101 protein-coding genes, 1 tRNA gene and 1 riboswitch (2 of these 103 running past the window's edge) are annotated in these 115,343 nt (G+C 32.5%); of the genes, 45 read left to right on the forward strand and 57 right to left on the reverse strand.

The window, feature by feature from the left end:
* Nucleotides 1–108 carry the 3' end of an FAD-dependent oxidoreductase gene (locus VDP25_RS06760; protein ID WP_334468103.1) on the forward strand. 498 nt of this gene lie to the left of the window's left edge, so 108 of the gene's 606 nt are visible here — the last part of the coding sequence; its start codon lies beyond the left edge, outside the window; it ends in the stop codon at nucleotides 106–108.
* A 4-nt stretch (nucleotides 109–112) separates the two neighbouring features.
* On the opposite strand, the gene VDP25_RS06765 is transcribed toward VDP25_RS06760, so the two are convergent.
* The 3 genes from VDP25_RS06765 to VDP25_RS06775 all read right to left on the reverse strand — a co-directional run bounded on the left by VDP25_RS06765 (nucleotide 113) and on the right by VDP25_RS06775 (nucleotide 2,874).
* Nucleotides 113–1,723, reverse strand: a complete 1,611-nt coding sequence (locus VDP25_RS06765) for a S41 family peptidase (protein WP_334468393.1) — start codon at nucleotides 1,721–1,723, stop codon at nucleotides 113–115.
* A gap of 1 nt (nucleotide 1,724) precedes the next feature.
* The gene (locus VDP25_RS06770) at nucleotides 1,725–2,177 is read right to left on the reverse strand and encodes a deoxycytidylate deaminase (RefSeq protein ID WP_215928052.1); all 453 of its coding nucleotides are present in this window, start codon (nucleotides 2,175–2,177) and stop codon (nucleotides 1,725–1,727) included.
* A 106-nt stretch (nucleotides 2,178–2,283) separates the two neighbouring features.
* Complete coding sequence (locus VDP25_RS06775; protein WP_215928053.1) at nucleotides 2,284–2,874, reverse strand: HupE/UreJ family protein; 591 nt, start codon at nucleotides 2,872–2,874, stop codon at nucleotides 2,284–2,286.
* Between the two features lie 135 nt (nucleotides 2,875–3,009).
* A riboswitch (SAM riboswitch) is annotated at nucleotides 3,010–3,133 on the forward strand.
* Between the two features lie 100 nt (nucleotides 3,134–3,233).
* Here VDP25_RS06775 and VDP25_RS06780 point away from each other — a divergent pair.
* The 4 genes from VDP25_RS06780 to metF all read left to right on the forward strand — a co-directional run bounded on the left by VDP25_RS06780 (nucleotide 3,234) and on the right by metF (nucleotide 9,290).
* A complete protein-coding gene (locus tag VDP25_RS06780; RefSeq protein WP_334468106.1) occupies nucleotides 3,234–4,403 on the forward strand; it encodes a trans-sulfuration enzyme family protein in 1,170 nt (389 codons plus the stop codon).
* 82 nt (nucleotides 4,404–4,485) lie between these two features.
* Nucleotides 4,486–5,487: a homocysteine S-methyltransferase family protein gene (locus tag VDP25_RS06785; RefSeq protein WP_334468108.1), complete on the forward strand. Its 1,002-nt coding sequence runs from the start codon at nucleotides 4,486–4,488 to the stop codon at nucleotides 5,485–5,487.
* Nucleotides 5,487–8,219: a methionine synthase gene (gene metH, locus VDP25_RS06790; protein ID WP_334468111.1), complete on the forward strand. Its 2,733-nt coding sequence runs from the start codon at nucleotides 5,487–5,489 to the stop codon at nucleotides 8,217–8,219. The genes VDP25_RS06785 and metH overlap by 1 nt, the downstream gene beginning before the upstream one ends.
* A 114-nt stretch (nucleotides 8,220–8,333) precedes the next feature.
* Nucleotides 8,334–9,290, forward strand: a complete 957-nt coding sequence (gene metF, locus VDP25_RS06795; protein ID WP_215928062.1) for a methylenetetrahydrofolate reductase [NAD(P)H] — start codon at nucleotides 8,334–8,336, stop codon at nucleotides 9,288–9,290.
* A 26-nt stretch (nucleotides 9,291–9,316) separates the two neighbouring features.
* On the opposite strand, the gene VDP25_RS06800 is transcribed toward metF, so the two are convergent.
* From VDP25_RS06800 to VDP25_RS06820, 5 genes are all read right to left on the reverse strand, one after another.
* Nucleotides 9,317–10,690 carry a tetratricopeptide repeat protein gene (locus tag VDP25_RS06800; protein WP_334468114.1) on the reverse strand — a complete coding sequence of 458 codons (1,374 nt, stop codon included), beginning with the start codon at nucleotides 10,688–10,690 and terminating at the stop codon, nucleotides 9,317–9,319.
* A 149-nt stretch (nucleotides 10,691–10,839) separates the two neighbouring features.
* Nucleotides 10,840–11,649 carry a DMT family transporter gene (locus tag VDP25_RS06805; protein ID WP_334468395.1) on the reverse strand — a complete coding sequence of 270 codons (810 nt, stop codon included), beginning with the start codon at nucleotides 11,647–11,649 and terminating at the stop codon, nucleotides 10,840–10,842.
* Between the two features lie 112 nt (nucleotides 11,650–11,761).
* Nucleotides 11,762–12,280, reverse strand: coding sequence for a LacI family DNA-binding transcriptional regulator (locus tag VDP25_RS06810; protein WP_334468117.1), 519 nt, complete (start codon nucleotides 12,278–12,280; stop codon nucleotides 11,762–11,764).
* A 6-nt stretch (nucleotides 12,281–12,286) separates the two neighbouring features.
* Nucleotides 12,287–12,952, reverse strand: coding sequence for a bifunctional 4-hydroxy-2-oxoglutarate aldolase/2-dehydro-3-deoxy-phosphogluconate aldolase (locus VDP25_RS06815; RefSeq protein ID WP_215928067.1), 666 nt, complete (start codon nucleotides 12,950–12,952; stop codon nucleotides 12,287–12,289).
* 4 nt (nucleotides 12,953–12,956) lie between these two features.
* Nucleotides 12,957–14,003 (reverse strand): sugar kinase, encoded by a 1,047-nt coding sequence (locus VDP25_RS06820; RefSeq protein ID WP_215928069.1) that lies wholly within the window; start codon nucleotides 14,001–14,003, stop codon nucleotides 12,957–12,959.
* 135 nt (nucleotides 14,004–14,138) lie between these two features.
* On the opposite strand from VDP25_RS06820, the gene VDP25_RS06825 reads away from it, so the two are divergent.
* The gene (locus VDP25_RS06825) at nucleotides 14,139–15,182 is read left to right on the forward strand and encodes a LacI family DNA-binding transcriptional regulator (RefSeq protein ID WP_334468120.1); all 1,044 of its coding nucleotides are present in this window, start codon (nucleotides 14,139–14,141) and stop codon (nucleotides 15,180–15,182) included.
* Here the strand turns inward: VDP25_RS06825 and VDP25_RS06830 are convergent.
* The 13 genes from VDP25_RS06830 to VDP25_RS06890 form a co-directional block, all read right to left on the reverse strand.
* A complete protein-coding gene (locus VDP25_RS06830) occupies nucleotides 15,162–16,166 on the reverse strand; it encodes a sugar kinase (RefSeq protein WP_334468122.1) in 1,005 nt (334 codons plus the stop codon). The two genes, VDP25_RS06825 and VDP25_RS06830, sit on opposite strands and share 21 nt — an antisense overlap.
* 89 nt (nucleotides 16,167–16,255) lie before the next feature.
* A complete protein-coding gene (locus tag VDP25_RS06835; RefSeq protein WP_215928075.1) occupies nucleotides 16,256–17,017 on the reverse strand; it encodes an SDR family NAD(P)-dependent oxidoreductase in 762 nt (253 codons plus the stop codon).
* A 26-nt stretch (nucleotides 17,018–17,043) separates the two neighbouring features.
* Nucleotides 17,044–18,438 carry an MFS transporter gene (locus tag VDP25_RS06840; RefSeq protein ID WP_334468126.1) on the reverse strand — a complete coding sequence of 465 codons (1,395 nt, stop codon included), beginning with the start codon at nucleotides 18,436–18,438 and terminating at the stop codon, nucleotides 17,044–17,046.
* A 9-nt stretch (nucleotides 18,439–18,447) separates the two neighbouring features.
* Nucleotides 18,448–19,161, reverse strand: a complete 714-nt coding sequence (locus VDP25_RS06845) for a FadR/GntR family transcriptional regulator (protein WP_334468128.1) — start codon at nucleotides 19,159–19,161, stop codon at nucleotides 18,448–18,450.
* A 162-nt stretch (nucleotides 19,162–19,323) separates the two neighbouring features.
* Nucleotides 19,324–20,241, reverse strand: a complete 918-nt coding sequence (locus tag VDP25_RS06850) for a polysaccharide lyase family 7 protein (protein WP_334468130.1) — start codon at nucleotides 20,239–20,241, stop codon at nucleotides 19,324–19,326.
* A 13-nt stretch (nucleotides 20,242–20,254) separates the two neighbouring features.
* On the reverse strand, nucleotides 20,255–21,187 hold the full coding sequence (locus tag VDP25_RS06855; RefSeq protein ID WP_334468132.1) for a PKD domain-containing protein: 933 nt from the start codon (nucleotides 21,185–21,187) through the stop codon (nucleotides 20,255–20,257).
* A gap of 24 nt (nucleotides 21,188–21,211) precedes the next feature.
* Complete coding sequence (locus VDP25_RS06860) at nucleotides 21,212–22,660, reverse strand: RagB/SusD family nutrient uptake outer membrane protein (protein WP_215928083.1); 1,449 nt, start codon at nucleotides 22,658–22,660, stop codon at nucleotides 21,212–21,214.
* A gap of 23 nt (nucleotides 22,661–22,683) precedes the next feature.
* Nucleotides 22,684–25,782, reverse strand: coding sequence for a SusC/RagA family TonB-linked outer membrane protein (locus tag VDP25_RS06865; RefSeq protein WP_334468136.1), 3,099 nt, complete (start codon nucleotides 25,780–25,782; stop codon nucleotides 22,684–22,686).
* A 295-nt stretch (nucleotides 25,783–26,077) separates the two neighbouring features.
* On the reverse strand, nucleotides 26,078–26,449 hold the full coding sequence (locus VDP25_RS06870) for a cupin domain-containing protein (protein WP_215928087.1): 372 nt from the start codon (nucleotides 26,447–26,449) through the stop codon (nucleotides 26,078–26,080).
* Between the two features lie 22 nt (nucleotides 26,450–26,471).
* Nucleotides 26,472–28,757 carry a heparinase II/III domain-containing protein gene (locus tag VDP25_RS06875; protein WP_334468139.1) on the reverse strand — a complete coding sequence of 762 codons (2,286 nt, stop codon included), beginning with the start codon at nucleotides 28,755–28,757 and terminating at the stop codon, nucleotides 26,472–26,474.
* A 201-nt stretch (nucleotides 28,758–28,958) separates the two neighbouring features.
* Nucleotides 28,959–30,005 carry a polysaccharide lyase family 7 protein gene (locus tag VDP25_RS06880; protein WP_334468141.1) on the reverse strand — a complete coding sequence of 349 codons (1,047 nt, stop codon included), beginning with the start codon at nucleotides 30,003–30,005 and terminating at the stop codon, nucleotides 28,959–28,961.
* 24 nt (nucleotides 30,006–30,029) lie between these two features.
* The gene (locus tag VDP25_RS06885) at nucleotides 30,030–32,336 is read right to left on the reverse strand and encodes a chondroitinase-B domain-containing protein (protein ID WP_334468144.1); all 2,307 of its coding nucleotides are present in this window, start codon (nucleotides 32,334–32,336) and stop codon (nucleotides 30,030–30,032) included.
* Nucleotides 32,337–32,424: 88 nt separating this feature from the next.
* Nucleotides 32,425–33,375, reverse strand: a complete 951-nt coding sequence (locus tag VDP25_RS06890) for a T9SS type A sorting domain-containing protein (RefSeq protein ID WP_334468146.1) — start codon at nucleotides 33,373–33,375, stop codon at nucleotides 32,425–32,427.
* A 672-nt stretch (nucleotides 33,376–34,047) separates the two neighbouring features.
* On the opposite strand from VDP25_RS06890, the gene VDP25_RS06895 reads away from it, so the two are divergent.
* From VDP25_RS06895 to VDP25_RS06960, 14 genes are all read left to right on the forward strand, one after another.
* Complete coding sequence (locus tag VDP25_RS06895) at nucleotides 34,048–35,301, forward strand: tyrosine-type recombinase/integrase (RefSeq protein WP_334468148.1); 1,254 nt, start codon at nucleotides 34,048–34,050, stop codon at nucleotides 35,299–35,301.
* 5 nt (nucleotides 35,302–35,306) lie between these two features.
* A complete protein-coding gene (locus tag VDP25_RS06900) occupies nucleotides 35,307–36,128 on the forward strand; it encodes a hypothetical protein (protein ID WP_334468150.1) in 822 nt (273 codons plus the stop codon).
* A gap of 80 nt (nucleotides 36,129–36,208) precedes the next feature.
* Nucleotides 36,209–36,481 (forward strand): helix-turn-helix transcriptional regulator, encoded by a 273-nt coding sequence (locus VDP25_RS06905; RefSeq protein WP_334468152.1) that lies wholly within the window; start codon nucleotides 36,209–36,211, stop codon nucleotides 36,479–36,481.
* 4 nt (nucleotides 36,482–36,485) lie between these two features.
* Nucleotides 36,486–37,799, forward strand: coding sequence for a VapE domain-containing protein (locus tag VDP25_RS06910; RefSeq protein ID WP_334468154.1), 1,314 nt, complete (start codon nucleotides 36,486–36,488; stop codon nucleotides 37,797–37,799).
* Nucleotides 37,800–38,036: 237 nt separating this feature from the next.
* The gene (locus VDP25_RS06915) at nucleotides 38,037–39,017 is read left to right on the forward strand and encodes a DUF6371 domain-containing protein (RefSeq protein WP_334468156.1); all 981 of its coding nucleotides are present in this window, start codon (nucleotides 38,037–38,039) and stop codon (nucleotides 39,015–39,017) included.
* A 234-nt stretch (nucleotides 39,018–39,251) separates the two neighbouring features.
* Nucleotides 39,252–40,877 carry a type I restriction-modification system subunit M gene (locus tag VDP25_RS06920; RefSeq protein ID WP_334468158.1) on the forward strand — a complete coding sequence of 542 codons (1,626 nt, stop codon included), beginning with the start codon at nucleotides 39,252–39,254 and terminating at the stop codon, nucleotides 40,875–40,877.
* A 1-nt stretch (nucleotide 40,878) separates the two neighbouring features.
* Complete coding sequence (locus VDP25_RS06925) at nucleotides 40,879–42,153, forward strand: restriction endonuclease subunit S (RefSeq protein WP_334468160.1); 1,275 nt, start codon at nucleotides 40,879–40,881, stop codon at nucleotides 42,151–42,153.
* A gap of 28 nt (nucleotides 42,154–42,181) precedes the next feature.
* Nucleotides 42,182–43,942, forward strand: coding sequence for a GmrSD restriction endonuclease domain-containing protein (locus VDP25_RS06930; protein ID WP_334468162.1), 1,761 nt, complete (start codon nucleotides 42,182–42,184; stop codon nucleotides 43,940–43,942).
* A gap of 24 nt (nucleotides 43,943–43,966) precedes the next feature.
* A complete protein-coding gene (locus VDP25_RS06935) occupies nucleotides 43,967–44,098 on the forward strand; it encodes a hypothetical protein (protein ID WP_334468164.1) in 132 nt (43 codons plus the stop codon).
* Nucleotides 44,099–44,101: 3 nt separating this feature from the next.
* Nucleotides 44,102–44,725, forward strand: a complete 624-nt coding sequence (locus VDP25_RS06940; RefSeq protein ID WP_334468166.1) for a hypothetical protein — start codon at nucleotides 44,102–44,104, stop codon at nucleotides 44,723–44,725.
* Between the two features lie 49 nt (nucleotides 44,726–44,774).
* Nucleotides 44,775–47,627 (forward strand): type I restriction endonuclease subunit R, encoded by a 2,853-nt coding sequence (locus VDP25_RS06945; protein ID WP_334468168.1) that lies wholly within the window; start codon nucleotides 44,775–44,777, stop codon nucleotides 47,625–47,627.
* A gap of 105 nt (nucleotides 47,628–47,732) precedes the next feature.
* Complete coding sequence (locus VDP25_RS06950; protein WP_334468170.1) at nucleotides 47,733–48,257, forward strand: hypothetical protein; 525 nt, start codon at nucleotides 47,733–47,735, stop codon at nucleotides 48,255–48,257.
* A 13-nt stretch (nucleotides 48,258–48,270) separates the two neighbouring features.
* Nucleotides 48,271–48,645: a helix-turn-helix domain-containing protein gene (locus VDP25_RS06955; protein ID WP_334468171.1), complete on the forward strand. Its 375-nt coding sequence runs from the start codon at nucleotides 48,271–48,273 to the stop codon at nucleotides 48,643–48,645.
* A complete protein-coding gene (locus VDP25_RS06960; protein WP_334468173.1) occupies nucleotides 48,645–49,094 on the forward strand; it encodes a hypothetical protein in 450 nt (149 codons plus the stop codon). Before VDP25_RS06955 ends, VDP25_RS06960 begins: the two co-directional genes overlap by 1 nt.
* A 96-nt stretch (nucleotides 49,095–49,190) precedes the next feature.
* Here VDP25_RS06960 and VDP25_RS06965 read toward each other — a convergent pair whose 3' ends face one another.
* Together VDP25_RS06965 and VDP25_RS06970 are read right to left on the reverse strand one after the other, a co-directional pair.
* The gene (locus VDP25_RS06965; protein ID WP_334468175.1) at nucleotides 49,191–49,526 is read right to left on the reverse strand and encodes a helix-turn-helix domain-containing protein; all 336 of its coding nucleotides are present in this window, start codon (nucleotides 49,524–49,526) and stop codon (nucleotides 49,191–49,193) included.
* A gap of 165 nt (nucleotides 49,527–49,691) precedes the next feature.
* Nucleotides 49,692–49,773: transfer RNA gene (locus tag VDP25_RS06970), tRNA-Leu, on the reverse strand.
* Between the two features lie 179 nt (nucleotides 49,774–49,952).
* On the opposite strand from VDP25_RS06970, the gene VDP25_RS06975 reads away from it, so the two are divergent.
* From VDP25_RS06975 to pth, 3 genes are all read left to right on the forward strand, one after another.
* Nucleotides 49,953–50,894: a ribose-phosphate pyrophosphokinase gene (locus VDP25_RS06975; protein ID WP_215928094.1), complete on the forward strand. Its 942-nt coding sequence runs from the start codon at nucleotides 49,953–49,955 to the stop codon at nucleotides 50,892–50,894.
* 179 nt (nucleotides 50,895–51,073) lie between these two features.
* Nucleotides 51,074–51,709: a 50S ribosomal protein L25/general stress protein Ctc gene (locus tag VDP25_RS06980; protein WP_334468179.1), complete on the forward strand. Its 636-nt coding sequence runs from the start codon at nucleotides 51,074–51,076 to the stop codon at nucleotides 51,707–51,709.
* 81 nt (nucleotides 51,710–51,790) lie between these two features.
* Nucleotides 51,791–52,423, forward strand: coding sequence for an aminoacyl-tRNA hydrolase (gene pth / locus VDP25_RS06985; protein WP_215928097.1), 633 nt, complete (start codon nucleotides 51,791–51,793; stop codon nucleotides 52,421–52,423).
* 58 nt (nucleotides 52,424–52,481) lie between these two features.
* Here pth and VDP25_RS06990 read toward each other — a convergent pair whose 3' ends face one another.
* Entirely contained in the window at nucleotides 52,482–56,447 is a 3,966-nt protein-coding gene (locus tag VDP25_RS06990) for a reprolysin-like metallopeptidase (protein ID WP_334468183.1), read from the reverse strand.
* Nucleotides 56,448–56,512: 65 nt separating this feature from the next.
* Between VDP25_RS06990 and VDP25_RS06995 the strand changes: the two genes are divergently transcribed.
* The 11 genes from VDP25_RS06995 (at nucleotide 56,513) to VDP25_RS07045 (ending at nucleotide 67,690) form a co-directional block, all read left to right on the forward strand.
* A complete protein-coding gene (locus tag VDP25_RS06995) occupies nucleotides 56,513–57,445 on the forward strand; it encodes a bifunctional riboflavin kinase/FAD synthetase (RefSeq protein WP_334468185.1) in 933 nt (310 codons plus the stop codon).
* Complete coding sequence (locus VDP25_RS07000) at nucleotides 57,438–58,745, forward strand: HTTM domain-containing protein (RefSeq protein ID WP_334468187.1); 1,308 nt, start codon at nucleotides 57,438–57,440, stop codon at nucleotides 58,743–58,745. Before VDP25_RS06995 ends, VDP25_RS07000 begins: the two co-directional genes overlap by 8 nt.
* Nucleotides 58,746–58,917: 172 nt before the next feature.
* Nucleotides 58,918–60,189 (forward strand): serine--tRNA ligase, encoded by a 1,272-nt coding sequence (gene serS / locus VDP25_RS07005; RefSeq protein ID WP_334468189.1) that lies wholly within the window; start codon nucleotides 58,918–58,920, stop codon nucleotides 60,187–60,189.
* A gap of 408 nt (nucleotides 60,190–60,597) precedes the next feature.
* The gene (locus VDP25_RS07010) at nucleotides 60,598–62,382 is read left to right on the forward strand and encodes a tetratricopeptide repeat protein (RefSeq protein WP_334468191.1); all 1,785 of its coding nucleotides are present in this window, start codon (nucleotides 60,598–60,600) and stop codon (nucleotides 62,380–62,382) included.
* Nucleotides 62,383–62,569: 187 nt separating this feature from the next.
* Nucleotides 62,570–62,890 carry a DUF4286 family protein gene (locus tag VDP25_RS07015; RefSeq protein ID WP_215928107.1) on the forward strand — a complete coding sequence of 107 codons (321 nt, stop codon included), beginning with the start codon at nucleotides 62,570–62,572 and terminating at the stop codon, nucleotides 62,888–62,890.
* A gap of 81 nt (nucleotides 62,891–62,971) precedes the next feature.
* Nucleotides 62,972–63,760, forward strand: a complete 789-nt coding sequence (gene rsmA / locus VDP25_RS07020) for a 16S rRNA (adenine(1518)-N(6)/adenine(1519)-N(6))-dimethyltransferase RsmA (RefSeq protein ID WP_334468194.1) — start codon at nucleotides 62,972–62,974, stop codon at nucleotides 63,758–63,760.
* 89 nt (nucleotides 63,761–63,849) lie between these two features.
* A complete protein-coding gene (gene mgtE, locus VDP25_RS07025) occupies nucleotides 63,850–65,223 on the forward strand; it encodes a magnesium transporter (protein ID WP_334468198.1) in 1,374 nt (457 codons plus the stop codon).
* 49 nt (nucleotides 65,224–65,272) lie between these two features.
* Complete coding sequence (locus tag VDP25_RS07030; protein ID WP_334468200.1) at nucleotides 65,273–66,211, forward strand: 2-hydroxyacid dehydrogenase; 939 nt, start codon at nucleotides 65,273–65,275, stop codon at nucleotides 66,209–66,211.
* Nucleotides 66,212–66,240: 29 nt separating this feature from the next.
* Complete coding sequence (locus VDP25_RS07035; protein ID WP_334468202.1) at nucleotides 66,241–66,696, forward strand: DUF1801 domain-containing protein; 456 nt, start codon at nucleotides 66,241–66,243, stop codon at nucleotides 66,694–66,696.
* Nucleotides 66,697–66,750: 54 nt separating this feature from the next.
* Complete coding sequence (locus tag VDP25_RS07040; RefSeq protein WP_334468204.1) at nucleotides 66,751–67,137, forward strand: VOC family protein; 387 nt, start codon at nucleotides 66,751–66,753, stop codon at nucleotides 67,135–67,137.
* A 73-nt stretch (nucleotides 67,138–67,210) separates the two neighbouring features.
* Nucleotides 67,211–67,690, forward strand: coding sequence for a YtxH domain-containing protein (locus VDP25_RS07045; RefSeq protein ID WP_215928119.1), 480 nt, complete (start codon nucleotides 67,211–67,213; stop codon nucleotides 67,688–67,690).
* Between the two features lie 45 nt (nucleotides 67,691–67,735).
* Here the strand turns inward: VDP25_RS07045 and VDP25_RS07050 are convergent, their stop codons facing one another.
* From VDP25_RS07050 to VDP25_RS07065, 4 genes are read right to left on the reverse strand one after another with little or no spacing between them, the layout of a single operon-like run.
* Complete coding sequence (locus VDP25_RS07050; RefSeq protein WP_334468207.1) at nucleotides 67,736–68,755, reverse strand: carboxypeptidase-like regulatory domain-containing protein; 1,020 nt, start codon at nucleotides 68,753–68,755, stop codon at nucleotides 67,736–67,738.
* On the reverse strand, nucleotides 68,745–70,574 hold the full coding sequence (locus VDP25_RS07055) for a GNAT family N-acyltransferase (RefSeq protein ID WP_215928122.1): 1,830 nt from the start codon (nucleotides 70,572–70,574) through the stop codon (nucleotides 68,745–68,747). Before VDP25_RS07055 ends, VDP25_RS07050 begins: the two co-directional genes overlap by 11 nt.
* Nucleotides 70,575–70,593: 19 nt before the next feature.
* Nucleotides 70,594–71,844 carry an aspartate kinase gene (locus VDP25_RS07060; RefSeq protein ID WP_334468211.1) on the reverse strand — a complete coding sequence of 417 codons (1,251 nt, stop codon included), beginning with the start codon at nucleotides 71,842–71,844 and terminating at the stop codon, nucleotides 70,594–70,596.
* The gene (locus VDP25_RS07065; protein ID WP_252723707.1) at nucleotides 71,844–72,320 is read right to left on the reverse strand and encodes a GNAT family N-acetyltransferase; all 477 of its coding nucleotides are present in this window, start codon (nucleotides 72,318–72,320) and stop codon (nucleotides 71,844–71,846) included. The genes VDP25_RS07060 and VDP25_RS07065 overlap by 1 nt, the downstream gene beginning before the upstream one ends.
* A gap of 127 nt (nucleotides 72,321–72,447) precedes the next feature.
* On the opposite strand from VDP25_RS07065, the gene fbp reads away from it, so the two are divergent.
* Nucleotides 72,448–73,452, forward strand: coding sequence for a class 1 fructose-bisphosphatase (gene fbp, locus VDP25_RS07070; RefSeq protein ID WP_334468213.1), 1,005 nt, complete (start codon nucleotides 72,448–72,450; stop codon nucleotides 73,450–73,452).
* Between the two features lie 75 nt (nucleotides 73,453–73,527).
* Here the strand turns inward: fbp and VDP25_RS07075 are convergent, their stop codons facing one another.
* Complete coding sequence (locus VDP25_RS07075) at nucleotides 73,528–73,959, reverse strand: TerB family tellurite resistance protein (RefSeq protein WP_215928138.1); 432 nt, start codon at nucleotides 73,957–73,959, stop codon at nucleotides 73,528–73,530.
* A 116-nt stretch (nucleotides 73,960–74,075) separates the two neighbouring features.
* Here VDP25_RS07075 and mfd point away from each other — a divergent pair, with 116 nt between their 5' ends.
* From mfd to VDP25_RS07095, 4 genes are all read left to right on the forward strand, one after another.
* Complete coding sequence (gene mfd, locus VDP25_RS07080) at nucleotides 74,076–77,408, forward strand: transcription-repair coupling factor (RefSeq protein WP_334468216.1); 3,333 nt, start codon at nucleotides 74,076–74,078, stop codon at nucleotides 77,406–77,408.
* On the forward strand, nucleotides 77,405–78,271 hold the full coding sequence (locus tag VDP25_RS07085) for a DMT family transporter (protein WP_334468218.1): 867 nt from the start codon (nucleotides 77,405–77,407) through the stop codon (nucleotides 78,269–78,271). The genes mfd and VDP25_RS07085 overlap by 4 nt, the downstream gene beginning before the upstream one ends.
* A gap of 64 nt (nucleotides 78,272–78,335) precedes the next feature.
* Nucleotides 78,336–79,049 (forward strand): class I SAM-dependent methyltransferase, encoded by a 714-nt coding sequence (locus VDP25_RS07090; RefSeq protein WP_334468220.1) that lies wholly within the window; start codon nucleotides 78,336–78,338, stop codon nucleotides 79,047–79,049.
* A 35-nt stretch (nucleotides 79,050–79,084) separates the two neighbouring features.
* The gene (locus tag VDP25_RS07095; RefSeq protein WP_334468222.1) at nucleotides 79,085–80,386 is read left to right on the forward strand and encodes a TlpA family protein disulfide reductase; all 1,302 of its coding nucleotides are present in this window, start codon (nucleotides 79,085–79,087) and stop codon (nucleotides 80,384–80,386) included.
* A 255-nt stretch (nucleotides 80,387–80,641) separates the two neighbouring features.
* Here VDP25_RS07095 and VDP25_RS07100 read toward each other — a convergent pair whose 3' ends face one another.
* Nucleotides 80,642–81,589 carry a nicotinic acid mononucleotide adenyltransferase gene (locus tag VDP25_RS07100; RefSeq protein WP_334468224.1) on the reverse strand — a complete coding sequence of 316 codons (948 nt, stop codon included), beginning with the start codon at nucleotides 81,587–81,589 and terminating at the stop codon, nucleotides 80,642–80,644.
* Between the two features lie 212 nt (nucleotides 81,590–81,801).
* Here VDP25_RS07100 and VDP25_RS07105 point away from each other — a divergent pair, with 212 nt between their 5' ends.
* Nucleotides 81,802–82,803 carry an NAD(P)H-dependent glycerol-3-phosphate dehydrogenase gene (locus VDP25_RS07105; protein ID WP_334468227.1) on the forward strand — a complete coding sequence of 334 codons (1,002 nt, stop codon included), beginning with the start codon at nucleotides 81,802–81,804 and terminating at the stop codon, nucleotides 82,801–82,803.
* A 247-nt stretch (nucleotides 82,804–83,050) separates the two neighbouring features.
* Here the strand turns inward: VDP25_RS07105 and VDP25_RS07110 are convergent, their stop codons facing one another.
* The 9 genes from VDP25_RS07110 to VDP25_RS07150 all read right to left on the reverse strand — a co-directional run bounded on the left by VDP25_RS07110 (nucleotide 83,051) and on the right by VDP25_RS07150 (nucleotide 92,461).
* On the reverse strand, nucleotides 83,051–83,446 hold the full coding sequence (locus VDP25_RS07110) for a hypothetical protein (RefSeq protein ID WP_334468229.1): 396 nt from the start codon (nucleotides 83,444–83,446) through the stop codon (nucleotides 83,051–83,053).
* 17 nt (nucleotides 83,447–83,463) lie between these two features.
* Nucleotides 83,464–84,057 (reverse strand): TetR/AcrR family transcriptional regulator, encoded by a 594-nt coding sequence (locus VDP25_RS07115; protein ID WP_334468231.1) that lies wholly within the window; start codon nucleotides 84,055–84,057, stop codon nucleotides 83,464–83,466.
* A gap of 13 nt (nucleotides 84,058–84,070) precedes the next feature.
* Complete coding sequence (locus VDP25_RS07120; RefSeq protein ID WP_334468233.1) at nucleotides 84,071–85,489, reverse strand: efflux transporter outer membrane subunit; 1,419 nt, start codon at nucleotides 85,487–85,489, stop codon at nucleotides 84,071–84,073.
* A 4-nt stretch (nucleotides 85,490–85,493) separates the two neighbouring features.
* Nucleotides 85,494–88,631, reverse strand: coding sequence for an efflux RND transporter permease subunit (locus VDP25_RS07125; RefSeq protein WP_334468235.1), 3,138 nt, complete (start codon nucleotides 88,629–88,631; stop codon nucleotides 85,494–85,496).
* Between the two features lie 22 nt (nucleotides 88,632–88,653).
* Nucleotides 88,654–89,784, reverse strand: a complete 1,131-nt coding sequence (locus tag VDP25_RS07130; RefSeq protein ID WP_334468237.1) for an efflux RND transporter periplasmic adaptor subunit — start codon at nucleotides 89,782–89,784, stop codon at nucleotides 88,654–88,656.
* A gap of 13 nt (nucleotides 89,785–89,797) precedes the next feature.
* Entirely contained in the window at nucleotides 89,798–90,301 is a 504-nt protein-coding gene (locus tag VDP25_RS07135) for a GbsR/MarR family transcriptional regulator (RefSeq protein WP_334468239.1), read from the reverse strand.
* 169 nt (nucleotides 90,302–90,470) lie between these two features.
* Nucleotides 90,471–91,490: a phenylalanine--tRNA ligase subunit alpha gene (pheS, locus tag VDP25_RS07140; RefSeq protein WP_334468241.1), complete on the reverse strand. Its 1,020-nt coding sequence runs from the start codon at nucleotides 91,488–91,490 to the stop codon at nucleotides 90,471–90,473.
* 112 nt (nucleotides 91,491–91,602) lie between these two features.
* Entirely contained in the window at nucleotides 91,603–92,037 is a 435-nt protein-coding gene (locus tag VDP25_RS07145) for a lipocalin family protein (protein WP_334468243.1), read from the reverse strand.
* A gap of 67 nt (nucleotides 92,038–92,104) precedes the next feature.
* Nucleotides 92,105–92,461, reverse strand: a complete 357-nt coding sequence (locus VDP25_RS07150; protein ID WP_334468245.1) for a hypothetical protein — start codon at nucleotides 92,459–92,461, stop codon at nucleotides 92,105–92,107.
* A 186-nt stretch (nucleotides 92,462–92,647) separates the two neighbouring features.
* On the opposite strand from VDP25_RS07150, the gene VDP25_RS07155 reads away from it, so the two are divergent.
* Nucleotides 92,648–93,160, forward strand: coding sequence for a CvpA family protein (locus VDP25_RS07155; RefSeq protein WP_334468247.1), 513 nt, complete (start codon nucleotides 92,648–92,650; stop codon nucleotides 93,158–93,160).
* 30 nt (nucleotides 93,161–93,190) lie between these two features.
* Here VDP25_RS07155 and VDP25_RS07160 read toward each other — a convergent pair whose 3' ends face one another.
* The 16 genes from VDP25_RS07160 to VDP25_RS07235 all read right to left on the reverse strand — a co-directional run bounded on the left by VDP25_RS07160 (nucleotide 93,191) and on the right by VDP25_RS07235 (nucleotide 109,944).
* Nucleotides 93,191–93,817 carry a carbonic anhydrase gene (locus VDP25_RS07160; RefSeq protein WP_334468249.1) on the reverse strand — a complete coding sequence of 209 codons (627 nt, stop codon included), beginning with the start codon at nucleotides 93,815–93,817 and terminating at the stop codon, nucleotides 93,191–93,193.
* Between the two features lie 11 nt (nucleotides 93,818–93,828).
* Nucleotides 93,829–95,691 (reverse strand): SulP family inorganic anion transporter, encoded by a 1,863-nt coding sequence (locus tag VDP25_RS07165; RefSeq protein WP_334468251.1) that lies wholly within the window; start codon nucleotides 95,689–95,691, stop codon nucleotides 93,829–93,831.
* Between the two features lie 68 nt (nucleotides 95,692–95,759).
* The gene (locus tag VDP25_RS07170) at nucleotides 95,760–96,428 is read right to left on the reverse strand and encodes a DUF2490 domain-containing protein (protein ID WP_418636484.1); all 669 of its coding nucleotides are present in this window, start codon (nucleotides 96,426–96,428) and stop codon (nucleotides 95,760–95,762) included.
* Nucleotides 96,429–96,440: 12 nt separating this feature from the next.
* Nucleotides 96,441–97,094: a carbonic anhydrase family protein gene (locus VDP25_RS07175; protein WP_334468401.1), complete on the reverse strand. Its 654-nt coding sequence runs from the start codon at nucleotides 97,092–97,094 to the stop codon at nucleotides 96,441–96,443.
* 10 nt (nucleotides 97,095–97,104) lie between these two features.
* The gene (locus tag VDP25_RS07180) at nucleotides 97,105–97,905 is read right to left on the reverse strand and encodes a universal stress protein (RefSeq protein WP_334468253.1); all 801 of its coding nucleotides are present in this window, start codon (nucleotides 97,903–97,905) and stop codon (nucleotides 97,105–97,107) included.
* A 5-nt stretch (nucleotides 97,906–97,910) separates the two neighbouring features.
* The gene (locus VDP25_RS07185; protein WP_334468255.1) at nucleotides 97,911–99,503 is read right to left on the reverse strand and encodes a SulP family inorganic anion transporter; all 1,593 of its coding nucleotides are present in this window, start codon (nucleotides 99,501–99,503) and stop codon (nucleotides 97,911–97,913) included.
* An 87-nt stretch (nucleotides 99,504–99,590) separates the two neighbouring features.
* On the reverse strand, nucleotides 99,591–99,884 hold the full coding sequence (locus tag VDP25_RS07190; RefSeq protein WP_334468257.1) for a hypothetical protein: 294 nt from the start codon (nucleotides 99,882–99,884) through the stop codon (nucleotides 99,591–99,593).
* A gap of 48 nt (nucleotides 99,885–99,932) precedes the next feature.
* Nucleotides 99,933–100,691 (reverse strand): tetratricopeptide repeat protein, encoded by a 759-nt coding sequence (locus VDP25_RS07195; RefSeq protein WP_215928175.1) that lies wholly within the window; start codon nucleotides 100,689–100,691, stop codon nucleotides 99,933–99,935.
* A gap of 1 nt (nucleotide 100,692) precedes the next feature.
* On the reverse strand, nucleotides 100,693–102,462 hold the full coding sequence (locus VDP25_RS07200) for a BatD family protein (RefSeq protein ID WP_334468261.1): 1,770 nt from the start codon (nucleotides 102,460–102,462) through the stop codon (nucleotides 100,693–100,695).
* A 72-nt stretch (nucleotides 102,463–102,534) separates the two neighbouring features.
* A complete protein-coding gene (locus tag VDP25_RS07205) occupies nucleotides 102,535–103,359 on the reverse strand; it encodes an aerotolerance regulator BatC (protein ID WP_334468263.1) in 825 nt (274 codons plus the stop codon).
* An 83-nt stretch (nucleotides 103,360–103,442) separates the two neighbouring features.
* Complete coding sequence (locus VDP25_RS07210; RefSeq protein ID WP_215928185.1) at nucleotides 103,443–104,483, reverse strand: VWA domain-containing protein; 1,041 nt, start codon at nucleotides 104,481–104,483, stop codon at nucleotides 103,443–103,445.
* Nucleotides 104,476–105,480 carry a vWA domain-containing protein gene (locus VDP25_RS07215; protein ID WP_334468403.1) on the reverse strand — a complete coding sequence of 335 codons (1,005 nt, stop codon included), beginning with the start codon at nucleotides 105,478–105,480 and terminating at the stop codon, nucleotides 104,476–104,478. Before VDP25_RS07215 ends, VDP25_RS07210 begins: the two co-directional genes overlap by 8 nt.
* Before the next feature lie 2 nt (nucleotides 105,481–105,482).
* On the reverse strand, nucleotides 105,483–107,111 hold the full coding sequence (locus VDP25_RS07220; protein ID WP_443089853.1) for a hypothetical protein: 1,629 nt from the start codon (nucleotides 107,109–107,111) through the stop codon (nucleotides 105,483–105,485).
* A 113-nt stretch (nucleotides 107,112–107,224) separates the two neighbouring features.
* Nucleotides 107,225–108,091, reverse strand: coding sequence for a DUF58 domain-containing protein (locus VDP25_RS07225; protein WP_215928187.1), 867 nt, complete (start codon nucleotides 108,089–108,091; stop codon nucleotides 107,225–107,227).
* A 98-nt stretch (nucleotides 108,092–108,189) separates the two neighbouring features.
* Nucleotides 108,190–109,191, reverse strand: coding sequence for an AAA family ATPase (locus VDP25_RS07230; RefSeq protein ID WP_215928189.1), 1,002 nt, complete (start codon nucleotides 109,189–109,191; stop codon nucleotides 108,190–108,192).
* A 195-nt stretch (nucleotides 109,192–109,386) separates the two neighbouring features.
* A complete protein-coding gene (locus VDP25_RS07235; protein WP_334468270.1) occupies nucleotides 109,387–109,944 on the reverse strand; it encodes a DUF4382 domain-containing protein in 558 nt (185 codons plus the stop codon).
* A 104-nt stretch (nucleotides 109,945–110,048) separates the two neighbouring features.
* Between VDP25_RS07235 and VDP25_RS07240 the strand changes: the two genes are divergently transcribed.
* From VDP25_RS07240 to VDP25_RS07255, 4 genes are all read left to right on the forward strand, one after another.
* Nucleotides 110,049–110,912 (forward strand): aldo/keto reductase, encoded by an 864-nt coding sequence (locus tag VDP25_RS07240; protein ID WP_334468272.1) that lies wholly within the window; start codon nucleotides 110,049–110,051, stop codon nucleotides 110,910–110,912.
* Between the two features lie 89 nt (nucleotides 110,913–111,001).
* Entirely contained in the window at nucleotides 111,002–111,754 is a 753-nt protein-coding gene (locus tag VDP25_RS07245) for an SDR family NAD(P)-dependent oxidoreductase (protein ID WP_334468274.1), read from the forward strand.
* Nucleotides 111,751–112,377, forward strand: a complete 627-nt coding sequence (locus VDP25_RS07250) for an HD domain-containing protein (RefSeq protein WP_334468276.1) — start codon at nucleotides 111,751–111,753, stop codon at nucleotides 112,375–112,377. The genes VDP25_RS07245 and VDP25_RS07250 overlap by 4 nt, the downstream gene beginning before the upstream one ends.
* Nucleotides 112,378–112,411: 34 nt before the next feature.
* Entirely contained in the window at nucleotides 112,412–113,545 is a 1,134-nt protein-coding gene (locus VDP25_RS07255; protein ID WP_215928200.1) for an ATP-binding protein, read from the forward strand.
* 215 nt (nucleotides 113,546–113,760) lie between these two features.
* Here VDP25_RS07255 and VDP25_RS07260 read toward each other — a convergent pair whose 3' ends face one another.
* Together VDP25_RS07260 and VDP25_RS07265 are read right to left on the reverse strand one after the other, a co-directional pair.
* Nucleotides 113,761–114,948 (reverse strand): DUF1501 domain-containing protein, encoded by a 1,188-nt coding sequence (locus VDP25_RS07260; protein ID WP_334468277.1) that lies wholly within the window; start codon nucleotides 114,946–114,948, stop codon nucleotides 113,761–113,763.
* A gap of 2 nt (nucleotides 114,949–114,950) precedes the next feature.
* Nucleotides 114,951–115,343 carry the 3' end of a DUF1800 domain-containing protein gene (locus VDP25_RS07265; RefSeq protein WP_334468279.1) on the reverse strand. Its footprint extends 969 nt past the window's final position, so only the last 393 of its 1,362 coding nucleotides appear in the window; its start codon lies beyond the right edge, outside the window; its stop codon occupies nucleotides 114,951–114,953.

Raw genomic sequence — 115,343 nt, forward strand, 5'->3', positions numbered from 1 at the left:
TGGAGAAGTCAATTTGCCATGGCATGCGGAAGTGGCGCACACGTAGCGACAGATATTTTAACGCTTTGGAATAATGGGAAACACACCAAAATTCACGATAAAATATAAGCGTTTAATTTTGTTTAAAGTTTGGATATTCTTTGCTTAATAAAATCACTTCTTGCACCATAATATCCTCTTTATTTATAATTTCTTCAAACGCATTATCATCAAATAACTGACGTGCAAGTGTGGCTTTAATAAGGCGTCTTATTTCGTCATTATAGGCTACAAACGTAATATTAGTACGTTCTTTTTTATTAACATATTCTTGAAAACGCACAACGATATCATCACTAACTTCAAAATTATTAATGAAATCGTATTTTGAAATATCTTGATATATACTGCGATCTTTATCTAATTCTTCAAAGACAAAATAACCAAAATGACCGCGTCGTCTTAGATAATTTATAGTTTCATTATCAAACAAACGATCAACAGGAACAAATACATCTGGGATGATGCCTCCACCTCCATACACCACTTTTCCTTTTGGTGTGGTAAACTTTAATGAATCATCAACTTCTATGCTTTTTTCATCAATCAGTTCTCCTGTCCTTAAACGCTTGTAATAATCTTTGTAATAGTTTTCACTATCTCCATTAGTATAAGGTCTTTGAATAGAACGCCCTGTAGGAGTATAATATCTAGAAACGGTTAGTCTTACAGCACTTCCATCTCCTAAAGCCATTTCTCGCTGCACCAAACCTTTTCCATAAGAACGTCTTCCTACTATTATACCTTTATCATTATCTTGAAGTGCTCCAGCAATAACTTCGCTTGCCGATGCAGAGTTTTCATTTATTAGAATATATATTTCGCCCTCTTCAAAATCTCCATGTTGTGTTGCATATATGCGTTCTTCTTTTCCTTTTTTGTCTTTAGTAAACAGAATCAGCTTATCGTCTTCTAAAAATTCATCAGCAATCTGCTCTGCAACACCCAAAAACCCTCCTGGATTATCCCTTAGATCTAAGGCTAGTTTTGTAGCACCAAGTTCTTTTAATTCGCCTAATGCCAACTTAAATTCCTTAAAAGTAGATTCTGCAAAACGATTCATTTTTATATAACCTAAATCGTCCGTTAGCATATAAGCTGCATCTACACTTTTAATTGGAATACTTTTGCGTTTTACTTCAAACTCTAAAAGCTCCTCTTCACCTTTTCTAAAAACTGTCAATTTGACCTTGGTGTTTTTATCACCTCTAAGCTTATTTCCTATAAAATCATTATCAAAATCAACTCCATACAGTGTATCTCCATCTGCTAAAAGAATTCGATCTCCACTCATAATTCCAGCACTTTCACTTGGCCCACCCTCTGTTGGTTTTACTACAGCTATAGAATCTCTATAAGGGTAAAAATTAATACCAATACCTACAAAATCACCTTTCATATTTTCAGTGATGCGCTGTAAATCTTCTTTAGGAATATACATCGAATGTGGATCTAAATTGTTTAAAATCCCATTAACAGTAACATCTACAATGCTATCTGTATTAACCTCTTCTACGTATTCGTAATCTATATAATCTATTAAACGGTTGAGCTTATTCTTTTTACTATTAGTTGAAAAAAGATTATCTGAAGTATCTGCAAAATTTAATTCGCCACCTATAATAACTCCTGCTGCAATTGCAACGCCTATAATTAGTGGTATGTATTTATTTTTAGTTGCCATACTATTTCCCATCAGAATGGGAATCTGCATTTAAGTCTTCTATTAACTCTAGTTCTATACCTGCTTTTCTTAAAAAATCAATTCCCGAACAATCCTTATAACCTTCATGATACACCACTCTTACAATACCAGCTTGATGAATTAGTTTACTACATTCCTTACAAGGCGACAACGTAATATAAAGCGTCGCTCCTCTACAAGATTGTGTAGATGATGCTACTTTTAATATAGCATTGGCTTCTGCATGTAACACATACCATTTGGTATACCCTTCATCATCTTCGCAATAATTTTCAAAACCTGTTGGAGTACCATTATAACCGTCAGAAATTATCATTCTATCTTTTACAATAAGCGCACCAACTTGTTTGCGTTTACAATGTGATAATTTCCCCCATTCTTTAGCTATACGTAAATAGGCTTTGTCGTAACGTAATTGTTTTATATCTGACATTAATTCTTGTTCTTGTACAAAGTATACTAGTTAGTAACGAAGATATAAGCTTAGTATTTTATAACCAATTTACTATCAGTTAAAATTTTACCAAACTTTTAAAATTTTACTTTAAAAAATCACTTTGCGTAATCATTGGAATTACCAATCCAATAACTATAGCTGAAAGCACCATCATCCAGTCACGACGTGAAAATCTAAATACCGTTTGACATAAAAACCCTATGAATAAAACGACAAATACGATAATGACTTGCGCAAGTTCAATACCTAAAGCAAATTCTATTAGAAGTTCCAATTTATTTTCTGATTGCCCTGAAAACATTTTAAATTCTCTTGCAAAACCCAAGCCGTGTATCAGTCCAAAAAATAAAGTTGTAAAAAATAGTAGGCCAAATTTATTCGTTTTAGATTTTTTACCTGCAGTAAACACGTTGTAAATGGCCATGATTAAAATAGTAATTGGTATTAAAAACTCTACTAACTCACCATTAATACTCACCACTCCATAAGCTGCCAAAACCAATGATAACGTATGGCCTAAGGTAAATGTCGTAACTAAGACCAAGACACGTTTCCAATCATTAAAAACATAAGGCACAGCTAATACCATTAAAAAAAGGATATGGTCATACCCATTAATATCTAAAACGTGGTTCATGCCGTATTGTACATTAAACCAGAAATTTTCTAACATAATTATTGTGTTTGGGAAAACCAAAGTTACAATTAAAATGCAATATGTTTCCATTAAAATAAAGTGAATAAAATTTGTATAATCCTATTTTCTTTCGGAATATTGTAACACACAAAGTTCAAATAACTTACTGAAATGTTATCAAGAAAGGTGGAGGGATTAGACCCATTGAAGCCTTAGCAACCCTTAAATTTATTAAGAAGGTGCTAAATTCTACTTAATTGGCGATTCATTTATCGCGAAATTGGATAGATAACCAAACCTAATTACTCATCTGTAATTACTACTCTTTATAACATTTTCTAGAAAATTGCGTCTACGACGTATTTGGTTTTTTGATATTATCAAATGATTAGAAAATGAGTTCCAAACACATTGAAACACAAGCCATACGCACACAGATTGAACGTTCGCAATACTTAGAACATTCAAGCCCTTTATACCTCACATCGAGTTATGTTTTTGAAGATGCTGAAGATATGCGTGCCTCTTTTGCAGACGAAAAACAACGGAATATCTACAGTCGCTATTCCAATCCAAACACTTCTGAATTTGTAGAAAAGGTATGCCAAATGGAAGGTGCAGAACGTGGTTATGCCTTTGCTTCTGGTATGTCTGCTGTATTTTCAACATTTGCAGCCTTATTAAATTCTGAAGATCACATTGTATCTTGTCGTAGTATTTTTGGTTCTACACAAACCCTATTTAATAATATATTGCCAAAATGGAACATCGCAACAAGCTACTTTAAAATGGATGAATTAGATACCATTGAAAGTCTAATTCAACCCAATACCAAAGTGATTTATGCAGAAAGCCCAACAAATCCTGCTGTAGATATTTTAGACTTACAACGTTTAGGAGATATCGCTAAAAAGCATGGACTTATATTTATTATCGACAATTGCTTCGCAACGCCTTACTTGCAACAACCTATAAAATTTGGTGCCGATTTAGTCATTCATTCTGCCACCAAATTAATGGATGGCCAAGGCCGCGTTTTAGGAGGTGTTGTTGTGGGGAGTTCCAATTTAATTCAGAAAATTTATTTGTTTTCTAGAAATACAGGTCCTGCTTTATCTCCATTTAACGCATGGGTGTTATCTAAAAGTTTAGAAACCTTAGCGGTTAGAGTCGATAGACATTGCGATAGTGCTTTAAAAGTTGCTACCTTTTTAGAGTCTCACAAGAATGTGAATGTTGTAAAATATCCATTTCTAAAATCACACCCACAATACGAATTAGCCAAACAACAAATGAAATTAGGCGGAAACGTTGTGGCTTTTGAAATAAAAGGAGGCATTGAAGCCGGTAGAACCTTCCTAAACTCCATTAAATTATTATCACTATCTGCAAACTTAGGAGACACTAGAACTATTGTAACACATCCTGCATCAACAACACATGCTAAAATACCAGAAGATGTACGATTAGAAACCGGCATCACTTCAGGATTAATACGAATTTCTGTCGGTTTAGAACATCCAGAAGATATTATTAACGATTTAAAACAGGCATTAGAAGATTAGGCAATGAATCCTTACTCAAAAGTTGAATAGTCCGATGGTCCCCTTGAGGGTACTTTAGGGGTGTTTTAAAAATTTAAAAGCTATGAGCAATATAAAAGACGAATTACAAAAACGCATATTAGTTCTCGATGGAGCCATGGGAACCATGTTGCAACAATATAACTTCTCGGAAGAAGACTTTAGAGGCGAACGTTTTAAGGATTACCCATCTCCTTTAAAAGGCAATAACGATTTGTTATCCTTAACCCAACCAAAAGCTATAGCTGAAATTCACGCTAAATATTTTGAAGCTGGTGCTGATATTGTGGAAACCAATACCTTTTCCGGAACCACCATTGCCATGGCAGATTACAACATGGAAGATTTGGTATATGAGTTGAATTTTGAATCGGCTAAAATCGCCAAAGAAGTGGCAGACAAATTCACAAAAGCAAATCCTGACAAACCGCGTTTTGTTGCAGGTAGTATTGGACCAACCAATAAAACAGCAAGTTTATCACCAGATGTTAACCGCCCAGAATATAGAGCCATTACGTTTAATGAATTACGTATTGCCTATAAACAGCAAGTAGAAGCGTTAATTGATGGCGGTGCCGATTTACTTTTAGTAGAAACTATTTTTGATACTTTAAATGCAAAAGCCGCTTTATTTGCCATTGAAGAAGTCAAAGAAGAACGTCATATCGCTATTCCAATTATGGTTTCTGGAACCATAACGGATGCTTCAGGAAGAACCTTATCCGGACAAACAGTAGAAGCATTTTTAACCTCAATATCACATATTCCCTTATTAAGTGTTGGCTTTAACTGTGCCCTTGGCGCGCAACAGTTAAAACCGTATTTACAGCGTTTATCTAACGAAACGAATTTCTATACCTCAGCACACCCAAATGCAGGATTACCAAATGCTTTTGGAGAATATGATGAAACACCAAAACAAATGCAAGGCTATATTGAAGACTACCTTAAAAATAACCTTATCAATATTATTGGCGGCTGTTGTGGCACAAGTCCCGCGCATATTAAAGCCATTGCAGATGTCGCAAAAAACTACAAACCAAGATTAATACAAGAATTAGCATAATGGCAGAATCTGATTGTAAGAAATACTTAACCTTATCTGGGTTAGAACCTTTAGTGGTAACACCAGACAGTAACTTTATTAATATTGGAGAACGCACCAATGTAACTGGTTCTCGAAAATTTCTTCGTCTCATAAAAGAAGAAAAATACGATGAAGCTCTAGAAGTGGCGAGAGACCAAGTCGATGGAGGCGCACAAATTCTAGATGTTAATATGGATGAAGGGATGCTCGATGGGGTTTATGCTATGACGACCTTTTTAAACCTCATCGCTTCAGAGCCCGATATTTCTAGAATCCCCTTAATGATAGATAGTTCTAAATGGGAAATCATTGAAGCAGGCTTACAAGTTGCTCAAGGAAAATGTGTGGTTAATTCTATTAGTTTAAAAGAAGGTGAAACACAATTTAAACACCACGCCAAACTCATCAAACGTTACGGAGCCGCAGTTGTGGTAATGGCTTTTGATGAAGACGGCCAAGCGGACACTTACAACAGACGAATCGAAATCTGTAGACGTTCCTATCATATTTTGGTGAACGAACTTAAATTTCCTGCGCAAGACATCATCTTTGACCCTAATATTTTTCCAGTAGCCACAGGTATGGAGGAACATCGCAGAAATGCGCTCGACTTTTTTGAAGCGACCAAATGGATTCGTGAAAATTTACCATATGCTAACGTTTCTGGAGGTGTGAGCAATGTGTCGTTTTCGTTTAGAGGAAACAATATCGTTCGTGAAGCCATGCACTCTGCCTTTTTATATCATGCCATTAAAAACGGTATGAATATGGGCATTGTAAATCCAACCATGTTAGAAGTTTACGATGAAATAGACAAAGATTTATTAGAGCGTGTTGAAGATGTTTTATTTGACAGACGTGAGGATGCTACAGAACGCTTATTAGATTTTGCCGAATCGGTAAAAGGACAAAAAAAGGAACACGAGGATAAGGTTTTAGAATGGAGAAGTCATCCATTGCAAGATCGAATTACACACGCTTTAGTAAAAGGTATTGATGCCTTTATCTTGGAAGATGTTGAAGAAGCACGATTGGCATCCGCCAAACCCATTGAAGTTATAGAAGGTCATTTAATGATTGGGATGAATGTGGTTGGCGATTTATTTGGAAGCGGTAAAATGTTTCTGCCTCAGGTGGTAAAATCGGCTCGTGTAATGAAAAAAGCCGTCGCTTATTTACAACCGTTTATTGAAGCTGAAAAAGACGGCAAACAAGAGTTCGCTGGTAAAATTTTAATGGCGACAGTAAAAGGTGATGTTCATGATATTGGAAAGAATATTGTAAGCGTTGTGTTAGGTTGTAATAATTACGAAATCATTGACCTTGGTGTTATGGTACCACCAGAAAAAATTATTGAAACCGCCATTAAAGAAAAAGTAGATATTATTGGTTTAAGTGGCTTAATTACGCCTTCGCTAGATGAAATGGTCTATGTTTCTAAAGAACTCGAAAAACAGAATGTAAAAATCCCACTTATTATTGGTGGTGCAACAACCTCTAGAGCGCATTCTGCTGTAAAAATTGCACCGCACTATAACAATACAGTGGTGCATATTAATGATGCCTCGAGAGCGGTAACGGTAGTTGGAAATTTACTTCAAAACGATAGTCGAATTTATAAAAATCAGATTAGAGAAGAGTATGATGCATTCCGTGAACAATTCTTAAAGCGTACCAAGAAAAAAGACTATTTAACGCTTTCGGATGCTCGAAAAAACAAGTTAAGAATCGATTGGAATACCTCTAACATCGTAAAACCTCAGCAATTAGGCATTCAAATTATAGATGATTTTGACATCACTAAATTGGAAGAATTTATAGATTGGTCACCCTTTTTTAGAAGTTGGGATTTACATGGCAAATATCCAGATATACTAACAGATACCGTTGTTGGAGAGCAAGCCACAGAGTTGTTTGCGGATGCTAAAATATTATTGAAACGTATTTTTGAAGAAAAGCTCTTAACAGCTAAAGCCATCTTTGGATTATTTGAAGCTAATACGGTTAATGATGATGATATTGAAGTGACAATCTCTGATGATTATACTGAACTTGATTCAGTGTCTCAGAAAGAAGGTCTCGACGGCACTCGACCAAACAAATTAAAATTCTTAACCCTTCGTCAGCAATCCAAAAAAGCCCAAGGCAAACCCAATATTGCACTAGCCGATTTTATTGCACCTAAAGCTTCAGGAAAACAAGATTATATGGGATGTTTTTGTGTATCCACGGGATTTGGAACAGCAGCATTAGCTGCCCAATTTGAAGCGGAACACGACGATTATAATTCCATTATGATTAAAGCCTTAGCTGATCGTTTGGCAGAAGCTTTTGCGGAATACCTACACAAAGAAGTCAGAACCAAACATTGGAGCTATGCAAAAAACGAAAACTTAACTAATGCCGATTTAATAAAGGAACAGTATAAAGGTATTCGTCCCGCACCTGGTTATCCTGCTTGCCCAGACCATTTAGAAAAGACCAGCATTTGGAAACTTTTAAATGTAGAAGAAACCATTGGAGTAAAACTCACGGAAAGTTTAGCCATGTGGCCAGCGGCGAGTGTTAGTGGTTATTATTTTGGAAATCCCGAAGCCAAATATTTTGGATTAGGAAAGATAAAAGAAGACCAAGTGGAAGATTATAGTAAAAGACGACACATAAGCATAGATGAGGCTACAAAATGGTTGAGCCCGAATATTGCAGATTAATAGAATTATAATTATAGACCTAGCAGGTTTTAAAAACCTTGCAAGTCAAAAAATAATGTCTATAAAAAATTAAGATTAAACATTAAAGAGATACCTGCTTTCGCAGGCAATAGTATGAAAGTAACAGACCATATAAAAAACGCGAACGGAAAAACACAATTCTCTTTTGAGATATTACCTCCATTAAAAGGGCAGCATATTCAGTCTATTTTTGACAATATAGATCCATTAATGGAATTTAAACCACCATTTATTGATGTTACCTATCACAGGGAAGAATATGTTTTTAAAGAAGTTGAAAATGGATTGCTAAAAAAACAAGTTGTTAAAAAACGACCTGGAACAGTTGGGATTTGTGCTGCGATTCAGAATAAATACGGAGTAGATGCTATTCCTCATATTTTGTGTGGAGGCTTTACCAAAGAAGACACAGAAAACTTCTTAATTGATTTGGATTTTTTGGGCATTGAAAATGTTATGGCATTACGTGGTGATGCCGTTAAAAGTGAAACCTACTTTAAACCTGAAAAAGAGGGTCATAATTATGCCTGTGAACTCGTAGCTCAAATTGATGATATGAATAACGCTAAGTATTTAGATGATGCCTTACAAAACAGCTCTGCTACAAATTTTTGTATTGGTGCAGCTGCATATCCAGAAAAACACATGGAAGCTCCTAGCTTAGATAGTGATATTCATTTCTTAAAAAAGAAAATTAAAAATGGGGCGACCTATATTGTAACTCAAATGTTTTTTGATAATCAGAAATATTTTGACTTTGTTGCTAAATGCCGAAAAGAGGGCATAACGGTTCCTATTATCCCCGGACTAAAACCTATTGCGACTAAAAAACAACTGAATCTAATTCCACACCGTTTTCATGTAGATTTACCAGAAGAATTAATTATTGCTATCGTAAAATGCAAAGACAATAAAGCTGTACGACAAGTAGGAATTGAATGGTGTATTCAACAATCCAAAGCGCTTCAAGATGCAGGCATACCTGTGCTTCATTATTATTCTATGGGAAAAAGTGACAATATTCAGGCTATTGCTTCTGCGTTATTTTAGATAAAAAATATATGTGTTTCTCAAAATTAAGGAACTACAATTGATGAATTAATCCAACATCCTATTTCTATGGTTTTACCAGACATATCTCTGAGAAATATGTCTTCTTTTGTTGGCGCTTTTGCTTCATAATTTGCCACATATTGATTCACTAATTTTTGTAATGTAGGATCTACCCTAGAACCTTTCTTTGCTTCTTTAGCAGCTAACCAATATACTGCTCTTTGATAAAAATTATCCTTACCACAATGCTTTGCGCTTTCACCATACATTTCGGCAATCAATACATGCGGATTTCCGTTCGCAGGATTTAACTTTAAAGCTTTATTAAAGTAGCCTCTTGCTTTACTATATTGTTTCTGTTTCTTAAGAATAACACCAATTCTTAGTGCTAATTTTGATTTTTTAAATGTATCTGTTTCTAACTCATAAGCCTCTTCTAAAAATTTAAAAGCTTCTGCTGTTTTATTCTTTTTAATTAAAATGGTTGCAACGTAAACTTTTGTATCGGCTGATGGTGACACCTCATCATATTGTTTTACAAGTTTTTCATAGAGTGCCGCTTCTGTGCATTCCTTATGATACATTCTACTTACAGCGCGTTTTAACCAAACAGCATCATTTTTATTAATTTCAAACGCTTTAGTATAAAGTGGAATTAAATTATCGCAATTGGCTTTTTTACTCAGTATTGCATCAATATTTCTCTGAATAAGTGCATAATTTTTAAGGTAGCTTTCATAGACTTTTTTTCTATTTTTTTCTTTTGAGGACAGTGCTTCTCCGCTTTCCATTTTTAAGACTAATTCATTTAATTTTTCTGAATAATTCTGAATTTCAACTTGAATTTTCTCGCTAACATCGTCATAAGTATTGAACAGTTCTGCATCTGTTTTCTTAGCTGCATCATACAAATCTACCATAACCGAGAAATAAGTATAAAGACTCTTAGGGTGTGTGAAGGTTTTTGAATCTGCTATAAATGCATTGTTAAAGCAATCATATAATTCATCATTGCTTTTCTTGAAGTTGTCTTTATAATCATATTGCAGCTGACAAATTTTAGCATCATACTCTCCTTTAGATGTTCTATTGGCAAAATAGTGTTGGCGCTCTGTCCATAAATTGATTAAGTCTTGAAGAAACTCTAATTTTAAATCGTCTACAGAATTTTCAATTTTATATTTTAAAATCTTTTCACCATCTATATAAATAGCTATATTTAAATTCGGACATTCAGTCCTTACATATAGCCAAGGCTCATAGGCAGCATCGTACTTTTTTGCCTTTACATTTTCATGAAAAATTGAAAGTTTAGTATTACATACTTCCTTTTGGGCATTTATAGTCCCTAGACTACATATAAAAATAATACAAAAGAGGATGGATTTCTTTGTCATAATAAGGTTGTTTATAGTTAGTTACAAGCTATAAAGCCACAAAAAACATACCAAAGACCTGAAAAACAACATTATACGCTCACATACATATAACTTCCACAACACAATACATGCAAACAGATAACAAACAGGCTTTTAGACCAAAAACACTATTTCTTTTTGGTAAAAATATTCAAAGTTAGTCCCGAAATAATAAGTAAAATACCTACCAAACTCCAAATGGTATAAATTTCCTTAAACCAGACCAAGCCAATAATGATTGTAAAAATGACTTCAAGATATTTAAGAGGTGCTATTTGGTTGGTTTCTCCAGCTTGCATTGCTTTTGTCATATATAACTGAGCAAAATACCCAAAAACACCTAGACTTAACAATATAAGCCATTCTTCACCTACTGGATTTACCCAAGCATTAATTGATAAAAGCCCACCAATTACAGCCGAAATAATCATAAAATAATTGACCACCACCACTGGGTGATCTTCATTTCCTATTTTTCTAATGGTGATATAAACTAATCCTACAAAAACCGCAGAAACTAAGGCAAAGACCATCCCTTTAATTTCTAATTCGGTATCAAATCCTTTTAAAACTAACACTCCTAAAAAAGCCATTAAAAAAAAGAACCATTGTATAGGTTTTATTTTTTCCTTTAGAAATAATAATGCAAAAAGAGCGGCAAAAATTGGACCTATATATCGTATTGAAACAGCTGTACCCATTGCAATATACTTTATAGATAAAAAGAATAAAGTCATAGATATGAGCCCGAATATACTTCGCATTATCAATAGCCCTTTTTTATTTCCCAATAAAGAAATCTTATGTTTTAATAAAAATGGTATTGTAAAAAACAGAGAACCAATGGACCTAAAAAAGACAATTTGATAAACTCCAAAATTATTTAATGCCTTTACAAATACATTTAAAAATGTAAATGCTAGTGCACTAATTATCATGTATTTAATGGCTTGTTTCAAAATATTGATTATTGTAATTAATGCAAGGTTATAACTATTTTAATGTTTCTCTGTAAATAAAAAACATTATCTAAAATATCAAAGTAAAACCTTAGTTGCCTTTTAATAAATTTATTAGACTATTATACGAAAGTTGTTTTACCTCTTCAAGCGATTGATTACTGTCAATATTTAGTAATTCTATAGAAAGTGAATTTCCTTCAAATTGTGATTTTTGTTTATTTTCTGATGAAATAATAATGGCTCCTTCAATAGAACCATCGTTAAGATTTTTAATGTAGTTTAACTCCTTCTCATAAGAATTAAACGACTGATAAAACAGAATTCTATACCCAAATCTTTCTGCAGATTTCTGTAAATGGCATAGAGAATGGCTATAACATGCTTTGGTTACTTCAGGTAATATAACTGCAATAGACTCTGTTTTTTTTATTCTAAGAGAAACAGCATAATTATTAGGTACATAATTATGCTGTTTAGCTATTGTATTAATTGTTTTTCGTGTAGCTTCACTAATCTCAAGCTTATTATTTAAAGCTTTAGATACCGTAGATATAGAATATCCAGATAAAGACGAAAGTTCCTTTATAGTTACAGCAGACGATTTCAATACTTTTTATTTTAAATCTTTAATTATTGCTAATGCATTTCTCGTATCCGATTCTATTTTAGCCAAATCATAATTACCATCAGCATTTTTAGCAATAAGTTTAGAGCCCATACCAACACATGTGACACCTGCTTTAAACCAGCCTTCTAAATTTTCTTTAGTTGGAGATACTCCACCTGTTGGCATTATGCTTGTCCAAGGTTGCGGACCACGAATGGCCTTAACAAAATCGGGACCATAAATACCACCTGGAAACAATTTTACAACTTCACAGCCTAGTTCTTCTGCTCTACAGATTTCGGTTAAAGAACCACATCCTGGAGACCAAGCCACTTTACGTCTATTACAAACTATTGCAATGTCTTCTCTTAAAACAGGAGTTACTATAAAGTTTGCTCCTAAAGCCATAAAACGAGATGCTGATGCTGCATCAGTCACAGATCCCACACCCATAATCATTCCAGGTAATTCTTTAAGTACCCATTTATTAAGTTCACCAAAAACTTCGTGAGCAAAATCTCCTCTTGCTGTAAATTCTAATAATCGTGCACCACCATCGTAAGTAGCTTTGATTACTTTTTTACTAATTTCTATATCTGCGTTATAAAACAATGGAACCATTCCGGTTTGTTTCATAACATTTGCGACTTCTATTCTTGAAAAATTTGCCATAATTTTATCTTGCTACACGTCCTGAGGCATCACCACCCATTAATTTTTCTACTTCTGCTACAGTTACTAAATTGGCATCACCTTTAATAGTGTGTTTTAAACATGAAGCTGCAACTGCAAAATCCAATGCATTTTGGTCATCTTCAGGATATTTTAATAATCCGTAGATTAATCCACCCATAAATGAATCACCTCCTCCTACACGATCAACGATATCCGTAATTTGATACTGACGTGTTTCATACATTGTTTTACCATCGTATAACACACCTGCCCAAGTATTATGAGATGCTGAAATTGAACCTCTTAAAGTTGTAATTACTTTTTTAGCTCTTGGGAATTTTTCCATCATTTGTTTACAAACCGATAAGAACGCTTCCGCTTTTACATCGTGTCCATGTTTATGTACATCTAAACCTTCAGGATGAATATTAAAATGCTTTTCAGCATCTTCTTCGTTTCCTAACACAACATCACAATACGACGTTAATTCCGTCATTATTTTTTCTCTGTGTGCTGCATCACAATACGTCCAAAGTTTAGCTCTATAATTTAAATCTGTAGAAATAGTCACTCCCATTTCACTAGCAATTTTAACAGCTTCTAAACAAGCATCTGCTGCGCCTTGAGAAATTGCAGGAGTTATACCTGTCCAATGAAACCAAGCCACATCTTTAAACACTGCTTTCCAATCTACCATTCCTGGCTCTATTTCAGAAATAGCAGAATGTGCTCTATCGTAAACAACTTTAGACCCTCTACTTACTGCTCCAGTTTCTAAGAAATAAATCCCTAAACGGTCTCCTCCATAAATAATTTTATCTACACCAACACCTCTTTTACGCATTTCCATCATAGCACATTCACCAATATCATTTTTTGGTAAACGTGTTACAAAATCTACTGGTACACCATAATTAGCTAAAGACACTGCTACGTTAGATTCACCTCCACCATACACCACATCAAAACTTGATGCTTGTGAAAATCTTAAAAATTGTTGAGGAGCTAATCGTAACATGATTTCTCCAAAAGTAACTACTTTTTTCATCCTATATTTTAATTAAATATTGTTTTGGTTAATCGTTTAAGCAAACTTTTTAAAAATAAATCAAAACGATGTTGTTTTGATTTTTAAAGTTAAAACGATACTTTTGCTTAAACGTTTAAGCAAATATATATAAACTTGGGTGAAAAAAAAAGAATAACTATAAAAGACATTGCAAATGTGTTAAAAATCTCACCTGCAGCGGTTTCTAAAGCTCTACATGATGATTCTAGAATTAGTGCTAAAACTAAAGCTGCTGTAAAACGTGTTGCAAAAGAGCTTAACTACCAACCTAATCACTTGGCTAGTGCTTTAAGAAAAGGAAAAAGTAATCTAGTTGGTGTTATTGTACCAAAAACAAATAGCAATTTCTTTTCTTCGGTTGTAGAAAACATGGAAAGTGTTTTAAATAAAGCCGGTTATAATATTATTATTACGCAGTCTAACGAGTCATTTGAAAAAGAATGCCGAAATATAGACACGCTATTATTTACACAAGTGGATGGCATTATTGCATCTATGGCTAATGAAACTGTAGATTTATCTCATTACGAAAAAATTAAATCTAAGGGAATTCCATTAATTTTATTTGATAGAGGGGAAAACGATTTAAATGTAGATTATATTGGCATAGACGATTACCAAAGCAGCCATATGATAGTAGAGCATTTAATCTCTAAAGGTTGCAAACGTATTGCACATATTGGAGGTTTTAGACGCACTAGAATTTATAATAATAGAATTCGAGGTTATATTGATGCGATACATAAACACCATTTACCTCAAGACGATGTTTTATTAATAGAAAGCAATTTAGATCTTGAAGATGGCAGAATAAAAATGAAAGAATTACTTGCATTAGATCATCCGCCAGATGCCGTTTATGTTGCTAGTGATTACGCAGCCTTAGGAGCGCTTCAAGTTTTAAACGAACAACATATAAAAGTTCCTGAAGAAATATGTTTAGTTGGATTTGGTAATGAACCTTTTACGTCGTTAGTTAGCCCAACTATTACTACTGTTAGCCAACATAGTAAGCAAATAGGTAAAATTGCAGCAGAAACGTTTTTGAAACGAATTAACACCAAAAATTGGAAGCCTAAATTGGACAAAAATATTTTAAAATCTGAATTGATAGTAAGAGACTCTTCTAATAGAGACTTATCTATTAAATCGTCCTGATGTATTACCTTCTAGAACATTCATGACCTCATCTACATTTGAAAAATTAACATCACCTTCATAAGTATGCTTTAAGGCACTTGCTGCTGCAGCAAACTCCATCGCTTTATAATCATCAAAATGCTGCAAGCCATATATTAGTCCACCAGCAAAAGCATCACCTGTACCAATTCTATCTACAATATGTGTAATGTCTAAATCTTTAGTTTCTCTAAATTCATTACCATTCCACATTCTAGATCGTATTTTATGCCAAGAGGCATTAATTGGTGTTCTAATTTTATCAAATGTTTTTTTTATGCTCGGGAATTCTTTTAGTAATTGTTTACTTGCCGCAATAAAATCTTCGTTTGAATAATTGTAATTAGCACCTAAAACTTCATTCATTTCATTAATACCACCTATAAAAATCGTACAATAGTTTAATAAGTCTGATAGTGTTTCTTTTGGATTGGCACCATACGTCCACAAACCACTTCTATATGTAGGATCAACAGAAATTTCGACCCCTTTTTCTCTAGCTAATTTTAATCCTTCTTTTAAAGTAAGATAACCTCCTTCGCAAAGTGCTGGTGTAATTCCTGTCCAGTGAAACCATGTACAACCTTTAAGAGCTTTTTTCCAATTTACCATATTGGGAGTTATCTCAGAAAACGCAGAATGTGAGCGATTATAAGAAATTGAACTCGGCCGCATTACTGCTCCTACTTCGAGAAAATAGACGCCTAAAGGTCTATTAGAACGCACTATTGCTGATGTGCTAACACCATATTTTCTTAAATAAGATTTTGCTGTATCTCCTATAAAATCATTTGATATGGACGAAATATGTCTTACTCTGCCACCAAAATTTGCTATTGAAATAGCCACATTAACTTCTGTTCCACCAAAATAAAACTCTAAACGATTAGACTGCATAAATTTTTTATTCCCTAAAGGGGAAAGGCGCATTAAGACCTCTCCAAATGTTACCGTTTGATTCATAATTCGTTTTGTTTTCTATTAAATTTACAAAAAAAATAGCCTTTCTGTGATTGAAAGGCTACTCTAAGTATTTATAAAAAATTTGCTTGTTATATCCCTAAAGCTTGTCCACCACCAATTTGAATAGTTTCTGCGGTAATAAACGATGCATCTTTACTTGCTAAGAACGAAACAACGCCTGCCACATCTTCTGGCTGACCTAATCTCCCTAACATAATATTATTTGCCCATGAAGCGAAAACTTCAGGTTTAGTTGCCTTAATTTGTGCATGGAAAGGAGTATCAATGGTACCTGGTGATACTGCATTTGCTCTAATTCCATATTCAGCTAAATCTTTTGCTAATGCTCTTGTAATAGCATGAACTCCTGCTTTAGACGTACCGTAGATACCTGCTCCAGGTCCACCAGCAGTCCATCCTGCATTTGATGTATAGTTAATTATAGAAGGGTGTTCTCCTTTTTTCAAGAAAGGAATTGCTGCTCTTGACGCAAAAAACACAGAGTCTAAGTTTAATGCCATTACATTTCTGTAAAACTCAGTTGTCATTTCTTCAAAACGAGATCTACCACCTAAACCACCTGCATTGTTTACAAGTACATCTATTCTACCATATTTCTCACCAATCTTAGTGATATTTGAAGTGACTTGTTCTTCATTTGTAACATCAAAACCAAGATATTCAGCTGTAATTCCAGCATCTGTAAGCTGTTTTACTTTTTCTGCTCCTGCATCGTCATCAATACCATTTAAAACTACAGTATATCCATCTGTACCTAATCTTTTTGCTACTTCAAAACCTATTCCTCCTGTTGCTCCTGTTACTATAGCTACTTTTCCTTTATTACTCATTTTTATTAATTTAATATATAATTATGTTATACTTTTTTTGTCACTGGTTTCACTTTTGGGATAAAAATCCAAACACTTGCAACTGTTAATAATGCTAAAGTTGCTCCTATTATAAAAGCTGGCGTATAGTTTCCACCGCTTGTTAACCATGGCACTAAATAAGTTAATCCCGCAGCTGTAAGTTTAGCAGCCATACCAGAAAAACCTGCTAAAGAACCTACTGTTTTCCCACTAAAAAGATCACTAGGTAACGTCTGAACATTTCCTATTGCTGTTTGAAAACCGAATAAAATAACGGCCATTAATATTACAGCGGTTGTTGCACCCGGATTTTGCATATCTGATATATTCATATCTATAGCTCCTAGACCATTTAAAAAATGAATAACCTCTGTTTCAATACCTAATGGGTTTGACATCGCTAATAATGCTGGTAACATTACAAAACAACCAAGGGTTATTACCATTTTACGTGTTCTGTCAACGTTCCATCCTTTTTTTAGTTTATTTCGCGCTAAAATACCACCATAGTAAGCACCTACCATTGCACCGGCATAAGGCACCCAGCCATATAATGCCATTGACTTAACGTCCATAGCAAAAACTTCATTTAGATAAATTGGAATCCAGAAAACAAACAACCACCATATAGGATCGATTGCCGCTGACGCTAATATGACACCCCAACTTTGTTTATGTCCAAGTAACTCACCTGTATTAGGGTTATACTCCTGATCTTCTACTCCATCACCATCAAAGTCTTCATTTTTTTGTCCTGTTAAAATATATTCACGTTCCTCTTCTGTAATCCAAGGGTGATCTTTAGGTGCTGCTTTTACTAATATCCACCAAGGTATCAACCAAAGTAAGCCTGCTAAACCAATAAGAATAAATATAGCTTTCCAGCTAAAATATATTGATAAGGTTGCAATTAATGGAATGGATATAATTCCGCCAATAGCTGCTCCAGAATTAAAAATTCCTTGTGCAAGTGCACGCTCTTTAGTAGGGAACCATTCTGCGTTTCCTTTAGTTGCACCAGGCCAGTTTCCTGCTTCTGAAACTCCTAATATTGCACGGAATATCCCAAAACTTAAAATACCATTAGCAAAAGCATGTAATGCTGTAGCAATAGACCAAACACCTATTGAGAGTACAAATCCCATTCGTGTACCAACCCAATCGAAAATCTTACCAAATATGGCTTGTCCAAAAGCATAGGAAAAAACGAAAATAATAGAAATTAGTGCATATATGGCTTTTGTTTCATCTGCTGTGTGTCCTGGATACAAGTCACTAGCAATTTCTGGCCAAAGAACACTGAGTGAAGTACGATCAATATAATTAATAATCGTAGCGATAGCAATTAAAGTAACTACCCACCATCTTAAACCTTTTATTTTATTTCCTGCTTTTTTCATTTACTTGAATTACGATGATTTTTTAATGTTATAGCAATATTGGTATAACACATTAAAGTGATCTTTCATTTTTTGTTTTGCTAATTTAGGATCCTGACTCTTAATTGCCTCGTATATAGCGATGTGCTCTTCTATACCTTGATTAGCTAAATTTTTATCACACACATGATATTTTTCGAAATTTGTTATAATTTTTGGTGTTATTAACAACATAAAATTATTCATAGTACTATTTCTACTCGCTTTAGCTATAGCTAAGTGAAATAATAAATCCTCTTGTACGGCATCTTCACCTGCAATAACTTTTTGGTTATAAGCCTCTAAAGCTTCTTTCATTGTTTTAAGATCTTCATCAGTTCTTCTCAATGCTGCTAAGCGAACTGTTTTTAGTTCTAATAAAATCCTAGTCTCAACTAAAGATTTAAAACCTGGTTCTTCTAATCTTAAAATATCATCTATCATTCCATTCATCGCAATGACACCAATATTAGCAACAAAAGTTCCACTTTGAGGTTTAGACTCTAAAAGTCCGTAGAACTCTAGTTTTTGAATAGCATCTCTAACATTACTCCTTGTCACTCCAAATTTTTCTGACAACATCCTTTCTGAGGGCAATTTGTCGCCAGGTTCAAGATTTTTAAGATTTATATGATCTCTTATTTTGGAAATAATTGTTTTTTGTAAATTTTCACCATCTGTTTTTGCTAATATTTCTAATTTCATATCTTACTTTTTAAATTGGTTAGCCAGTTTTAACAGGCTAAATTTATGCAAATAATATGCAAATACAACATCTTAGAGGCTATTTAATAGTCCTTAAAGAATTCCACTTACATGACATTAAAAAGTAGAATTCAATAAGAAACTAACTCAACTATTTTTTTTCTAATGACTAACTTCTAATTCGTAAAATTTTACTTTAGCAAAGGCTCCTTCATCTCTAGATTGAAAGTAATTACCTGCTTTAAAATAATTTTCAAATACTCCCCATTTTTTTATGTGAATACTTTCATAAGATTTATACTCTGTATTGTTTAAAACAATAAGCATTTTACCTTCTGAAACCCGAACCTCTAAAGTAAATTTCTTAAACCCAACTTCTTGTTTAAAATTAAAACCATCATCATCATCCCATGCGTCTTCATGTAATATTTCGGTATCTGAAGCATTTAAGTTTTTTAAGATTTTAGTTTTTACTCGTATTTTTCCTTTATCCCAATATATTTTCAATATCGGAGGTGCATTATTATCATCTTCACCAATTAAATCGCGTTGTTCATTGGTTAACCTTCCATGAATTTGCATTATGATAACGCGATGGTATTTACCATCTGAATCTCTAGTGACTTCTTCCATGGCAAGTTTACCTTTCATAGTTCCGCCTTGCTTAAACGTCCAATTGGTATTATTATCACCAGGTACCATTTGCTCTCTTAATTCTGACCTCGTGTACTTTGTATTTCTGGTCTTAGAATCTGTTGGCATGGCATGAAATACAATTGCTCCTTTTGTAGAATCTATATACATATAAGGTTTTGCAATATCCATTTTGGCAAAATCCAAAATCTCTGGCGGCTCTATTTCGTATGGCTTACCTTTTTCATTTGCCACTGGTAATGTTACTTTCCAATGGCTAAGGTCTATTTTTGGAAGCTTTGCTTTTTTCTTTCTCCCTTTCTTCTTTTTCTTTTCAATTTTTTTATCCGATTCTGTAACGTTACTTTCCGTGTTTTGGGAAGTGACATTAGCAGATACAAATGCTATCAGTAAAAAAACTAATATTTTTTTTCGGAAATTTTTCATATTACTATAATGATTAGTCTACTGGATATACTTTCACATTGTCCACATAAGCATCAACATCTGTAACACCATAAATAAGTATTGCAACTTCACCTGTTGCATTTGAAGTAAAAGGAATTTGAACTGTTGTAAAAACCGTTTTCCCTAAATCTTCATCTCCAACAAACATAGCTAAAGGAGCAGCATCAAAACTAGCAATGGCATCAGCACCATCATTAAAATGACCATCTATAATTCCTCCAATGATTCTATTATCGCCTGGAGCCTGTGTACCATCATTTTTTATAGCATATTCATATTCTAGAATATAATCAACATTAGGTGAAACTACTATTGCTTGATATGCGTATCTGGTATTAGAACTTAGATAAGCACCTGCAGAAGTACTCATTGTCCATTTAGCTCCTTTGGTTTTAGATCCATTATCTGAACCATCATAATTTAACCACGATCCATCAGAACTAGCATTAAAAGGATTTGTTGTACCTCCCGAGAATGTATCAAATTTCCAATCGCTAGTACCATCTGTAAAATCTCCATTTATAATTTCAGGAGTAATAGGTACAAACACATCTAAAAGTTCAACGTCTATAGTTACCGTATCCGATGCTCCATTAGCATCACTAGCTGTTAATGTCACAGGATAAATACCTTCTACTGCTGGGAATGTATAAACTGGATCTTGTTCTGTTGAGGTATCTCCTCCACCAAAATCCCACAAGTATGTTGTAGATTGAAAAGAAAGATCTGTGAACTGAATAATATTAAAATTAACAGGGTCTGGAGTGTATGAAAAGTCTGCTGTTGGTAAAACAGTATCAACTTGAGAACCAGCTTCTGGCAATTCAAATTCGTAAGCGCTTTCACAGCTGTTATAAGTCACAGCTGTTATTAAACACAGGAACAGTACTGTTACTCTGTGGAAAATATTTGTTTTATTTTTCATGTCTTTAACAATTTAGTTTTTTAATTAATATCCAGGGTTTTGGCTTAAAAGACCACCACTTAAATTTATTTCTCTTGATGGAATTGGTAATAATAACTGTCTAACATTATAGTCTGGATAGTCCATTTCAGAAGCATGAGCACTTAAAACAGCATCAGCTACGCCAAACCTAACCAAATCAAAGAAACGTTGATTTTCGAAAGCCAACTCTACACGTCTTTCTGCAAGTAAAGCCGTTTTAGTAAGTACTGAAGGACGATCTGCTTCTGCATCAAAACCTGCTCTTACTCTAACTTCCATATAAGAGTCTATTGCAGCAGCATCTGTTGTTTCAGAACCACCAGCTAAAATAGCTTCTGCATGCATTAATAATACATCTGCATAACGTAAAATAATCCAATCGTTACCGGCTTGTTGAGGACTTCCTCCGTAAGTAGGTGGATTAGCTGTAATATCTGAGCCTTCAGGTAAAAACTTGATGACCTCACTGTATTGAACAAATGTTTTAAAAGAAGCTTCTGTTCTATTACCACCGTATAAAGCAAAATCTGCAATAAGATTATCGTTAACTACATTTAAGCCATCTTCTCTTCCTTGGCTATTTGTCGTTGTAAATTCTGCAGAAAAAGCTTGACTTTCATTGGCATCTCCAGTCATATATTGAATAGCAAAAATAATTTCATCATTTAATTCGTCATAAAACACATCACTAAAATTATTCTCTAAAGCAAAACCACTCCCCATGATATCTAAACATAATTGTGCAGCTTCTCCATAATTAATTCCTTGAGTTAAGTACACTTTAGCTAAAAGGCCTTGTGCTGCGGCTTTTGATGCTCTAGATTTGTAAGTATTATCTAAAACGTCTTTTGCTTCTACTAAATCTAAAACTATTTGCTCATAAACCTGAGCTTTAGCTACTCTAGTAAACAATATTTGATCTTCTTCTGGTCCTACTACAGAAGTTACTAAAGGCACATCACCAAACAGCCTTACTAAATTGAAATAAGCATAAGCTCTTAAAAATTTAGCTTCAGCAGCATATTTAGCTCTGTTAGCTTCGTCTGCAACATTAATATGAGTCAATACATCATTTGCTCTAAAAATAATTTGATACATTGATTGGTAATAATCTTCTGACTGTGCATTTGTAGCATCGATTAAATATCTATGAAAATCTGCTTTAGAACCTTCAAATGTTTTACCTCTAGTGTTATCTGTACGATGTTCCGTTAAAAGGTATTCTACTTGAACACCTCTGTTTGATCTCTCATAACTCGTATCTGTATTTTCATTAACACCTTGTATAGCGTCGTAAATCCCAATAATACCAGTTAATACATCTTGATCTGAACTGTAATATGCTTCTACAACAATTGCAGTATCTGGTAATGGATTTAAAAATTCTTCAGTATCACAGGAAATGAAAACAAATCCTGTTACAGCAAAAATTAAATATTTTATATGTTTCATAATTTGGTGTGTTTTACTTTTAATTAAAAATTAACGTTCAAACCAAGTGACATGGTTTTAAATATTGGCGTACCTCCTCTTTGAGCTCCATAAGCCCTAGGATTATCATCATCTACAAACTCTGGGTTAAAACCTTTATAGTCATCAGAAGTAATATAAAGTATATTCTGAGCAGTAGCATATACTCTTAATTTTTCTATACCTAATTTAGATGTTACAGTCTCTGGTAACGTATAGCCAATATTTATATTTCTCAAAGAAAAATAGCCTGCACTTGAAATGACATCGTCTGTATGAACTCTTTGCTGTAAGAAAGAAGTGTGAGGTATGATACCTGCGTCAACAACTGCTTGTGGACTTGTAGTAGCACCTTGCCAAAATGTCCCAAAGTATTGATCACCTATGTTTTTTACTTCAGCACCTTGACTTCCTTGAATCATAAAAGAAAAATCAAAATCAAATATTCTAAATTCATTAGATACACTCCATACAATCTCTGGATATGGATCTCCTAATATGGTCTTATCTTCATCTGTAATTAAACCATCACCATTTAAATCCTTAACAATAACATCTTCTGATGCACCATTAATAGGAATCCAAGGAGAATCATAATACTCATAAGCTAATTCTTCATCTACAACATAACCATAAAATGAAGATATTGGGTTTCCTACAGAGTTAATCCATTGTGAATTTCTACTAAAAGTATCTTCTAATAATGCCCCATCTGAATCCCCCAAACTTAGTAATTCGTTTTTGTTAGTAGATGCTATGATAGTAGTACCCCAAGAAAAATTCTCTTTAGAGATGTTTTTAGTTCTTAATTCAAACTCCCATCCACTATTTTGTACTTCACCTAAGTTTACAATTCCAGAATTAAATCCTGTTGCATAAGAAACAGGGTTTTCTAATAATAATTTATCACTTGTTCTTTTATAATAATCTACTGATCCAGATATTCTATTATTTAAAAAGGCAAAATCTATTCCTGGATTAAGTTCTTCTGAAGCTTCCCATTGTAATAATGCATTTGCTATATTTAGCGCAGATACACCTGCAGTAACACCACCTTCTGTAATAGCATTATTATTATCTAACAATGCCAAGTAAGGCCATACATCTGTAATATCATTACCTGTATCAAAATTCTCACTTCCGGTAAGACCGTAACTAAATCTAAGTTTTAAGTTACTTAAGAAATCACTATCTCTTAAGAAATTCTCTTTAGATATATTCCAACCAACAGATACTGCTGGGAAATTACCCCATTTTGAATCTACTCCAAAAACAGAACTTCCATCTCGTCTAAACGAAGCCGATAGTAAATATTTATCAGCGTAAGCATAGTTAACTCTTGCAAAATAACCGATCTTTCTTCTTACAAGGCTTATTTCTTCAATTTCAGAATATAAAGTTGCTCCTTCTAAGTTTTTAAGTAAATCATTAGAATATCCACTACCTTCTATTTGACTTTGATCTGTTGTTCTAGATTGTATAGAAAAACCTGCCAAAACATCGAATTCATGATTTCCTATTGCTTTGCTGTAATTTAATGTATTGTCTGAAATAACTCTAGTTCTATCTCTGTTTTGTAAACTATAACCAGCTCTACTTGCACCATCTCCGTGGTGTTTTGTACCATCCCATCTTGTTCTTTTACGAAAATCTAATGTAACACCTAATGATGTTTTTGCCTTAAGACCATCTAAAATTTCATATTGTAAATATGTAGAACCTAATAATTTGGTATTGTACTCATAATGCTCTCTTTCTACATATTGAGCGTATGCATTTGAATCTCCTGTAGTACGTGGTCTAGAACGACTACCATCTCCATTCACATCTAAGTTTCTCAAGTGATCTTCCTCAAAATAATCTCCTACTTTAACATCTGGGAAGTAATAGTTATCATTTGGATCGTCTTGATTCACAAACTGAAGCGACTCTTCTGTATGATATATTGGCAACCAAGGAGATTGTCTTAAAGGGTTGTGAATAGAAGTTGGTAAAGCTCTTCTTTTTGAATACGAAGGAGTGGCATTAATTCCAAATTTAAGATTTTTGGTCAATTTGGTATCCATTTTTAACCTTCCTGTAAATAACTTATAGTTATCTGTTATAACAACACCTTCATCTTCAAGAAAACTAAGAGACGCACTAAATTTAGTATCCTTAGTACCTCCTCTTGCAGAAAAAGAATGACTTGTAATAACACCTCCATCAAAAAATACTTCTTGCCAATCTCTATCAACACCAAGTGTTGACACTAATAATTGTGCATATTGTGTCGTATTAGAAAGTTCTCCAGTTGCAGCCAATTCTTGAGCTGCCCAACCTGAAACACTCTTCTTATAATCGTCACTTTCAAATGCTTCTTTCCATCCTGTGTACGTATCGTAACTAAATTTTGTTTTTCCTTCTTTACCACTCTTTGTAGTAATTAAAATTACACCGTTAGCTCCTTCACTACCATAAATAGCTGCAGATGCTGCATCTTTTAATACTTCAAAAGATTCTACATCATTCATATTTAAAGACCCAAGAAAATCAGAACTCACAACGATTCCATCTACTACTACAGCAGGTCCTGAATCAGCAGCAATAGATCCAAAACCTCTAATCGTGATTGTTGGTGCCGCACCAGCTTCTGCTGAAGTTGCTTGAATATTAACACCAGACACTTGGCCTATTAAAGCATCATCAACTCTAGCTACTGCTATTTGATCTAAATTTTCGTTCTTTACTTTTGATACAGAACCTGTTAAATGACTTTTCTTTTGTGTACCATATCCAACAACAACAACCTCATCTAACGTATTTGTGTCTTCTGCTAATTTTACATTAAGTGTTTTTTGGGCCTCAATAATTACGGTTTGAGTTACATATCCTATGTATGAAAATTGTATAACATCTCCACTTTTAACTTCTAATTGATAATTCCCATCAAAATCGGTCGATGCTCCTTTCGTAGTACCGACAACAATAATATTAGCTCCAGGAATAGGCATATTATCTGCCCCAGATATCACTGTACCCTTGAGGATATAGCTATCCTGAGCAAAAATCATTACACTAAAAAACAGTGCAACAATTGTAATGAGTTTAACTTTTAAATTCATAATTCATTGTTTAAAATTAGATTGTTTATTTATTGGCTTGTTTTATAACTTCAGTTACTTGCTTAACACATTAAAAATGGCAACAAATTCTATGTTATTTACTGGAAAACCAAATTGGTTAACCAGATTGGCAAACCAAATATATACAAAATTTTGTTAAATACAACGTTTTCGTAAAATTTATATGTTAATTAAGCAAATGTTTAGGTTAAAATAGCAAACATTCCATTTAAAAGCTAAAACCCATTACCACTCTATAAAGCCCATAGAACACGTCTGGCCGTTTTTTTTGTAGTTATTTGTCTCCAAAATAAGACACCTCACCACCACTTAAAAAATCTTCTCTTACTGGACTAAAAGTATCAATTAGTTCTCCTTCTTCTAGGCAAACTGCGCTATGTAGTAAGTTAGGCTCAATATATACACCATCTCCTGCTTCTACAATTTGTTTTTCTCCATCAATTTCAAATTCAAATTTACCAGAAACACAGTAGGTTGCTTGCGTATGAAAATGTTGGTGTGGCGCACCTAATGCTCCTTTGTCAAATTTTACTCTTACCATCATAATTTGGTTATCATATCCTAAGAACTTTCTAGATACTCCTCCTCCAAGTTTTTCCCATTCCATGTCTTTTGTAACAATGTACTTTTCGCTAAATCTTTTCATAATTTTTATTGTTTTGTATGTTTTATTTAAAATAATAAGAACCTGACCACTCATAGTTCTTACCGTTAATTTTTAATGTGTGTTTGGCGTCTTTAGCGGCATTATCATTTGATAGTATAAAAACTCTAGAAACGCCTGATTTAAATTCCAATTCTAAAGCCGTATACGCTTTATTAGCTACTACAACTTTTATAGCTTTAAATTGACTATATGCCATGTTGGCTTTTTCGGCTACAGGATCGTAATCGCCATGCGATTCTATAATGGAAGCAAACACCGTTGATTTCGTATTTTTCTTGCTAATGATTATTGCGGGATCTCTTCGTAAATTAAACTTAGGGTCGTTAGCACCAATTCTCGCTAAAATAATGTCATCATTATTTGAAGTTGCAGATGTTATACTGTAAAAGGTTCTATTATTTAGCCATGTAAACTGAATATGATCTGCTTCCGCTTTCCCTTGAGCTTCTTTCCATAAGTGCTGATAGCCATTTTTATCACTTAATTCCGCCAAGTTTTTTTCAGCCTTATAGTCAAAACTTGTTGAAATTATTTGTCCAAAATAATAATACGGAAAGTCATATTGGTTTTCTTTTTCTGAACTTACTTTAAAAAGATCTAGGACATATGGTTTTTTGTGTTCTGCATCTTTAATTAACAACATCGTACGATGAAAATTAGTACCTGGATGAGCATTGGTTTCTTTGGCACTCATAATTTGAACATTCGGATTTGAAGCATCGAATAAATATTTTTCAGAATGATTATTACTTCCTACTGCAAAATCATAATTAAAGTGTGAGGTTTCATTTTGAGTGACAGTATTATGAGCAATAGTATGCTTTGCAAAGGTTTTATTTTCCTTTAAATAGCCACCACCGTTTTTTTGCTCTACGTTCACAAAACGAGACAAACCGTAATCTTGTATAACTTCCTCTCCGTCCTCATATAGTGAAAACGATAATTTATCGTAATGTCCATGACTTAAGCCTTGCCCTGTATATTTCATTACTAATCCTACGGTATTATTATCATCGTTATACCTTAATATTCCTACAGCTCCTTCATCTCCTTTGGCTCCATCTGTTAATTCCATAGATTTTTTAATGAATGGTTTTTCCTTACCATCCCGTAAACCTATAGCAACATCTAAACCAGCCGCATTTAACTGCACTGCATTTTGAGCTTTTGCTACAGAGAGTAATTCTGGTTTTTGATTTCCGTAGTGATAGGCAATATCTACAACTGACACCAACGAAGAGGTGAAGTAAGACATTCCTTTTTGACCATCATTTAAAGGGAAAAATTCACCATTTGCATCCGTTAAATTTAGAAGGGCATCTACAGCTTTTAAAAGCACACCATCTTTATATTCAAAAATCTTTAATTCTGGCTTTTTATTTTGGAGTGCTTCGGCAAATATCATAAATGGATACATAGCATAACGTTGATAATAAGGGCCTTCTGTATAAAACCCATCAGGAGAAAAAGGGCTATCTAAGTTTGATAAAAAACCTGCTTTTCCGTCTTTATCATAAATATAACCACCATCATTATCTAAAGCATTATTGTCTATATCTATGTTTTTAAGTCCATATAATGCCCGATTTACTAATTCGTCATCATCCATAACTAAACCAATCATACCAACTGAAACATTTCCCCAAGTACTATGGTTATGAATACGGTTAAAATATTTTGGAGTTTCTATAGATAAGAAATCTGCATATGGTCTAAAAAAGCTTTTATTTAAATAGTCGCTCTGTTCTTTTGGCAACCAATCGTAAATACAATCGTAGGCTTGACTTGTGTATGTTAACCAATTTGAATCGTTGAGACATTGCCAGAAAAATTTGCCTCTCGCATAAGAACGTTCTTGAGGGTGCCGATTTAAGGTTGGATATAATTTTGCATATTCTAACAACATATCTCTTACATAAATAGCATATTTTTCATCTTCTAAAAGCTGAAATAAAACACCAGCTTTTTGCATATTTTTATAGTTTAAAGTATGCTGAGTATGCGTGTAACCTCCTGCCATATCTTTAGGAATTGGCACATCTATACCTGCTTTTATCGCCAAATCCACGTCTTGTTTTACAGCAGCTAAAGTAGCGTCAAAAACAGGAACATTTCCTAATTGCGATTTTATTTTAGAAACACTATTTTGGGTGAGTATTAAGTTTGGGTGACTTCCGTTTTGGTTAGCAATATTGCTTTCAGAAACAGAACTACGTTCTTCTTTACAAGAGAAATTAGAAAACAAAAAAACGATTGCAAGAAAAGAGAAAATAAGATGATTTTTCATACAAAATTGGTTTACCAAATTGGTTTACCAATATACGAGTTTTTTGAGGTTAACCAAAAAAATGTATTAACAATTAACACAAAACTATATTAAATTGCTCTCTTATTCTTAATTTGATTTTAGAACATGTAATTAGAAAGGCTCAAAAAAACTATAATTACACCAAATAAAAACGACAATCTTAGTGCTTAAAGCCAACGACTATTTATTAGGCGAAGTTCCTTCTCCTACTGTTGCTTCTTTAAACCAAACTTCAGCATAGCATCCATTTTCGTATTGCTTTGCTATATCTCCATTATAAATTTCGGCTCCTGTGCTCCAAACCATATTATCCTCAGGCTTTTTACCGTTGGTTTGATTATATGCTCCTTGTTTAAAATAATTTATTTCTCCAGCATAAGCATTTTCACGCTCTACTCCATCACGACCTATAGAGGCATATAAAGTCCAAATTTGTTGAGGAATAGCTTCTTTTGTTGTAAAATCTGATTTTAATAAATTTTTAGTAAACGTTTTGGTTTCGTGATTTTCACTTGTAAAGGTTAAATACATTATACCTTTATAAACATTTACTTCATAACTAAATTCTTCACCTAAGGCAATTCCATCTATTGGTTCTGCAGGATAGGTCTCTGGACTTGTACCAACAACCGACATATCATAACCCCAAACTGCTGTAGAGTAATCCCATCTTTTAGAATTATCACCTGCCGTATTGATTTCATAATTCCAAAAAACAGAACCTTTTGTGTGTCCTGGAAATTTTTTATAATAGATTTTTAAAGGTTCATTTTCATGACCTTCATCACTATGTATTTGACCAACAACTACAGAATATGATGCTGCAACTCTAGCGTCTCCTGAAACTGAAACATGTTGCACTTTTAATGTTCCTGTTAATTTACCTCCAGTTTCGGGCACCCAATGTTTTTTTTGCCCTAATTCTGTTCTGGTGTTACTTGAAGTACGAGAAGTAATACCTGAATTAGGTGTTTTATATACTACCCAATCCCTATTGTGTTCGTTTTCTACATAGAAAAAATCCTTTTTATCATAGCCAACTAAATCTTTAACACTAGTACCATCACCTAAAAGAATCTTCCATTGATCCATAAACGGAATAACATCACTTGGGTATTTTTTTACTATTTCAGTTGTTTCTTCAGCTTTTATTTCTGATGATGTTCTTTCGTTTTTACACGATACAATTGTTAAAAGTATAGCGAAGGTGAATAGTGTTTTTTTCATGTATAGAATAATTTAGCAGTTAGATTAATACATCAGCGTCATAACTAAGTTTTCTTCTGTCTTAATTTGCCCTGAATTGATAAGGGTATTGTTTGACTCAACATTGTTTTTTGCTCCCCAAAGAATGGAAACAAATTTCACCTTATTGTTTTTAAAGGTATTATTATTAATATTCACATTTACAATTCCGTTATGGTTTAACAATCTTTGGTTTTTCTCTTCTGATCCACTATTTGTAAAGGTACTGTTAGTAATTAAAAGATTTCCTCCAATAGTAGACTCGTCGTAACCACCTCGATAATAATCAACAACATTTTGTTTTACGTTATTAAAAGTACAGTTATCAATGGTTAAATACTCTGTGTTATAATCTCCTCTGTCCTTTGTTTCTTCAGATAATTCGATACCATTTTCACAATCAGAAATTGTAGTGTTTTTGAAAGTGATCTGTTCTGAAAACGCTTGTTTGTAAACTCTTAACGCGTAATTAAAATTGCTGATTTCAGAATCTATAACTTCTAAACCAAAATGATTAGACATATTTTCTTTTAAACTAGCAAATGCATAATTTGAAGTGTTACCTATTAGCTTAATGTTTTTAACTGTTATTTTCCCATAAGGGGTTAAAGAAAAAGCAGGTGTATTTGCAGCTCCCTCGTATACTATTTCGGTACTACCTTTAGATTGAATAGTGATGGTTTTATCAATAATTAAAGATTCTGAAATCTTAAAAACTTCAGCATTTAATTCTAAAATATCCCCATTTTCTGCGTCTTTAAGTTTAGCCACTAATTCTGAAGCATTTGATACGCTATGCGTTTTAGGGTCTCTAATTTCTACTTCATTTGAATACCAATCTGCACCGTAATTGGCTTTATTCAAAATATCTAACTTGATATTTTCTACATCTAAAATCGCCCCCACCTGATTTGACTTATCTCTTGAATTTCCTAATACATCTTCAGTGATTGTTTCAAAATCAAAACCGTTATAAACCTCAACATCACTAAAACCAGAAACTGGAGCAGAAATATCTGAACCTATAGGCGTTAGTGTTAATTTTTTTGAAGTTAATCCGTCTCTTTTAGAAAAATCTACTCCATTATTATCTATAATATTGCTTGCAAAAGTTACACCATCAGCTTTATCGTGCTCAATAATTGGATTGGCATCACCAACAGAATTATAGATAACATTATTTACAACTTCTGTTCTTAATGGCCTAGCGGAACGAATTTCTGATTTAGGTAATACATCAGCTTGCGAAATATTAGTACCCACCCCAAACTGCCAAGGCGAATCTGAATCTATAAACGTATTATAAGCAACAACCACATCTGTTACCTGATTATACCTATTTAATGGCGACTTTGGTATTCCGTTCATAATTGCTATTGGACTTCTAAAATTCTTTCCTTTTATTTTATAAAAAAGATTATTTGTAATCCAATGCCCTGTATTAATAATTCTTATTCCACCATATTGGTCGTTTACACCATCACCAATAAAATAATTACCATCAACAGTAACGTAGTTTCCATGACGTGTTACTACAGAGCCTTCACTTTTATAAAACACATTATTTTTAATGATGTTGAAGTTAGTTTTGCTTGATATAATTTCAACTTCACCATTACATTCTTCAAATAGATTATTGGCAATTGTTGTATTACTTGGACTCATAGATGTAAAACTGCTTCCTAATTGAATGGTTTCACCTCTTGCACCACCTTTTCTAGGTCTTGGCCCAAAATGATTGTTTATAATGTTATGATAGTTTCTTATACTTTGATTCCCTTTAAGATCTACCCTAACTGTTGGTCCGCCATTAGTTTTACCAGCAATATAACAGTTACTTAATTCATTTTGCTTTCCGTAAAACTGCACCCAAATATTATCTTGGTCTCGTTCTAAATTATTAAAATCTAGAATAACACAATTTGTAACTTTAGAATGATTTGCAACTTCTTTTGCACTAGTTCTGAATGCAATTACATTAGTTTTAGGAGAATGACCGTTTCTAAAAAACAATCCACTAACCTCTAAATAATTTCCGCTTAGTTCTAAACTGGAAACACCTTCAATAAAAACCTCTCCTGCTGTTTCTGCCTTTAAGATAATTGGGTTTTCTTCTGTACCATTTCCTGAAAATTTAATTTCAACATCTTTCCAAACTCCATTAGCTAAAACAATTTCATCTCCTGCTTTGCAATCTTTAATAGCAGCGTTTAATTCCTCTAGATTAGACACCTTAATTAGCTTAGTGATTTTAGGCTTACTACAAGCTGTAAGTAATACTAATAGACAAATAATGGATGTTATTTTTTTCATAAATGGCACTATTTTATTTCATATATTCTTAAAAAGACAAAAGCCTTTTGTTTTTAAAAGGCTTTTTTAATATTTATTAAAGCTTAGACTACTCAATAATTATCTTTTTAATTGTCGTATTTCCGTTAGCATTAATTTGTAAAAAATAAACACCGTTATTTAACATAGAAACATCTAAACGGTTATTGTTTAATCCTTTTTGAGAAAGTACGTTCTTTCCTAAAATATCATAAACCGCTACAGAAGCCACTTCTAATGTATTTGAATCTATATTAATATAATCTTTTGCTGGATTAGGATACACTTTAACCCCTTGAGCAGAGAATTCTCCTACTGAAAGTGACTCATTAGTTAAAGCTACATAATCTATTCTCGTTTCTTGATCACCTGCAGACCAAGTATAACATCTTGTAATATCTTCTGGAGCATCATCACAATCATTATCATCATTAGGGGTATTTGGTCTACCTATACCTCTCGCCAAAATTGCTATACTTGTTTCATCTCCTGTATTAAACGTAAATTCAGCAAGCGTATAATCATCATTACCTGGATAAGCTTCTACAATAGTAGCTATATTATTTGCTACATTTTCTACCACAGTAATATCAGAATACCCAAACCCATCAGATGGCACTTCTACAGGTGCAGCATAATAGGTAGGAACATAACCGTCTGTATAACCTGTTCCTTTTAAAACACGTATTTCTAATTCACTTGTTCCATCTTCACCACCACTAACTCTATAACGATACGTTAATTTATAATCTGTATTTGCTAAAACTGCAATTTCTTGATACATTAAATCGGCTTCAAAATTATCAAATTTAATGGCATCATTACCTGGTGTATCATCAATATTTTCAGAAGATTCCGCTTGATCTCCTAATGATTTATTCATCCATCCCGAACAAGAACAATCACTACCAGAAATTTTAGGTATTTTATCAAAATCGGAATTCAAAACCACAGGGTCTTGAGCAAACATTGTACTACTAGCCAAAGCTAGAATAAAACTAAAAAGTAAATTTGTTTTCATAATAATGTAATTTAATTGTGGTTAATATTTAATGTGTAACTTATTAAGTTTCCTTTGTTGTATTCACCTACAGGTTAAGTTTAATTTCCTATTAGAAAAGATTAAAAAAATTAATATCTAATTATTAACGTCCCATTATTCATCATCTACCACAACTACATTCTTATCTAAACACCAAAAAAAACACTTTAGAAACAACTTATATCGAAGCTAAGTTCCACTTCATTTAATACTTTTTTACTTTTGGTAAACCAATCTGGTAAACCAAAAGTAGAAATAATTTTTCACACTAAAAAAGGAAATGGGTTAATTTTGCATATAAAACGGATAATTCTCTTAAGAAAACTGATTAATCACGTTAAAAAAGCCTTTATTAAAACGTCATTAAATCTTATAATAGAAGCACAATTAGGCAGTATATTAAGAATTAAACTAACTAATTCTCAAAAAAACAAAGTTTACAAACAAAAAAAGCCTCCAACCTGTAAAAGGTTGGAGGCTTTAGCGTACTCAAGGCGGGAATCGAAAATTTAAATCTCTACACATCTAATAATACACTACACTACTATAGTTCAGCTATTTATGCAAATTAGAATCTATACAAATTTGAATAAATTGGATTAAATTGTCATTTTTTTGACTAAATAATGACTAAGTATTATATTTGCCTATATGGCTTCTACGAAATACTACATCCAAAGTAAAAAGCAATCTGCACCGATTTATTTACGGTTTTCAGATAGTACCAAATTTAACATAAAGCGAAAAACTGGACTATTTATCAACCCGTCATCCTGGAGTACAGCAACTAATTACCCTATTGCAAAAGATGAAACTACAAAAAGCATTAAATCAAAACTTCTAAAGCTCGAGAGTTTTGTTATTGACAACTACAACGAAGCTAATTCTACAGGAAAAAATATAGACGGTAAATGGCTCGAAAATATAATCGATAAATTCTTTAATAGAGCAAATTTATCAAACCCTTTTGAAACGATTTTCGGTACTATTGACTACATAATAGAAAACGCACACATTCGCAAAAACGGAAAAGGTTCAATAGGCTTGTCATATAACAGAATCAAAGGTTATAAAAACCTTAAAGTAGTACTAGCAAAGTATAACAACGAAAAAGATATTTTTATTAAATCGATAGACCGTGTTTTTATCAATGATTTTGCTAATTGGTTACTAAAGGATGAAGCCTACAAAGTTAGTACAGCAAACAAAAAAATAAGCGATTTAAAAGGAGTTTGTTTTGAAGCTGAAAGTCATGGTATTGCAATAAACACCCAATTACGACACATTAAAAACCTTACAGAAAACCGCAAAGAAACCGTAATAGTACTTAACCGTAAAGAATTAGATAAAATTGAGAGAACCAAAATTGAAAATAAAAGTTTAGCCAATGTAAAAAAATGGTTGCTCTTTGGTTGCGAAATAGGTCAGAGATTAGATGATTTACTCAATATAACCGAACAAAACATAACTACATCTAAAAACGGAAAATTTAGAGTAGTAAAGCTTACGCAACAAAAAGGAAATAAAAAGGTTGAAATCCCCTTAAATCCTACAGCAGAAAGGATTATCAAAGACGGCTTGCCGTACAAAATATCAAAAGCAAATTTCAATTTATACGTAAAAAAACTTTGTAAAAAGTGTAAAATTAAAGAGGAGATTGAACATTGGGCAATGGATCCTGAAACCAATAGAAAAAAATTTAAAGTTTACAAAAAGCATCAATTAATTACTGGTCACACCTGTCGTCGTTCATTTGCATCCAATTATTATGGCCAAATGGCAAACTCATTAATAATGCAGGTAACTGGCCATACTACAGAAAAAACCTTCTTGAAGTATATAGGAAAATCTAATGAAGACTTTACGAGTCTAATATACAGCGAAATGCTTAATTCTTTTAAATAGAAAATATGAACGTTCAATCATTATATAAAAAGCTCATTACTACTGGGGAGGAAGCATCAAAACTTTACAATGAAAAGATTAAATACTTAGGAGAATGGTGTAATACTAAAAATAAAGGATCTATTTTTATTGTGGATAATCTTGAAAGAGAAAAATTTAATTTAAAAAATAAGGAGCCACTAAAAAGCTTAATCAACAAGATTAATGATCTTTATTACGAACTTCTCTATCAATCTGATAGGGAAAACTTTTTCTTTTATGGAGCAAGCCCTAAAGTACTTAACCTATGGGTAGATCAAAATTCAAAATTTAAAATTAACCCAACAGAAGGTTATGACGAGGACGACTTCTTTGACGAATGTATTTCCCATTACGATAGCGTTTTAAATGCTTTAAATTCAGATGAGGCCTTCATAGACCCTTTCAGAAAACAAGAAGCATTTCACTTTTTGTTAAATACCAAAAACAAATCTATTGTTCGAAGAAATTTAATTAAGGCAAAAGCATACATAGAAAGTATTAAAGAAGAAAAAACGAATAATTTATATGAGAATGCTAACAAAATACTAATACCTAAAGAAAAGATAATGTACTTGAATGAATTAGGCATAATTGATTTTCTCTTTAATACAGGAGAAAATATCAATCCTTATAAATTAGGTAAATTACTAGAACCATTAGTTGAAGAGAAAAGAGATAGCTTAAGAAAAAGCATATCTTCCTTGAAAACTGAAAGTTTCGACCAGCATCACCCATACTCTTCTGAAAAAAACATTGAAAAAGTTAAACAATTGCTAGCCATAAAAAATTGGTCTAAAAAGAAATAAATTTAAATTTTATGATTTTGGAATAATTCCATTAATCTTCCAACCATCCTTTGTACTCATAACAATTTAAAACAATTATTATGAGTGAAGTCAAAATTATCCAAACTACACCTCTTGAACTTTCTTCTATGATTTCAGAGAGTGTAAAAACAGAACTAGAAAAGTTCAAAAAAGAACTATCAAAATCAAATTCTGATGAAATCTTATTAACTCGTGAAGAGACTTGCGAGCTTCTAAGCATAAATCTATCAACCCTATGGTCTTACACAAAAAAAGGCAAACTACCTTCTAAAAAAATAGGCAATCGGGTTTACTACTTAAAATCTGAAGTTCTAGAAGCACTAAATTCTTAATATTATGGTAGAAAAGAAAAAAGGTGCTGAAAACAACACCAATGATTTAGCGACAAATCAAAGCAAAGATAATAAAGACTTCAAAACAGTAAACGATATTCAACAGGAAATAGATGAAAAATTCAATTCCAACACAAAAGTTGTGAAGTCAAACGGTGAAGAAGAGACAGAACATCCACAAACAATATTTCACATCGTAGAAAGCTATTTATCAAAGCACTATGAATTACGTTTAAACAAAATAATGCTTGACATTGAGATAAAAGAAAAAAATATCGATTCAAAATGGAGAATTTGCAATGAAAATGATCTCTATATTGAAATGCAAAAAAAGAATATCAAAGTATCTAGAGACAAGCTTAACGCTATTTTAGGTTCTAGTTTCGTACCAGAATACAACCCAATTTTAAACTACTTTAATAGATTGAAAAAATGGGATGGAATAGACTATATTTCTATACTATGTAAATATATAGAGAGCCCAGATATAGAGCAATTTGAATACCATTTAAAAAAATGGTTAGTAAGATCAGTTAAATGCATGCTCATTGACGGATATTTCAATAAGCAAGCTTTTATAATAACAGACAAAGGAAAGGGGCAAAATATAGGAAAATCACATTTCACAAAATGGTTATGCCCACCCGGACTACCTGTAACAAGGTCATTTGAAGAAAACAAAAAGGACAATCTAATAAAGCTTACTAAAAATGCATTCATAATTCTTGATGAGTTAGATGGAATTTCAAGAAAAGATTTAAATAGTCTAAAATCCATGTTTTCAACCGATGAAACAAGGGTTAGACTGCCTTTTGCAAAAAGAGAGGAAACCATACAAAGAATAACAAATTTTATTGGGTCAACAAACGATGACACCTTTTTATCAGACCCTACAGGCTCAGTAAGATGGTTAGTATTTCATGTAACTTCTATTAACTGGAATTACTCAAAAGACATTGACATAAACAACATATGGTCTCAGGCTTATTCTTTATCTAAAGATGATCGCTTTGAAGAAAAACTCATAAAAGAGGACTTAGCAAACAATGAAAAAAGAAATGAACAATATCAAGTTAGAAGTAATGAACAAGAATTGATTGAAACCTTTTTTGACAAACCAAATGAAGAGAATAGAAAAAGTGTTCAGTTTTTTACCGCCACAGATATACAAAGAACTTTACAAGCAAGTTTTGGACAAAAACTATATGTTGTATCTATAGGAAAAGCAATGAAACAGTTAAAGTTTGAAAGGGTTAAGCACAAAGATCGATACGGGTATTGGGTTGTTTATAACGATAAATCAACACCAATACGGTAACATATAAAATCATAAAAAATACTTACCCAACTTACCCAATGTTTTATTAGCTCAGAAAACACAAGGTATTAAACAGGGTAAGCTATTTAAAAAATACTTACAATCTACTTACCTAGCTTACCTTTTTTTGAAGAATAGGGTAAACAAAAGAAAATGTACTTACCCTATCGCAACCCTTATAATTATTGAGTTGGGTAAGTAGGTAATTAAAATTTGAATTTTTAAGACTTTTTAAAAATGAAAAAACTTTCCATCAACTTAGAATTTTCAAAAAAAAGAAACCCCAACCTAATCACCCCCTGTTGTGGTAAAAAAAACCGAGGATCAAGCGGCAGTTTAAAATTTGTCAATTATGTTGGTTTACCTGAACAGTTTGGGTATTGTCACAGCTGCGGAAAAGCAACTTTACCTCCTACGGTTTATGAAGACAGAAACGGTAACCGTTTCACATACAACAAAACTCTAAATAGATACGAAAAGCTTAATGATTTTATTCCTTTACCCAATCCTAAAAACCGTAAAAAAAACCGTAATGAAAACCGTAATGAAAACCGCACAGAAAAACCGCAACAGAAATTCATTGAAGAACAAATCGCAATAGAATCAACATTTGTTAAACCTGAAAATAATTTACTGATTTACCTTCGTAAAACCTACGGCAACCAAAAAACAGATAAAGCAAAAGAAGAATATTTAATAGGTACTCATACCGATGGTGCAACAATCTTTTGGGAAATAAACAAGCATCTTCAAGTTCAAAAATGCAAACTTTCTTACTACAAAAAAAATGGCAGAAGAACGGAAAGATTCAACCAGATTTATACAAACAAAAACGGTTATTACTCATGCCTTTTTGGCGAACATCTCATAATTGATAATCTAAAGGGAAAACAAACAATTATTCTAGTTGAAAGCGAAAAAACAGCAATTGTTGGCTCAATTTTAATGCCAAAACATACTTGGTTATCATATGGTGGTAAAAACGGTTTCAAAAAAGAAAAATACGATTGCCTTATTGGACATAAAGTTCTAGTTATCCCAGACATGGAAAACGATTCCGTGAACATTATGAAGAATAAAGTTTCAGAATTATGCAAAATTGGTGTTTTAGCCAAGTTATGGGATCTAACCAACGACTTATCTGATGAAGAATTGAAAGAAAAAGGCACTTATGGCAATGATTTAGAAGACATCTTCAGAAATATAACCGTAATTTAACTACGGTTTTTTAACGGTTTTATTTCGGTTTAATCATGATACCAATAGAGAATTACCTAGAGTAATCAATGTAAAAAAAGGATTAAAACTAGATTTAACAAGCTTCAAAAAAACCGTAATAAAACCAATATACTTTAATATAAATCTCTATTTAAAGCGTATTACGGAAATCCATTAGGTAGTAATGAATGTTATTTTTATTTTTAGCTGTTAAAGTTAATTCAAACAATTCAAATGTCAGAAGACCATAAAAAACAATTAGAACAACAACTCTGGAATATTGCCAACACATTACGTGGTAAAATGAATGCAGATGAGTTTCGTGATTACATATTAGGCTTTATTTTCTACAAATACTTAGCCGAAAAAATGGAAATATATGCCAACAAAATCCTTAAAGAAGGTGGCGATACATTTTCATTTTCTGAAATAGACGAAAACACAGAAACAGGAAAAGAATATATAGAGGCTATAAAAGAAGAATCATTAGAGAAATTGGGTTACTTCTTAAAGCCTTCTGAATTATTTTCTGCTATTTCTAAACGTGGTAATCATAATGAAGATGAAAAAGAGAGTGATGCAGTTGCAGAAGACACAACAGAAACTTACAATACAAAAGACAACTTCATATTAGAAGACCTACAAAAAATCTTAAATAATATCCAAAACAGTACAATGGGTACGGATAGCGAAGAAGATTTTGAAGACCTTTTCGAGGATATGGATTTAAACTCTACTAAGTTAGGGAAAAAGCCAGAGGACAGAAATGAGATTATCGCTAAAGTATTAGCACACTTAGATAAAATAGATTTTAAGTTAGAAAATACCGAGTTAGACGTATTGGGTGATGCCTATGAGTATCTAATTGGGAAATTTGCAAGTGGAGCAGGTAAAAAAGCAGGAGAATTTTACACGCCACAAGAGGTAAGTATGGTGTTAGCAAAGTTGGTAACAACAGGTAAAAAGAAACTAAAATCTGTATATGACCCAACGTGTGGTAGTGGTTCTTTGTTATTACGTGTTGCTAAAGAAGTAGACGAAGTAAATAACTTTTACGGACAAGAATTAAACCGTACTACGTACAACTTGGCACGTATGAATATGATATTACACGGTGTGCATTATCGTAAGTTTGATATTAAGCAAGAAGATACTTTAGAGCATCCACAACACTTAGAACATCGCTTTGAAGCTATTGTAGCCAATCCACCTTTTTCTGCAAAGTGGAGTGCTAACCAACTCTTTATGAGTGATGATAGATTTAGCCAATATGGTAAATTAGCACCAGGTAGTAAAGCAGATTTTGCCTTTGTACAACATATGGTGCATCATTTAGCCGAAAACGGACAAATGGCAGTTGTGTTACCACACGGTGCATTGTTTAGAGGAAGTGCAGAAGCCCACATACGTAAATATTTAATTGAAGAAAAAAACTTCTTAGATGCAGTAATAGGTTTACCTGCCAATATATTTTATGGTACAAGTATTCCAACCTGTATTTTAGTGTTTAAAAAATGTAGAGAAAACCCAGACGATATTTTATTTATAGATGCCAGCGCAGATTTTGAGAAAGTGAAAACGCAAAATATGTTAAGTGAGGCTAATATGGATAAAATTGTTACTACTTACCGTGAACGTAAAACCGAAGACAAATACAGTTATGTTGCACCTTTAAGTGAAGTGGTAGAAAACGATTACAATTTAAACATACCACGTTATGTAGATACGTTTGAAGAAGAAGAGCAAATTGATATTGATAGTGTTGCTACTGAAATACAAACTTTGGATATTGATTTAGAGGAAAACGAAGCTTTGATTACTTCTTTTTGTGAAGAACTAAACATTAAAACACCGTTTTAGGATGCAGAAAGAAAAACAGTTAGTGCCACAACTTCGGTTTTCTGAGTTTGAAGGAATTTGGAAAGAAAAGAAGTATAATCAAATTTATTCATTTTACAGTACAAATTCCTTTTCAAGAGATAATTTGAATTATCAAAAAGGTGAAGTTAAAAACATACATTATGGAGATATACATACGAAATTTCAAACAGTATTTGATATAACAAAAGAAAAAGTTCCATTTATAAATTCTGAAATTAGTCTTTCTAAAATCAAAGAAGAAAACTATTGTAAAGAAGGAGATTTATTAATTGCAGATGCTTCTGAAGACTATAATGATATTGGAAAGACAATTGAAATTATCAATTTAAATAATGAAAAACTAATTTCAGGTTTACATACTTTTTTAGCAAGACCAAATAAACACAAAATGGCTATTGGTTTTACTGGATATTTGTTGCAAAGTTGGAAAGTAAGAAAACAAATAATGACCATTGCTCAGGGAACAAAAGTTTTAGGTTTAGCAACTTCAAGGTTAGGAAAAGTAAATTTAACGATTCCTACATACGAAGAACAACAAAAAATAGCCAATTTCCTAACTGCTATAGATAACCGCATACAAACCTTAGAAAAAAAGAAAAGCCTTTTAGAGCAATATAAAAAAGGAGTATTACAAAAAATCTTTAAACAAGAGTTAAGGTTTAAAGATGACGATGGGAATAAATTTCCTAAGTGGGAAAAAAGAAAATTTGCAGATGTATTGTTCGAGCATAAATTAAAAAGCACAGGCAAAGAAGAGGTTCATTCGGTTTCTGTGCATAAAGGTGTAATTAATCAAATAGAACATTTAGGCAGAAGTTTTGCTGCAAAGGACACAAATAAGTATAATAGAGCTTTGCCTAATGATATAATATACACTAAGAGTCCTACTGGAGATTTTCCTCTAGGTATTATAAAGCAAAATCATATTAAAGAAGATGTAATACTTTCCCCTTTATATGGTGTTTTTACACCTGAAACTAAAGAATTAGGCTATATCCTTCACGTGTTTTTTGAATCACCAATAAATACATCAAACTATTTGAGTTCAATCATTCAAAAAGGGGCAAAAAACACAATCAATATAACAAACACTACATTTTTATCAAAGAAAATGTTGCTGCCCGTTTCAAAAAAAGAACAAATCAAAATCGCTAATTTCTTATCTGCAATAGATAAAAATATTGATTTAGTAAATACAAAAATAGAACACACAAAGTCATACAAAAAAGGCTTGTTACAGCAAATGTTTGTGTAAACATGAAATTAAAAATTAGTATAGAAATATGTCCATATTATTTAAAAAAGTAGATTATAACTTACAAAGTTTAATACAACAAATAGATATTGGTACTATTGGGCTACCAGATATTCAACGTCCTTTTGTTTGGAAAGACACTAAAGTAAGAGATTTGTTCGATTCTATGTACAAAGGCTACCCAGTAGGCTATTTTTTGTTTTGGGCAAACGCTCTATCAAATGATAGTAAAGGCATCGGTACAGATGGAAAACAAAAATCACCAGACTTATTAATAGTAGATGGTCAACAAAGATTAACATCATTATATGCGGTAACACGTGCACAAGAAATAATTAGAGAAAACTTTAATAAAGAACATATAGTCATTTCATTTAAACCCTTAGATGAAAAGTTCGAAATTCCTGATGCGGCATCCCGTAGAAGTCCAGAATACATCCAGAATATATCAGAAGTATTTGCACCCAATTCTAATTTGTTTTCTATAACCAATGATTTCGTTTCAAGATTAAAAACGTCTAGAGAACTATCAGACCAGCAGGTTTTAACCATTCAAAATAATATTCAAAAACTTAAAAACCTCGAAAACTACCCTTTTTCTGCATTAGAACTCAATGCTAGTATAAATGAAGAACAAGTGGCAGATGTTTTTGTTAGAATAAATAGCAAGGGCAAAAACTTAAATATGGCAGATTTCATCCTTACGCTTATGAGTGTTTTTTGGGATGAAGGCCGTAAAGAAATAGAAAGCTTTTGTGCCGAATCTCGTATTCCTAATAAAAACAAGGCAACAGCATTTAATTATATAATAGAGCCTAAGCCAGACCAAATGTTGCGTGTAGCAGTAGGTTTAGGATTTCATAGAGCTAGGTTGCAATATGTTTACAGTATTCTTAGAGGAAAAGACCTTGAAACAGGTAAGTTTAGTGATGAAAGACGTGTACAACAATTTGATAAATTAAAGGAGGCATTAAGTCAAACTTTAAATATTCAGAATTTTCACGACTTCTTAAAGGCAATTCATTTAGCAGGCTTTATCAAAGGTGATTACATCAGTTCTAATAATAATTTACTTTACAGTTATGTATTCTTTTTAATAGGCCGTATACAGTTTAATGTAAACCTACACGACCTTAAAAACTTAACTGCCAAATGGTTTTTTATGTGTACCCTCACAGGTAGATATACAGGGTCACCTGAAACAAAAATGGAAATTGATTTAGCTAAATTTAGAAAAGCTGAAACCGCGGAAGATTTTATAAACGAGCTAAATACGATTATAAATAATGCGATTACCGAAGATTTTTGGTCTGCTATACTACCCATTGATGGTTTAGCAACATCATCTTCAAGTTCACCGACATTGTATGCGTATTATGCTTCTTTAAGTATTTTAGACGCTAAAGGTTTGTTTTCCAATCTAAAAATTAATGACCTGTTGCAACAAGGAATTAGGTCTAAAAAATCAGCTTTAGAAAGACATCATTTATTTCCTAAAGCACATTTACAACGCATTGGGTTCAGTGAGCAAAGAGATAGAAATCAAATTGCAAATTATGCCTTAGTAGAATGGGATGATAATATAACGATATCAGATGCTCAACCATCAGAATATCTGTCAAAATACTTAAGCCGATTTAATGAAGAAGAAATTAAAAAAATGTACTACTGGCATTGTTTGCCCGAAAATTGGGTAGAAATGAATTATAGAGATTTTTTAGTTGAAAGACGTAAACTAATTGCATTGGTGATTAAAGATGCATTTCAGATATTAAAAGAACGACAATAAAAATTTATATTCTTATAGCTATCAATGAGTACACAACCAGAACAAGTATTAGAAAATCAGTTAATAGAGCAGTTATCAAATAGTGGTTATACTAAAGTTAGTATTCCTGATGAAGCTACTTTAATCGTTAGTAATAAAAAAAACATAAACCATTAGAAAATGATTACACAGGATCTACTTAATAACAAAGAAGGAATAAACTTATTACAACCTGAAGATTTAGATACTACAAATTTTATTTTATCGCTATATGGGGCAGACGACATAAACATATCAGAAGCCATTACCTATTTAAAAAATTACATAAGTATTAAATCACCAATAGAAGAACTGGCTTTAAAACATATAGCCCACAATTTTCAGTATTATAAGCAAACTGACGATACCATAATATACGATTTAGGTTTTGACAATATTTATTGTGCTATTTTAGAACATTCCGTTCTTGGTTTTTACGCCTTGTTAAAAGAATTTATATCACCATCCACGGAAGATTGGGAGCTTAAACAAATTCGTACATATAGTCCATTAAGTAATAGCTGCCTAGAAAAAGATTGTTGGGAATCAAAAAAAAGAAGTATTTCTCTAGAATGGGCGACAGCATCGAGAATGTTAGCGGATATAATCTGTAGTAAGTTTGACCAAAGTATATCTTCATTAAACAAACGCCTTTATGAAAAACTTGACAAGAAAAGTTTAGCTCATTTTTTTGATATCGAAGAGTTTGAAGCGTCATCAGGGTATGAGGATTACAGAGATTTAAAAAATATTCTCATGCTATAATAAACCGTTGTCAACTTCTTTATTAAAAACAAATATATTCAAAACCACAATGGCAACTCAACCAGAACAAGTATTAGAAAATCAGTTAATAGAACAACTATCAAATCAAGGCTATACAAAAGTGAGTATTCCTGATGAAGCTTCTTTATTATCTAATTTAAAAGCACAGTTAGAAAAGCATAATAATATTACGTTTACTACTAAAGAATTTGAGCGTGTTTTAAATATTCTAAGTAAAGGTTCTGTATTTGAAAAAGCCAAAACACTTAGAGAAAAACAGCATATTGTTAGAGATAACGGAGATAATTTATATTTCGAGTTTTTAAATACCGAGCATTGGTGTCAAAATCAATATCAAGTTACCAATCAAGTCACTATTGAGGGCAGTTATAAAAATCGCTATGATATTACCCTATTAGTCAACGGTTTACCATTAGTTCAAATAGAATTAAAGCGCAGAGGCTTAGAAATGAAAGAAGCCTTTAATCAAATAAATCGTTATCAAAGACATTCGTTTGGTGCTAAATCAGCCTTATTTCAATACGTGCAAATATTTGTAATTAGTAACGGTGTTAATACCAAATACTATGCAAACAACAGGCATCAATCATTTAAGCAAACATTCTATTGGGCAGATAAAGAAAACAAGCGTTTAACCAATATTTTAAATGGATTTACAAGTGAGTTTTTAGAGCCTTGTCATATCTCTAAAATGATATGTAAGTATATTGTTTTAAACGAAACGCATAAAATACTAATGGTGCTAAGACCCTATCAATATTATGCAGTAGAAAGCATTATAGATAAGGTTAAAAATAGTACGCACAACGGTTATATTTGGCATACTACAGGTTCAGGTAAAACATTGACTTCTTTTAAAGCAAGTCAAATAATTATGAAAATGCCACAAGTTAAAAAAGTGGTATTTGTAGTAGATAGAAAAGATTTAGATTATCAAACTACTAAAGAGTTTAATAGTTTTTCAAAAGGCAGTATAGATGGCACAGACAATACAAAGGCTTTAGTAAAACAGTTTAGTGATGATACAAAGATTATTGTAACTACCATTCAAAAGCTAAATACAGCGATTAGTAAAAAGAACTATTTAGCAAAGATGGAGCAACTCAAAGACGAACGTATTGTTTTCATTTTTGACGAATGTCATCGCAGTCAATTTGGCGACACACATAATAATATTAAAAAGTTCTTTACCAACCATCAAATGTTTGGTTTTACAGGCACACCAATATTTGCAGATAACGCAGTTAAAAACGAATTAGGAAAACGTACTACAAAAGAGTTATTTGGTGAGTGTTTGCATAAATATGTGATTACTGATGCTATTAAAGATGAAAATGTTTTAAAGTTTGCAGTAGAATATGTTGGTAAATACAAGCAAAAAGAATCAGCAACAGAAATAGATATTGAGGTAGAAGACATTGACCGTAAAGAGTTAATGGAATCACCAAAACGTTTAGAAAAAATTGCAGATTATATTATAGCAAATCACAACCGTAAAACACACAACAAAGAGTTTACAGGAATGTTTTGTGTGGGTAGTACAGATATGTTGGTCAATTACTATGATATTCTACATCGTAAAAAAGAAGCTGGAGAACATAATCTAAAAATAGCAACCATATTTAGTTATGTAGCTAACGAAGAAGATGCAGATGCAAACGGATATATTCCAGAAGAAGTTTCAGTAGTTGAAGAATCACCTGCTTTATATGGCTTAAATGTTCATAAAAGAGATAAATTAGAAAGTTATATAGGGCATTACAATGAGATGTTTGGTTCTAATTTCTCTACAAAAGACAGTCAGTCATTTTACAATTATTACAACGATATATCAAAGAAAGTCAAAGAACGTAAAATTGATATTCTGTTAGTCGTAAATATGTTTTTAACAGGTTTTGATAGTCCATCATTAAATACATTATATGTAGATAAGAATTTAAAATATCACGGTTTAATACAAGCATATTCAAGAACAAACAGAATTATAAACGAGCAGAAATCACAAGGTAATATTGTAGTATTTCGTAATCTTAAAAAAGTTACCGACGAAGCCATAACATTATTTAGCAACAAAGAAGCGATTGATGTTATTATAATGGAACCTTATGAGGATTATGTACAAAAATTTGACGAAGCTTATCACAATCTTTTGCAGTTAGTACCTACAGTAAATAGTGTTAATGAATTAGCAAGTGAAGTAGATGAATTAGAGTTTATTAAGGCATTTAGAGAGTTAATGCGTTTAAAAAACACAATGACAACTTTTGCTAATTTCGATTGGGAAGATTTAGCAATGGCAGAACAATTGTTTAATGATTACAGAAGTAAGTATCTTGATTTATGGCAGAAAACAAAACACGATAATGCCAAAGAAAAAGTATCAATCTTAGATGATGTAGATTTTGAGTTAGAATTAATTCATAGAGACGAAATCAATGTTGCTTATATTTTAAAACTTCTAGCCTCTTTAAAAGATGTTAAAAAAGAAGAACAAGAAGCTAAGAAAAAAGAGATAATAGATGCTTTAACAGGTGAAGCTAATTTAAGAAGCAAACGAGAACTAATCGAAAAATTTATAGAAGACAATTTACCTGCTATAGACGATTCAGAAACGATACCACAAGAGTTTGAAAAGTTCTGGAGTGAAGAACAACAAAAAGCATTTGAAGTATTTATAAAAGAAGAAAACCTATCATCAGATAAAACACAAAAACTAATTGAAGATTACCTCTATGCAGAAAGAGAACCATTAAGGGATGAGTTGTTAGATTTAATAGAAGGAGATAAACCAAGTGTCTTGAAACGTAAATCAATAGGAGATAGAATTTTAAATAAAGTAATAAACTTTGTAGAGACTTTTATTAATGGAATGGATAATTAAATAATAAATATTTAAGTTCGTAAGATGAATATTATACTTTTGAATAAGTATTTTTAATCACAAAATTAACTTAAAAGTGAAAAATATTTGTAAATTAACTTATAAGTGAATAACTTTGCACACATAAAACCAATTGCCCAACACAAAAAGGTAAGCTATTATTCAGTATGTATTAATGATAATGAAGTCTCTTTATTTGAGGAATTTATCAAGAAACATACAAAAACCAATAAAAAAAAACTGGACCATATTCTTAATTGGCTGAAAGTTATAGGTAATAAATATGGAGCTCAAACACATCATTTTAGACCAGAAGGAGAAACAGCAGATACTTCCGCACTTCCACCAAAAGGAATTAAACGGAAACCACATTACACAGAAAATGATAAGAAAAAAGCAAACAATTTACGATTATACTGTTTAAGAGCTAATGAACATATTGTTTTCTTATTTAATGGAGACATTAAAACAGCAGATAAAGCTCAACTTTGCCCAAATGTTAAAGATCATTTTAAATTAGCAAACAAGATTACTGAAGCAATTGATAATGCTTTTAGAGAACAAGACATCACTTGGAGTGAAGATTACACACAAATAGAATGCGAAGAAGATTTTAAAATCTATTTCTAAAACACATCACACTATGAAATTTCCAAAAAACAACATAATAGATAATTGGTTAAATGATAATGGCAATCCCGAAATAGCAAGATTAGTTGAAAAGAACCTTGCTCTATCAGAAAAAATCAATTCCATTTTAAACGAACGTGACATTAAGAAGGGAGAGTTTGCCAAAATGTTAGACAAATCACCTTCTGAAGTATCTAAGTGGCTTTCAGGCACACACAACCTCACAATGAAAAGCATTAATAAAATGGAATTTGTTTTAGGTATTGATTTGATTAGTATTGAGCCTATTAAAGAAATTGAATATGTTTATTTAGGCTCTATTCCAGGTGGCTGTATTGAAGATGCGATTAACGGTTATGAGGAAACAAACTATAGCGAAGCAAGTTAATGAATAAAGAGGTTAAAATAGATCCAGAAAAAATACACCTGTTTCACATAAACATCGTGGAAAGCTCTATTAAAGATGTTGCTAAAAAAGGAGATAACAACTTTAAAATAAATATAGCACAAACCACCATGCATAATTTGAAAGATGAAAGGGTTAAAATAGGATTATTTATAGATTTAATACACGACGAAGTATCTTCTGATTCTAAAGCTCGTTTTGTTTTCGATTTTCATTTTAAAATTGAAGAACTAAGTAATTACTTCAAATTAAAGGAAGATAACTCCCCAATCTTTACTGGGGTATTAATAGCTACGCTTTTAGGCATTAGTTTTTCTACGGCTAGAGGCATCATATTTGAAAGACTATCAAATACAAATATGCAAGGCATGATTCTACCAGTAGTATCACCTCAAAAAATGTTAGCTCTTCAAAAAAAGGACAACTCTTAATAGAAAAATTTAGAACGAATAATTTAAACGACTAGTAGTTTATAAATATCTAACACATCCACGCTCGCATGGAGACATTAAAAGAAACAATCCAAATTATTCAAACTTCAATGAATTTTTAATCAAGTAATCTGAGGACACACGCTCAATATCATCGTTAGTATATTGTTTGTGTAGTATTATCCAATTATTTATTTCATCTTTCTGAAAATACAAACGTTTACCACGTTTTGAATGTGGTATTTCCCTTGTGCTGGTTAATTTATATATGGCAGATGGTGTAATACTCAAATATGCTGCGACCTCTTTTACATTCATTAATTCGGGTATGACAACACCTTTATTTGTAGTTTCCCTAGCAGTATAAATATTTTGTAAAAGTTTTTCAATTCTATCTAATCGCTCATTAATCATTTCAAAAGGATTTTCCATTTAGTGTTTTTTAAAGCTAAAATCGATTAAAATTAGAAAGATTGCAAAATACTTCAAACCCATAAAACAGTTAATTATAGCATATTTTATTGACTAAATAATGACTAAAAACCAAATAAAAAAACCGTAAAATACTTATTTAAAGCATATTACGGTTTCACCTAGTACTCAAGGCGGGAATCGAACCCGCACGTCTCGCGACATTGGATTTTGAATCCAACGTGTCTACCAATTCCACCACTTGAGCAATTAAAAATAATTGGTAACTTCTAAACTGCTAATGCAATTTTGGACTGCAAAAATAGAAAATTATTTCTGTCAACCTATCAAAATTAGTAGGTTTTATCCTTTTTGTAGTAAAATAATTTTCTAAATTTGAAGCAAATAAAAAACACAACACAACACCAACCAAATAACTGATATCAAATGTCATACGAAACCAAAGAAGCCAAATTTTTTGCTTGTACACAAAGCACTGACCTTGCAGAACAAATTGCAAAATCCTACGGTGTTAAACTAGGAAATGTAATTACATCTACTTATAGTGATGGCGAATTTCAACCATCTTACGAGGAATCTATTAGAGGCACACGTGTTTTTATTATTGGATCTACGCATCCAGGACCAAAGAATTTAATGGAAATGCTTTTAATGATAGATGCTGCTAAGCGTGCTTCGGCAAGACACGTCACTGCTGTTATGCCATATTTTGGTTGGGCAAGACAAGATAGAAAAGACAAACCTAGAGTTCCTATTGCTGCAAAATTAGTAGCTAAAATGTTAGAAGCAGCTGGTGCAACACGAATTATCACGATGGATTTACATGCTGATCAAATTCAAGGATTCTTTGAAAAACCTGTAGATCATTTATTCGCTTCAACCATATTTTTACCATATTTAAAAAGCTTAAACTTAGACAACCTAACCATAGCTTCACCAGATATGGGAGGTTCAAAACGTGCCTATGCCTATTCTAAAGCATTAAAAAGCGATGTTGTTATCTGTTACAAACAACGTGCAAAAGCAAATGTTATTTCTCATATGGAACTCATTGGAGATGTTACTGGTAAAAATGTTGTTTTAGTAGATGACATGGTAGATACAGCTGGGACATTAACCAAAGCCGCAGATTTAATGATGGAACGTGGTGCTTTAAGTGTAAGAGCTATTTGTACACACCCTATTTTATCAGGCTCTGCTTATGAAAGACTTGAAGCTTCTAAACTTGAAGAATTAATTGTTACCAATTCTATTCCTTTAAAACAAGAAAGCAAAAAATTAAAAGTCTTGAGTTGCGCCGATTTATTTGCCGAAGTTATGCACCATGTACACCATAACGAATCTATTAGTAACAAATTTATAATGTAAATCTAGATTTTAAGCCCTTTTCAGACGAGACTTAAGGCTGAAAAAATGCTTATTTAATTTCAAAAAAAAGTGGTCTTATAAAAAATAGTCCACTAACACTAGTATTTTCATATAATATACCTAAATTTGCAGCCCTCAAAATGAGGGAATTAAATTTTATATAAACAAACATTTTAAAAATGAAATCAATTACAATTAACGGATCTCAAAGAGAAAGCGTAGGCAAAAAGGCAACGAAGGCCTTACGTAATGCTGGTCAGGTTCCTTGCGTTATATACGGAGGAGACAAAGCTTTGCATTTCTCAGCACCAGAATTAGCTTTCTCAAAACTTGTATACACACCTAACGCACACACAGTTGTGATTGCTTTAGATAACGGTGAAGAATACAATGCAGTAATGCAAGATATTCAATTTCACCCTGTAACAGACAGAATTACACACGTAGATTTCTATCAAATTTTCGAAAACAAAGCGATTACAATGGAAATCCCTGTGAAAACAATAGGATCTTCTAAAGGTGTAATGAATGGTGGTAACTTAAGAATGCCTTACCGTAAACTTAGAGTAAAAGCTATCCCTTCTAAATTACCAGATTTTATTGAAATCGATATTACTCCATTAAAAATTGGAAGTAAATTCTATATCACTGAATTAGAAAACGAAGATTACAAATTCTTACACCCAGACAATACTGTTGTTTGTCAAGTAAGACGAAGCAGATTAGCTGTTGTTGATGCTGATGACGATGACGATGATGAAGCAGGAGATGTACCAGCTACTGAAACTGACGATGTTGCTGCAGTAAAAGAATAGATTATTACAATTTTCAAATATTTAAAAAGCATTCTATTTATAGGATGCTTTTTTTATTTTTACACAAAGATGAAATACTCTATGTATAAACTTTTAAAAAAATGGTTTGGTTTTAGCGATAAAGCTAAACTTACAGAAGACGATATAATGAAAAAATTCTTAATTGTTGGCTTAGGAAACATTGGAGAAAAATATACCCATACCAGACACAACATTGGCTTTAAAATTCTTGATCATTTAGCTGAAACTAATGCAGTGTCCTTTGAAACTGTAAAACTAGGTGATGTAGCGACTTTAAAAATTAAAGGAAGAACCTTAATTCTTTTAAAGCCTAGCACATTTATGAATCTCAGCGGAAAGGCCATAAAATATTGGTTAGAAAAAGAAAAAATACCTTTAGAAAATCTACTCGTTGTAACAGATGATTTGAATCTGCCTTTTGGATCACTACGCCTTAAAACAAAAGGTAGTGACGGAGGACACAACGGCTTAAAAGATACACAAGACAAATTGCAAACCGTAAAGTATAACCGTTTTAGATTTGGTATTAGTGACGAATTTAGCAAAGGAAGGCAGGTAGATTACGTTTTAGGCGAATGGAATGAAGAGGAAAATTCTAAACTCGATGAGCGCTTAAAAATTTCCGCAGAACTTATTAAATCTTTCGCCTTAGCTGGTGTAAATACAACAATGAATCAATTTAATGGAAAATAAAAAAGCTGTCTGAAAAATTATATTTTCAGACAGCTTATACTAATTTCTACTCTGTAAGTTAGTTCACTACAATTTTCTTAATAATTTGATGATTTCCATCTTTAACTTTTACCAAATATATACCAGACTGTATCTGACTTAAATTTATTTGTTCATCAACTATTTGAGTAGAGTTAAAACGTTTTTCAAAAATTCTTCTACCATTAATATCATAAACCTCAATATCAACTTTATTAGATATAGGATTACGCATTGTAATATTAAATGTTCCGTTATTAGGATTTGGATAGATATTTAAATCCGAATTAAATGTAACTTCATTTACAGATAACAAAGGAAGCACACACAATTCTAGTGTAAACTCTTCTATTGATCCTCCATCTCCATTAGCATCATCAACTACGGTTAACGTCCAATCTCCTGCTGCAGATTCTCCATATATGGCTGACAAATCACCTTCTGGTAAAAAGCTTCCCGTAAATGGAGCTGAAGCACTAGAGATTGATGCAGAAGCCTCTCCATCAAATAAAGTATCTGTATAATTATCACCACTACCACCATTATCTGTAGACAATTCTACAACTGTTCCACTCGGACTAGTTATTGATATATCTAAATCTGAAGCGTAAGAATGTGAGATATTTAGTAAGACATTAACATCAGACACCAAACCAGTATTAGCAATAGAAATTGTAGAGGTATATACAACATTACCTACATTAGATATAGTAATTGGAGTATCTGTTGCTGAAGTTATACTACATTCAAAATCACATACGTCACCTATTCCATTTTCATTTGTATCAGCTTGATCTGTATTGGCATATAAAGGACAATTATCATTATCATTTAAAATTGTATCACCATCAATATCATCATCACAAACATCACCTATACCGTCTCCATCTAAATCTGCTTGATCTGAATTTGCTGTCATTGGACAATTGTCTGAATCATTAGGTATACCATCATTATCATCATCTGCTTGAATCACACCACATATTTCAATAGACCAACTCTCTAAATTACCTCCAATAAAAAATTCTGTATCAGACGCATTTAAAATCCAATCACCACCTGAAAGGCTTCCATTTAATGCTGATAAATCTCCTTCTGGCTGAAAAGCGCCTGTAAAAGGAGCCACACCTGCAGTTATTAATGCACCTGCCTCATTGTCAAACACAGTTCCAACATAATCACTACCATTACCTCCATTACTTGTTGACAATGGAATTTCTGTTCCGTTTGGAGCTATTAGCTTTAAAGTAACATCTCCTACCCAATTATGAGTTACATTTACAGTTACATTTATGTCACTGATTATTGATGGTGTTGGTACATTTATAATTGAACTAACACCTGAAGTATTAAAATCTGGAATACTTAACGGTGTATCTGCAGAATCATATGATGCACATGAAATATTTGCCGTCGTAAAGCTAGATTGCGAGTAATTCCCCAATCCACAATCATTACTACTTCTCACTCTCCAAAAATAAGAAGTAAGAACATTTAAAGTCGTAACTGTATATGTTGGGTTATCAACTGTTGATGTTGCAACAATATTAGTAAATCCTGCATCTGTAGCTACATCAATGTCATACATTGTAGCATTTGAATCTGCATCCCAAGTAAAAACAGCAGCATCTGCAGGTACGTCAGTAGACCCATTAGAAGGAGTTAATAAATTTAAAGTAGATAAATTAGAGTCATATACATTAAATTCTACTTCAGAAGTTTTAGTTATTACACCAGAGGTACCAACCAAATTAAATGGATAATTCCCTGACGATAAAGCTCCAATACCATTAATAGTAACTGTAACCTCTGTACCATCTGCAGTTGCTGAAGATGGAGAAAAAGTGGCAGTTACACCTCCAGGTAAATCCGAAGCACTAAAAATAGTGGTGTCAGAAAAGCCTAAAAACGTATTATAAGTAAAGGTAAACACAGCATTATCTGGCGTACAAACATCTACAGAACTTTCAGCAACATTAAGAACAAATTCTGATTCTTGAATGGTGAAGTTTGTAGGATTTATAGCGTAGAAAATATTGTTATTTCCTTCTACTTTAACTCTAACAGTTGTTGAGTCACCACCTGTAATTGGTACAGTAACATCGTGTGATCCATCATTTGGCACAGCAGTAGCCATTACAAATGGAAATGTATAACCACCATCTGTAGACAATAAGATATTTACCGTAGGTGTATTAACAGAACCACTGTCTGTATTAGCCACATCCCAAGTTACAGTTTGACTAGATCCTGCATCCCAAATTTCATTAGTAGTTTGAGACGTTACCACAAAAGGCCCTGAAGCATCCTCAACTGTAACAGTCATCGTATCAAAATCACTTTGAGGCGTTTGCCCAACTCCATCTGCCTCACTTCTATCTCTTATAGTTAGTGCAAAATTTAAAGTTCTCCCAACATTAGATACCGTTTCCCAAGAGGAATTATTTGCCGTTACTACTGGATTTGTTTCTGTTAATTGTCCAGAAATTACACGTTCAATAATTGGCATATAACGATCTGGTGATGTACTTGGAGGTCGCGATCTCCAAACTGCACCAGAGGTTTTATTTGGTCCAAAATTCCCAAAATTTGTTGTCCCATCGTCAATTTGCTCCCATGTATATGTTAAAACATCACTTCCATCAGCATCTGTAGCGGCTCCTTTTAAAACAAAAGCAGTTCCAACAGGTATGGTATAATCTAATCCTGCATTTGATACTGGAGGGTTATTAGTAATAGGAGTACTTGTCCAACACGTTCTTACATTAAGATTATCTAATATTTGCGTAATAGAGGCATAATGAAAATATGGATCTGAATGATCTTGCACATCATTATTACCTGTAATACCTGCATAACCCATAATTGTTGTACCACTACCTGGCTCTACATTTACACCTGTGTTTTCAGAAAAGTTTGAATACGTATGGTTTGCCCCTAGTTGGTGCCCCATTTCATGTGGTACGTAATCAATATCAAAGAAATCTGACATATATGGTCCTCCATCATTGTCTGTAAATTCATGAGCAGAAAAACCGCTTCCTTTTTCTCCATCTACACAAACACAACCTATACAACCTGCATTTCCGTTGTTATCATCATAAGTAAATAAATGACCTATATCGTAATTTGCTTCACCTATATTATTAGTCAATGTGGTTTGTAATTGCGAATTTAAACTACCTGTGTAAGGGTCTGAACCAGCATTTGCATATATAATTTCTTTTCCTGTAACTAAAACAAATGTTACAGCCATATCAACTTCATAGATTTCATTAACTCTATTTAAAGTTGAAACAACCTGAGCCAAAGCATCGTCTTGAGCATCACCATTACCAGCATTGCCATCATCCCAAAAGTTAGTGTATTCACCCGTTGTTGAAATTGCAATTCTAAGAGTTCTCAATATTTGATCATTAGCATCTCTACCTGCATATTCAATAGTATCGTTTTCTATAAATACATCTTCTGTTAAACATTCAAATTCTTTTAAATTTTCTGTCCGCGCAGCTCTATTATATAGAATATACGAAGTAGCATCTGTTTTACTCAATGGTACTAGAAAATGCATTGGCGCATCAGGATAGGTTACCATACTTTGCAAACCTTGAGGAGTAACACTAAAACGTGCTCTTGCGCCTGGCACTCTAGTACTAAACCCTAAATATGTTTTAATATTAGGATGCTCTAGAGATAATTCTTCGGATAAAACAGGAGTTTCAACAACCATAAACTGTTCTAATTCACCTTCTAAATTAGGAAGGTAAACCTTAGTATTAGATGTCGTTGTTGTAGCAGAACGCAATGGAGCATTAATTAATTGCGCTTTAAAGGTCTCTATATCTAATTGATATGTCTGATAAAATTTTTGATTAAGAGTTGAATTGCTTCCATTAGCATTCAGCTCATTTTTATTCGTTTTTTTCCAATAACTCTGCTGAGCTGTTACTGAAAATACAGATAAAAATAAGGATAATGCCAAAACAAAATGTAGCTTTGTTTTCATAAATGTTTGTATAAAAATTAAGATTCTTCGAAATTAAGGTTTTTTTTTACAAATATTTGTTAAAAATGAACACTTATAAAATACAACGCTTGACTTCAATTTTAGCAAAAGTAACAACCATTGGCACCTTTGACGGTGTACACATTGGACATCAAAAAATACTAAAACAAGTTGTAAAACTTGCTCAAGACAGTGGTCATATTCCTGTGGTATTAACCTTATTTCCGCACCCTAGAATGGTGCTTCAAAAAGATGTTTCCATAAAATTACTAAACACTATTGATGAACGAATAGATTTATTAAAAGCACATGGAATAAAAGAGGTTATTGTCAAAAAATTTACTAAAGAATTTGCTAACCTTTCTGCTAAAAACTATGTAAAACAGATTTTGGTAGACGAACTCAACACCAAACAAATTGTTATTGGTTATGACCATCACTTTGGAAAAAACCGAAATGCAAATATTAAAGACTTAAAAGAATTTGCCCAACTCTATAGTTTTAAAGTCGAAGAAATTTCTGCACAAGATATTAAAGATGTAACCGTAAGTTCTACTAAAATTAGAAAAGCATTAAACAACGGAGAAGTTGCATTAGCAAATTCTTTTTTGGGTTATAATTATTTTATTACTGGAACTGTAATTAAAGGAAAAGGCTTAGGAAGAACTATTAATTTTCCTACTGCAAATATTCATATTAAAGAGGCTTACAAATTAATTCCTCGAGATGGTGTTTATATCGTACAATCTAAATTTGAAGGTAACACTATTTTTGGAATGATGAATATTGGCTCTAATCCAACAGTTGAAGGCAAAACACGTTCTATCGAGGTTCATTTTTTCAACTTTAAAGAGAACATCTACAATGCTAAGCTAAAAATTGAATTCCTAAAACGCCTGAGAAGTGAAGAAAAGTTTGAAAATCTTGAGGCTTTAAAAATTCAACTTAAAAAAGATATGATAGATGCTTCCGATTATATAAAAACATTAAATGAATAAGTTTTTATTTAAACATATTGATAATTCAGGGCTCATTGTTTTTAGAGTCATTTTTGGATTATTATGTTTTTTAGAAGCCGTTGGAGCTATTTTTACAGGTTGGATACAACGCACCTTAATAGAACCTGAATTTACATTTTCATTTATTGGTTTCGAGTGGTTACAGCCATTACCTGGCAATTGGATGTACATTTATTACCTCGTCATGGGTGTTTTTGGGCTCTTTATAATGCTAGGCTTCAAATACCGATTTAGCATGGTAATGTTTGCATTAATGTGGACAGCCACTTACCTCATGCAAAAATCATCATACAATAATCATTATTACCTACTTGTCCTATTGAGTTTTTTAATGGTGTTTTTACCCGCAAATCGTTATGCTTCATTAGATGTAAAATTAAAACCATCGCTCAAAAGTATTTCAATGCCTAGTTGGTGTAAATGGATTTTTGTCCTGCAACTATTTATCCTTTATTCTTATGCTTCTGCAGCAAAACTCTATCCAGATTGGCTAGATGCTTCTGTTATTGAAATCCTAATGAGAAACAAAGCCAATTACCCTATTATTGGTGAACTTTTACAGCAAAACACCGTACATTATATTTTGGCTTACGGAGGCATTCTATTTGATGGTTTAATTATTCCTCTGCTACTCTTTAAGCCTACTCGAAAATATGCATTTTTTGCATCTATTTTCTTTCATTTATTTAACTCTATTGTCTTTCAGATTGGTATTTTCCCATACATGTCGTTAGCCTTTAGCTTGTTCTTTTTTGATCCTAAAACCATAAAAAATATCTTCTTAAAGAAGAAGCCCTTTTATGACGCTAATGCTATCATTGTTCCAAAATACAAACCCATATTAGTTTCGTTTTTCTCAATTTACTTTATGGTTCAAATAGCTTTACCTCTTAGACATCATTTCTTTAAAGACGATGTGTTATGGACCGAAGAAGGTCATCGCCTATCTTGGAGAATGATGCTCAGAGCAAAAAGTGGCAGAACAACCTATTCTGTAATTAACGCCAATACGAATAAAGCTATTCCTATAAAGCTAGATGATTATCTGACCAAAAAGCAGCAACGAGGTGCAAGTAGTAAACCCGATGTTATTTGGCAATTTGCACAACACCTTAAACAAGATTTTGCTAAACAAGGAATCCCTGTTAAAGTGTTTGTAAAATCTTATGTAAGCGTAAACGGTAAACCCTCAAAACAACTCATAGACCCTAAAGTTGATATTGCAAACGAAGAATGGCAGCATTTTAAGCATCACGATTGGATATTACCTTCAGAATAGGATTTAGTTGAGAATGAAAAGGTTGAAATTCGTGTCTAAAAAACAGAAACTCGACCAAGACCCAAATCCTCAGTCAAAATTGACCACTTTATATTTTTTTCTGCTTATTTTATTTTTACTTTTGTTTCCTGTTTTTACTGAGCTCAATTGGTAAAAACCTAAATTAAAAGATATGTTACAAGTTGCTTTTATTAAAGAGAATAAAGAAGACATCATAGCTCGTTTAGCAAAACGAAATATTGATGCTACCGAAATGATTAATGAAGCTATTGCTTTAGATGAAGACCGTAAAGCTCTTCAGACCTCATTAGATAATACAAAAGCAGAATCAAACGCATTATCTAAAGAAATTGGTAATTTGTTCAAATCTGGAGAAACTCAAAAAGCAAATCTTTTAAAAGAGAAGACCACGCAATTAAAAGAATCTACTAAAAACTTTGAACAAGAGCTAAACGACAAAGCTAATGCCCTTGCAGAGTTATTGTATAAGATTCCTAATGTCCCAAACCCTATTGTTCCTGCAGGAAATACAGACGAAGACAATGAAGAAACATTTAGAGAAGGTGATATTCCAAAATTACATGACGGCGCTTTACCACATTGGGAATTAGCAAAAAAATACAACATCATTGATTTTGAATTAGGAAACAAAATCACAGGTGCTGGTTTTCCTGTTTACATTGGTAAAGGTGCTAGATTACAACGTGCACTTATTGCATATTTCTTAGACAAAAACACTGAGGCTGGTTATACAGAATACCAAGTACCACATTTAGTCAATGAAGCGTCTGGCTTTGGAACTGGACAATTACCAGATAAAGAAGGACAGATGTATCATGTTACTTTAGATAATTTATATTTAATTCCAACTGCAGAAGTACCTGCAACAAATATTTTTAGAGACACACTTTTAAACGAAAGTGATTTACCTATTAGTATTACAGGTTACACACCTTGTTTTAGACGTGAAGCAGGAAGTTATGGTGCACATGTTAGAGGACTAAATCGCTTACACCAATTTGATAAAGTTGAAATTCTAAGAGTTGAACATCCTGATAATTCTTACAAAGCTTTAGATAGCATGGTAAATCATGTAAAAGGAATTTTACAAGACTTAAAATTACCATACAGAATACTAAGATTATGCGGTGGAGATTTAGGATTTACCTCTGCTCTAACTTATGATTTTGAAGTATTTTCAACAGCACAAGACCGTTGGCTAGAAGTATCTTCTGTTTCTAATTTTGAAACGTTTCAAGCCAACCGTTTAAAATTACGTTTTAAAAATAACGATGGTAAAAATGAATTATGCCACACACTTAACGGAAGCTCTTTAGCATTACCTAGAATTTTGGCTGGTATTTTAGAAAACTGCCAAACCGAAAATGGTATTAAAATCCCAGAAGTTTTAGTGCCTTACACTGGATTTGACATGATATCGTAACGCCATAAATTAATTCATATTTTATGCGAATTGTTAAACAAATATGTATTTCATCGATTATTAAGGCATTTCTTCGTTTTATTTGAATATTTTTCAGAAGTTAGTGCTTCCAAATCAGAATAACCTAATTATGAAAAACTTAAAACGAATTGTATTACTTGTTTCATTAATTGTTATGGTAAGCAAAGTTTTGTTTTAACTATTTTCATTTAGAAATAATAAAACAGAACCAAGACAGAATAATTGAATCATATTTACAAAAATAATGGTTAATAGCACATTTATTTTGCTGGTAAATGCCTAAACTTTAGTTTAGGCATTTTTTTTGTGAAATGTTTTTAACTAACTTTTACAATATCTAGGTTTAGCATTTGTTATATTTGGAGTTATCTTAACAAAAACAGTTACATGCTACAGCGATTTTTCATTTTGCTTTTTATTTTAGGATGGCATTCTGGCTTTGCTCAAAACAACGAAGCTCAAGCAGAAAGTTATTACAAGAAAGGAGAGTTTAAAAAAGCACTTATCATTTACGAGAACCTAGCTAAAGAAAAGCCATATAACTCTAACTACATTTATAAACTAATTGATATTCATCAGCAATTAGAGCAATATAAAGACGCTGAAAACATTATAGTACAACGGCTAGCAAAAAGACAAAATCCCACTATGCTTGTTGCTTTAGGTTACAATTTTCAACTTATAGACAGTTTAAATAGAGCAAACAAACTATATGATGAAGCTATTGCTTTTGTAGATGAAAAACCCAACTACATTTATAGTATCGCACAAAAATTTGAAGATTATTCACTCTTAGACCAAGCGATTAAAGTTTACGAGAAAGGAAAAATTTTAACACCAGATAGAAATTACACAATTCAATTGGCTCGTATTTATGGTGATCAAGGTAACATAGAACAAATGTTTGCTAATTATATAGATTACGTAAATTTTAAACCCAACAACCTCAACAATATAAAACGTGCCATCACTGATTTTATTTCAGAAAATAAAGACAATGAGAACAATGTTTTTTTAAGACGACTACTTTTAAAAAAAATACAACAAGAACCAAAACCTTATTGGTATGATATGTTGAGTTGGTTATATATTCAAGAAAAAGCCTATAACAAATCCTTTATTCAAGAAAAAGCACTTTACAAACGTAATCCAGAAAGTTTAGACCGTATAATTGAATTGGCAGAAACCGCTAGAAAAGATAATGATGATGACACTGCAAAATCAATTTTTAATTACATATTAGAAACCACACAAGACAGAGCTACTGCTTTAATTGCTCATCAATATATTTTAGAAATAGATACTAAAACTGCAGACGAAAAAACCTTAAAACTTATTGATGAAACTTATAAGAATCTGTTTCTTGAGTTTGGCAAGTCTCAGTTAACGATTCCGCTACAGTTAGCCTATGGAAAATTCTTAGCCTTTAATCTTAAAGACACAGAAACTGCTACTAATTTCTTAAAAGAAAGCTTAGAACTAAACATTTCTTATTATAGAAAAGCTAAAATCAAATTGTTATTGGCCGATATTTTAGTGCTCCAAGAAAAGTTTAATGAAGCCTTAATTTTTTATTCTCAGATTCAGACCGAATTAAAAAACAGCACTATTGCGCAAGAGGCACGCTTCAAGGTTGCCAAAACAAGTTATTATAAAGGAGATTTTGATTGGGCAGAATCACAGCTCAAAATCTTAAAATCATCAACATCTCAATTAATTGCAAATGATGCTCTAGATTTAAAACTATTAATTTCAGATAACAAATTTGAAGACAGTTTACAAACTTCATTAAAATTATATGCTAAAGCAGACTTGTATGCTTTTCAGAATAAAACAGACGAGGCCATATCGCTTTTAGATAAAATTTTAGAAGAACACAAAGGTGAAAGTATTATCGATCAAACACTTTACCAACAAGCAAAACTCTTCGAAAAGAAAAAACAATATATTAAAGCCGAAGCTAATTACTTAGAAATAATAAAGGATTATAGAGACGGTATTTTGGCTGATGATGCACATTACCATTTAGCAGAACTCTATAATACATCATTAGCAAACCCAGAAGAAGCCAAACAACTGTACGAAAAAATAATATTTGAATACCAAGACAGTATTTACTTTATAGAAGCACGACGCAAGTTTAGAATGTTACGTGGCGATAGTATTAATTAATCGTTCAGACTTTAGTTTGCATATTACCAATTATATCCAATAGCTTCAAATTGACCTCTTTTCTCTTTATAAATATTTATGCTAAAGTTATAACACATTTACATTAGCGCCTTTTTCAACTTTGTAAAACCGCAAAACCGTTTACTTCAAAATTCATACTTTTGCATCAAATTCTTATGACCCAAATATGATTATTTATAACGTTACCCTTAACATAGATAAAAGCATCCATCAAGAATGGCTTGAGTGGATAAAAGAACACATTCCACAAGTATTGGCTACAGGACTATTTAAAGAAGCCAAACTCACTAAAGTTTTGGTAGAAGATACCGAAACAGATACCTACTCGGTACAATACAGAGCGCATTCTAGAGAAGCGTTAAACTCTTATTATGCAGAACATGCAGAACGCTTAAAACAAGATGGATTACAACGTTTTGGTGAAAAAGTTCTATCTTTTAGAACAGAATTAGAAGTTGTAGATGAATATTCGGTAACTATAAATTAAGGTTTCTAAAGTAATTCTGCTTATCTCTATCTAGCTCTGTGTATCTTTGCGTAACGACTAATTAAAAACATCCGTGTATTTGTGGCAAATCAACACCAAGTAAAAGCAAAAAAACATCTAGGGCAACACTTCTTAGAAGATGAATCTATAGCACAAGACATTGCAGATAGTTTATCTCTTGAAGGTTATAAAGATGTCTTAGAAATTGGTCCAGGAATGGGTGTATTAACGAAGTACCTTTTAAAAAAAGATACCACTACACATGTTATTGAAATTGACACAGAATCTGTAGACTATCTAAAAAACAATTACTTAAACCTTGCCGATAGAATTATTGAAAAAGATTTTTTAAAATACGATTTAAACCTTGTTTTTAAAGACAAACCTTTTGCTATTATTGGTAACTTTCCATACAACATATCCTCTCAAATACTCTTTAAGACCTTAGAATTAAGGCATCAAATCCCTGAGTTTTCAGGTATGTTTCAAAAAGAAGTTGCACTGCGTATTTGCTCTAAAGAAGGTTCAAAAGTTTATGGTATTTTATCAGTGTTAACCCAAGCGTTTTACGATGCAGACTATTTATTTACAGTTCCTCCAACCGTTTTTAATCCTCCACCAAAGGTAGATTCTGGAGTATTATTATTAAAACGAAAAGAAAATTACACGTTACCTTGTGACGAAAAACTATTTTTTAGAGTTGTAAAAACCGGTTTTCAACAACGCAGAAAAACATTACGCAACAGTTTAAAAACATTCAATCTGTCGGATAATTTAAAAGCAAATACTATATTTGGGCAGCGACCAGAACAATTAAGTGTTTCTCAGTTTATTGAACTGACTTCGCTTATTGAAAATGATATAAATTAATTGTAATTGCGAGTATTGCGAAGCAATCTATCTCTCTATTAAAAAAAGATTGTTACGCCTTTTGTCCTCGCAATGAAGGAAAGCATTAAGTGGAAGACATCCAAGAAAACATACAATTTCAGCTTACAGATGAACTTATTGAAAAGGTAGAAATCCTTGTTGAAGATCAAAACGACAAAGATTTAAAAGCTTTATTAAATGAGTATCACCATGCAGATATTGCCGAAATTCTAGATGAATTAGATTTAGAAGACGCGGTTTATGTCATAAAACTTCTAGATTCTGAAACCACTTCAGAAATTCTAATGGAACTCGATGAGGACATTAGAGAAAAAGTACTTAAAAATCTTTCTACTAAAGAAATTGCCGAAGAGGTTGAAGAACTAGATACCGATGATGCGGCAGATATGATTGCCGAGCTTCCTGAAGAAAGGCAAGCAGAAGTTATCTCCCAAATAGAAGATGACGAACACAGAGAGGAAATCCAAGAACTTTTAGCCTACGATGAAGACACTGCAGGTGGACTCATGGCTAAAGAATTAGTAAAAGTTTACGAAACTTGGACTGTTGCAGGTTGCCTACGTCGTATTAGAGGACAAGCCAAAGACGTTACAAGAGTACACTCAGTTTACGTAGTAGATAAGCAAGACAAACTTATTGGCAGATTATCTTTAAAAGATTTAATCATTTCTAAAAGCGACCAAAAAATAGCAGATATAGCTAAAGATAATGTGGACTGGGTTCATGTTAATGACGATGTAGAAGATGTTGCCAAAGTAATGGCAAAATATGATTTGGAAGCCATTCCTGTTGTTAATGACAATCAAACTTTAGTAGGTAGAATTACTATTGATGATATCATTGATGTTATAAGAGAAGAAGCAGATAAAGATTACCAATTAGCGGCTGGTATTTCGCAAGATGTAGAAGCAGATGACAGCATTTTTAAATTAACAAAAGCACGACTACCTTGGTTGTTTATTGGTATGTTTGGCGGACTTGGAGCTGCTAGTATTATTGAACAGTTTAATGACAATATGGGCAATTTTATTGTATTGCTTAGTTTTGTGCCGTTAATTCAAGCTACTGCGGGTAATGTTGGTGTACAATCTTCGGCTATTGTAGTTCAAGGTATAGCTAATGGTACTATAGATGGTAAAATCTTAAAACGATTATTTAAAGAATTTTTACTGGGTTTGGTCAATGGTGTCGCAATTTCACTTGTTGCCATTCTTATCACACATTTTATATTTGGAACTCCATATATAGTATCTATAACCATAAGTATTGCATTAATTGCTGTAATTGTTATGGCTGCTATTATTGGCACATTTATTCCTATTTTTTTAGATAAAAGAGGTATTGATCCGGCTGTTGCAACAGGCCCATTTATTACCACAAGTAATGATGTTTTTGGTATATTAATTTACTTCTTAATAGCCAAATTGATTTTAGGAATTTAAGCCCCTAAAAACATCTAAATATTAAAAATATGCTTAAACTAGTATGACCATGAAAGTACTGCACCTAGACTCTAATCACCCTTTACTTATAAAACAACTTAACGCGTTAGGATTTACCAATCACGAAGATTACAAAGCCTCAAAATCTGAAATTGAAGCCAAAATTTCCGAATATGATGGCATGATTATTCGCAGTCGCTTTAGTATTGATAAAGCTTTTTTAGATGCCGCAACAAACCTAAAATTTATAGGACGTGTTGGTGCAGGATTAGAAAACATAGATTGTGATTATGCCCAAAAAAAAGGCATTCATCTCATTTCTGCCCCAGAAGGCAATAGAAATGCTGTTGGCGAACATGCTTTAGGAATGTTATTATCCCTATTTAATAAATTAAATAAAGCAGACAGAGAAGTTAGACAAGGCCAATGGTTACGAGAAGAAAACCGTGGGTTAGAATTAGACGGAAAAACTATTGGACTCATTGGCTATGGAAATATGGGTAAAGCCTTTGCAAAAAAATTAAAAGGCTTTGATGTAGAAGTATTATGCCACGATATAAAAACAGGTGTTGGAGATGCCAATGCTAAACAAGTTATTTTAGAAGAGTTAAAAGCCAAAGTAGACGTATTAAGCCTTCATACACCACAAACTGCATTAACGTTAAACATGGTTAATTCAGAATTTATAAATGGATTTAAAAAACCATTTTGGCTCATAAATACAGCACGCGGAAAAAGTGTAGTCACAGAAGATATAGTATTAGCTTTAAAATCTGGACAACTATTAGGTGCAGGATTAGATGTTTTAGAATACGAAAAATCATCTTTTGAAAATTTATTTTCTTCAAACACCATCCCAGAAGCCTTTCAATATTTAATAGAATCAGAAAATGTTCTTCTCTCGCCTCATGTGGCAGGTTGGACTGTTGAAAGCAATATAAAACTAGCACAAACCATTGTAGATAAAATTAAAGCAAAATTTTGCTAAATTTAGAACAGTGTTAAATTTAAAACTAAATGACATCAACAGCAACTACTCCCGAAGAATATATTGCACAACTTCCTGAAGATCGGAAAGCACCAATTACCAAACTAAATGAACTCATAAAGAAACACATGCCTGAGGGACTAGAAGCAGGCATGAGTTATGGTATGTTAGGTTATTATGTACCAAAATCTATTTATCCAGATGGTTACCATTGTAAGCCTTTTCCGCCTTTGCCTTTTATAAATTTGGCTTCACAAAAAAACTTTATTGCACTTTACCATTCCGGTATGTATGCCAAAAAGGAATTATACGATTGGTTTGTAGCAGAATATCCTAAACATTGCAAATACAAATTAGATATGGGGAAAAGCTGCGTGCGTTTTAAAAAAATAGATGATATTCCTTATGATTTAATAGAAGAACTATTAGGTAAAATGTCTGTTGAAGAATGGATTAGCATTTATGAAAATACGATAAAAAAATAACATATAAAATACAGGATTTCAATAGCTGAAATTCTGAAATAAATTCAGGATAAAATGAAAAAAAGAGTTACGGGAATTGGCGGACTATTCTTTAAAACCAAAGATCCAAAAGCAGCAAAAGATTGGTATAAAAAGCATCTTGGTTTTAATACAGACGATTATGGTTCTACTTTTTGGTGGAAAGACAAAGAGGGAAAAGATTGCTCAACACAATGGAGTCCGTTTGCAGAAGACACTAAATATTTTGAACCTTCAAAAAAAGACTTTATGTTTAACTATAGAGTTGAAAATTTAGAAGCGCTTTTAAAGGTTCTAGAAAGTGAAGGAGTAACTATTGTTGGTGATATGGAGACTTATGACTACGGGAAATTTGCATGGATTTTAGATAATGAAGGCAATAAGATTGAATTATGGGAACCTATTGATGCTGCTTTTCAGTAATTCATATTTGTTTTTTTACTAAATTTAACGTTTTAACTTTTATACCAAATACTAACCTCTAAAACGATTAAAAATGTCAGATGATAATAAAAATTTAAGTGATGACCTAGATGATATGATAGGTGATGCTAAAGAAGGAGCAAAAAAAGCAGGAGATAAAATAAGTCAAAAAGCTAGCGAATTCTCAGAAGATGCTAAAGAGTTTGGTCGTGATGCCAAAGAAGCAGCTAGTGAATTTGCTGATGATGCCAAACAAGTATTTAGTGATGGTAAAAATGTTGGCATTATTGCTCATATGACCTTTATTGGCTGGATAATAGCTATTGTAATGAATAGTAGTAATAAAACCGAATTTGGTTCTTTCTACATAAGACAGATGTTAGGCTTAGTTATAATTGCTATAGTTACATCATGGATTCCAATTATAAATTTAATCATGTGGCTTGTCTTACTTGTAGCATGGATTATGAGTGTAATTGCTGCTTTAGGTGGTGAAATGAAACCAACATTTTTATTTGGTAAACAATTTCAAGAATGGTTTAAAGGCCTTTAAAAATATTAAAACCCAGAATTAACATTCTGGGTTTTCTTTTTAGCATTAGTTTTCACTTTTATTAAATCTATAATCCAAAAGCAGAGTATCGCCAACACGTTGGTTGCCCATAACTCCACTAAAATAGACTCCAACAATTGGAGAATAATTGCCATACTTATCTACATTGAATTTAGGAACAGATGTCTGTATCACTGAACCTTGATCAACTTTATAATAAATATCCAATTTCTCTTTTAACATAACCGTTTTATAACCAAACGCATCTGTATCATAAATAGTAAAAAAATCATAAGGGTTAACCGTAAAACGCTTTTGGGCAAACATATAACCATCCTCATCTAAAGACCCATGAAAAAGTGCTCGCATGAAGTGTTGTACAGATCCCTTAAAAGCATGGTCTCGGTGTTTTATTGTTTTAGATTTTTCAGCTTTGTTTAAATCTTTATAAAATGAAGTCCCAAAATAGACAACAGAATGTGTAGTAAATGTTTTGGTTTCTAGATTTACATATTTATAGTTCACTTCAAAATCTGCAAGATCATAAGAAATTTCATATTGCAATGCCTTGTTTTTAATCTTAAGTACAGCATTTGAGCTTACGTATAAAGCTTTATTACTTTTATCATACTTTAAGACTAAGTCATCTTCATTTACTATTTTACAAGACTTACCAAACTCAGATGTTCCTAAAAATTCCTTTCTAAAAAGACGTAATTTTTGTCGTCTAGTTAAACCATCATCATATTCAATAAGCACTTCACTTAAAGCGTTATCTGCTTCAACGAGCTCTATAGAAATATTGTTTTGACTTCTATAATCGGAAATAAAAACTTTTTCATAGCCTAAATAAGAAATAACTAAAGTAGATTGTACAACGTCTGTATAAACTATTGAAAACACTCCATTGCTATCTGTCGTTGTACCTATTGTGGTATTATCAAAATATACAGCAGCAGTTTCAATAGGTTGTTGTGTTATTTTATCTACAACACGCCCTGTAAACGTTTGCGACACACAAAATAAAGGTAAAAGAAAAATAATTAGATAAGTTTTACTTATCATGATTATCCATGAATTTACGTTCTAACTCAGCTTGAAACTCTTCCATTACTGGTCTAACAGTACTTTCTGGTAGGTCTGCAATTTTTATATACATTAAGCCGTCAACCGCATTATTAAATAAAGGATCGACGTTAAATGCAACGAGCTTAGCATTCTGCTTGATATATTTTTTAAGTAAAACGGGTAATCGTAAAGCTCCTGGCTCTACTTCGTCTATAATCTTATCAAACTTATTTAAATCGGCTTCTGTTGCATCAAAAACAAAATCCTTATCTGCATCTTGAAGTTTTACTTTAAATTCTTTTTTAGGATGCACGTATTGCGCCACATAAGGATCGTAATAATGAGACTTCATAAATTCAATCATCAAACTTTTAGAAAAGTTAGAAAACTGATTACTTATACTTACTCCTCCTATTAAATATTTATGTTCTGGATAACGTAACGTGGTGTGTACAATTCCTTTCCAAAGCAAAAATAAAGGCATTGGTTTTTGTTGGTATTCTTTAATGATAAAAGCACGCCCCATTTCTATGGATTGGCTCATCATTTTATGTAATTCGGGCTCAAAACGAAATAAGTCTTGCAAGTAAAACCCATCGATTCCAAAGCGTTCAAAAATTTTAGATCCTAAGCCCATTCTATAAGCTCCTGCAATGACATTTTTCTCGTTATCCCATAAAAACATTTGATGGTAGTAAGCATCAAAAGTATCTAAATCAATAGCTTCGTTAGTCCCTTCGCCTACTTCTCTAAATGTAATTTCTCTAAGCCTTCCTATTTCTCTTAAAATATTAGGAATATCTTTAGGAGAGGCTAAAAACACTTCGTAATTTTTGCTTTCTAAAAGCCTACAATCACTTACTCTAAGCTTATCTACCTCAGCAATCATCACTTTTGGTGCTATAGGAGTCACAATACGTTTGGGTATTTTGGCCACCTTTAATTGTGATTGAATATTATCTAAAATTTTAGGTTTATCTTCAAACGTTTTAGATAACATATACGTTTTTCGTCTTAAAAACTCTGAAAATTCGGGAAGACTAGGATGCTCTTTTTGATCTTTTACAGAAATTGCTTTTCCAACTCTAACCTTAATAACACGGCGTTTTTGAGTTAACAACTCCGAAGGTAATTTTGCTGTTCTAAGTGTGTCACTTAACTTAGAAAGCCTATAAAACAAACGGCTATTTTTAGCATGAAAATAAATAGGAACTACAGGCACTTCTGCTTTCTGAATTAATTTCATAGCCGCAGCTTCCCACTCCTTATCAACCACTAACTTTCCATCTCTATATGTAGAAACCTCTCCTGCTGGAAAAACCCCTAACGGGTGCCCTTCTTTTAAATGTAAAATTGCATTTTTAAAACCGGCAATACTGCTTGCCGCATCTTTTCTGCCTTCAAAAGGATTTACAGGCATTATATATGGCTTTAGAGGCTCTATACGATGCAATAGAAAATTAGCAATAATTTTAAAATCGCTTCGCTGTTCTATCATTAATTTTAACAGTAAAATACCATCAATACCACCTAATGGGTGATTAGAAATTGTAATGTAAGGCCCTTCTTTAGGCAGACGCTTCATATCTTCTTCAGGTATTTCAAACTTAATCTGAAATTCATCCAAGATAGCATCAAGAAATTCTACATTACTAAGGTGTTTATTACGGTTATAGATTTTATTTAGAGTAGAAATATTAAGCACTTTCATTAATACCCATCCCAAAAAAGTACCTAAGAATCCATACTTATCAGCATGGATTGCTTTAGCGACTTCCTTAGCGGTTACTAAACCAGTATCAGACGATTTCCCCATAAAACAAATGTAGTAAAGTTTATTTAGTTACAATTTGTACTGTTCCTTGCGTTAATTGCTTCAATAATACCTCTTTATCTTTTTCAAGCTCTTTTATAGCAGCATCATTATAATGCCTAATGGTATATAGACTTACATTTTCGTGACATGTTACATTGAATTTTGCTTTTAAATGCTGAAGCAATTTTTCTAAATTATCGTATAAATTATCTATACAAACAGAAAAACTAATTGCTGAATTCTGAATGACATCAACTTTCATTTTATACAAATGTAATAAACTAAAAATCTCACTAATATTCTCTTCCATAATATATGAAAAATCTAAAGACGATAAAGAAATTAAAGTCTGATTTTTTTTCACAATAAAACACGGAATCTCAGGAACTAGAGCTTCTCCTTTACTAACACATGTACCACTTCCCTCTGGGTTTAAAAAAGATTTTACATATAAAGGGATTTCTTTTCGTTGTAAAGGTTGAAGCGTTTTTGGATGAATTACAGAGGCTCCATAAAATGCTAATTCAATAGCTTCTCTGTATGAAATTTGATGCAATAATTGTGCATTTTCAAAGTAGCGTGGATCTGCATTTAATACACCTGGCACATCTTTCCAAATTGTTACACTATTTGCATTTAAACAATAAGCAAAAATTGCGGCTGTATAATCACTTCCTTCTCTACCTAAAGTTGTTGTAAAGTTATTAGAATCACTCCCTAAAAATCCTTGCGTAATATTTAAAACATTTACATCTAAATTAGATAAAATATTAGCTTGGGTTCTTTCCCAATTTACGTTAGAGTGCCTGTAATAATTATCTGTTTTAATAAACTCTCTTACATCTACCCAATTATTCTTTAAACCAATATCATTGAGGTAATGGCTAATAATTGTCGTTGAAATTAATTCACCAAAACCAATAGTTTGATCATAAACATAATTGTAATCTGGTGATTTATTACTTTTAAAAAATGTATTTAATTCGTCAAAAAGTGCTTTTATATCTGAAAACACTTGGTGATTTTCATTTTTAAACAAATTGACCATAATGTCGTTATGACATTTAACAACCTCATGTATTGCACTTTGCAGTTCAGCTTTATTTTCAAAATAATTTTTGATAACCAATTCCATTCTATTGGTTGTCTTACCCATTGCAGAGATTACAACTAAAGTATTATTATAACCTGTAGTTTGCAATACTTGTGCTAAATTTTTTACACCGTTTGCATCTTTTACCGATGCTCCTCCAAATTTATAAACGCGCATTATAGTTGGTTTAAATAATTAGTAATTCCATTTTCGTCCAAATGCACCACATCCCAATCTCGCATTACATTTGCTCCTTTACTTTCATAGAATTTTATGGCAGGCTCGTTCCAATCTAAAACGTCCCAACAAATTCGTTTTACACCTAAATCTTTTCCATACTTTACTACAGTATCTAAAAGTTGAGAGCCTAATCCTTTACCTCTACTTTTTTCGCTAATAATAAGGTCTTCTAAATGCAAAACTTCCCCTTTCCATGTAGAATATCTAGGGTAAACTAAAGCAATACCTTCTATAATATGGTCTACTTCTAAAACAAAACAAGTAAATTTTGGCTGAGTACCAAAACCATCTTTTTCTAAATCAGAAACACTAACTTCTACAGCTTCTGGTTCTTTTTCAAAGGTTGCTAATTCTTGAATGAGTTCTAAGACTCTTGGCATATCTTCCTTTACGGCTAATCTTATCTGGGTCATTATATGTCTTAAATGAAAACTCAAATATAAACCAACTCTGTTGACATAACAATTAATTTACAACACGAAAACGTTATAGTTTGTTAAAAAATGCGATATTTGCTTGCTACTAATCAATAATTTACTCATGTCTAAAAGAAATCAAACCTTAGGAGAATTTATAATTGAAAATCAAACGTCTTTTAAATACACTTCTGGGGAACTTTCCCGACTTCTTAACTCTATACGCTTAGCCGCTAAAGTTGTAAACCACGAAGTAAACAAAGCAGGTTTGGTAGATATAATTGGTGCTGCTGGAGACACTAACATTCAAGGTGAAGATCAGCAAAAACTAGATGTATATGCCAATGAAAAATTCATACAAACCTTAACCAAAAGAAATATTGTTTGTGGTATTGCTAGTGAGGAAGAAGATGATTTTATTACGATTAATAGTCAAGATGAAAACCACCAAAATAAATATGTTGTATTAATAGATCCTCTCGATGGCTCTTCTAATATAGATGTTAATGTGTCTGTTGGTACTATTTTTTCAGTTTACAGACGTGTAACTCCATTAGGCACACCTGTTTCTTTAGAAGATTTTCTTCAAAAAGGGATCGCGCAAGTCGCTGCAGGCTATGTGGTTTATGGAACCTCTACAATGTTAGTTTATACAACTGGTGATGGCGTTAATGGTTTTACATTAAATCCGGCAATTGGTTCGTATTATTTATCACATCCAAACATGCAATTTCCTGAAGATGGAAATATTTACTCTGTAAATGAAGGAAACTATTTAGATTTCCCTTTAGGCATCAAAAAATATATTAAATATTGTCAGGAAGATGAAGGCGAAAGACCTTACACAAGTAGATATATTGGCTCTTTGGTTTCAGATTTTCATAGAAACATGATCAAAGGAGGTATTTATATGTACCCAAAAAGTTCTAAAAACCCTAAAGGAAAATTACGCTTGCTTTATGAATGTAATCCTATGGCATTTATAGCAGAGCAAGCCAATGGAAAAGCTAGCGATGGCTACACACGTATTATGGACATAGAGCCAACAGAGCTTCATGAACGCGTACCTTTTATTTGTGGCAGCAAAAACATGGTAGAAAAAGCAGAAGAGTTTATGCGTAATAATTAAGCCTAGAAAAAAGTAATAAAAAAAAAGCAACCTAAATTAGGTTGCTTTTTTTTTATAATATAAGATCTAAAACGACTATTTATTCATGTTTTTCATTTCTTCAACAAACGCATCTAAATCTAATTTGTCGTGTGCAAGAGCTAAAGCTTTATCTGCAATATATTTTGCATTTTGAGAATGAAATCCTAAGCCAACACATAATTTTTCTAATAACCAATGCTGATTTGGTCCTTCGATATCATCAACCCAAACCATACGCGCCAAATCATATAAACGCTCTAAACGCATATCATAAGATGTTGGTGGATTTATAGAATGTGTATCGTAATCTTTTAAAATTAATTTATAATCGGCTTCTGAGATATCTAATCGTGTTGCTAAACGATCCAAAAAAGCTCTTTCTTTATCAGTGATTACACCATCACTCATTGCAACTCTTACAATAGCTGCAAAATGGTCTTCATTACGTTTTTTAAATCCGCTATCGAATAAATCTGAAAATGACATATATATACTTTATTTATTATCTAATTAATAATTCTGAACAAATATAATTCTATTCAAAGAATTATCATTAGTGAACACTTCAAAAATTTTATATTTGCATCTTCAAACAAAGAAACTTGAGTAAAGTATCTATTGCCCAAACATTCGCACAGACTTTGCAACTGCAAAATCTGCAGACTGCTATTGCCCAAAGCGAAACAAAAACACATTTAAAAGGTCTTGTTGGCTCTTCATTTTCAATTACGGTTTCTGAAGCCTTTAAAACAGCCGACAAACCCTTTTTACTAATCTTTGACGACAAAGAAGAAGCCGCCTATTACCTCAACGATTTAGAACAGCTCATAAACACTAAAGATGTGTTGTTTTATCCAGGAAGTTATAGGAGACCTTATCAAATTGAGGAAACCAATAATGCCAACGTACTCTTACGAGCCGAGGTTTTAAACCGAATTAATTCGCGTAAAAAACCGTGTATTATTGTGACCTATCCTGATGCCCTTTTTGAAAAGGTCGTCACCAAAAAGGAACTTGAAAAGAACACTTTAAAAATTTCTGTTGGCAACGATTTAAGCATCGAATTTGTTAACGAAGTCTTATTTGAATACAAATTTAAACGTGTTGATTTTGTTACCGAACCTGGAGATTTCTCAGTAAGAGGTGGTATTGTTGATGTGTTTTCATTTTCACATGATGAACCTTACCGAATTGAATTTTTTGGTGACGAAGTAGATAGCATTAGAACCTTTGATGTAGAAACACAACTCTCTACAGAGCGCATTAAAAAAGTGAGCATCATTCCTAATGTGGCTAATAAAATGATTGCTGAACAACGCGAAAGTTTTCTTAAGTACATTTCTAATAAAACTGTTATTTTTTCTAAAAATGCAGCTTTAGCGTTTTCACGAATTGATGATTTTTATGAAAAAGCAGAAGACGCTTTCAAAAACTTATCTAGCGAAATTAAGCAGGCTTCACCTGAAGAATTGTTTTGTAATTCAGACTTATTAAAACGTCAGTTTTTAGAATATCCTTTAGTCGAATTTGGAAATGAAGCCTATTTTGCTCAGCAACTTATAGCATTTTACACTAAGCCACAGCCTGCATTTAATAAACAATTCAATCTGTTAATTGAAGATTTAAATGAAAATCACGCTAAGGGCATCACCAATTATATCGCTTGTGTTAGCGAACAGCAAGCGAAACGTTTTCATGATATTTTTGATGACGCAGAACAAACCGTGCATTACAAAACAGTAGTGCTTTCACTTTATCAGGGTTTTATAGATACCGAACACAATCTAGCAATTTATACCGACCACCAAATTTTTGATCGTTATCATAAATTCCATCTTAAAAATGGTTATGCCAAAAAGCAAGCCATTACTTTAAAGGAATTAACAAATCTTGAAATTGGAGATTATGTTACGCACATTGATCATGGTATTGGTAAATTTGGAGGTCTACAAAAAATAGATGTTGAAGGTAAAAAGCAAGAAGCCATAAAATTAGTCTATGGCGAGCGCGATATTTTATACCTAAGTATACATTCACTTCACAAAATCACTAAGTTTAACGGTAAAGATGGCAAACCACCAACCGTTTATAAATTAGGAAGTAAAGCGTGGAAAACCTTAAAGCAAAAAACAAAATCAAGAGTTAAGGAAATTGCCTTTAACCTTATTAAGCTTTATGCCAAACGAAAACTAAAAAAAGGCTTTCAGTACGCACCAGATAGCCATATGCAATTGGAGCTCGAAGCTTCATTTGTGTATGAAGATACTCCGGACCAAATCACGTCTACAGCAGATATAAAAGCTGATATGGAAAGTGAACGACCAATGGATCGCCTAATTTGTGGTGATGTTGGTTTTGGTAAAACGGAAGTTGCTATAAGAGCCGCTTTTAAAGCCGTAGATAATGGCAAACAAGTTGCTGTTTTAGTACCAACGACGATATTGGCATATCAACATTCACGTACTTTTAAAGAACGTTTAAAAGATTTTCCGGTAACTGTTGATTATGTTAATCGTTTTAAAACAGCTAAAGAAAAACGCGAAACTTTAGAAGGTTTAGAAAAAGGAAATATTGATATTATTATTGGTACGCATCAATTGGCTAGCAAAAACGTAAAATTTAAAGATTTAGGCTTACTAATTGTTGATGAAGAGCAAAAATTTGGAGTTGCCGTTAAAGAAAAACTGAGAACCATTAAGGAGAATGTTGATGTGTTAACATTAACAGCCACGCCTATTCCTAGAACGCTTCAATTTAGTTTGATGGCTGCTAGAGATTTATCCGTTATTAATACAGCACCACCAAACCGTTATCCTATTGAGAGTCATGTGATTCGTTTTGGTGAAGAAACCATTAGAGATGCGGTGAGTTATGAGATTCAGCGTGGTGGTCAAGTATTTTTTATTCATAATAGAATTGAAAATATAAAAGAAGTCGCTGGTATGATTCAGCGATTAGTGCCTGATGCCAAAATTGGTATTGGCCATGGGCAACTCGATGGTAAAAAATTAGAAAATCTCATGCTCGCCTTTATGAATGGTGAGTTTGATGTCTTGGTGAGTACCACGATTATAGAAAGTGGCTTAGATGTCCCAAATGCAAATACCATTTTTGTTAATAACGCTAACAATTTTGGTTTAAGCGATTTGCACCAAATGCGAGGTCGTGTTGGTCGTAGTAACAAAAAAGCCTTTTGTTATTTTATTACGCCAGAATATTCGGCAATGACAGCCGATGCTAGAAAACGAATTTCAGCTTTAGAACAATTCACAGAATTGGGCAGCGGATTTAACATTGCGATGAAGGATTTAGAAATTCGTGGTGCAGGTGATTTACTAGGAGGAGAACAAAGTGGATTTATTAATGATATTGGTTTTGATACCTATCAGAAAATTTTAAATGAAGCCATAGACGAATTAAAAGAAACGGAGTTTTCAGATTTATACAAAGACGACGGTAAACCAAAGGAATATGTAAAAGACATAACTATAGATACCGATTTTGAGTTACTATTTCCAGACGATTACATCAACAATATTACTGAACGTTTAAATCTCTACACCAAACTCAACGCGATTAAAACCGAAGAAGAACTCGCTAAATTTGAAACTGAAATTATTGACCGATTTGGCGAACTACCAACACAGGTTTCAGATTTATTAGATAGTGTACGACTTAAATGGATTGCCACAAAAATGGGCATTGAAAAACTGATTATGAAGCAAGGCAAAATGATTGGTTATTTTATTCAAGATCAACAAAGTGGCTTTTATCAGAGTGAAGCATTTACTAAAGTCTTACAATTTGTACAGATGAATGCAAGTAAATGTAAAATGAAAGAAAAACAAACCCGAAAAGGATTACGCTTAATATTAACTTTCGAAAAAATTAAGAACACAAAACAAGCACTTGCTGCCTTATCCGATATTAAATGAATGAAAAAAGTCATTTAAATCATCTTTTACTGCTCATTTTTGCAACAGTTTGCCTTAGCACTTCTGGTCCTTTGGGTAAATTTATAGACATGCCAACTCCTGTAATTATTTGGTGGCGCTCTATTTTAGCTGTAATTATACTTTTCTTGTTTTGTGTTTATAAAGGCATTAATTTAAAAATAAGCAACAAAAAAGATCGTCTCACCTTTTTTATCGCTGCTTTATTAATGGGTGGCCATTGGATTTTCTATTTCTATGCTCTAAAGCGCTCTAATGTAGCTATTGGCATGATTTCGTTATTTACGTTTCCTGTTATTATAGCCTTATTAGAACCTTTTTTTTCAAAAACAAAATTAGATCCTATACACATTGTACTAGGATTAATGGTACTAGTTGGCATATCTATTTTAGCCCCAGAATTCAATTTAGAAAGCAGTCAATTACAAGGCATTATGTTTGGTTTGCTTTCTGCTATATGTTATGCTTTAAGAATTTTAATGCTAAAGGAGCATATTGCTACCTATAATGGTACCATGCTTATGTTTTATCAAGTTGTAATTTTAACCATTGTATTGGCACCTGTTTTATTTTTTATGGACACCTCTAATATTACAACACAATACCCTTACGTTTTGTTATTAGCTATAGTAACTACAGCTATTGGACATACCATGTTTGTTCAAAGTTTAAAATACTTTAAAGCGAGTACAGCGAGTATTATTGGTAGCACACAACCTATATTTGGAATTATAATTGCATTTTTTTTCTTGAATGAAATACCATCGTTTAATACATTTATTGGTGGCAGTTTGATATTAGCAACCGTAATTATTGAAAGCATTAGATCTAAAAAGATTAAATAGAGTTATAATGGCTTAATTATTGAGGGTATTCAGTGGTTAGCATTTTTGTAAATAAGGCTTAAGCATGAAAGAAATTTACGAACCAAAATTCGTCGAAAATCTGTTTGATAAAATGTCGGGGTCGTATGCTTATATGAATTACATCACTTCATTTGGATTTAGCGAACGTTGGCGAAAACAATGTGTTGAAGAACTACATATTGAAGACAAAAAAGTGATTGTGGATTTAATGACTGGTATGGGCGAATGCTGGAAGCACGTACTCAATAAGAACACTATAAATTCACAGCTTATTGCTTTAGATTTTTCATCTGAAATGATAAAACAAGCAGAGAAAAACAAACTAAAATTTCCACATTCTAAAATTACAATTTTAAAAGAGGATGTTTTTCATAATTCAATAGAAAACGAATCTGCAGATTATATTATTTCAGGGTTTGGACTAAAAACGTTTAATGCAGAACAACTAAATGCTTTAGCAAATGAAATTGACAGGCTATTAAAACCAAATGGAACGTTTTCCTTAATTGATGTGTCTGTTCCAAAAAATAATATTTTGAAGTTTTTTTATCTGTTTTACTTAAAAAATGTCATTCCGCTTTTAGGAAGGCTTTTTTTAGGCAGTCCTGAAACTTATAAAATGTTAGGTATTTATACGGAAGCTTTTGGCAATTCAAACAATGCTTTTCAAATTTTTAAAAGAGATAATTTTGAAGTCGAATATATCAATTATTTTTACGGTTGCGCAAGTGGCATAAAAGGCAAAAAAATAAAATAACAATTAGCAAACAGTTTTACAAAACATACAATATCATGAAAAAATTATTAATCCTATTTTTGGTTTTACCTTTAATATGTCAAGCTCAAAGTGTAAAAGGCACATTTTCACCTGCCGAAGATTTTAGCTATGCCTTTTTATACCAAGCTACGCCAGAAAGTGCTAATTACGTCGACAGAGGACAGCTTGACCGTACAGGTAATTTTGAAATCCAATTAGACTCTACCGCAAAACCTGGTATTTATAAAATTGTATATGCGATTCCGCCAGAAGAAAACAATTTCGATTTTATCTACGATGGAAAAGAAAATATCTCCTTTAATTTTAGTCAAGAAAATGGTGTAAGCTTTACAGAATCGGAAGAAAACAAACTTTGGAACTCTTATCTTAAAAGCATTGATATGGTTAACCAAACCATAAGCAATTACTTCGCTAAAGAAAACTCAGATAAAAAAGGTTTTAAAGCTATTTTTAAAACCTTAAAAGATACACAAACAGGCTATGAAGAATTGGCTCAAGGTAAATTAGTGTCTAGTTTTATTATCGCAAACAGACCTTATATTCCTACGGAATATGAAGACATCTCCACCTATTCAAAAAACTTAAAGCAACACTATTTAAGTCAGATTGATTTTAGCAATTACCTACTACAAAGCTCATCATTTTTAATAGATCGTGTTACGGCCTATGTGTTTAATATGGTAGAAAACCCAAGCAACGCCACTTATAAGGCGCATATTGACGATGTAGCAGCAGCTATAAACACCAATGACTTAATTATTAAAACAAGTTTATTGGAAATGATTTGGAAGCATTTTGTAGATCAAAAAAATCATGAAGTTGCTAATTATATTACTACCAATTATTTGTTAGAACTAGCTAAGGCTACAGAAAATAATGTTTTACTAGACATGGTTATTTCTTTTAAAAACACCTCTATTGGATCTAAAGCTCCTAATTTTGATATTACCTCTAACGGAAAAAACACCAACTTACATCAATTAAAAGGTGCAGAACATTATTTGCTTATTTTTTGGAGTAGCACTTGCAGTCATTGTTTAAGCGAACTACCAAAGGTAAAAGAAATGGTTGCCAACAAACCCAACTTAAAAGTTGTTGCCTTTGGATTGGAAGACGATAAAAAGAGCTGGAATAATGAAATTAAAAACTACCCCGATTTTATTCATCAAATTGGTTTAGGTAAATGGGATAATCCTGTTGTAAAAACCTATGGAGTTTCGGCAACACCAATGTATTTTTTATTGGATTCTTCTAAAATTATTACAGAGAAACCTTATGAACTTAAAGATCTAGAAAATTTACTAAAGCAATTATAAAAACATTAAAAAGTAGACTATAGTCATATTAGCACTTATTTATAGGATAATTAATCAAAGAGGTACAAACGCTAACAATCTTGATTAATTTCAAACTAATTAAAAAAGAAAACGCTCAGAAAAACAAGTGTTTTATCTGAGCGTTTTGAAACTAAATAACCAACCAAATTTAGTTTCATTTCTATGGTTTTATCTTTTTTTGAGGTCACTTAGACCACCTAAATTTAAATTCTATCATATAATTTAAGTGTCTATTTATATGCTTCTTGTGTTTTCTCTAGTATTCTCTACTTTCTTTGTTTTTTGCTTACGTTTTTTAAGTTCTTCAGACTGTTTAGCCCCTTTACCATCTTCTACGTTTGCATTTCTGTAATATTGTATATATCCTCTTCCTGTAAATTCATAAACAGTACCAGAACTCGAATGGTATAACGCAATCTTACTATCATTAATAACGCTGAGTTCAAAGAATTCATTGTCAAAGAAATCATAATCTAATGTTAATGTTTTTAAGTACATATTTCCTGACACATTACCTACACCATAACTCCCTATAAAATCCCAATAAATGTTATTAATATTGTAAGCGTTTACGTCTTGAGAACTTCTAAATGTATCGTCATTTCCACCAGATAAAAACTGAAGGTAATTCTCATTATCAAAATCATTTAAAACTCCATAATTACTTGTGTATGTTTTTTCCCAAGCTGTATATTCTTGTAAGAAATAATGAATGTTGTCATAAAACACATAGTCATAATCAAAGTTAGCACGCTGGTAACCGTTTAAGAAATACGACGTATCATTAAATGGGTTGTATAATTCAATCGTATTATAATCTACTTGATAAACGTCAAAACTATCATAGCCATCAATAATATGGTAAACGTCTAAAACTCTATCGTAGGCATCATAACTTCCTATTTCAACACCATAGCCATTTCCTTGGCTTCCTATACCAACTAAATTATTGTTTGCATACATACGACCATTATTAAACGACACTGTAAATGCAATTTGTAAAAATGGTGTTTCTCCATAACCTTGTGTTGCATTAATATCTACATACCACAAATCATAAGAACTTAATAATTGATTTAGTGAAACTGGTGGCTCATCTATATAATGCGTTTCCTCTACATAACACGATGTAAATAATGTTGCAACAAATGCAAATCCGAAAAGTAGTTTTATAGTCTTCATAATCTAACGGTTTTAAGGTTATTAATTGTAGCGTTTCAAAACACGTGCCAAAAAAATATTATGACGCTATTTAAAACCATACAAAAAACATATTTGTTCTGGTTATTTTCACATCTTCAAGGTCTTAAAACAAGGAAGCGTTAACATGGTTTTAGCTCGAATAATTCTATAAATTTTCCGTAACTTTGGTATACTAAACTGATTTAACCTCTATGAGTGATACAACAAAATATGCTGTTTTTGGTGCCGGAAGTTGGGCAACTGCTATTGTAAAAATGCTTTGCGAAAATTTAGATGAAATAGGTTGGTATATGCGAAGTGTTTACGCTAAAGAACACCTTTTAAAAGAACAACACAATCCTAGTTATTTAAGTTCGGTTGAGTTTAAAACTGAGCAATTAAAACTAAGCAACGATATTAACGAAATAGCAGAATGGGCAGATGTGCTTGTTTTTGTTATTCCATCCGCTTTTATTCATGCCGAATTAGAGAAATTAACTGTTGATATTAGCAAAAAAACTATCGTTTCTGCTGTAAAAGGTATTATGCCAGAAACAGGAAAGCTTGTTGGTGAACAATTTCATGATGCTTATAATATTCCGTTTGAAAATATTGCTGTTATTGCTGGTCCTTGTCATGCAGAGGAAGTAGCATTAGAGCGTTTATCTTACTTAACAATTGCTTGTGACGACTCTAAAAAAGCACAAGCTATTGCCGATAATTTATCAAGCGATTATATTAAAACAAAAATTAGTGATGATATCATTGGAATTGAATATGCAGTAATGTTAAAAAACATCTACGCTATTGCTGCCGGAATTGCACATGGACTAGGTTATGGCGATAATTTCCAGAGTGTACTAATGAGTAATTCTATTCGCGAAATGAAACGCTTCATTAAAAAGATGCACAAGATGAAACGCAACATTAATAATTCGGCTTATTTAGGCGATTTATTAGTAACGGGATATTCTATTTTTTCTCGAAACCGTATGTTTGGCAATATGATTGGTAAAGGTTACACTGTAAAATCTGCTCAAATGGAAATGAACATGGTTGCAGAAGGTTATTACGCCACAAAAAGTGCATTTGATTTAAATAAAAAGAATAAGAAAAAAACACAACTTCCTATTATAAATGCCGTTTACGATATTTTATATGAAGGAAAAGATGCTAAGAAGGTGTTTCAGAAATTGACTGATAAGCTGGATTAAACAATTCCAGCGAAAGCAGGAATCTCATCAACTGTAAATCAATTAATTTAAAATTTTAACAGAATCTCGAAGTTTTCCGTCATTTCAAAGCTAACTTTTTTATTAGCTATGGCTATCTGATTTTTTTTATTCGTTCATTTTTGCCTTGATGCAAAACGAACCAAAAAATCGTTGCTTCCAACTTTGTCGGAATTTGGTTTAAGACAATGATTATTTAGTTTCTAATTGAATCATCATTATAATTCTATTACTTTACCAAAACACCTCGCAACTGCATCAAAGGAATGGTCTGCAAAGCCTTTTCGTTAATGGTGTTTTTTCTAAAAAGATATGTTTTATCAAACATTTGATTGCCTTCAAAAAACGTGATTTTAAACTCATTATTCAGTTCTAAAACCTTTTCTTGTAGGTATTCAATTTTAGCGTAACTTCTTGCTGGCAGTTTTGCAATGGTGTGACGCATTACAGGTGTTATTTTTTTATCATTATAACCTCTGGTCACAATAAGAACGGTCTCTAAATCATCATCACTATTGTTAATGATATAGGCATTCCAGTCTTGTGTCTTATATTCTATATGTTGCTCTCGTACAACAGCAACGTGTACGTCTTTTACTTCTGGAATTGTGATATCTTTTTTCATAGCGCAAAAATAGTAAACTATTCAAAATAAGAATTAGAATAGTAAGGTGTAATTATACCTTTAAGATTATTAATGACCATGTGCTTAAAGAGCTCTGACTCCGAATAAGATTCAAATAAATTCTTCTTTTTAAATATTAGATTATCAATTCTAAAAAAATAGATTTTCACCACTAATTCTATATTAATATCTTTTCTAATATCACCTAATTCTTGAGCTTTATTTAATAAGTCTAAAACAATGTCATTTGCTAATTCTTCAATAAAATCATTATACAGCTTGTTTGCTTTTGGGTAATATTTTTCTATGCCATAAAGAAAAGAGGGCTTAAAGTATTTTAAATACTCAAACCCTCTCTGGTAAATTAATATAACACTCAAAATAGGATCTTTACCATTGCTATTAACCACCCTATTTATATCTTCCTTATATTCATTTATTAAACTTTCTAAACTAGAGCTCACTAGATCTTCTTTGTTTTCAAAAAATGAATAAATGGTTTTTTTAGAAATCCCAAGCGAGCCTGCTAAATCATCTAAAGTGACATGTTTACTGCCACATTGTGTAAACTTTGCGATAGAATGCTTTAACAATTCTGCTTTAGTAATCATCTCCTAATTTATATTATCTCCATCCACCACCAAGTGCTTCATATAAATCTACTATAGATACCAATTGTTGTAATTTGCTATCTATAATATTAAGTTCTGCACTTAAGGCGCTTTGTCTTGCTGTTAATAAATCTAAATAGTTAGCGTAACCATTTTTAAGTAATTCTTCTGAGTTTGCTTCTGCTGTTCTTAGGGCTTCAACTTCGTTTTTTCTAAACTCGAATTTTTTGGTCTCAGCTTCATAAGAGAACAAGGCATTAGACACTTCATTACCTGCTACTAACAAGGTCTTTTTAAACTGAAGTAAAGCCTGTTCTTGTTGCGCAATAGCAACTTCTCTTTGCGTTTTTAATTTCCTTTGATTAAAAAGAGGTTGCGTTAATCCGCCAACCACAGTCGCAAATAATGAATTGGCATCCAGCAATTTATCCAATTCTAAACTTTGAAATCCGCCTGAAGCTGTTAATTTTAAAGATGGATAAAAGTTACTCTTAGCAACATTGGTTAGCTCAAAAGATTGAATTAATCCATACTCCGCAGACATAACATCTGGTCTATTACTTAACAAGGTTGCTGGTACACCCAATACAATCTCTTGTTCAATATTTTGAGTATCTAAACTACTTCTTTCAAAATTTTGCGCTGTTTTACCAAGTAAAATGCTCAGTGTGTTTTCTGTTTTAAAAATAGCCGTTTCAATATCTACTTGTAGAGCTCTTGCACTATTGTATTGCGCAATATTTTGGTCTACTGCAACCTGCGTTACTTGTCCTGCCTCCTTTAAAGCTTTTATAGTTTCAACACCACTTTTTCTTGTAGCAATAGTTTGCTTTGTTATTTCTAATTGAGCATCTAAAGCTAGTAAATTGTAATAGGTATTAGCAATACTAGAAACCAACTGTGTTTTCACAAGTTGATGCCCAGCCACACTCTGTAAATAAGCCGCTTGTGTTGCTCTTTTATTACTTCTTATTTTACCCCAAATATCGGCCTCCCAAGATAGGTTTGCTGTTATATCATAGGTATCAATTCCGCCACTAAACAAAGCCCCAAACTGACTATTTTCTGACAATTCTTGATGTGTTGCATTTGCCCCCACACTAACGCTTGGTAAATACCCTGCCTTACCTTGCTTTGCATAAGCTTCGGCTGCTATGATTTGTTGTAACGCTATACGAACATCCATATTATTTTGCAGACCTTCTTCTATGTATTGTTGAAGATATTGATCTGTAAATAAATTTTTCCAAGATATATCTGCAATAGATAGACTATCTGTTGATAAATTTTCTGTTCTGTAAAGCGCTTCGGTTTCCGTTTCTAAATCTGGTCTCACATAATCTTGAGCCACAAAACAACTTTGTAATGTTAATGCAACGATTAATAACAAAGTAACTTTACTGAAATTTCTATGTTTTATAATTGATTTCATCTTCTTATTCTTCAATAGTTTGTACTGCTGGTTTACTAGAAACTTTTTCTTGTAACCACTGAAATAATATAAATAGGATTGGAATTACAAAGACTCCTAAAATAGTTCCTATAAGCATCCCTCCTGCTGCTCCTGTACCTATAGAATTGTTTCCTTCTGCACCAACTCCATTTGCTAATACTAATGGCATTAGTCCTAAAATAAAGGCAAATGAGGTCATTAAAATTGGACGCAAACGCGCTTTTGCTCCATTGATGGCTGCTTCTACTATACTCTCACCATTTTTTCGTCTCTGTAATGCAAACTCAACAATAAGAATGGCATTTTTGGCGAGTAATCCAATAAGCATAATTAAAGCGATTTGGAAATAAATATTGTTTTCTAAGCCTAAGAACTTTGTGCTTATATAAGCACCAAATACACCAAACGGCAAGGATAATACCACTGCAAATGGTAACAAATAACTTTCATACTGTGCACTTAACAAGAAATACACAAACAGAATACTTAGTATAAATATAAATGTCGTTTGGTTTCCTGCGTTCACCTCTTCTCGTGTTAAACCTGAATAAGACACGGTATAGTTGCTTGGTAGTTTTGCAACTTCTTCTTCAATAACTCTAATAGCATCACCAGTACTAAATCCGTCGTTAGTTGCTCCTGTTATTGATGTAGAGTTAAATAAATTGAATCGTGTTACCGATTGTGGGCCATAAACACGTTTTAGGTTTACAAATTGTGTAATTGGCGTCATTTCACCAGAATCTGTTCTCACATACATACTATTTAAGGCACTCTCATCTGCTCTGTCTTCTGGTAAAGCCTGTATATATACTCTAAATTGTTTTCCGAATTTAGAAAAATCTGACGCATAAATTCCACCAATATAACCTTGTAAAGTTGAAAAAATACTTGTTACAGAAACACCTTTCTCTTTAGCTAAAGGTACATTAACATCCATTTCATATTGTGGATAATTAGTGTTAAATGATGACGTCGCATATTTAATTTCTGGACGCTGCATTAAAGCCATTGTAAAGTCATTCTTAGCTTTATCTAAGTCTGAGAATTCACCACCAAATTTATCTAATAAATTAATTTCAAATCCAGCTGAGTTACCAAAACCACGAATACTTGGAGGTGAGAAGAAAATGATATTTGCATCAGGAATAGTCGCTGCGATACCAAATAATCTTCCTGTAATGGCTTGTGCAGAGAGTGCATCGTCTTTACGTTCACTCCAGTCTTTAAGTTTTATAATTCCAAAACCAAAGTTACTACCTGCACCACTAATTAAACTTCGACCTTTAATAAAGTTAATACCAACAATGCCGTCAATACCTTCAACTTTTTCGTATAATTTTCTTGCAACTGCATCTGTTCTATCTAACGATGCTCCTGGTGGTAATTCGATATTGGCAAAAATAATACCTCTATCTTCATTAGGCACAAATCCTGTAGGCGTTGTATTAGATGCCCAGTAAATTCCGATACCTGTAATTACTAAAAGTAGCACAGAAACAAATTTTCTTTTATATAAAAATTGAAGTGATCTTCCGTATCGTTCTACAGTAGCATTAAATCCACGATTAAATAAGGTGTAAAAACGTTTTAATGGGCTCTTCCCTTTTAATTCTTCATCGTCTTTATGCTCTTTTAATAACAAGGCACATAATGCTGGACTTAATGTTAAGGCGTTTACTGCCGAAATAAGAATTGCAATAATTAAGGTCACACCAAATTGCTCATAAAACACACCTGTTGGTCCTGTTACAAAGGTTACAGGAATAAATACGGCTGCCATTACCAAAGTAATTGAGATAATTGCACCAGAAATTTCGTTCATCGCAGTTAAGGTCGCTTTTTTAGGATTGTGTTCACCTTCATCCATTTTAGCATGGACCGCTTCTACAACTACAATGGCATCATCTACTACAATACCAATGGCGAGGACTAATGCAAATAGCGTTAATAAGTTAATAGAATACCCAAATACATTTAAGAAAAAGAAGGTACCAATAATAGAAACTGGTACTGCAATAGCAGGAATTAAAGTAGATCTAAAATCTTGTAAAAAGATAAATACAACTAAAAACACAAGTAAAAAGGCTTCTAACAACGTGGTAACCACCTTATCTATAGATGCATTTAAAAACAAACTGGTATCGTATGGTACAAAAATATTTAAGCCTTCTGGAAGATCTGCTTTTACATCCTCTAGAGTCGTTTTGATGTTTTCTATAATTTCTTGTGCATTTGATCCTTTAGTTTGGAAAATACCCATAAAAACTGCTGGATGTCCTAAACTCATGGCATTAGATGAATACGACTGTGCATCTAATTCAATAGTTGCAACATCTTTTAATCTTAAAAATTCGCCATTACCTAAAGCTTTTATTACAATATCGCTGTATTGCGCCTCATCTTTAAAACGACCACTATAAGTTAGTGTATAAGAAAAAGATTCTCCGTTATTCTGACCTAATGATCCTGCTGCTGCTTCTAAATTTTGTTCTGCTAAAGCTGCAGAAATATCTGAAGGAATTAAATTATATGATGCTAATTTTTCAGGATTTAACCAAATACGCATGGCGTAATCTTGTTGTGAGAATACACTAACATCACCTACACCACTAATACGTTGCATGGCAGGAATAACATTAATTTTTAAGTAATTCTGAATGAACGTAGCGTCATAATTTTCACTTTCAGAATACATAGAAATAAACATTAATGCACTCGTTTCTTGCTTCTGTGTAGTAACACCTGTTTGTATTACCTCTTGAGGTAATAATGGGTTGGCTCTAGCCACACGGTTTTGCACGTTTACAGCGGCAATATCTGCATCAATTTCCTGGTTGAAATACACTGTAATTTCTGCAGCTCCGGTATTTGATGCTGTAGAGGTAATATACGTCATACCCTCTACTCCGTTAATTTGTTCTTCTATAGGTATAATTACACTCTCTAGAACGGTTTCTGCATTTGCTCCTGTATAATTTGCCGTCACCTTAATTGTTGGTGGTGCAATATCTGGATACTCTTCAATAGGTAAGCTTGTGATACTAATAACCCCAAGCAAAACTATAATAATAGAGATTACTGTTGAAAGCACTGGTCTTTCAATAAATGTTTTTAACATGACTACTATTTTTTGAGGTTAATTAGTTTTTAAATAAAGTTGCTACGGGTTTAATAGCCTCTTCAAAAGGTATGTCTTGAGGTGATATTTTCATACCATTTCTTAATTTTCCAACACCTGATACTACAATTTTATCATTTGCATCAATACCAGACTCTACCACATACAAGTTATCTACAGATCCTTTTATTTTTATGATAGTCGTTTCAATTTTGTTGTCTTTACCTAGTTTAAAAATCATAACGTTTCCTTGCTGCTCAAAAGTAGCTGTTTGTGGCACAACTATAGCATCTTTATATTCAATAGGAAATCTTATTTTTCCACTATTTCCATTGGTTAAAATTTCGTTAGGGTTATCAAAAGCTGCTCTAATTTTTATAGTTCCTGTATTTTGATTAATTTGACCTGTACTGGTTTGAATACGTCCTTTTTCGGAATATTCTTTTCCGTTAGCTAAAATCAAACTTAAATCTGGCGAATTTTTAATTCGTTCTTCTTTTGTTTTCCCTTCTGATCGTTGCAAATGATCAATATATTGTGCTTCGTTAAAACTAAAAAAAGCATATACTTGGTCAATCTCACTTACTGTAGTTAATGGAGTTACATCATTTGGACTAATTAATGCCCCTTCTCTAAAATTAATAGAACCTACATAACCATCTATAGGACTTTTTATAGTTGCGTATCCAATATTTGCCGTAACACCACTATAATTAGCCTTTGCTTGTGCTAAATTAGCTTTTGCTGTTTCTAATTGTACAGGACTAATAATGTTCTTTTCTACCAAAGGAATCAATTTATTAACCTCTACTTGTGCCACATTAACACGAGCTTTTGCTGCTCCTGCATCTTGACTTAAAGACTGTGTTTCTAATTTAAATAATGCTTGTCCTTTTCGTACTTTCTGTCCTTCATCAACGTATACTTTCTCAATATATCCAGATGTCTTAGCTCTTACATCACTATTTACAACACCTTCAATAGTTGCAGGATAATCTGTGTACCCTATGACCGTTTTATTCTGTATTTGTGTTACAGGAAAAGGTGCTGGAGGTGCTTCTGCAACAGGCTTGTTTTCTTCGCTGTTACCACAACTTAAAACAACTAAAACTAAACTCAATGTTAGTAATGTATATAATCTATTCTTTCTCATTTTTTGGTTTTGTTTAAATATGGAATTGGTTATTTGTCAATTTTTCTCTTAATTCTTTAACTGATAAGGTGGCTTCATCTATAAACTTTATATAGTCATTATGAAAAGTTAAATCGAATTTTTCATCTTCGTTTTTAATGTTTTTATTGTTTTCAGATTCTTTATACGCTTTAATTTCTAAATGAATTTCACGCTCCTGATCCCAATGACTTATCATACTATCTACATGTTGAATAATTGTATTTTTATTTATAATAAAATACTTTTTACGATCACCAGTCTTAGTGAAATATTCAATTTTATTTAAATCTTGTAAATGGTTAAGATGTGTTGAAATTGTACTTTTACTTGCACAAAGTACACTAACCATGTCTTCAAAAGTAGACCCTCTTTTACCCGTAAGTATTATGTAAGACAAAATACGCGCAGCAACAGGTGCTAATTGCTCTCTAGCCTCTAAATGAACACCTAGTTTTTCAACTAAATTCATTTTTTTTTGACATATATTTTCTTTCATTATGCATGCTTTTATTACTGCTTTATAACCATAAAATAATCATGTACAGTAAAATTCTATGCAAATATATACCATCAGTTCGGAACAAACCGAACTAAACGAAGTTAAATTGTTGTTAAATAAAAAAGCCGACTGTTAACAGTCGGCTTAAAAATATATTTAGAGACGCTTATAAAGCAGATTTAAACTGCTCTAAGAAACGCACATCGTTTTCACTTAACAAACGAATATCACTAATTTGGTTAAGTAACATTGCTATTCTGTCTATTCCCATTCCGAAGGCAAAACCTGAATACACTTTAGAATCGATGCCACAATTATCTAAAACATTAGGATCTACCATACCACAACCCATAATTTCTAACCAACCTGTACCTTTAGTAATTTTATAATCGGTTTCGGTTTCAAGTCCCCAATACACATCAACTTCTGCACTTGGCTCTGTAAATGGAAAGTATGATGGACGTAATCTAATCTTAGATTTTCCGAACATTTCAGTAGTAAAATATTGTAAGGTTTGCTTTAAATCTGCAAAACTCACATCTTTATCAATGTACAAGCCTTCTACTTGGTGGAAAAAACAATGTGAGCGTGCCGAAATTGCTTCATTTCTATAAACTCTACCAGGAGAAATAGTCCTAATTGGTGGTTGGTTATTTTCCATATAACGTACTTGTACAGAACTGGTATGTGTACGTAATAAAATATCGGGATCGGTTTGAATAAAGAAGGTATCCTGCATATCTCTTGCTGGATGGTATTCTGGTAAATTTAAAGCCGTAAAGTTATGCCAATCGTCTTCAATTTCAGGGCCTTCACTAACGTTAAAACCTATACGCGAAAAGATATCAATAATCTCATTTTTAACAATAGAAATAGGATGACGCGCACCAATAGCAATTGGTTCACCTGGTCTTGACAAATCTCCGTAAATACCTATGTCCTCTTCTTGACTTTCTAAAGCTTCTTTTAGGTTATTTACTTTGGCTTCTGCTGTATTTTTAAGCTCATTTATGATTTGGCCGAATTCTCTTTTCTGGTCATTCGCCACATTTTTTAATTCGCCATAAAATGCCTTTAAGTGTCCTTTTGAGCCTAAATATTTAATTCTAAAAGCTTCAACTTCTTCTTTAGATTGCGCTTTAAAAGCTTCTGCTTCTGCTATAAGTTCTTTTATCTTGTCTATCATTTTATGCTGAATTTAATTCAGTATCTCATATTGAGAGCGCAAATTTAACGATTTTATACAAAAAAAACGCCTTCAAATTGAAGGCGTTTTTTATCTATTTTATAAAAAATACTTATTGCCTGATAAAAACGTCTTTATACGTTATATCATCTGACGTATCATCAGGGGTTCCATTATCGTAAAAATCTTCGAAATAGAACGTATTGTCCTCAAAAATCAATTCTTGTGTAGCTACATCACCTTCTATATATTGCGTATAAAATCCATCTCCATCGTTTGACCAAGTTGATGAAATAAATTCTTCTAATTCGCAATTACCATCTGTATCTTCTTCAAAATAGCTGTATTCAAATGTTCCATCTGAATTAAAAACAAAAGTTTCTTCGCTCTCACAATCAGATACAGTTTGTTCAACTCCATTTTCGAAAAACTTATAATATTTCCATGTCCCAACTAACGGGTCTATAGGAGCGTCATCATCATTATCACTACTACAAGATGTAAACACAAGTGCAAAAACACTTAAAAATAAAATCATTTTTTTCATAAGTAAATTTAGATTAAAAGGTTAAATGCTAAAATGAACAATTTATTAACAAGAACCTAGTGGAGACTTATTTTATATATTCAGTTTCTAAAAAATAATTCACAATCGCTTCTTTCATCAATATACTTTGCTCACCGGCTTTTAAATGAGGTAACTGTGCTAATACCTTGTAATGAGGCCAACCATCATCATCTACATAATCGAATTCATAAAAACCATAAGGCTCTAAAACCTTACAAATAGCGATATGCATTAAATCGAGTTTTTGATCCTTTTTATACTCTCTGTGTAATTGTCCTAATTCTTGTACACCAATAAGGTATATTATAGAATCGAGATCCAATCTATCTCCATCGGCAAATTGGTTAGAGAGTTTTTCTACCACCAAATCCCATCGTTCCTTTAATTGTTCGTCTCTTGCCATGCTCACTTCCCATGAAAAAGGGAATCTTATTAATTATTAAAATTCTTTTTTTATTTCAAAATTTCGAATTCCTCTTTCGAGTTCAAATTCTTTAAGTTTTCAAAGTTAAGAAACTAAAGCATCTTCATTTGCGTTATTATATTAAAATGGCAAAATTCATGTACTTTTGTTTAAACCGCTAGTTGTATGAGTATTATTGATATTATTTTGGCTGCCCTTTTACTATTTGGATTTGTACGTGGCTTATTTAAAGGTCTTTTTGTAGAAGTCGCCTCTTTAGTTGCTCTAGTTTTGGGTGTTTATGGCGCCATTCACTTTAGCTATTTTGCTTCTGGTTTTTTAGAAGCTAAGGTAGATTGGAATGAGAAAACCATTAACATTGTAGCCTTTGCTATTACTTTTGTTGTAATTGTCTTAGCAATAGGATTAGCAGGAAAAGCATTAACAAAACTGGCAGATTTTGCCGCTTTAGGTATTATTAATAAATTGGCAGGAGCCGTTTTTGGTGCACTTAAAATTGGATTAATCCTTAGTGTACTCTTGGGTGTCTTTCATAAAATGAATAATACATTGCCGTTTATGCAAAAAGAAGATTTAGAAAAAAGTATGCTTTACGAACCTGTAAAATCGTTAGCACCCATGATTTTTCCAACTATTATTAAAAGCGAATCAGAAGAAAACACTGAAGAAGACGTATAAAAAACTACGCTTTCAAGTGGCTTTATTGTATTAATCTAAATGATAGATTTCCATAATATCCTTGAGATACTTTTCAAAGTCTATTTTTAAATCAATGAGTTTTCCTGTATGCACATCAAACACCCATCCGTGAACTTTTAAACCTCTATCTCTATACGCTTTTTGTACGGCTGCTGTTTTAATTAAATTGACGCACTGTTCTTTCACATTGAGCTCTACCAAACGATCGTATTTTTTTTCTTCAGATGCAATCGCATTTAGTTCATCATGATGCATTCTATAGACGTCTCTTATATTTCTTAGCCATCCATTTAAAACACCTAAATCTGCCGATTGCATAGCTGCTTTAACTCCACCACAAGCATAATGCCCACAAACCACCACATGATTTACCTTTAAATGTGTAACCGCATAGTTAACCACAGACATAGCATTGGCATCTGTACCAACAACCATATTTGCGATATTTCTATGTACAAAAACATCACCAGGACCTAATCCCATTAAATCTTCGGCGGTGACTCTACTATCTGAACAACCGATATATAATAATTCTGGATTTTGTCCTTTACCTAAGTCTTCAAAATAATTAGAGTTAACGGCAAGTTTATCTTTAATCCACTTTTCATTATTTTTAAATACATTATTTAAGTCCATATGTACACCTATTAAAATTCATCTTTTACATTACTTTTTATCCAATTTAAACAACTATCAAACTCCTTAAATATATGGTCTTTAGAAATTAAATTTGGAATGATATCAATACGCTCCATCATATATCTTGGCTGCTTTAAGAGCCCTACAAACAACACTTGAATATTCCTTTTTGATAAATCTTGAAGCATATCTTCCATAGCATACAGACCAGATTGATCCATATATTGCATACGACCTAACCTTAAAATAACGGTTTTTGCCGTGTTGGGAATTTGCTCAGTTAAAGCCTGAAAATCACTTGTAGACCCAAAGAATAAAGGACCTTTAAGATGCTTAATAAAAACCTCTTCTTTTAATGCTGAAGGGAAATTACCTTCGTCATCCCAAGCTTCTTCTTTTAGTGATTTAACATCGCTGCGTTCTGCTGTTAGATCTCCTATTTTTTTCATAAACATAAGCGATGCAATAACCAAACCAATACCTACAGCATAAATTAAATCCCAAAATGTAGATAAAAGTAATACGACTAGCATAATTAAGACTTCAGAACTTAATCTTACAGGTCCTAATTTGATATCTCTTGGTAAACTTGGAATTGCTTTAAGACCTCTATAGTCCATAACACCAATACCTACTGTTATTAATATTCCGGCTAAAACAGCAGCAGGAATTTTTGATGCCACATCACTCAATGCCAACATTATTAATAATAACATTATACCTGCAATCATACCAGATAACTTGGTTTTTCCTCCTGCATTAATATTAACAACCGTTCTAATGGTTGCACCTGCTCCTGGAATTCCTCCAAAAACAGCCGCGATACTATTACCAATACCCTGACCAACTAACTCTTTATTAGGTTTGTGTTTGGTTTTGGTCATATTATCAGCAACGACACTAGTTAATAGAGAATCTATGGCACCCAATAAGGATAAGGTAAGCGCTGTAAAAATGTATGGAGTAATGCTTCCTAAGTTAAAATTAGTGAACATTTCTAATCTAGGAATTGGAATACCTCCTGGGATTTCTGAAATAGGACGATAACCTAAATTAAATCCATAAGCAATTCCCGAAACCACAACTAAAGCTACCAGAGTACTTGGTATGGCAGTTGTAATACGTTTAAAACCATAGATTATAATAATTGTTCCTAAAGCCAACATAAGTTCTAACCAATTAATATGCTTTAATGCTCTAGGCAATACTTTAATAGCTCCAACAGTACCAGACGCCTCTTTAGCAGCTAATGTTTGTGATTCATTTAAAATTTGTTCTGGTGTAATCTGCTGTGCACGGTCAATAGTTTCTTTAAAATTTTCAAGTACCAAAATACCTTCACCAGCTTCTTCTTTTAAAATATTTTCTAGTATAACCTCTTCTGCTTGAGGCTTAAATTGTGCTACAAACTCTGCATCTTCTTTTGGGTAATACCCAATTGAAGGCAGTATTTGGGTCAATAAAATAATGACTCCGATGGCCGTCATAAACCCAGAAACTACGGGATAAGGAATGTATCTTATATATTTTCCCAAGCCTAAAAATCCCAGTCCAATTTGTATAAGACCTGCTAAGAGAAATACCGTTAATATTGCAGGTAATGCTTTTTCTACACTACCATCATTGGCTGCCACAATACCAGCAATAATGACCATACTCACAGCCGTCATTGGTGCTGTTGGACCGGAAATTTGCGTTGCAGTACCACCGAAAAGAGCGGCAAAGAAACTTATAAATATGGCTCCGTATAAACCTGCTTCTGGACCTAAACCTGAAGACACTCCAAATGCTAAAGCCAATGGCAAAGCAACAATTCCTGCTGTAATGCCACCAAATGCATCACCCTTAATATTTGAAAATAGTTTCTTCATAGTTAATTAATTATTGGATTAAAATAGTCTAATTTTTACTTAAACCGAAACCCTTGCACAAAGTTTTGTTAGAAATTAACAAAAGCAATAATATTTATTTGATCCCTTCCAAAGGCTTCAAAAAACTGATTCATATACCCTAGTTCTAGTCTTAAATTATCCGAAAATGTATAACCAATACCACCAAATACGCGGTTTCTATCAAAAACAGAAGACTTTGTATTTAAAAAGATTTCATTATACAAGGATACGTATAAAGGGTTCTTAGCTTCTTCTTTATATTGAAGCGGTATTTTTACACCTAAAAAATATCTAAAACGCATTTTAAAATCGTCTTCAACAAATCGCTGCTCAAATCTATAACGATGACTTAAACCCACTTTACCAACCTTTTGTTTCGTTGTGAATTGCTGAAAAATTCGATGCTCATTTACAGAGGTTTTGTCACCAGTATCATCTATGTAATTTTCTGACAAGATATAACCATATCCTAATAAAATATTATCATTATTATCAGATAAATTATAGCCAACACCTGTTCTTATAAGTAATTGCTCTAAATCATCAATAATATTATAGCTTCTGTATTGCACTTCATTATGGATATTCCATTTGGAATCTAATTTCTTATTTCCAATATAAATAAGCCAATTCCCAAAATTACTGTCTTGTGCAAACGTAAAAAATGGTAGCGCCAACAAAAACGTTAGAGCTACCATATTCATTTTCTTTAACATATTATGCGTTTCCTATTCATCAAACTTTACTTCTCCTGTATTGACATCATACATTGCACCAATGATTTTAATCTCTCCGTTTTTCTCCATTTCTGTAAGAATTGGGCTTTCGGCATGAATTCTATCAATCATTAACTGTACATTCATGTGCGATACATTATCTACAAAATCTAAGTTTTTAGACGTTCTTAAACTTTCGTCTTTAGGCTCTGTAACGGCATTTACTGCTGGTGTTATTTTCTGAACTAACTTGGTTAAATTTCCCATTTCAGCATGGTCACAAGCTCCTTTTACAGCACCACAACTTGTATGTCCTAAAACAACAATAAGCTCTGTTCCTGCTAACTTACATGCAAATTCCATACTCCCTAAAATGTCTTCATTTACAATATTACCTGCAATTCTTACACTAAAAATATCACCTAATCCTTGGTCAAATACTAACTCAGCTGACACTCTAGAATCGATACAACTTAAAATTGTAGCGAACGGAAATTGCCCTTCGCTTGTATCGTTAACTTGTTCTAAAAGATTTCGGTTAGCTTTTAGATTATTTTGAAATCTTTGGTTGCCTTCTTTTAAATATTGCAATGACTTTTCAGGTGTCATTGTTGCTTGGGTTTCTTTTGTATGTGCTTTCATAATGCTTTTTTCGTTTAATTTTATTGTTATTTAACTATGCTTCAGAAACTAATAATGAAACATTTAACTTACTCACCACTTCTCGTAATGAGGCTTCACTTGTATTTTTTGTTTTCTCTTCTGCTCTATCAACACACAATAAATTAATATTGTTTTTTAATAAATATGAAGACAGTGTGTTCATAACTTCTGCATTTTGCTCAAATACATACTCTATGATTTTTTCTTCCTTTACAGTAGCTGATTTTTCAGTTTCTTTTTGGCTATTTATAATTTTGAAGGATTTTAATGGTGCCTTTGTGTGTGTTATTAAATCTTTTGAGAATTCAGTATTAAAAATTTTATTAGAATCATTAAAAACTCCTAATGCCATTTTTTCATTAGGCACTAATGCGTTTTCATTAGATGAAATCATAATTACACCTTTAAACGTTTTTAAAATAAAACGTGTAATACTATCTCCAATTAGTTGAAGCGGATTAGAATCGCGCTGCCCTAAAACAATAATATCTGGCTTAGAATTTTCAATATGATTACTGATTTCTTCTTTAATATTTCCAAATGCATAATTGTAATTGATGCTTACATTATACGCTTTTGATATAGGATCAATTAAAGCTTCAATTTTCTTTTTTGTCGTAATCTGCTCGTCATTTAGAGTTCTAATTGCAGAGAGTTGGTTTTCTCTATTTACAATATCGATATATTTTTTAACATGAAATAATTCGATATCTGCATCAATCATTTGTGCTAAACTCACACTACTCTTTAACGTTGTACTCGCCGTTTTGTTTAAATCTGAAAGCACTAGTATTTTATATTTACTATGTTTCATAATTTCTAACTTAAACTTATTTTAGACTTAGGTCTTAATTGAAAGAACTCAATAAAACTCGGTGGATTTTCAACAACTCCACGTTTAGAAATCAATTTAATATCTATATTTCTCTCTTTTGCTTTAAAGGCAAAGTCTTCAAGAATTTCAATAATATCATAATCTAGATATCTTGTCTTTGTAACATCAAATTCTAAATAGGTGTCTCTTGGTAAGCTATCTAATTCTTTTAAAATCGCACCTTTATTAAAGAAGGTTACTTCTTCGGCAAGTGCCATCTTAATTTTATGTTTTCCGTTACTATTATCTTCGATATGTAAGAAGTGAGAGTTTTGGTAACTTTTTAATAGGATTACAACAATACCAACAGCTAAACCTAGACCAATACCAACTAATAAATCTGTAAAAACAATTCCTACTACAGTTACAAAGAATGGGATAGATTGCTTCCAACCTAAACTGTACATTTTCTTAAATAATGATGGTTTTGCCAGTTTATAACCTACAATCAATAAAATTGCTGCTAACACTGATAAAGGAATCTTATTCAATAATGTTGGAATTAAAATCACAGAAATTAAAAGTAAGAATCCATGTAAGATGGTAGACATTTTACTTTTTCCACCCGATTGGATATTTGCAGAACTTCTTACAATAACTTGAGTAATAGGTAAACCTCCTATTAAACCAGAAATGATATTACCTGTTCCTTGTGCTAATAACTCTCTATTTGTAGGTGTAACGTTTTTGTCTGGATCTATTTTATCGGATGCCTCAACACACAGTAAGGTCTCTAAACTGGCTACCAAAGCAATAGTAAAGGCAACAATCCAAACTTCTGGATTTGTAATTGCAGAAAAGTTAGGAAAACTAAACTGTCCAAGAAATGAACTTAAATCTTCAGGAATTGGAACACTTACCATGTGAGTATCGCCAATAGACAATACTCCTGTACCTTGTGTAAAGGTATAGAATAGTATACCTAAAACTACAACAACAAAAGGGCCTTGAATAATTTCGAATATTTTCCCTTTTTTGCTTAATACTTGATCCCAAAGTATTAAAAGCAATAAGCTAATAATACCTATTAAAGCCGCTCCTGGATGTATGTTACTTAACATTGTTATTAACTCCGAGAATGTGTTACCGCCATCAATTTCAAAAAACTCTAAATCCCAAGCAGATTCTTCATCATAGCCAAAAAAGTTAGGGATTTGTTTTAAAATAATGATGATTCCGATACCAGTAAGCATCCCTTTAATAACAGACGACGGGAAATAATATCCAATAATTCCGGCTTTTAAAACGCCAAAAATCAATTGAATTATTCCTCCTAAAACAACGGCTACTAAAAAATTTTCATAACCACCTAAAGTACCTATGGCTGTTAACACAATAGCTGCCAAACCAGCTGCCGGCCCACTAACTCCAATCTTAGAACCACTTAAGGCTCCTACTACAACTCCTCCAATAATTCCGGCAATTAAACCAGAGAAAAGAGGTGCTCCACTGGCTAAAGCAATACCTAAACATAGAGGTAATGCCACAAAAAATACAACGACACTTGCAGGCAAGTCGTTTTTTAATGTTTTAAACATTTGATATAATGATTTTGTCTATTGAAGAGATTTCAATAGTTATTTTAATACTTTTTTTAGGGACAAAAAATGTCGAACGAAAAAATATTAAACAAAATCTGGTGGTGGAGAAATAAGGTTAAGGTGAGGTTTAGGATAGTTTTTAAATGTATATCCTACTAGATTAGTGCTTGTATAATCTTCAAACACACTATCAGAATCTTGATTTGTGCTTCCAAAAACCAATTTTGCGCCATGATTTTCTTCCTCTTCAGTAATGCTATAGAAACACGTTACATCAACAGAGTCGTCAAAAGATACAATTATAGTGGGTGCAGAAATAAGCGCCATTAATACAATGGTAAAAAATACAGCCGATCTATATTTATATTTTTGAAACATAAGCCGCAAATATAATAGCTTAGATTTTAACAGAGTGTTAAATAAGTTCTAAAAAAACTTCAATAATTTAATGTCATTTGATGGAATCCAGCCTGTAGAATTATCAGAAAGTTGAATTTTTTTCCAATCTTCATACGTTTCTAACACTTGTACTTTGGTGCCTTCATGTAGCCTAAACACTTCTTCACTTGAGGGATTAGGATCTGTTTTTACTCTACTTTCTTGAGCAAATACAATGGCAGGATTGTCTTTTTTATCTAAACCTGCTTTCTGAAAAGCCATTGCTACAGAAAAGCAAGCAATACCTAAACTTATAATACTCGTTACAAAAGCAATTCTTTTTTTAGACGTCGTATAAGAAAAATGATAAGCTAAAAATATAACTACAAATAAAAGGACACCACCAACGGTAATTTTTGCCCAAGTATCTGTTTTAAATGTATTCACAACATTATTTATAATTCTTGAAAACCCTACGACAGGCACGTTATCAATGGCGTCAATCGTCATGTTTTGTGCAAAGGCTAAATTATTCTGTATGTCCTTATCATTAGGGTTTAATAATAATGCTTTTTCAAAATAATAAATGCTTGGAGCAATATTATTAAGTTTATAATTGGCATTTCCTAAGTTAAAATACAATGCTGCAGAATGCTGTTTTGAATCTAAAATAGATTCATACTTATCAATGGCTTCGGCATATTTACCATTATTATACAAGGCATTGGCTTCACTAAAACTTTGATCGTTTTGCGAAAAAACAATGGTGTTAAAACAACATAAAAGTAAGATTATTAGAGCTCTCATATTATCTCAGTTGCTTATCGATTAATGAAATGGTTTTTGCTGCTTTGTCATAATCATTCTGCATGGTGACCTGTGTAATTGGTGTGTAACGTGCCAACTCACAATTTTCTAAGATGGATATAAAATCTGAAACGACACCACTTTCTACTTGCCGCTCTGCTAATAGGTTTTCAATTTTTTCTTTATTGAAATCACTCGTTTCAATATTTAATTTTGCTTTTAAATAATTATGAAGTGCTTTTTCTAAGGCTAAGTAAAAGGCTTCTTTTTGTCCAAGTGTTTTTTTAGCGGCGCTTAAGTATTTTTTAGCCAATCGGTCTGCTTTTCTTATACGATTACCTTGCACGTCTGCATCGCGTTCGTCTTTCTTTCGTCTTACAACAATAGCTAGAGGAATCGCTAAAAAAGGTAACAATACCAATGACCAAAATCCTTTAGATTTAAAAAATGGTTCTGTTTTTATACTGGACCAATCAGATGTTGTTTTTATAAAGGCAAACGTATTAGTGTTTGGATTTATCGTTTGTTTTATACCTTCTGTTGAACTTTCGGTGTTGCTAATTGCGGCCGTTGGTCCTTCTAAAACATCAATAACAATCTCATCTGATGTAATGCGTTTGTAACTTTCTGTATCTGGATCAAAATATGAAAATGAAATACTTGGTATAGGATATTTTCCTCTGTACTGTGGCACAATGGTGTACGTATCGGAAATACGACCTTGCATTCCGCTTAAATTGGTTCGCACATTTTCTTGGTGTTCTGGCTCATAAACTTCTAAAGAACTTGGGACGGTTAATTTTGGTAATTCAAATAAATTTAAATTGCCTTTTCCTGCAACTTCTATTTTAGCTTGAAGCGATTCTGTTGCATTTAACTGTGTTTTAGAAGTTGATACTTTAAATGAATAATCTCCAACAGCTCCTTTAAAATCTGATGGTTTCCCTTGTTCTGGCAATGGTTTTACATTAATTGTTCTACTGCCAGCAGTTACAATTTTAGGAACTTTACTCATCATTGGTCGTCCAAAGATGTCCCGTCTATTTGTTGGTACTTCTACTGTTATATCTAAGACTAAAGGTTCTAACTTTAATTCTCCTGTTTTTTGAGGATAAAGCACAGTTTTTTTGAGAACTACATAACGATATTCTTCTCCTTTGTATTCACCTTTTTCAATATTAAGTCCTTTGATTTCTATGTTCTGACTCCAAAAATCGTTATATCTAGGATTGTCTTTTTCACGCCAATTACTTACACCTGTTTCTAACGAAACATATAGCTTGTAAACAACTGTAATGGCTTCATTTAAATACGGGTTCGTTTTAGAAACCTCAGCAACTAAATGAATATTCTCTGAGGCAATATCTGATGCCGTTGTATTTCCGTTTGGTTTATCAACTGCAGCAGTTACATTAATAGTTATAGGAAACGTTTTATAGATTTCTCCATCAATTTCAATAGTAGCTTGTTTAATTGTGAATTTTCCTCGTTTTTTTGGTGCTAAAAAGTAACTGTACGTTTTAGAATAAGATCGTTTTCCGTTTCTTGAATAATTACTCATAGATGTGTTAGGTCCACCAACCACATCGAAATCCGCAAAACTTGGTGGCACAAAATTATCTCCATCCTTATTCATTTCAAAATCGATACGCAAGCGTTCGTTAACACCCAATTTCTTCTTACTAACTTTAGCTTCAAATTTTACTTGTGCTGAAGCGATACTTGTTGCAAGTATTAATAATATTATTGATATATAATTTTTGATATTCATAATTTTGACGATTTTAGATTTACGTTTCTTTACATTAAATAAAAATTCGTAGTTCAACAATCGTAATTCGTTTTACCAATCTTTTTCAGTTTTAACTTTAGCTCCCTTTTGCTTTTCGGCATTCATCTTTTCTTGAACTTTTTGTTCTTGATTTTGCATGGCATCTAAAATATTTTTCACCTGCTGAGGAGACATTTGTCCTGGTTGTGGTTTAGGCTTTTGATCTTTTTTATCCTTATCTCCTTTACCATCATCCTTTTTATCATCTTTTGGTTTGCCTTCATCATCCTTATCCTTGTCACCATCTTTTTTATCCTGGTCTCCTTCGTCCTTTTTATCTTTTTCGTCTTTCTGTTCGTCTTCTTTCTTTTGCTCGTCTTCTTTATCCTGCTCGTTCTCCTTGTTTTCGTCTTTTTTATCATCTTCGCCTCCACCATCATTTTGTTGGTCGGCACATTCTTTTGCTAAAGCATAATTATAGCGTGTCTCCTCATCATTTGGGTTATTTCTAAGGGCATTTTTAAAAGCTTCAACAGCATTTTTACACTGTTTATTCTGCATTAAAATATTACCAATATTATGGAATGCTCTGTGTTTTTCGTCTTTAGTTATTGCGTTTTTAGCTGCTTCTTGACTTCTAAATAAAGCTTCATCAAAACTGCCTTTTCTAAAATATGTATGTGCTAAATTATACGACCCAACAGCTTTGTTTGGCGCTTCTGAAATGGCTTTTCTATATTCCATTTCGGCTTCAACATAATTATCTTCTCCAACTAACTCATTAGCTTTATAAACCAAATTAGTGGCTTCTTTTTCTGCTTTTAATTGCGCTTCAATATCTTGGGCAAACCCAAAACTACCAATTAAAAGTATAATAAGTACCAAATAAAATCTCATGTGTATGTTTTAATTATTGTACTAATAATGACTAAATTACTAAAGCCTTTGAATACTTAGCGTTAAAATAATTCTAAAAAATTTTAGATTGACGCTTCATTAAATAAATTCAACTTCTTTAACCATGCTGTCTTTCGTTCTAAAAAGAAGATATCAATGAATAACAATAGTATTCCGAAAGCCAAAAACCACTGAAATTGATCTTTAAAATCTGCAATTTGCTTAGATTCAAACTCTTGTTTATCCATTTTATCTAATTGCTCTTTAATGGTTTTTACAACTTCGGCTGTATTGCTTCCATTTATATAAACACCATTAGCTTCTGTGGCGATATCTTTTAAGGTGGTTTCGTTTAAGCGTGTAATTACCGTCTCACCATTATTGTCTTTCTTATAATTTAAAATGACTCCATTTCGTTTTATAGGAATTGGACCTCCTTTAGTGTTACCAACACCAACCGTTAATATTCTTATCCCTTGCTCACTAGCTTCTTCTGCAACGTCCAACGCTTCTCCATCGTGATCTTCTCCATCTGAAATAATAATGAGTACACGATTAGATTGTTCTTCGTTATCGTAATATGTTTTTGCCAATTGAATTGCTTCACTGATTGCTGTACCTTGTGAAGACAACATATCTGTATTCATGTTTTGTAAAAACATTTTTGCTGAAGCATAATCTGTTGTGATTGGTAATTGCGGAAATGCTTTGCCTGCATAAGCGATAATACCAACACGATCGCTTGCTAGACTATTAATAATTTGCGTGACCAATTGCTTAGATTTTTCTAAACGATTTGGTGCAATATCTTCTGCAAGCATACTTTTAGACACATCTACTGCAAACACAATATCTACACCTTGACTACGCACAGTTTCTAGTTTTGTTCCTATTTTAGGATTAACTAATGCTAAAGATAAACAAGCAAAAGCACCACAAAGTACAAACACTTTTAAAACACTTTTAAACAAAGATTGATTAGGACTTAAGCGGCTTAACAAATTAGAATCTGCAAATTTTTTCTGCGCAGAACGCCTCCAAATTTGAAGTAATACAAACAGCAGAATAATTACCGGAATAACCAGTAATGTCCAAAACCATATTTTTTCATCGAGTTTAAACAAAGCTTCTAAATATTGTATTTCTTAATAATAATTCTATCAATAATAATAATCCTGCAAATAAGACTAAAGGTCTATATTTTTCTTCGTAATTGTAATATTTCTTTTCTTCGACTTCTGTTTTTTCTAGCTTATTAATCTCCTTATAGATTTCAGCTAATTTCTTATTATTTGTAGCTCTAAAGTACTTTCCTCCTGTAACTTCTGCGATTTCTTTTAGTAAGGGTTCGTCAATTTCTACTTGTTGACGGCCATATCTAAACGAACCATTTGGATTTATAGCAACAGGCGATAAAGCCATGCCATTTGTTCCTAATCCAATAGCATAAACTTTAATACCATATTCTAAGGCCAAAACACTAGCTGTTTTTGGATCTACTGCACCAGTCGTATTAACACCATCTGTAAGCAATATAATGACTTTACTTTTAGCCCTACTATCCTTTAAACGATTAACAGAAGTTCCTAATCCCATACCAATTGCCGTTCCTCCTTCTATAATAGTATTGTACTTAATATCTCTAAGCGAACGTTGTACAATAGATTTATCGCTAGTAATTGGTGTTTTTGTATAAGCTTCTCCTGCGTACTCTACTAAACCTATTCGATCATTAGGACGTCCATCAATAAAATCTGCAGCCACTTCTTTTAAGGCTTCTAAGCGGTTAGGTCGTAAATCTTTTGCTAGCATACTTGCCGAGACATCAATTGCCATAACGATATCTATACCACGAGTAGTCTTCGTTTTTGTGGAAACATCTACAGTTCTTGGTCTTGCTAAAGCTGTAATTAACAATGCAAGCGCAATTAAACGCAAAGCAAAAAGTAGGTGTTTAAATTTTGACCAAAATGTAGACGATCCTTTAAATCCTTTTATACTGGACATTTTTAGCTCAGCCGTTTGTTGGCTATGTTTTAAAACATACCAAACTACAGCTATTGGCAAAAGCAATAACAGCCAGAATAATTCTTTATTTAAAAATTCTATATTATCAAACATCATTATTTCTCTTCTTCTGTCTCTTCCGCTTTAAGTTCTATGGAATCAATAATACGCTCAGCCATTTCATCTGCATAAACATCTTCTTTTGGCCAAGTAATAATAATTTGTTGCAATACGTTTTCATTTGAAAAGCACAATAACATATATTCTGCTTCTACAATATTGTTAGTATTAAGAACATTGATACTCATTGTACCAAATGTTTTTAACCCTTCTGCTCCGTTAGGTGTTACATATTGATCTTGCTTAACTGTAATATTAGTTGCTCCTTTGGCTTCAAAACCTTTAATGCTTTGCTCTGCAACTTTTAACAAATCAAATGTTGGGTTTTCTGTATCTTTTGTTTGTGGTGTTTGTTTTGGCACTTTAAGTGTTGTTGTATTTACAGCAACACTAAACACATCTAACATTGTTCCATAAACAAAAGTGGTCATTGTTAACTTATCCTTGGCCTCATCTGGAATAGGTGAATCTACACGCTTTAAGACCTTAGGTGTCTCTATAAAAACAGGAGGAAAACCATAAGCACTCTCAACCCAATTACCTTCTAATAACTCTTTGCTTTCATGGCCAATAATAGTGTCTTTAACATAGCTAAAGCCATATTTTATACCAAAACCAATAAAAGTAGCAATGATTAGGAATACTGAAATACCAACGGTTATCCAGATTTTTCGGCGTTTCTTTTTACGCTCCTGTGCTTCTTTATATTTCTGATCTAATAGTTTTTCTTCTTCCGAAGGTTCTGGTAAACTTTCTTTTACATGATCTATAGCCTTGTCTATGGTTATTTTATCCATTTCGGCAAGTGCTGTATCTGGTGCAGATTTTGCAAATTTCACTAAATCGGCACGTTTTAAAATGGACTCTATATGTAAAATAGTTTCTTTTGAAAGAGGAATTTGGTTTCCATCTTTCAATAAGTTTAATCTATTAATAAGCTCTGCCGTTGTACTCTCCAAAGCTCTATCATAAACTTTTTCATCTAAATATTTTCTAATGATAAAAGTTAATTCTGAATAATATTCTTTGACTTCAGAACGCATTAAATATTGGCTTTCATCGAGTTTAGACAATGCCAATTTTGCACGATCGTAAGGTGGTAATAAGGCTATTTCTTCTGCTTCGGTTAATGGCTTTTTTCTCCAAATAAACCAATATAACAAAAATGCAATTAGAGCAATTGCCACCAATATTCCTAAGATTAATTGCCAACGATTACTTCCGCTTTCCTCAACTTCTATAATTGGTTTTATATCGTAGAGTTTTTGCTTAGTGGTATCTACCTCTATAGTATTAACATCTATCTTTAAAGAATCTGTAAAGAACGGTTTTTCATCAATAATTATTTTTTGTCTAGGAATGGTATAAACTCCAGAATCAAACTGTGTAAGCTTATAAATTCTAGACAGTAAAAACTTAGCGTCTCTTTTAATTGTATCTATTTTTAAGGCTTCAACATTTTCTAAAGGCATAAATGTTTGTCCTTCAGGAAACACAACCAGTGCTAATGAATCTGCCTCAACCTTAATTTTATAATTAATTTGTTCTCCTATTCTGATTTTTGTAGTGTCAATTTCAGAAGTAACTTGTGCTGAAGAGAAAAAAGAACATAGAAAAAATAACATAAAACACAACGCTTGAAACATAAAGCTTGTGGTCTTGTTACCTAAATCTACTATTATTTTATTTCTGTTTTTCATGTTTAATATAACTTCCAACTTCTTAAGCCTTACACTCATTATCCTCTTCGTTTGAAATAACCTAATAATTTCTTAACGTAGCTTTCATCAACTCGACAATCAATAACACCTGCTCCAGATTTTGCAAACGCATCTTTAAAATAGTTTACTTTTTCGTTATAGAACTCACCATAATTAAGTCTTACTTTTTTTGAAGCGGTATTGACCAACATTAATTCACCAGTTTCTTCATCTTCCATTTGCACCATTCCTATATTAGGAATTTCTTCTTCGTGCCTATCGTAAACTCTAATGCCAGTAATATCGTGTCTGCCTGCTGCTATTTTTAAGGTTTGCTTATAATCATCTGCAATAAAATCAGACAGTACAAAAACAATCGCTTTTTTCTTCATAACGTTAGACAAAAACTTAAAAGCTTCTGCAACGTTTGTTTGTTTGCTTTTGGGTTGAAATTCTAATAATTCGCGAATAATTCTAAGCACGTGAGAACGTCCTTTTTTTGGTGGAATATAAAGTTCAATATCACCTGAAAATAAAATTAAACCAATTTTATCATTATTCTGAGTAGCTGAAAATGCTAGTGTCGCTGCAATTTCCGTAACAATTTCATCTTTAAACTGATTTTTGGTCCCAAAAAGCGCACTACCAGAAACATCTGCCATAAGCATCATAGTTAACTCCCGCTCTTCTTCAAAAACCTTGATATGTGGCTGATTGGTTCTTGCCGTAACATTCCAATCTATATTTCTAACATCGTCTCCAAATTGGTATTGGCGCACTTCAGAAAACGTCATACCACGACCTTTGAAAGTCGAGTGATATTCGCCTCCAAATATATGATCAGACAAACGACGTGTCTTAATCTCTATTTTTCGTACTTTTTTGAGTAATTCCTTAGTATCCATTTTGTCAGTTTGCAATATGCAGTCTTCAGTTAGTAGTTATTTCAAATCAGAATTTAGATGAGTTATTCCTAACTAAATACTGGTTTGGTGTCTACTATTTATGGCACCTCAATCTCATTTACAATCTTATTAATAATGTCCTCAGAAGTGACATTTTCGGCTTCAGCTTCGTAAGTAATTCCAATTCTATGACGTAAAATATCATGAACAACAGCACGCACATCTTCTGGTATTACGTAACCTCTTCGCTTTATAAAAGCATAACATTTGGCTGCAGTAGCTAAATTAATACTTCCACGAGGCGAAGCTCCAAAAGAAATTAATGGTTTTAAATCGGCTAATCTATATTTTTCAGGATAACGTGTAGCAAAGATGATATCGAGAATGTATTTTTCAATTTTCTCATCCATATAAACTTCTCTAACCGCTTTTTGTGCACTTAGAATTTGAGCTATAGAAACCACAGGATTTACTTTTTCGTAAGCACCTTTTAAGTTGGCTCTTACAATTTGCTGTTCGTCTTCAATTGTAGGATAATCAATAACCGTTTTTAGCATAAAACGATCCACTTGCGCTTCAGGTAAGGCGTAAGTTCCTTCTTGCTCAACAGGGTTCATGGTTGCCATTACTAAAAATGGTTTGTCTAAAACAAACGTTTCGTCTCCAATAGTAACTTGTTTTTCCTGCATGGCTTCTAACAAAGCAGATTGCACTTTTGCAGGTGCTCTGTTAATTTCATCTGCTAAAACAAAATTAGCGAAGATTGGTCCTTTTTTAATGGTGAAGTCATTTTCCTTCATGTTAAAGATTAACGTACCAACCACATCTGCAGGTAATAAATCTGGTGTAAACTGAATTCTACTAAAACTAGCATCAATTGCTTTTGACAAGGTATTAATGGCTAATGTTTTTGCCAAACCAGGAACACCTTCTAATAGTATATGACCCTGACCTAATAAACCGATGAGCAAACGTTCTACCATGTGTTTTTGCCCAACTATAACCTTATTCATTTCTAAGGTTAACAAGTCTACAAATGCACTTTCTCTTTCTATCTTTTCGTTAATTGATTTAATATCAACTGTACTCGTTTCTTCCATTATTTAAGGGTTTAAGAACAAAACTATTTTTATGCCATTTTTAAAATTACACAGAAAAATGGTTTCTTAATATTTTAGAGGATGCAAAGTGTTAAAATTTTTCGTTAGATGCTGTTAACAATTGGTTAAAAAAAATGAGTAATACCGAAGTACTACTCATTTTAAGAATTAATTATGGATTAGAGTTAATTAATACTAAATTTTTCTTATTTCTGTATATAGTTTTGGGTTGAGAATCATCATGTTTTCGTCTTCATTGAACTGAATAGAGTTATCAACATCTATATCTATAACAACTTGGTAAATATGATTTTTTTCAAATTCTCTTTCTATTAAATTTGAAGCTGTAGCATTTTCTGCAATGTCTAAACTTATTAAAGTTTCGTTGCTGTTTATAAAATTATTATTACCAAGAACCAATCTTATTTCATGAATAAATGTTGATTTAATTTCAAAATGATCTACTAGTAATAATTCAGATTCTGTTTTTAAGTCTGAAACATTATGTGTTCCTGCGTTTATTGCATTTAAACTTATCCAAGCATTTGGCAAACTGCCATCCTCCTTTACCCTTACTTGCACATCTTCAATCTCAAGAAAAACATTATTTTGCGCATTAGAATTACTTATAAGACTTACTGTAATTGCTGCCTTTTGTCCATCTATACCCATATCATCTTTAGTACAACTTGTAAAATTAACTAAGATAACAAGTGATAAAACGATTAATTTAATAGATTGTGAATACTTCATAATTTGGGATATTGAATAATTACACTTCAATAATATCGTATTCTTTATGTTTTCAGTATTTTTATACACCAATTACACAAAAACCACTATAAACTGAAAACTAAGTGACATATTCTCGATTAATTGCAGGAACCATGACATGGGGAAGTTGGGGAAAACAACTCTCTAAAAAAGAAATGGCAGTCTTAATGAATTTCTGTGTTTCTAACCATATTACAACCTTTGACCATGCCGATATTTATGGCGCTTACACTACTGAAGCAGATTTTGGAAAGGCTTTTGCCGATTCTGGATTACAACGTGAAGCTATTCAGCTGATTTCTAAATGCGGCATTCAATATATGAGTGACAACCGAAACAATAAGGTTAAACACTACAACTACAGCAAAAAATATATTATTTCCTCGGTTGAAGAGTCCCTTAAACATCTTAAGACTGACTATTTAGATCTATTACTTTTACACAGACCTAGTCCTTTAATGGTTGCTGAAGAAATAGCAGAAGCAATTAGCCTATTAAAAAAAGACGGAAAAATTAGAGACTTTGGCGTGTCTAATTTTACTCCATCTCAAATGGACTTGATTGGTTTACGTATGGATATAGACGTCAATCAAATTGAATTCTCGCTAACTGAACACACAGCAATGCATGACGGAACTTTAGATTTTATGATGACTAATGGCATAAAACCAATGGCATGGTCTCCTTTAGGCGCTGTGTTTAAAGAAGATAATGAACAAACCAGACGCATCCATAAACAATTAGGCGCATTATTAGACAAATACAATGCAACAGAAGACCAATTATTATTGGCTTGGCTAATGAGACACCCTTTAGGAATTCATCCAGTTATTGGGACTACCACTAAAGAGCGTATAAAATTAGCTGTTGAAGCTACTAAAATCGAATTAGAATTAGAAGATTGGTTTTTAATATTAGTGGCTGCTCAAGGACATAAAGTTCCCTAATTAGTTCTCAGTCGTAATAGACAGTAGCCAACTCAAAACGATGACACTATAACTAATAAATATTGCTGCTTTTGCAGGAATAACGGACTATGAAAAAAACAGCATTAATAACAGGAGCAACAAGCGGAATTGGCAGAGCAACAGCGCACGAATTTGCTAAACACGGCATTAATTTAGTGCTTTGTGGCCGTAGACAAGATCGCTTAGACAGTGTACAAAAAGCCTTATCTAAACAAACTATTGTACACACATTAAACTTTGATGTACGTGATAAAACACAAACATTTGAAGCCATTGCATCCTTACCTAAAGCATTTCAAAACATAGATATTCTTATTAATAATGCAGGAAATGCCCATGGATTAGACCCCATTCAGACAGGAAATATAGACGATTGGGATGCTATGATGGATATTAATGTAAAAGGACTGCTCTATGTGAGTAAAGCAATCATTCCCGGAATGACCGAACGTAAATCTGGACATATTATTAATATAGGCTCTTCTGCTGGCAAAGAAGTTTATCCAAACGGAAATGTATATTGTGGTAGCAAACATGCTGTATTAGCCATCACAGAAGGTATGAGAATTGATTTAAATCCTTTCGGAATTAAAGTTGGAGCCATTAATCCTGGTTTGGTGGAAACAGAATTTTCTAAAGTTCGCTTTAAAGGTGGTGCAGCAGCAGATAATGTCTATAAAGGCTATAAAGCTCTACAGCCAGAAGATGTTGCTGATGTCATTTATTTCGCCGTTTCTAGACCTGCTCATGTAAATATTGCAGACGTCCTAATGTTTTGCACTGCGCAAGCGAGTTCTACTATTGTGAAAAAGGAATTATGATAAAGTGGCTAGAAGATAACTGGCAAAATTTATCTTCAGACTATGCTAATGACAGCATAACAAATGCTCTTTGGCAAACTATTAAATTGCAATACACTTCCAAAAACAGATATTACCACAATCTTGCGCACCTCCACAATATGTTTCTTCAATTAGAAGATATTGCAACAGCAATTAACGATTTAGACAGTCTTAAATTTGCTATTTGGTATCACGATATTGTATACAAATCTACCAACAAAGACAACGAAGAACAAAGCGCTCTTTTTGCTGAAAAAGCTTTAAAAGCTCTAAATTATGACGTTTTTAAAGTAGAAAAAGTTAGAAACTTTATTATTTCAACTAAAAATCACGAATTACTACTAGCTAAAAGTAACGATAATGCTTATCTTTTGGATTTAGATTTATCAATCTTAGGGACTAATTGGGAAACTTATAAAATATACATTCAAAATATTAGAAAGGAATACAAAATCTATCCAAACATGCTATACAAGCCTGGTAGAAAAAAAGTACTCAAACACTTTCTCGAAAGAGACTCACTATTCTTTACAGAAGAATTCAAAACTAAATTTGAAAACCAAGCTCGAGAGAATTTAAAAAAAGAAATAAAAATGCTTTAACTCATAAAATTTTCAAAATTCGTTTTAAGTAATCATGATTAATAAACGTCTTCTCATAAAAAATTTACTTGCTCATAATGACGAGAACAGTTTCTATGACAAAAAGCTTAAAATCAATATTGGTCATAAAGAAGGAAAGGCTAAATTTTTAAAACATGTTTGTGCACTGTCTAATAGCAATCCAAAAAACAACTCTTATATAGTAATTGGCGTTAAAGACGAAGACAACAAAATTGTAGGTGTCGATTTTTTTGATGATAGTAAAATTCAGAATCTCATTAATGCCTATCTCACAAATCCACCCATTGTACAATATGAAAACATTCCGTTTCCACATCTACCAGACGACAAAGTAATTGGCTTAGTTACTATTAGACCCATTGACTCGATCACCTCACTAAAAAAAAATATTTGGAAATATTATGGTGGCTCTGTGTTTTTTAGAGACGGAAGCATAAGTATGCCTAAAGTTTTTGATATAGAAATTAAAGATGTTAATTCTAAAATTGTGGCTGCCATAGAAAACCATGCACAAAATAATATTGAATTAACCCTAGAAGGTGTTTTTGATTTTATGAACAAACGCCAAGATTACAATCCGCAATACAAAGTGTTTAAAGAATACTTTGTATTATGCTGGTCTGGTGCCAAAAAAGTAGTAAAAAACGAAATCTTCTATTCTAGAGTTGATATTGAAATGATAAACGAACAAGTGCGTTTGTTTTATTCTACTTTAGACGAAGTATCCATTTCTTATTCTGAAAACTCGTTTAAAATAGTTGAATATGTAAGATTAGGCTTAAACAAATCTTATAAATACTATAAGCTTGAAGAAAAAACAATTCAGTTTAATGACAATGCTAATTATTCCATTGATGCAAATCTTATTTTTGAACCACCTCAATTTGACAAAAAAGTTTTGCACCATATTTATAATGCTAATAATGCCATTTTAGAAAAGCTTGAAAAAAAACAAGAATTGTCTCAAAATGAAACCGAAGATTTAAAAAATTTAGCGGCAAGCTATCTCATCTGTTACCTCAATGGATTTGAAAATGCCTTATCAAAATTAGAAATTATAAAGCCACACATAAAGAACTATAATTCAAAACTCTATAGTTCTTACAAAGATACCATGCGTATTTTAAGAAAAGTAAGATATAGCTAATTCATCGGAAATAATGGATTTTTCATCCTTGTTTTTTGCGTCTTGTCGGAATAAGATTATAAACACGACAGATTATACATTTTTTTTAACCATTCATCAAAAAATTTGCTAACCATTCAATATATTACACATCTTTGTATTGCTATTAATCAATTACTAAACCTTGTTTCTATAAAGCCAAAAGCTCTAATTGAAACAAGGTTTTTTTTATGCGCTTAAATAAAGTTCAATTGTTTTTGTTGACTTGGAATAATTCCTTCTACAGAAACATCCATCCACTTCGAAAGTATTGTAGCGTAAACGGATCTAAAATCTACATTGTATTTTAAATCGCCATTAGTATCCAAATCATTTAAACTCGCCAAATCATTATAAAACCCAGCTTGCTTTAAACCCTTACCAATTACAAATACATTATTAGCAGCTCCATGATCAGTACCATTAGCTGCATTTTGTTTGACACGTCTTCCAAACTCAGAAAAGGTTAAAATCAGCGTATCTTTAAACGTATCATTTCGTTTTAAATCGCTTACAAATGCCGCTACACTTTCTGCATATTGTGACAACAATTTTGTTTGCTTATTATTTTGATTGGCATGGGTATCAAATCCTCTAAGAGACGTATAAAACACCTTCGTATCTAAATCTGAATTAATAAATTGGGCAACATTTTTGAGTTGTTTTGCAAATGCATTTTGAGGGTAGGTTTCTTGAGATGTTTTTACATCTGTATGTTCAAAAATATAATTGGCAGAGGACTTGGCTTCAATCATGGTTTGATACAAATATCCTAAGTTATGTTCACTTAAATGAGTATCGTTATAATGACTTAATACATTTTTGAAATAAGGATCTTTTGCCGAATTATACAATACCCTAAAATCATTAGTAGCAATACCATTAAAGCGTTCTCCTTTCATAGCCAAACTAAGCTGCTCATCAATTTCTATAGCATTGTAGGGTTGTTTTCCATGCTGATCTAAATAACGACCTAACCAACCACTTTGCAGGTATTCATCTGAGCCACTTGCTGTTTGCCAAATATCCATAGACCTAAAATGTGATCGCACAGGATTTGGATAACCGACATTATTAATGATAGATAATTCACCGTTATCAAACAATGCACGTAATGGACTTAAACTTGGATGAAACCCTAAATCGTCGTTTAGTTTTATAATATCTTTAGTGATTGCTAATTTTGGCCTGGCATTATAATACAAATCATTATTATGTGGAATTATGGTATTTAGCCCATCATTTCCTCCTGCCAATTGCACAATAACCAAACGCTTATATCCCAAACGTTCTGAAGCTACAGATTCGAATGCTTTTACAAAATTAGGAACAAAAAATAAGCTACTCGCTAGTGCGGAATTCTTAAGAAATTTTCGTCTATCCATAATTAACACATTTGATATTCTGGTAATGACATGAGCTGAACACAATACTCTTGTTTAGACACTTTACTTAGTGTTTTTAAATAGCCAGAAGTCCCTTTATTAATAGTGCCTTGCAACATATAATCTTGAAGATCTTTGGTTTCAACAGCTTCAAAATTCTCTAAAAAAGTAGTCCAATTGGGTTGGGTTTTAAACGGTAATTTACCCTTATGCTTTTTCATAAATTTCTTTTTAAATTCATCATGTTCTCCTGAAGCAATTACAGCGTTATTCAAAATTACAGAAGGTAATTTTAAACGCACCATAATGGTATTGGCATCAATCCAAGCTTTATCACCTTTCCAACCCGCCACATTTGGTGGATCTAACAGGGTTTGTCCTAGTAATTTTTGAAT

Source organism: Winogradskyella sp. ECml5-4, assembly GCF_036903175.1.
GTDB classification, from domain to species: Bacteria; Bacteroidota; Bacteroidia; order Flavobacteriales; family Flavobacteriaceae; genus Winogradskyella; species Winogradskyella damuponensis.

Bases quoted from the DNA above. Each gene is read 5' to 3' on its own strand.
- VDP25_RS06765 (WP_334468393.1), bottom strand. From the start codon at position 1,723: ATGGCAACTAAAAATAAATACATACCACTAATTATAGGCGTTGCAATT.
- VDP25_RS06770 (WP_215928052.1), bottom strand. From the start codon at position 2,177: ATGTCAGATATAAAACAATTACGTTACGACAAAGCCTATTTACGTATA.
- VDP25_RS06775 (WP_215928053.1), bottom strand. From the start codon at position 2,874: ATGTTAGAAAATTTCTGGTTTAATGTACAATACGGCATGAACCACGTT.
- VDP25_RS06780 (WP_334468106.1), top strand. From the start codon at position 3,234: ATGAGTTCCAAACACATTGAAACACAAGCCATACGCACACAGATTGAA.
- VDP25_RS06785 (WP_334468108.1), top strand. From the start codon at position 4,486: ATGAGCAATATAAAAGACGAATTACAAAAACGCATATTAGTTCTCGAT.
- metH (WP_334468111.1), top strand. From the start codon at position 5,487: ATGGCAGAATCTGATTGTAAGAAATACTTAACCTTATCTGGGTTAGAA.
- metF (WP_215928062.1), top strand. From the start codon at position 8,334: ATGAAAGTAACAGACCATATAAAAAACGCGAACGGAAAAACACAATTC.
- VDP25_RS06800 (WP_334468114.1), bottom strand. From the start codon at position 10,690: ATGACAAAGAAATCCATCCTCTTTTGTATTATTTTTATATGTAGTCTA.
- VDP25_RS06805 (WP_334468395.1), bottom strand. From the start codon at position 11,649: ATGATAATTAGTGCACTAGCATTTACATTTTTAAATGTATTTGTAAAG.
- VDP25_RS06815 (WP_215928067.1), bottom strand. From the start codon at position 12,952: ATGGCAAATTTTTCAAGAATAGAAGTCGCAAATGTTATGAAACAAACC.
- VDP25_RS06820 (WP_215928069.1), bottom strand. From the start codon at position 14,003: ATGAAAAAAGTAGTTACTTTTGGAGAAATCATGTTACGATTAGCTCCT.
- VDP25_RS06830 (WP_334468122.1), bottom strand. From the start codon at position 16,166: ATGAATCAAACGGTAACATTTGGAGAGGTCTTAATGCGCCTTTCCCCT.
- VDP25_RS06835 (WP_215928075.1), bottom strand. From the start codon at position 17,017: ATGAGTAATAAAGGAAAAGTAGCTATAGTAACAGGAGCAACAGGAGGA.
- VDP25_RS06840 (WP_334468126.1), bottom strand. From the start codon at position 18,438: ATGAAAAAAGCAGGAAATAAAATAAAAGGTTTAAGATGGTGGGTAGTT.
- VDP25_RS06845 (WP_334468128.1), bottom strand. From the start codon at position 19,161: ATGAAATTAGAAATATTAGCAAAAACAGATGGTGAAAATTTACAAAAA.
- VDP25_RS06850 (WP_334468130.1), bottom strand. From the start codon at position 20,241: ATGAAAAATTTCCGAAAAAAAATATTAGTTTTTTTACTGATAGCATTT.
- VDP25_RS06855 (WP_334468132.1), bottom strand. From the start codon at position 21,187: ATGAAAAATAAAACAAATATTTTCCACAGAGTAACAGTACTGTTCCTG.
- VDP25_RS06860 (WP_215928083.1), bottom strand. From the start codon at position 22,660: ATGAAACATATAAAATATTTAATTTTTGCTGTAACAGGATTTGTTTTC.
- VDP25_RS06865 (WP_334468136.1), bottom strand. From the start codon at position 25,782: ATGAATTTAAAAGTTAAACTCATTACAATTGTTGCACTGTTTTTTAGT.
- VDP25_RS06870 (WP_215928087.1), bottom strand. From the start codon at position 26,449: ATGAAAAGATTTAGCGAAAAGTACATTGTTACAAAAGACATGGAATGG.
- VDP25_RS06875 (WP_334468139.1), bottom strand. From the start codon at position 28,757: ATGAAAAATCATCTTATTTTCTCTTTTCTTGCAATCGTTTTTTTGTTT.
- VDP25_RS06880 (WP_334468141.1), bottom strand. From the start codon at position 30,005: ATGAAAAAAACACTATTCACCTTCGCTATACTTTTAACAATTGTATCG.
- VDP25_RS06885 (WP_334468144.1), bottom strand. From the start codon at position 32,336: ATGAAAAAAATAACATCCATTATTTGTCTATTAGTATTACTTACAGCT.
- VDP25_RS06890 (WP_334468146.1), bottom strand. From the start codon at position 33,375: ATGAAAACAAATTTACTTTTTAGTTTTATTCTAGCTTTGGCTAGTAGT.
- VDP25_RS06895 (WP_334468148.1), top strand. From the start codon at position 34,048: ATGGCTTCTACGAAATACTACATCCAAAGTAAAAAGCAATCTGCACCG.
- VDP25_RS06900 (WP_334468150.1), top strand. From the start codon at position 35,307: ATGAACGTTCAATCATTATATAAAAAGCTCATTACTACTGGGGAGGAA.
- VDP25_RS06905 (WP_334468152.1), top strand. From the start codon at position 36,209: ATGAGTGAAGTCAAAATTATCCAAACTACACCTCTTGAACTTTCTTCT.
- VDP25_RS06910 (WP_334468154.1), top strand. From the start codon at position 36,486: ATGGTAGAAAAGAAAAAAGGTGCTGAAAACAACACCAATGATTTAGCG.
- VDP25_RS06915 (WP_334468156.1), top strand. From the start codon at position 38,037: ATGAAAAAACTTTCCATCAACTTAGAATTTTCAAAAAAAAGAAACCCC.
- VDP25_RS06920 (WP_334468158.1), top strand. From the start codon at position 39,252: ATGTCAGAAGACCATAAAAAACAATTAGAACAACAACTCTGGAATATT.
- VDP25_RS06925 (WP_334468160.1), top strand. From the start codon at position 40,879: ATGCAGAAAGAAAAACAGTTAGTGCCACAACTTCGGTTTTCTGAGTTT.
- VDP25_RS06930 (WP_334468162.1), top strand. From the start codon at position 42,182: ATGTCCATATTATTTAAAAAAGTAGATTATAACTTACAAAGTTTAATA.
- VDP25_RS06935 (WP_334468164.1), top strand. From the start codon at position 43,967: ATGAGTACACAACCAGAACAAGTATTAGAAAATCAGTTAATAGAGCAG.
- VDP25_RS06940 (WP_334468166.1), top strand. From the start codon at position 44,102: ATGATTACACAGGATCTACTTAATAACAAAGAAGGAATAAACTTATTA.
- VDP25_RS06945 (WP_334468168.1), top strand. From the start codon at position 44,775: ATGGCAACTCAACCAGAACAAGTATTAGAAAATCAGTTAATAGAACAA.
- VDP25_RS06955 (WP_334468171.1), top strand. From the start codon at position 48,271: ATGAAATTTCCAAAAAACAACATAATAGATAATTGGTTAAATGATAAT.
- VDP25_RS06960 (WP_334468173.1), top strand. From the start codon at position 48,645: ATGAATAAAGAGGTTAAAATAGATCCAGAAAAAATACACCTGTTTCAC.
- VDP25_RS06965 (WP_334468175.1), bottom strand. From the start codon at position 49,526: ATGGAAAATCCTTTTGAAATGATTAATGAGCGATTAGATAGAATTGAA.
- VDP25_RS06975 (WP_215928094.1), top strand. From the start codon at position 49,953: ATGTCATACGAAACCAAAGAAGCCAAATTTTTTGCTTGTACACAAAGC.
- VDP25_RS06980 (WP_334468179.1), top strand. From the start codon at position 51,074: ATGAAATCAATTACAATTAACGGATCTCAAAGAGAAAGCGTAGGCAAA.
- pth (WP_215928097.1), top strand. From the start codon at position 51,791: ATGTATAAACTTTTAAAAAAATGGTTTGGTTTTAGCGATAAAGCTAAA.
- VDP25_RS06990 (WP_334468183.1), bottom strand. From the start codon at position 56,447: ATGAAAACAAAGCTACATTTTGTTTTGGCATTATCCTTATTTTTATCT.
- VDP25_RS06995 (WP_334468185.1), top strand. From the start codon at position 56,513: ATGAACACTTATAAAATACAACGCTTGACTTCAATTTTAGCAAAAGTA.
- VDP25_RS07000 (WP_334468187.1), top strand. From the start codon at position 57,438: ATGAATAAGTTTTTATTTAAACATATTGATAATTCAGGGCTCATTGTT.
- serS (WP_334468189.1), top strand. From the start codon at position 58,918: ATGTTACAAGTTGCTTTTATTAAAGAGAATAAAGAAGACATCATAGCT.
- VDP25_RS07010 (WP_334468191.1), top strand. From the start codon at position 60,598: ATGCTACAGCGATTTTTCATTTTGCTTTTTATTTTAGGATGGCATTCT.
- VDP25_RS07015 (WP_215928107.1), top strand. From the start codon at position 62,570: ATGATTATTTATAACGTTACCCTTAACATAGATAAAAGCATCCATCAA.
- VDP25_RS07030 (WP_334468200.1), top strand. From the start codon at position 65,273: ATGAAAGTACTGCACCTAGACTCTAATCACCCTTTACTTATAAAACAA.
- VDP25_RS07035 (WP_334468202.1), top strand. From the start codon at position 66,241: ATGACATCAACAGCAACTACTCCCGAAGAATATATTGCACAACTTCCT.
- VDP25_RS07040 (WP_334468204.1), top strand. From the start codon at position 66,751: ATGAAAAAAAGAGTTACGGGAATTGGCGGACTATTCTTTAAAACCAAA.
- VDP25_RS07045 (WP_215928119.1), top strand. From the start codon at position 67,211: ATGTCAGATGATAATAAAAATTTAAGTGATGACCTAGATGATATGATA.
- VDP25_RS07050 (WP_334468207.1), bottom strand. From the start codon at position 68,755: ATGATAAGTAAAACTTATCTAATTATTTTTCTTTTACCTTTATTTTGT.
- VDP25_RS07055 (WP_215928122.1), bottom strand. From the start codon at position 70,574: ATGGGGAAATCGTCTGATACTGGTTTAGTAACCGCTAAGGAAGTCGCT.
- VDP25_RS07060 (WP_334468211.1), bottom strand. From the start codon at position 71,844: ATGCGCGTTTATAAATTTGGAGGAGCATCGGTAAAAGATGCAAACGGT.
- VDP25_RS07065 (WP_252723707.1), bottom strand. From the start codon at position 72,320: ATGACCCAGATAAGATTAGCCGTAAAGGAAGATATGCCAAGAGTCTTA.
- fbp (WP_334468213.1), top strand. From the start codon at position 72,448: ATGTCTAAAAGAAATCAAACCTTAGGAGAATTTATAATTGAAAATCAA.
- VDP25_RS07075 (WP_215928138.1), bottom strand. From the start codon at position 73,959: ATGTCATTTTCAGATTTATTCGATAGCGGATTTAAAAAACGTAATGAA.
- VDP25_RS07085 (WP_334468218.1), top strand. From the start codon at position 77,405: ATGAATGAAAAAAGTCATTTAAATCATCTTTTACTGCTCATTTTTGCA.
- VDP25_RS07090 (WP_334468220.1), top strand. From the start codon at position 78,336: ATGAAAGAAATTTACGAACCAAAATTCGTCGAAAATCTGTTTGATAAA.
- VDP25_RS07095 (WP_334468222.1), top strand. From the start codon at position 79,085: ATGAAAAAATTATTAATCCTATTTTTGGTTTTACCTTTAATATGTCAA.
- VDP25_RS07100 (WP_334468224.1), bottom strand. From the start codon at position 81,589: ATGAAGACTATAAAACTACTTTTCGGATTTGCATTTGTTGCAACATTA.
- VDP25_RS07105 (WP_334468227.1), top strand. From the start codon at position 81,802: ATGAGTGATACAACAAAATATGCTGTTTTTGGTGCCGGAAGTTGGGCA.
- VDP25_RS07110 (WP_334468229.1), bottom strand. From the start codon at position 83,446: ATGAAAAAAGATATCACAATTCCAGAAGTAAAAGACGTACACGTTGCT.
- VDP25_RS07115 (WP_334468231.1), bottom strand. From the start codon at position 84,057: ATGATTACTAAAGCAGAATTGTTAAAGCATTCTATCGCAAAGTTTACA.
- VDP25_RS07120 (WP_334468233.1), bottom strand. From the start codon at position 85,489: ATGAAATCAATTATAAAACATAGAAATTTCAGTAAAGTTACTTTGTTA.
- VDP25_RS07125 (WP_334468235.1), bottom strand. From the start codon at position 88,631: ATGTTAAAAACATTTATTGAAAGACCAGTGCTTTCAACAGTAATCTCT.
- VDP25_RS07130 (WP_334468237.1), bottom strand. From the start codon at position 89,784: ATGAGAAAGAATAGATTATATACATTACTAACATTGAGTTTAGTTTTA.
- VDP25_RS07135 (WP_334468239.1), bottom strand. From the start codon at position 90,301: ATGAAAGAAAATATATGTCAAAAAAAAATGAATTTAGTTGAAAAACTA.
- pheS (WP_334468241.1), bottom strand. From the start codon at position 91,490: ATGATAGACAAGATAAAAGAACTTATAGCAGAAGCAGAAGCTTTTAAA.
- VDP25_RS07145 (WP_334468243.1), bottom strand. From the start codon at position 92,037: ATGAAAAAAATGATTTTATTTTTAAGTGTTTTTGCACTTGTGTTTACA.
- VDP25_RS07150 (WP_334468245.1), bottom strand. From the start codon at position 92,461: ATGGCAAGAGACGAACAATTAAAGGAACGATGGGATTTGGTGGTAGAA.
- VDP25_RS07155 (WP_334468247.1), top strand. From the start codon at position 92,648: ATGAGTATTATTGATATTATTTTGGCTGCCCTTTTACTATTTGGATTT.
- VDP25_RS07160 (WP_334468249.1), bottom strand. From the start codon at position 93,817: ATGGACTTAAATAATGTATTTAAAAATAATGAAAAGTGGATTAAAGAT.
- VDP25_RS07165 (WP_334468251.1), bottom strand. From the start codon at position 95,691: ATGAAGAAACTATTTTCAAATATTAAGGGTGATGCATTTGGTGGCATT.
- VDP25_RS07170 (WP_418636484.1), bottom strand. From the start codon at position 96,428: ATGTTAAAGAAAATGAATATGGTAGCTCTAACGTTTTTGTTGGCGCTA.
- VDP25_RS07180 (WP_334468253.1), bottom strand. From the start codon at position 97,905: ATGAAACATAGTAAATATAAAATACTAGTGCTTTCAGATTTAAACAAA.
- VDP25_RS07185 (WP_334468255.1), bottom strand. From the start codon at position 99,503: ATGTTTAAAACATTAAAAAACGACTTGCCTGCAAGTGTCGTTGTATTT.
- VDP25_RS07190 (WP_334468257.1), bottom strand. From the start codon at position 99,884: ATGTTTCAAAAATATAAATATAGATCGGCTGTATTTTTTACCATTGTA.
- VDP25_RS07195 (WP_215928175.1), bottom strand. From the start codon at position 100,691: ATGAGAGCTCTAATAATCTTACTTTTATGTTGTTTTAACACCATTGTT.
- VDP25_RS07200 (WP_334468261.1), bottom strand. From the start codon at position 102,462: ATGAATATCAAAAATTATATATCAATAATATTATTAATACTTGCAACA.
- VDP25_RS07205 (WP_334468263.1), bottom strand. From the start codon at position 103,359: ATGAGATTTTATTTGGTACTTATTATACTTTTAATTGGTAGTTTTGGG.
- VDP25_RS07215 (WP_334468403.1), bottom strand. From the start codon at position 105,480: ATGTTTGATAATATAGAATTTTTAAATAAAGAATTATTCTGGCTGTTA.
- VDP25_RS07220 (WP_443089853.1), bottom strand. From the start codon at position 107,111: ATGTTATTTTTTCTATGTTCTTTTTTCTCTTCAGCACAAGTTACTTCT.
- VDP25_RS07225 (WP_215928187.1), bottom strand. From the start codon at position 108,091: ATGGATACTAAGGAATTACTCAAAAAAGTACGAAAAATAGAGATTAAG.
- VDP25_RS07230 (WP_215928189.1), bottom strand. From the start codon at position 109,191: ATGGAAGAAACGAGTACAGTTGATATTAAATCAATTAACGAAAAGATA.
- VDP25_RS07235 (WP_334468270.1), bottom strand. From the start codon at position 109,944: ATGAAGTATTCACAATCTATTAAATTAATCGTTTTATCACTTGTTATC.
- VDP25_RS07245 (WP_334468274.1), top strand. From the start codon at position 111,002: ATGAAAAAAACAGCATTAATAACAGGAGCAACAAGCGGAATTGGCAGA.
- VDP25_RS07250 (WP_334468276.1), top strand. From the start codon at position 111,751: ATGATAAAGTGGCTAGAAGATAACTGGCAAAATTTATCTTCAGACTAT.
- VDP25_RS07255 (WP_215928200.1), top strand. From the start codon at position 112,412: ATGATTAATAAACGTCTTCTCATAAAAAATTTACTTGCTCATAATGAC.
- VDP25_RS07260 (WP_334468277.1), bottom strand. From the start codon at position 114,948: ATGGATAGACGAAAATTTCTTAAGAATTCCGCACTAGCGAGTAGCTTA.